Origin of the sequence: Enterococcus sp. DIV2379 (genome assembly GCF_050542965.1) — a bacterium.
Taxonomy (GTDB): domain Bacteria; phylum Bacillota; class Bacilli; order Lactobacillales; family Enterococcaceae; genus Enterococcus_D; species Enterococcus_D entomosocium.
Window position 1 is genome coordinate 346,029 of sequence record NZ_CP172938.1, and the last position, 115,343, is coordinate 461,371.

Genomic DNA, 115,343 nt, shown 5'->3' on the forward strand with positions numbered 1-115,343 from the left:
TCGAGAAATTTTAGCGCAGCATGAACTTTTCGCAACAGGAACTACGGGGAAGAGGATCGAAGAAGCAACCCAGTTGCCTGTCCACCGCTACAAATCAGGGCCGCTGGGAGGAGATCAGCAAATTGGCGCCATGATTTCGCAAGATGACTTGGACATGGTGATCTTTTTGCGCGATCCTTTAGCCGCACAACCCCATGAACCAGATGTAACGGCATTGATTCGCTTGTCAGACGTGTACGAGATTCCTTTAGCTACCAATATGGGAACGGCAGAAATCTTGTTGCGGGGGTTAGCAGCTGGCTTTGCTGATTTTCGACAAGTGATCCACGAAACGGACAATCGTCCCTTGTCGTTATAAAGATAGTAGAAGAATTGAAGAAAAAGGACGTGCAGAATTGAAAGCAATCTTAAAGGATTTTTTGACCTATGCAAAAATGAATACTCGCTCAGATGCGACGAGTCAGACCATCCCAACGACACCGGGACAAGTTGAGTTGGATCTTTTATTGAAAGATCAGTTGATCGAGATGGGGGTAGCGGATGTTGCTTACTATGAAAAGAATAGTTTTGTGATCGGACGTCTACCTGGTAATCCTGAAAAAACGGCGATTGGCTTTATTGCCCATGTAGACACGGCAGATTTCGAAGCTGAAAATATTCAGCCGCAGATCCATGAAAATTACGATGGCAAGGATGTTTGTTTAAATAAAGAAAAAGCCATTTATATGACAACTGCTGAATTTCCTAATCTCAAAGACTATGTCGGCGAAACGCTGATCACAACGGATGGAACGACCCTGCTGGGTGCAGATGATAAAGCTGGTATCGCAGAGATCATTGACGCGCTGCGGATCTTACAAACGATGGATGCGCATAAACGTGGCGATGTCTGGGTCGCTTTTGGGCCTGACGAAGAGATCGGGACTGGCGCTGATCGCTTTGATGCGGCGGATTTTCCAGTGGCATTTGCTTACACGATGGACAGTGGTCGTGTGGGGCATATGGAATATGAAACCTTTAATGCTGCTCGTATTGATATAACGATTGATGGTACGAGTGTGCATCCTGGAACTGCTTACGGTCGTTTGGTCAACGCCTTGAAAATCGCGCATCAAATCGACGATGCCTTACCAGCAGAGGAAGTTCCTGAACGCACCCGCGGGTATGAAGGTTTTTACCTACTGCACAATTTGACGGGACATATTGGTCGAGCAGAAGTTTCTTATATCATTCGTGATCACGATCATATGCTTTTTGAACAGCGAAAAGCTAACATCGTGGGGATCATTGACGAATTGAACACAGCCTATGGGCAAGAACGCATCACCTATACGCTGTATGACCAATATTACAATATGGGGGATTTGATCAAGAAAGATCCCCGCAGTATCGAAGCTGCCCGAGCAGGGATGCAAGCGATTGGTGTGACACCGATCGAAGCGCCGTTTCGTGGCGGGACCGATGGCTCGAAAATCACCTATAAAGGCATTCCAACACCGAACTTATTTGTCGGCGGTGAAAACTTCCATGGCCAGTATGAATTTATTACCGTGGAAGCGATGGAAAAAGCCCGTGATTTGATCGTGGCGATCGTGGAACATGTCGGGAAAGAAGACACTACCGTTTCCTAGAGAACGCGGCAACACGCTAGACTAAAGCGAAAAAGTCTAGCGTGTTTTTTTGTTTTGCTGCAAGGAAGAACAGCAAGTGAAAGAACCTTTTTTTTCTGGACCAAAACCCTTATAATAGAAAAGAAGCTAAAAGAGAAGAGGAAAAATGTGTGCGGGTATTATTCATTGGAGATGTAGTTGGTTCATTAGGAAGAGAAACAATCACGGAGTACCTTCCCAAATTAAAGAAGGCGTATCGACCACAGGTGACGATCGCGAACGGCGAGAATGCGGCGGCGGGTCGTGGGATCACGGGTAAAATTTATAAGAAATTTTTGCAAGATGGTGTCGATGTCGTGACATTAGGCAATCATACATGGGACAACCGTGACATTTTTGAATTTATTGGCGATGCGAAGAAAATGATTCGTCCAGCCAATTTTCCAGAGGGAACACCGGGGGTCGGCATGGTGTTTGTGAAAGTCAACACCATTGAGTTGGCGGTGATCAACATGCAAGCTCGCTCGTTCATGGTAGACCTTGATGATCCGTTTCGCAAAATGGATGAATTGGTTGCGATTGCCCGCAAACGTACACCGTTTATCTTTGTGGATTTTCATGGGGAGACTACTAGCGAAAAACAAGCGATGGGCTGGTATTTGGATGGCCGAGTTTCGGCAGTCGTCGGCACGCATACCCACGTACAGACCAACGATGCGCGGATTTTGCCCCAAGGAACGGCTTATTTGTCAGATGTCGGCATGACTGGTCCTTATGATGGGATTTTGGGAATGAAACGCGAACCAGTCATTGAAAAATTTTTGACGGCGTTGCCGCAACGGTTTGAAGTGATTGAAAAAGGCCGCAGTATTTTGTCGGCTTGCTTGCTTGAGATTGATGAAGCCACTGGTAAAGCAAAATCGATCCGTCCGATCCAAATCAGTGAAGATCGCCCGTTTACAGAATAGGAGAAGCATGGAAGAGCAATTAACCAAAGAATCAAACGTTGCCCAAGAGTTGGCTGCTTTGCAAAAGCTTTTGTCTAATCATCCGATCGTTCAAGAATTTCAAGAAATTCAAGTACGAGCCTTGCAAAACCAAGGGCTACTGGAGTTGGAAGAAGCGCTGAAGCAAGCGCAAAAAGAAATCGTTCAATTTGAGCATTATGAGAAACCCGAAGCAAAAAAAGCTGCGGAGCAGCGTTATGCGTCATTGACAAACGAATACGAGCAGCACCCCTTAGTGGTTGCTTATCGCCAAGCGTTACTGCAAGCAGATGAATTGCTGCAATATGTCACGACGGAGATCCAAAAGAAAATGAATAAAGCCATCGAGGAGGATGAAACCAATGCCTCAAAAAACTAAAAATACCCCGATGATGGAACAGTATTTAAGCATCAAGGCTCAGTACCAAGATGCTTTTTTATTCTATCGTTTAGGGGATTTCTATGAATTATTTAATGAGGATGCTGTCAAGGCAGCACAAATTTTAGAACTGACGTTAACCAGCCGCAACAAAAATGCGGAGGAACCGATCCCTATGTGTGGGGTGCCTTACCACGCCGCCAGCAATTACATCGACACCTTGATCGAGCAAGGCTACAAAGTAGCGATTTGTGAGCAAGTGGAAGACCCAAAAACCACCAAAGGAATGGTCAAACGCGAAGTCGTTCAACTGATCACGCCGGGAACGGTGATGGACAGTAAAGGCCTATCCGCCAAAGAAAACAACTTTTTAACAGCTGTTTTGCAGCAAGGGGAGCGTTTTGGCTTTGCCTATGTCGATCTAAGTACCGGTGAATTAAAAGCAGCGCAATTGGAAGATGAAGAAGCCGTCGTCAATGAGGCCGCCGCTCTGCAAACGAAAGAAGTCGTTTTGTGCAGCGAGATTCCTGAATCATTGCAAACGATGCTGACCAATCGCTTGAATGTCGTGTTTTCTAAGCAAGAAACGTTGGAAGAAAATGCCGAATTTCAATTTTTAACGGAACCTCTCTCCCAAGGGTTAGAAAAAGTAGTCACAGGGAAATTGCTAAGTTATTTGGCGATTACCCAAAAACGCAGTTTAGCCCACATTCAGCAAGCCGTGGAATATCAGCCGGATCATGCCTTGAAAATGGATCATTATTCCAAATTCAACTTAGAATTGACGCAGTCGATTCGAACCGGAAAAAAACAAGGGACTCTTTTGTGGTTGCTGGACGAGACAAAGACCGCAATGGGGGGACGTTTGTTAAAGCAATGGTTGGATCGTCCCTTGATCCAGCCAAAGAAAATCACTGCCCGCCAAGAAATGGTCCAATCGTTACTGGACAGTTTCTTTGAGCGAGCAGATCTGCAAGAAGCGTTGACGAAAGTCTATGACATGGAACGCCTAGTCGGACGGGTCGCCTTCGGAAATGTCAATGGCCGCGATTTGCTGCAGTTGAAATCTTCTTTGGAGCAAGTGCCTTTGATCGCGCAATTGCTGCAGGGAATCAACCGTGGCGAGTGGAATGACTTGCTGCTGGAATTAACGCCCTTAGATGATTTGGTTGCACTGATCGAAGCGGCGATCGATGAAGATGCCCCGTTGCAGATCACAGAAGGCAACATCATCAAAGACGGGTTCCATCAACAATTAGATGAATACCGTACGGCGATGCGTAACGGCAAGCAATGGTTGGCGGAATTAGAAGCCAACGAACGTCAAGCGACGGGGGTCAAAAACCTGAAAGTTGGGTTCAACCGCGTCTTTGGCTATTACATTGAGATCACGAAAGCCAATCTAGTGAATTTAGATACCTCTCGCTACGAGCGCAAGCAAACCTTAGCCAATGCGGAACGCTTTATTTCACCCGAGTTGAAAAAACTGGAGACTTTGATTTTAGAAGCCGAAGAAAAATCGGTGGATTTGGAATATCGCCTCTTTCTTGATGTTCGTGAAGAAGTGAAAAAGAGTATCACACGTCTACAAAAGTTAGCCAAAGCTGTCAGTGCAGTCGATGTCTTACAAAGTTTCGCCACGGTTTCGGAACGCTACCAATACGTGCGGCCGACAGTAGCGAAAAAACGAGCAGTATCGATCATCGATGGCCGTCATCCTGTAGTGGAAAAAGTCCTTGGTCACCAAGAGTACATTCCAAATAGTATCGTGATGGATGAAGAAACAGAGATCCTGTTGATCACAGGCCCAAATATGTCTGGGAAAAGTACGTACATGCGGCAGTTTGCCTTGCTAGTCATTATGGCGCAGATCGGCTGTTTCGTACCCGCACAATCTGCAGAGATGCCGATTTTTGATCGGATCTTTACTCGCATCGGTGCCAGCGATGACCTGATCGCCGGTCAAAGCACGTTTATGGTGGAGATGATGGAAGCCAACCAAGCGCTGCGTCATGCAACGCCTAACAGCTTGATTTTGTTTGATGAGTTAGGGCGTGGGACTGCGACCTATGATGGGATGGCATTGGCACAAGCCATCATTGAATATATCCACAAAGAAGTTCATGCCAAAACACTTTTCTCCACCCATTATCATGAGCTGACGGTTTTAGATGAGGAATTGGCACACTTACGCAATGTCCATGTCGGTGCCGTTGAAAAAGAAGGCGAAGTTGTCTTTTTGCATAAGATGATGGAAGGACCCGCAGATAAAAGCTATGGGATCCATGTAGCCAAAATCGCTGGACTGCCAAGTGCACTCTTACAGCGCGCAGCGACGATCCTGAAAGCGCTGGAAGAACATGAACCGACGGTACAGCCAAAACCAGTCGTCGAAGAAAGTCAGCAGTTGTCGTTGTTTAGTGAAGTATCTACGGAAGAAATCGGCGTCATCGATCAATTGAAGAAATTGAATCTGTTGGAAATGACCCCGATGGATGCTCTGAATACATTGTACGAGCTGCAAAAACGAATTTAGAAAGAAGGTCAGCAGATGGGAAAGATCCAAGAGCTATCCGAACGTCTGGCGAACCAAATCGCGGCAGGAGAAGTTGTTGAGCGACCGGCTTCTGTCGTCAAAGAATTAGTTGAAAATGCCGTGGATGCCGGCAGTACCCAAATCGATATTTTTATTGAAGAAGCAGGCTTGCGTAAAATCCAAGTCATCGATAATGGCGAAGGAATTGCAGAAGAGGATGTCTTGACTGCCTTTAAACGCCACGCCACCAGTAAAATCCACAATCGAGATGACTTGTTTCGAATACGTACCCTCGGGTTTCGCGGGGAAGCTTTGCCTAGTATCGCTTCGGTTTCGATCCTCTCGATTGAAACGGCAGTCAAAGGTGCCCAACAAGGCTCCTTTGTGCGCTTAAAAGGCGGCGCTGTTGAAGAGCATCTGCCTGCCAACTTGCGACAAGGAACCAAGATCACTGTCGAAAACCTCTTTTACAATACACCGGCACGTTTGAAATATGTCAAGACGCTGCAAACGGAACTTGCGAACATCGGCGATATCGTCAATCGGATCGCCCTGAGCCATCCAGAAGTGGCTTTTCGCCTCGTTCATGAAGGCAATAAGATGCTGAGCACCACTGGAAGTGGGCAGTTAAAACAAACCATCGCCGGGATCTACGGAGTGGAAACGGCCAAAAAAATGATTGCAATCGATACTGAGGATCTCGACTTTAAAGTCACTGGCTTTGTGTCACTGCCAGAAGTTACCCGAGCCAGCCGCAACTATTTATCCACGATCATCAATGGTCGTTATATTCGCAACTTCGCTTTGAATAAAGCGATCGTTGCTGGTTACGGATCAAAATTGATGGTCGGTCGTTTTCCATTAGCTGTCCTTGAAATCAAAATGGACCCCTTATTAGTCGATGTCAACGTTCATCCGACTAAGCAAGAAGTTCGCTTGTCAAAAGAAGAAGAACTGACCAAGCTAATCAGTAAAGCCATCAATGAGGCGCTGCGGGAAATTAATTTGATTCCTAACGCGGCTGACAATCTGCGGTTTAAGAAAAAAGTTGCCGATCAGCCAAAAGCCCAGCAGCTTGGCTTGGAACTGGAGTCAGCAGGAAATTCGACTTCTGGTTTGTCTTATAATCGGGAAACCGGGAAATTTGAGGTTCAGGGCAGTACTTATCAACAGACTGTGGATAACTCTGTGGAAAAACCTGTGGAGGAAGGTGGAAAACTTCCAGAAATGCCACAGGAATCTAGCGAAAACCTGTTGGAAGAAACCGAGGAAACCTTTCGCAGTTTGGAAGAGACGCTGCCAAATAAGCCTGTCCGAAAACCATTTGTGGAAGACCAGACGGAAACAAAAGCGCCGCTGCCAGAAGCGCCAGCCTTTCTCTCGGAAGAGACGCCAGAGCTTACGGCGCAAGATCTGCAAAATCAAGCGACTCTGCACCCTGAAATGCATGGGGATGACCGCAACTACCTGAAAACGGTCGAACGGTTACTGGAAGAAGAACCAGCGAAGGAGCGTTTTCCCCAATTGGATTATTTTGGGCAGATGCATGGGACCTATTTGTTTGCCCAAAGTGAGGCGGGGCTATATATCGTCGACCAGCATGCGGCACAGGAACGAATCAAATATGAGTATTACCGCGAAAAAATCGGCGAAGTGACCAATGACCTGCAAGAATTGTTAGTGCCGATCGTTTTGGATTATCCCAACAGCGATGCGCTGCAATTGCAGGAACAAAGTGACAAGCTGGCAGAAGTCGGGATCCATCTGGAATCTTTTGGAAACAATAGTTTCATCGTCCGGGCGCACCCGACGTGGTACCCTAGCGGTGAAGAAGAAGCCATCATCCGCGAAATGATCGACATGTTACTGACCACAGGAAGTGTCAGTGTCAAAAAGTTTCGTGAAGCAACCGCGATCATGATGAGCTGCAAACGATCCATCAAAGCCAATCACTATTTGAATGAAGCGCAAGCCCGGATCTTGTTGCAAGATTTAGCGAAATGCGAGAATCCCTTCAACTGTCCCCATGGTCGCCCGGTGCTGATCCATTTCACCAACAGCGACATGGAGCGGATGTTCAAACGGATTCAAGATCCTCATCGAGCAAGGAGTGGCATGGAATGATTATTTTGGCTTCACAGTCGCCGCGGCGCAAAGAATTATTAGCAGAATTAGTCCCAGAATTTGCGGTCATACCAGCGGATATCGACGAGTCGGTCCGACCAAACGAAGCGGCGATCCCTTATGTCCAACGGATGGCAGCAGAAAAAGCGGCGGCTATTACGCAAGCATATCCTGAAGATCTGGTGATCGCGAGCGATACCACGGTCGTGGTGGATGAAGAAATCTTAGGAAAGCCAGCCGACCGTGAAGATGCTCGGTCGATGTTGCGAAAAATGAGCGGACGTGCCCATTGGGTGCATACCGCCGTCGTTTTGCAAAAAGGCGAACAGCTGCGCCAAGCAGTGGTTTCGGCGGAAGTTGTGTTTCGTTCCTTGACCGATCAAGAGATCGACAAGTATCTTGCCTTAGATGAGCACCAAGACAAAGCGGGCGCCTATGGGATCCAAGGGGCGGCCAAAGTATTTGTCTCATCGATAAACGGCGATTTTTATACAATTGTAGGGTTTCCTGTCACTACGGTCTATCAGTTGTTGCAAGAGTTTATGGAGGAGGAATAAGGATGGATGTTTCTGGTAGTTGTCTTTGCGGCAAAGTCACGATTGACTTGACTGGAGTTGCGAAAGTAATCACGGTTTGTCATTGTAGTCTCTGCCAGAAATTTCACGGCGGACCGATGTTTGCTCTTGCGCCATGTTCTGAGAACCAGATGGCTCTTCAAGGAGCGAAGTGGCTGCGACGTTATGATTCTTCTAAGTGGGCACAGCGAGGATTTTGCAGTCAATGCGGCTCGAGTCTGTTCTTTTACCTCAAAGAAGCACACACCTATTTTTTTGCGGCCGGGTTATTTGGCAACTTGCCAGAAGCTGTCTTAACCGAAGAAATCTATACAAAAGACCAACCGCAGTTTTACCATTTTGCGGAACCAACGACTCGTTGGGAAAAGCTGCAAAACCCTTAAATAATTTGAGCAAGTCATTTTACATTCGCTAAGAAAAAAGGCATGATAGAGCATACAGGATGAGTCTAGAGGAAAAGCAGGTGAAAAAATGACAGATAAAAAAGAATTAAAAGAAAAATTGTCACCGATCGAATATGCGGTGACCCAAGAAAATGCAACCGAACGCCCCTTTACTGGCGAGTATGATGATTTTTATGAAAAAGGGATCTATGTTGATATCGTCAACGGAGAACCATTGTTTGCTTCTACTGATAAATATGACGCCGGTTGTGGCTGGCCTTCCTTTTCGAAGCCGATCAGTCGCCAAGATATTCAAGAAAAAGCCGATTTTTCTCACGGTATGCATCGGGTAGAAGTCCGCAGCAAAGAAGCTGACTCTCATTTAGGACATGTTTTTTCAGACGGTCCTCAAGACAAAGGCGGTTTGCGCTATTGTATCAACTCGGCAGCATTGAAGTTCATCCCTTTAGCAGAAATGGATGAAAAAGGCTATGGCGAATTCAAATCACTCGTTGAGTAAGTATTAGGAACTGTGTGCGAAAAAAAGATTCAGCAGCATGTCTCGTTTGAAAAAATGCGACTGAAACAACGGTTTTTCCTCCGTTTGTTTCCTGCTAAACCTTTTCCTTCGTTCACAGTCCTTTTTTTGCCCTCTCGTCTGTGCTACAATAAAGGGAACATATGTACAGAAAGGAAAGCACATGTACGAATATATCATAGGGAAAGTAACGGATATCTTTCCGGCGTATATCGTCGTTGAGACCCATGGCATCGGCTATCAGATCGCTTTTGGCAATCCGTATTCATTTAGCGGCAAGTTAAACCAAGAAGTAAAAATCTATCTGCACCAAGTGATTCGTGAAGATGCTCATAGTCTCTACGGCTTTGCCACGATCGAAGGCAAGCAGTTGTTTTTAAAATTGATCAGTGTCTCAGGTATTGGACCAAAGAGTGCGTTAGCAATCATGGCCAATGAAGACCATACAGGGTTGATCACGGCAGTCGAAAATGGGGACGTCAACTATTTGACTAAGTTCCCAGGTGTCGGTAAAAAGACGGCGCAGCAAATGATCCTAGACTTGAAAGGCAAAGTGGCTGAACTGGTTGGAGAAGAAGCGATCGTTCCTCTAAGCGTGGCAACGACTGCTTTAGATGAAGCGATGGAAGCCTTGAAAGCATTGGGTTATAGCGAAAAAGAAGTCAAGAAAGCCGAAAAACAATTAGCGGCGAATACGACAAAATCGACGGATGAGTACTTGCGGGAAGCTCTCCGATTGATGATGAAAAAGTAAGGAGCAAGTAGACGATGGATGAACGAATTGTTTCGCCAGAAAGTACTGAACAAGAAGAGATCATCGAAAAATCCTTGCGTCCGCAAACCCTTGCCCAATATATCGGACAAGACAAAGTCAAGCAGGAGCTTTCGATTTATATCCAAGCGGCGAAAAATCGAGAAGAAGCGTTGGATCATGTCCTCTTATATGGTCCGCCAGGCTTAGGGAAAACGACGATGGCAATGGTGATCGCCAACGAGATGCAGGTGCAAATCAAGACGACCAGCGGTCCTGCGATCGAAAAACCAGGGGATTTGATTGCGATCTTGAATGAGCTGCAGCCGGGGGATGTTCTGTTTATCGATGAGATCCATCGCTTGCCTCGTGTCGCCGAAGAAATGCTTTATTCGGCAATGGAAGATTTTTATGTGGATATCATGGTGGGGCAAGGGACAACGGCTCACCCAGTTCATTTTCCGCTCCCGCCATTTACCTTAGTCGGCGCAACGACGCGGGCGGGGATGCTCTCGGCGCCACTACGGGATCGTTTCGGGATCATTTCTCATATGCAATATTATGAAGACCATGATTTAAAAGAGATCGTGCAGCGGACTGCGTCCATCTTTGAAACGGATATCGTGGAAGAAGGGGCGATCGAAATCGCCCGTCGGTCACGAGGCACCCCGCGGATCGCCAACCGTTTGCTTAAACGAGTTCGCGATTATGCGCAAGTGCAAGCAGATGGGTTGATCGATCGCACCGTTGCTGACCAGGCATTGGCACTTTTGGCAGTCGATCATGCTGGCTTGGATTATATCGATCAGAAATTGATCCGCACGATGATCGAATTGTACCAAGGCGGCCCGGTGGGATTAAGTACGATCGCTGTCAATATCGGGGAAGAAACTGAAACAGTGGAAGATATGTACGAACCGTTTTTGATCCAAAAAGGATTTTTGAAACGTACCTCGCGTGGGCGGATCGCAACACCGTTAGCCTATGACCATTTTGGCTATCCCCAAAGAAGTGATTAGAACGAAGCAGCAATCAACGATGATTGCTGCTTTTTTGTGCTTTTGGTGAAACGTTTCTTTTTATTTTTTAATAATTTCTGAGAATCAATAGATGTTGAAAAAATACATTATTTGTGAAATTTGATTAAACGGAAGTGTTTGGAAAAATGATTTCTTATGAAAATGTTGATATAATAGCTTTTGTGTTTGTGAGGAACTCAACGAAATTTGTGAAAAAAGAAAACCTGAAAAAAATAATTGGAAAGGCTTGCATTTTCGAATGGCAGCGGATATAATCTTTTGTAGAAACGTTTCACCAAAATGTGGAGATATACGTAGTGTTGTGAGGATAGAAAGAAGGAGATTTTGTGTATGAGTAAACTGCAAAAGTTTTATAGTCAACGGCAGCTTCACTGGATGGTTTTTCCCGGCGTGGCATTTATGATCGTATTTAATTATATTCCGATCTACGGAATTATAATCGCTTTCAAAAACTATACGGTGATTGACACGATTTCATCAGCACCATGGGTTGGGTTAGAGAATTTCCGTATCATTATGAATGACAGTTTTTTCTGGGAAGCAGTTAGAAATACGTTAGCCATCAGCTTATTGAAATTAGGATTAGGTTTTGCGATCCCGATTGTGTTAGCCATTATGATTTTTGAAATGCAAGATGGCCGCTTGAAGAAATTTATTCAAACGGTTTCATACATTCCCCATTTTTTCTCATGGATCGTGCTAGGTGGGATGATGATCTCTTGGCTGTCAACGAACGGCTTTATCAACCAAGTGTTGATGTCCGTAGGATTGATGGACAAAGGGGTCAATCATCTATTGGATCCAAGCAAATATTGGTGGATCGCGGTCCTTTCTGATCTATGGAAAGAAGTCGGCTGGGGAACGATTCTTTACTTGGCAGGTATGTCGCGGATCGATCCAACGTTTTATGAAGCCGCACGAATCGATGGTGCCAGCAAGCTAAGACAGATTCGTTCGATCACATTGCCATTACTGACACCGATCATCTCCTTAAACTTGATTCTGAATGTGAGCGGTATCTTAGGGTCAAACCTAGATCAAACATTAGTTTTGATGAATTCACAGAACCAAAACCGTTCAGAAGTTATCAACTCCTTTGTTTATAAAATGGGGTTGACGCAAGGTGATTTCTCTTATGCAACTGCTGTCGGCTTGGGGATCGCGGTCATTTCCGTCATCTTATTGGTGATCACGGATCGAGTGACCCGCAAGTTGAACAACGGCAATTCAGTTATCTTATAGGAGGAAAAAACATGATCAAAAGAAAAGCAAAAGAAAACACGTGGTTTTACTTCTTCAATACCGTGATCTTGATTTTATTCTCGTTAATGATCATTGTACCGATTTGGAATATCTTGGTTTCCTCCGTGTCTTCTAGTTCTGGATTAGCGGGCAACGGCCTCGTGTTATGGCCCAAAGGCTTTACCTGGGAAAACTATCGGAAAGTTTTTTCCGACGCAAGTATCCCCCGTGCCTTCTTGATCTCAGTGTTAAAAACGGTTCTTGGGGCTGCAACCCATACCTTGTTTTGTGCGATCGTGGCTTACGGATTGAGTAAATCACGCTTGGTTGGCCGCAACATTTATACAACGATGGGGGTCATCACCATGTACTTCAGTGGTGGGATGATTCCAACGTACTTGCTGATTCGCTCGCTAGGATTACTGGATTCTTTCTGGGTCTACATTATTCCAGCTTTGTTCAGCTATTATGATGTCGTGATTTTAATGAACTTTTTCCGTGAGATTCCGCCTTCACTCGAAGAATCGGCGAAGATCGACGGTGCAAGTGAATTCCAAATCTTTTATAAAATCTTCTTACCATTAACGAAACCGGCATTGGCAACCATCATCTTGTTCAACGGGGTTGGCCAATGGAACGATTTTATGACAACAAAACTGTATATCACAAAAGAGTATCTTTATCCGCTGCAAATGAAGATTTATGAAATCATCGTCCAATCCAACTTGAGTACGATGACTGAAAGCGGTAGTACCGACTTTATCGTCCAAGCAACGACCCGTGGGGTTCAGTTGGCTACGATCGTCATCACGACAGTGCCAATTTTAATTATATATCCATTGCTTCAAAAACACTTTATCGGCGGTATGATGGCCGGTGCAGTAAAAGAATAGAAAGAGGGATAGACATGAAAAAAGTAGTAGGCGGTTTATTGGCAGCATCAGCATTACTTAGCTTAGCAGCATGTGGCGGCAGCTCAGACAATGCCAGCAGTTCGGATTTTTCTATCAAAGATCGGTATGAGTTAGATGAAAAGACACCAGCATGGAAACTCGATACCAAAGAAGAACCAACCAAGATCACATGGTACATCAATTCAGACTGGACAGCTTTGCCATTTGGTGAAGATGTGACGACAGCCCAAATCAAAAAAGATTTGAACATTGATATTGAATTTATTTCAGGTGATGATTCGAAATTAAATGCTTTGATTTCAAGTGGTGATATGCCTGATATCGTGACGTTGATGGATAAAACCAGTCAAGCAGCCACAAAAGCTGATAGCTGGGCATACTCATTAAACGATTTAGCGGAACAATACGATCCGTATTTGATGAATGTCGTGACCGAAGATACCTTCAAATGGTTTGCTTTAGATGATGGCAAAACTTATGGCTATCCAAACTATTCCAACACAGCAGCGGACTACGAAAGCGGCAATATTCCCGTCAACGATAACTTTGTGATCCGTGAAGATGTCTATGAAGCATTGGGCAAACCAGATGTTTCGACTCCAGAAAACTATGTGAAAGTCATGAAAGAAATCAGCGAGAAATTCCCTGATTTGACACCAATGGGCTTCACAACGATCGGCGAAACAGCAGGACCATTCTTAGATAAATTGCAAGACTTCTTAGGTGTTCCGTTAGAAGATGAAGATGGTGCTTTCTACGATCGTAACTTAGATGAAGAATATATCTCATGGTTGAAAACCTTTAATCAAGTGTATCGTGACGGCAACATCAGTGATGACAGCTTTACCGATGACGGTCCAACCTATGATGAAAAAGTAAAACAAGGGGACTATGCAACGATCTTAGTCGCAGGAACGAGCGGACAAGGTGGGAACTTCACTGAATTCATGAAAAACTCTGACACGCGGTACATCGCAATCGACGGACCTGCCAGCACTTCTGGTCGTGAAGCAACCTTGAACCAAACAGGAATCTCTGGCTGGTTGATCAACTACATCACAAAAGATGCGGCGGATCCAGCAAAAGTAACCCAACTCTTCACGTACTTGATCGATGAACCAGGACAAATTTTGACAAAATTCGGTGTTGAAGGCGTGACGTATGAATACAACGATGAAGGCAAAATCGATTACTTGCCAGAAATCAAAGAAATGGAACAAACCGACAACGAAGGCTACAACAAAAAATATGGTATCAGCCGTTTCAACTACTTTAACAACGACCGTGTCAATGCACTGAAAGTCAAAACCGAAAATGCGTTGACCCAAATGCAAGAATGGGGCGAAGGCAAATTGTATCCACACTTTGTGATCGAAAATACGGATCCAGATGCCGGAACTGCTGAAGCGCGTTCAAACACAGCAATCAAAACCAAAATCAACAGTACGATCATCTCATTGATTCGTTCAAAAGATGAAGGAACATTTGACAGCACACTAACCGACTTTGAAGGCTTCTTAGATTCAAACAACTGGGATGCAATCAAAGACATTAAAACTGAAAAAATGGCCGAAAACCGCGAACGACTAAAATAACCCCCATAGGAGAGGAAAGGAAGCCAAAAAAAAAGACCTTTCCTCTCCCTTTACTTTGAATCACTGCGATTGGCTCACGTAGTGAGACAGAGCAGATGATGAAAAGTACTAGGCGACTGTAAGGAGCGTAGTGACCGCACAAAGAATCACTGCGATTGGCTCACGTAGTGAGACAGAGCAGATGATGAAAAGTACTAGGCGACTGCAGGGAGCGTAGTGTCCATACAAAGAAGCACTGCGATTGGCTCACGCAGTGAGACCTGCAACCCAGAAACCCGTACGTTGAGAAACGACCCAAAATCACAAGAAGGCAAGAAACAGGTTTACGCAGCACCCGCAGCACAAATCAGCAAGTTTTGATTGGAGGATCATAATGAATCGACTATTTTCTTATGAAGGATGGTACTATCGGGTCTTTGCTTTTCTAGCAGATATGATCATTGTTAGTTTTCTCTTTATGATTCCAGCAATGACGCTGATTCTCGCAGGGCCAGCATTGATCGCGCTGTATCAGACGATCGATCAATTGTACAAGGAACGAGATGTCCCGATTTGGCAACGATACAAGCAAGCATTCTTAAGAAACCTCAAACGTGGTCTCTTCTTAGAAGGTCTTGTTATGGCGTATGTCGCAGTCTTTGCCGGTTTGATCTATTCCTTGATGATGCTTACACCTTACTTTGGCGTTTTAGCCGTGATTCTCGTCAGCTTGGCTGCGCTGTATCTCGTCGTGTTCGTTCTCTTGTACAGCTTGTTTGCGCAATCATTGCAAGAAACAGCGAAAGAAACGGCGTATGCGGTTCTTAGCAGTACGGCGAATGCGATCATTTTACTGGTGATCCCAATCATTGTTTTTGTATTGTGCAGCAAAGTAAACCTATTCTTATTTGTTTGTTTAGGCATTTCAGGCTCAGCCTTTGTACAGGTGTTGTTTTTCAATAAAGTATTAGCGAAGGGGGGAGAGGCAAATGACTGAATCGACCGCAACTGATCGATCCTGTTTTTGGGCTTCGGTCCAACAAGAACTTGACGCCCTTCCGCTAGCCTTTGAAAGAACCAAACAAACACCTTTGCTAAAAGGGATCGATTGTTTTACGATTTCTTTTCAAAGTCTTGGTAATGAAACGATCTATGGGCATCTGCTGCTGCCAGAACAAGCGGCAGATTGTCCAATCGTGATTGATTTTTTAGGCTATATGAATCATGTGCAAGAACCGTTCCAATTCGCTCATTGGTTACTGATCGGCTGCGGCTGTCTTGTCATCGACAATCGTGGACAAGGGGGACGCACGCAAGATCAGGTTCCCTATGAAACCACGCAGCATGAAGCACCTTTTGGACGCGGCATCTTGAAAAAAGAAGATTTTTATATGAAGCGATTGGTCGCAGATAGTTTGCGCACACTAGAAGTCCTTCAACAGATACCGGAAATCGATCCGCAGCGGATTATTTTAAGAGGCGGCTCGCAAGGAGGCGGCATCGCCTTATTGGTCAACGCATTAACGAACGTCCCGATTTTTGCGACGTTTGCCGATGTGCCAAGCCACTCCAATCTTGTCCATCGGATCGAACAAAAAACAGGAAGTTACCAGGTGATTCAAGAGTATATCGAACAATTTCCAGAAATGCGGGAAACGATCTATCAAGTCATGAGTTATTTTGATTTGAAGTATTTTGCTCATCAGATAACTGGTCCTGTTTATACATCGGTCGGCAGTGCTGATCCGATCTGTCCCATGGAAGATTTCTTCGTTTCCTATAAAAAGATTCCTGGACCGAAAGAATTGCGTATTTACTTAAATAAAGGGCATGGCGGCGGCGAAGCGAAACAAATCCGTCGTGAAATGCAGCAAATCAAAAAATTACTCAAAGGAAATGAATGAAGATGAAAGTAGCAACCTACAATCTACGAGTCGATACCGACTATGACCAAGAATGGCAATGGCACTATCGATCGGAGGCGGTTTGCTCCTTGATCGATTACTACGACTGGGATGTTCTGGCGATCCAAGAAGCTCGTCCCAGCCAATTTGCAGATTTAGCAAAGTTAGCGCAGTATGCTTCCGTCACTGCTGAACGAGATGGTGATGGCTTAGGCGAAGGCATTGGACTGTATTATCAAAAAGAGGCTTTCGAGTTATTAGCTTCAGGTTCGTTTTGGTTGTCATTGACACCGACTGAACCAAGTATTCATCCAGAAGCTGCGTATTCACGCTTATGTGTTTGGGCAGTCTTACAGGAAAAAAAGAATCCGCCGTTTCTTGTCATCACGACCCATTTAGATAATATTTCAGAAATGGCTCGTTTTGAAGGGATGAAAGTGATCTTTGAGCAGCTGGCAGATCAAATCGAACGCTATCCTGTATTGCTGATGGGCGACTTGAATGCGGAGCCAACCGAGCGGGTGCATCGGTACTTAGAGCAACATTTTCAAAATGCCAAAGAACATGGACAGAAGCCCCATCACGGGCCAAAAGGCTCCTATCAAAATTTTATTTATACGTTACCATGGCAAGAACTAGAAGAAATTGATTATATCTATACGAAAGGCTTCACGGTGGTCAAAACCGCCTGTCTAACGGATTCTTGTGATCGTCGTTTTCCCTCCGATCATTTTCCTTTAGAAGCAGAAGTCCAATTTGAAGAAAGCAAAGGATGAATAAAAATGGAACAGCAGAAATTAACCGAACTACTTTCAGAAATGACCTTAGATGAAAAAATCGATCAGTTGCTGCAACTGGCAGCGGCTTTTTATTCAGATAAAGCAGAAGAGAAAACCGGCCCAATGGGCGACTTAGGACTGACACAAGAGAACATCAACAATGCGGGAACAACGCTAGGTGTTTCTGGTGCAAAAGAAGCGATCCGCGTCCAAAAAGAGTATATCGAAAATAACCGCTTGAATATCCCAACGATATTGATGGCGGACATCATTCACGGCTTTCGGACGATTTTTCCGATTCCATTAGGATTAGGTAGTTCATGGGATTTGGCAGCAGCGGAGAAGATGGCGGAAGTATCTGCCAAAGAAGCAGCTGTTTCTGGCTTGCATGTGACCTTTTCACCGATGGTGGACTTAGTAAGAGACCCACGTTGGGGCCGTGTCATGGAATCGACGGGGGAAGATCCTTACTTGAACAGTCGCTTCGCTGAAGCCTTTGTCAAAGGCTATCAAGGGGATGATCTGCGAACAGATTTCAACCGCGTGGCTGCGTGTGTCAAACATTTTGCGGCTTACGGTGCGGCTATCGGCGGTCGCGATTACAACACGGTCAATATGTCAGAACGCCAACTGCGAGAAAGTTATTTACCGGGCTATAAAGCGGCCCTTGATGCCGGTGCCAAACTGGTGATGACCTCCTTCAATACGGTGGACGGTATTCCAGCAACAGCCAATCGCTGGCTTTTCCGCAATGTTTTGCGAGAAGAATTCGGGTTTGAAGGCGTTGTGATCTCTGACTGGGCAGCAATCAAAGAAGTGATCGCCCATGGCGCAGCGGAAGATGAAAAACACGCCGCTGAATTAGCCATCAAAGCTGGGGTCGATATCGAGATGATGACGACTTGCTACACTGATAACTTGAAAGAGCTGATCGCAGAAGGCACTGTTGAGGAAGCCTTAGTCGATGAAGCCGTGCTAAGAATCTTGACCTTGAAAAATGAACTAGGTCTATTTGAAAATCCATACCGCGGTGCTGATGAAGCCGCTGAAGCAGCCACTGTTCTGTCTCAAGAACACCGAGAGATCGCCAGCGATATCGCAAAGAAATCAATGGTGTTGTTGAAAAATGAAGGTGTCCTGCCGTTGCAGAAAACCGAAAAAGTGGCGATCGTGGGCCCGGGTGCTCACTCTCGTGATCTATTAGGTGCTTGGTCTTGGCAAGGGAAACAAGAAGAAGTGGTGACATTAGTGGCGGGTGCTCAAGCCTTGGGTGCGGATCTGTTGATCGGTCAAGAGCCCTTTGATTATTTTGCACCATCTGAAGCAGCGATCCAAGAAGCGATCGAATTAGTGAAAGAAGCGGATAAAGTTGTCTTAGCGCTAGGAGAGCAAGAATGGATGAGCGGTGAAGCTGCCAGTCGCAGCGACATTCGCTTGCCGCAAGCCCAATTGTCCTTGGTTGAAACCTTGAAAGAATACAACGAGCAATTGATCGTAACCCTTTATAACGGTCGTCCTCTTGACTTGCAAGGGGTTGATGCAGCCAAAGCGATCGTCGAGGCTTGGTTCCCTGGAACCGAAGGCGGAAACGCACTTGCTCAGATCTTGTGGGGAGAATACAATCCAAGCGGCCGCTTGAGTATGTCATTCCCGGAAACCGTTGGACAAGTCCCTGTGTATTACAACGTTGACAATACCGGTCGTCCATATGAAAGTGCACCGGATGAAAAATATGTCTCAAAATATTTGGATGTCTCCAATTATGCCAAATATCCATTTGGCTTCGGCTTGAGCTATAGCCCAGTTGCGTATTCTACGGTGACGTTGGATCAGCCGACCATGACCAAAGATCAAACAGTCACGGCATCCATCACGGTTACGAACCAAGGAACAGCAGCGGTCTGGGAAACGGTCCAATGCTACATTCGCGATTTAGTCGGTGAAGTGGTTCGCCCAGTGAAAGAACTGAAAGGCTTTAAGAAAATTTGGCTAGAAGCTGGCGAATCAGCAACCGTTCAATTTGAGATCACGGAAGAACTGCTGCGCTATGTCCACAGCAACCAACAAGCAAGCAGTGATCCTGGGAAATTCCACATCATGATTGGTGGGAACAGCCGAGACACCCAACAAACAACCCTGCAATTAGTGAGGTAAGATAGGAAGGTTTCTATGACGAAAAAAATAGTGATGAATAATGCAAATACGACCGTGACGTTTTTACCAAACGGTGATTTATATGAGATCCAAAGTCACGATGTGATGATCAATCAATTGAATGGGAATGCGCTAGATGGCAGTTTGAATCAAATCTATCTACGACTGCGTGAAGCGGGGGAATGGCACTTCATTCCCTTGATCGGCTCAAATGCTGACAGTGCCTTTGCTTACTCAGACAAACAGCTGACTTGGACTGGAACGTACCAGTCTATCAGTTACCAAGTAGATTTCCAATTGGCACAAGATTGCTGGTTCTGGCGAGTTCAATTGAGTGGTTCTGGGGAAGCGGAATTGGTTTACGGACAAGATCTTGGTAACGCAGCCAAAGGTGCTGTTCAATCTAATGAAGCCTATGTTTCGCAATATATCGACCATCATGTTAGCCATCATAAGGATCGAATCGTGCTATCTTCTCGCCAAAATCAACCACAAAATGGTCAATTTCCATTGGTGGAACAGGGCAGCTTCCAAGCCTTAAAAGGCTTTTCGACGGATGGCTATCAATTTTTCGGTCGCAGCTACAAAGAAACGAATCAACCAGCTGCACTCAGCCAAGAGACATTAGCCAATGAAGTGTATCAATACGAATTTGCCTATACGGCACTGCAAACGCAATGGTTGACAATAAGTGAGACACCTACGGAAATCGTTTTTTACGCAGCGGTCAAAGCCAATCAAGCGACGGCAGTCAATGAACCGCAGTTTGCACTTGAAACGTTGAAAGAAACGTATCAAGCCTTGTCCTTTGACTCGTTGCAGGCAACGGCGCAGGCTCGAAAAAACTTCGGTCGACCGCTCACAGGGCTTACATTTACCACAGAAGAAATCAACAAGCGATTTCCTCAGCAAGAAGCAGTGGAAATCGTTGACCAACAGCTTTATTCCTTTTTTACCCCTGATTATCACCATGTCGTGTTGAAAGAAAAGGAAGGGCAGATGGAACGCTCCCATGGGCATATTTTGATGAGCGGACAAGAGTTGATCGTCGATCAACCCATTTTGAGCACGACTGTTTACATGACGGGGATGTTTAACTCCCAAATCGTATTAGGCAATACGAACATGAACAAATTGTTGAGTAATAGCCGCAACTCATTGAATCTTTTCAAACGTTCCGGTCAGCGGATCTATCTGAAAGACGGCGATCAATGGCGGATTTTAACGATGCCATCTGCCTTTGAAATGGGCTTAAATTCGGCGACGTGGTACTACAAAACAGCGGATGATGTCATTCAAGTAACGACCTTCACGAAAGCAAATGGACGCACGATTGCAACCACCATCACTAGTGAACAAGGTCGTGCTTACACCTGGGCCATCACTAATCAATTTGTGATGGGGATCGATGAAGCGGTACCGACTGTTACCATTACGCAAGACCAGCAATTGCTCACCATCAAAGGAACAGCGGATTCACCGATTGCGGAAACTTATCCAGAATTGACGTATTATCTCCATGCAGCACAACCTTTTGAACTAACCGATGAAACGATTTTCAATGTGGCAGCCGACGATAGCACGACCGTATTGACCTTTGCAGAACAGGCGACGGTTTCCTTCGTGATCCAAGGCACACTGACTGGTGAACCCTTTGTTTCCGAAACGTTAGATCGCCAGCAAGAAGACACTGCCTATACGGCCTTTGTCGATGATTTGTTGAATCAGTTTGAATTGAAACATTCGCAGGCGGATGTCGCATCCTTCAATCACTTGGCACGTTGGTACACCCACAATATGCTTGTTCATTACTTGTCTCCTCATGGCCTTGAACAGTACGGTGGTGCTGCTTGGGGGACTCGAGACGTTTCCCAAGGACCGACTGAGTATTTCTTAGCCCTCAATCGTCCTGAGATGGTGGCGTCCATCATCGAGCATTTGTTTGAAAATCAATTTGCAGATGACGGCAACTGGCCACAATGGTTTATGTTTGATCGCTATGAGAAACAAAAAGCCGATGAGAGCCACGGAGATGTGATCGTTTGGCCAATGAAAGTCGTTAGTGACTATCTCGAAAAAACCAAAGATTTTGCGATTTTGGAAAAAGAACTGCCTTATACGGATCGCACAACCTTCTTGAAAACCAGAACCAATGCTTCTTTGTTTGATCATTTGAAAAAAGAAGTGGCGTATATCGAAGCGAACTTTTTGGAAGGAACGTACCTGTCTTGTTATGGTGATGGCGATTGGGATGACACCTTGCAGCCAAATAACAGTAAGTTGAAGAAACAAATGGCCAGCAGCTGGACCGTTGCCTTGACCTATGAAGTATTGAAAAAATTAGCCAGCCAGTTGCAGTCAGTTGACCCAGAGTATGCCAAACATTTAACGGAACTGTCTGCGGGAATCAAACATGACTTTGAAAAATACATGTTAGCTGATGGGACTTTGCCAGGATTTGTCTATATGGAAGATAGCGAGCACGTGGAACTGATGGTCCATCCGACTGACAAGAAAACCGGTATCCAATACCGCTTGCTGCCGATGCAGCAAAGCATGATCGGCGAGCTGTTATCTCCCGAACAAGCCGATCATCATGTGGCGATCATCAAGGAGCATTTGCAATTTCCAGATGGGGTGCGCTTGATGAATCGTCCAGCGACTTATGCGGGTGGTGTCAGCACCAACTTCAAGCGGGCAGAACAAGCAGCCAATTTTGGACGAGAAATCGGTTTACAGTACGTTCACGCCCACATCCGCTTTACAGAGGCCATGGCGAAATTAGGTCGAGAAGAAGAGACTTGGCAAGCACTTGGGGTCATTAATCCGATCCAAATCGCTCAACGGGTCGAAAATGCGGAAATCCGTCAAGCAAATGCGTATTTCAGTAGTTCTGATGGCGATTTCAAAACAAGGGTTGAAGCCCAAGAAAATTTTGGTAAACTTAAGGAGGCAACAGTCGGCGTCAAAGGCGGCTGGCGCATCTATTCTAGTGGACCGGGGATCTATATGAATCAGTTGATCAGCAATGTGTTAGGCATTCGGACCTTTGTTGATCACGTTGAACTTGATCCCGTCTTGCCAGCGGAATTAGCAGGATTGACACTGACGTATCGACTCTATGATCGGCCGGTCGAAATCGTCTATCATTCGTCAAGTACGCCGAAAGTATTGATCAACGGCGAAGAAATGTCCACTGAGTTTGCGGAAAATCGCTACCGCCAAGGTGCGTTTGTCCTGAAGAAAGCAGCGCTTTGCGCCAAATTAAACGAAAACCAAACCAATACGATCGATATCTATCGTTAAGAAAGGAGAAGCCATGGTAGGAATCAAAGATATTGCCCAAAAAGCGGGTGTCTCCATATCCACCGTTTCGTATGCATTGAATGGCAGTCCAAAAGTGACCGAGGAAACCCGTGCGCGGATTCAAGCGATCGCAAACGAATTGAACTATGTTCCGAACATGGCTGCTCGTACACTGAAACGCAGACAAACCAACATCATCGGTGTTTATCTCGCCGATTATGCCGGAAGTTTTTATGGGGAATTGCTAGATGGCATCAAGAAAGGGTTGGAACTTTTCGGCTATGAAATGATCGTCTGCAGCGGCAAGAAATCACACTTGTTTATTCCTGAGCGGATGGTGGACGGTGCCATCATTTTGGATTGGACGTTTCCAGCAAAGGAAATCGAGCAATACGCCCAACGAGGACATCAAATCGTCGTGTTAGACCGTGTCTTGTCTCATGAAAATATCCATCAAGTCTTGTTAGACAATAAAGGAGGGGCGGCGCTGGCGATCGATCGCTTGATCGCTGGACAAAGCCAAAAAGTCTTCCTCTTAGCAGGGCCAGAAAAAGGCTACGACAGTCGGGAGCGCTTGGAAGCCAGTACGAAAGAATTGACGCGCTTTGGTATTCCTTATGAAGTCATTCCTGGTGACTTCACGGAACCTTCTGGTTATCGAGCGGCAAAACAGCTCTTAGCAAATGATCCCCAGTTTCCCATTGATATCTTTGCCTTCAATGATGAAATGGCGATCGGTGTCTACAAATATGTCCGCGAGACCGACTATCGCATCGGAAAAGAGATCCGCATCATCGGGTTTGATAACACGGAATTAGGCGCTTTTGTGCAGCCGCGCTTAGCGACGATCTCCTATTCGAAACATCGATGGGGGATGGTTGCAGCTGAGAAAATCGTACAATCGATCCAAGGGGAACTAGTGGCGGACGAGCATATTTATACCACTTTTGTGGATGGTGGATCATTTATTTAATTGATCCATTAAAGGAAAAATAGTTGAAAAAGGAATGGTGAAATGGGGAGGATTTTATCTTACAGAACATACCAAAGCAATTGATGGAGAAAGAACTATTGAAAGAAGTAAACCAATTCAAAAGTTCCAGATGGATGTTAATGAGATCGCCGAAACTTTAAATCAGGCAACACTCAAGAACAAATCAGTAGCTATCTAAATTGAAGCGCATGATCGAGATGGAAATTACTTTCCTAATATAGTTGGCCATATTTAAGGGGCATGATGAACTAGAAATATATGTTGGTGGTAATAAGGTTGGCTATGATAAAATTAGGAATATTAAAATAGCTAACATAACCAAGTGGTCGGACAAAAGTAACCTCTTATAAAAAGTACTCACAAATTATTAAATTATATTAGCGATAATTATTTAAAGCTAGCTTTCTGATATAATAGTTTGCAAAGGAGTGCTAAGATGATTAACTTTTTAAAAGGTTTAAAAATAAGAATCCTATATATATATTCAATGATTTCGCTACTTATAGGTGTCTATTTAAGTGTAAATTGGATTCCTGTAAGCGTTGAAGGACTAAGCAAATCCCAAAAACAGGAGCTTTTAAGAGAAGGATCAATCAACTGGGAACTTGGTGTAGTTTTTAAGGTATTAGCCCTGATACTTTTCTTGGGTGCACTAGTAAAATCCATTATATATATCTTAAACAAAAAGAGATAAGCGTAGAGCTCATCTCTTTTTATACTATCTAGAAACTTCGTGGATCACTTCGATTTTATAAGGAATGATAAAGCCTGCTCTTTGCATTGCATAACAATAATTGTTTCCAAATCCCACCTCGAAGTTGCCATCATAACCATTTAGCTCCCATTTGAAATCAAATATATCCGTAACCTTTACTTGAGTCCAATAATTTCCATTGGCTTGTTTCTTATAAGTTACTGTGTAACTAACTCCACGTAATGCTGTGTGAAGTTGGCCGCTTAGAAATGTATAACTTCCTGAGAAAGAACCAGATTTTTTACCTGTAGAAAATGCTTCTTTTTTAAGTCTAGAATAATAAGCGGTCATTAACTCCTCGCCGTCTACAGTCTTTGCCCAGCTATCGTTTTTATTAACATATGTCGAAGGCTTCCATGTTGGATTCCAATAGTAATTCTCAGCAGAAATAATGGCGTGCTTCATATAAGCAGCAGTCTGATTGTGACCTTTTTTCTTAACCATTGATATACCTTTATTGTATGCAGCAATTGCAGCCGCATAAACTGGATTTGCAGGAGTTACCGATGATCTAGCACCTATCTTAGACTTTGGTTCAACATAAAAAGGATCAACTGATTCGGCAACGTCCGCTTTATACTCTTCCAACAATGCATCTTGTTCGGCATCATAGGAATTTAAAACTGTTAAACTCTCATTTAAAGATGCGTTGAACTCGTCAGCACTATCAGAATCTTCAAACATTCTAATTACACCATCAATATAATCTCTATTGGACTCTTCATTGGATATTGTCTCATTAATTAATGATTGATTAGTTTCATCTATCTCAAAACCATTCTCATCTGCATAACCATTTATTTGACCAAAACTTAAAACTGATATACCAAACACTACACTAATTAAAAACTTCTTCATTGTTTTAATCTCCTTTTTAATTATTATTTTACTAACAAATTTAATATACCATACTGTAATATATAAAAATCATTTTAAGTTATATTTATATCCTAAAAATTTTGTAATACGTAGGAAAGGATGTAAAATTGAACAAAGTTGAATACGATAATATGCAAGTAAATCTTCGTTCTTTGCGGCACAAACTTGATTTTCAATGCATAATATTCGTTATACTGTATTATTAAAAAAGGAACATAATAGGGGATTTATGAAAAAAGTATAAAAATATTAGGGTTTATCTTGTTGGTTATAATTGGATTTGTAGGGGGCTATTTTCTATCTGTAGATCCAGCTAAAGACTTCTATGGTGATTGGTATGGTGTTGCTAACGAGGGGAAGGAGAGTTTTCTTTTAGAATAGATAAAGAAAAAAATAATCGATTATGGAAATGATGATTATAATTCACCTGGTTTTCCTTACACAGTGAAAAAGTCTTGAAATGGATTTTATATTGAAGTGTCTGATGATGAGCTAAAAAATATTTTTCCCGAATTAATAAAATTTAAGTATAAAAACAATATGACATTTTTCCTGAATGATGATGAAGAATCAATTGAGTACTTTGTAGCTATAGATGGTTTTTTGAATAATGTAAAACTACATAAAACATCCTTTGAAGATTCGTATAACAAAACCGAAGAGTCAACCTCACAAAGTCTAATAGCAAGTGAAACAGAAACTTCTTACAGTTCTTTGCTTAATGAAACTCATTCATCAGAAACGACATCATCAATTGATTCTCCAAAAGTATCAGATCTAAGTGAAAAAATTGATTCATTTATTGCGAATTATACGTCAATTCCACCAGATTAGATTATGGAAAAGGAACTTGATGGAATTACAATAAGAGCAACAAACTTTACTGCAACAAATGAAGCCGAGGCATCATATATTCAGTATCATTTGCTAATGGAGAGGCAACATCTTGCAACGATGTATACGCACAAGTCATTGGAGAATAATAGCTATTTTCAATAGAGGCTAATATACAAAAAGATAAATCTGAGCAGGATGAAACTCATTCTAGCTCAGATTTTTTTGAATATTACTTTCCTTGTTTTGTATTCATATTTGATAGAATCATTCATACCACTTATCGTCCTCTTAGTTTGTTTATTTTGTCGTGATTTAATCATATTAGAGAACGATATGTTTTTTAATACCGAAAATGAAAATGAGGCTGAAGAATCAATTTTGACTCATCAGTCCCATAAATTATAGAGCCTTTCTTGCGGCGTTCTTTTATGGGCTTTTGTCACAGTCTCTTTTTTGCGTTATTTCAAAAATAACTTTACTTATTTTATCAAAAACAGTGATTTATAAAAAAAATAATAATTTTTATTTTGTTATTTTATATGCAATGGAATTTTTAAATAACGTTTTTTATTCATTTTTGATTATAACATTATTATTATCTACAGTCAGAAGATAGGAAGCGTTCTTTTAACTTATTATTTTAGGTCGTTAGAAAAGAGTTTTGTGCCGCTGAATTTTGTCAAATATTCTAACATTTTATTTATTTTTCTCATCTTAATTTAATTATAAGTGTTGATTTATCCCTCGTTTTTTGTATGATTTATGAAAGAGAAAAGCAGTTTTTTGAAAAGAATCGATGATTCATCCTGATAATTTGCGCTTTTTTTCAATCGATGAGTAACAGATAGCTATAAGATGTGGAAGTTACAAAAATCAGAATTATGAAAAATCAATTATAATCATAATTTTGAATGGAAGAAAAAAAGAATTATAATTCTCTTTCGCCAACTCGCTAAACTAAGAGTTGTAACACAGGGCGTGCACTGCGCGATACGTTTATTTTTTTAAGATAGGAGGGATAAAGTGAAACGGTTTTTAACAACTTTACTTGTTTTTCTACTAACATCAGGTCCGTGTTTTTCATATGCAATGGTAGTGGCACAAGCCGAAAGTGTTACAAAAACAAGTGAAGAACAAAGTATGTCTTCTTCTGACCCTGTCGTTTCATCGATCGACAGTCTGGAAGAGACGAACGAAACTGAAGTGCAAGCATCTAGCGAACCTGCTTCGACAGATTCGTCTACAGGAGCCACTGACACAGCTTCAGCTGAAACAGAAGCTTCATCGGAAGCTGCAGAAGAAGTACAGGTGACCTTTCTGACAGACACGGAGCATGTATTTGCTAACGGGGAAACCCGCACTCAGATCAGCAAAAACAAAGGGGAAGCACTAAAAGAAAGTGATTTACCAGTTTTTGAAGATGATACTGCTTTTGAAGGTTGGTCGTTAGATGGTACGGTCTATACAAGTCAAGCGCTGACCGAATTGATTCTCACGGAGAATCAAACCTTGACCGCTGTTTTTAAACCGACTGTTAAGGCAAGAGCGGCGGACATCTCGTTGGCAGAACAATCGATCAAAGAGATCATTGCAGAAGCCGATAAAACGAAAGTGATCGCTGTACCAAGTCCAGCTGGAGATGATTCAGCATATGCAGAATACACCAATAGTGCTGAAGGGATTCGTCAAGCGTTGTTCGATATGTATCAAAACGGCAATGGCCAAGAATTTGCTTTGTATGTTGGTTCGGGTGGATCGTTGTCACTGCCAACGAATCTGACTTCAAAGACGATTCCAGCCACAATTGATAATACCAACATGACTTTCTATGCACTACAAGGAAAAGTCAGCCGCTTGATCATCACAGGTCATGGCGATGATCCCATCACAGATGCGACAACGTTGACTTCTGGTAGTCGAACAGTTGCACTTGGCACGGACATCTACTTCGGTTCTGATGTAGTGATTCGAAACCTCAACTATACGGGGACGAGAATGTACATGAATGGGCATAGTCTTTCCTTGAACGGTGGTTCCACCGGCAATGGCCTAGCTATTTATGGAGGAAGCAACAATGGCGACCTTACTGGAAATCCGACGATCACTGTAAATGCGACAGGCTCTGGAACTTGGAACATCTATGGTGGGAATCAAAGCGGTGGTACATTGACTGGGAATACAGCGATTGTCGTAAATAATACGGTGGGCGGCATCAGTACGATTGCAGGAGGTGCCAATATTGGTACGATTGATGGGAACACGAATGTTGCAATCAATCGCTTGAATGGGACATTAGGCAGTTATTATGGCGGTGGTCTTGGAACAAATGCTTCCAATACAGCCAATGTGACAGGAAATGTTGAAACGACGATCCAGACGACCAATACAAGCTTTCGCTTAAGTGCTTTTACTGGTGGCGTTCAATATGGAAATATCGGTGGTACAATCCGCAGTACGATCTCTGGTGCAGGCGGTTGGTCAGGCACAGCCAATCGTTTCATAGGCGGTTCATTTTATGGCAACATCGGCTCTGATCGTTCTAAGGATGCCATCGTGACTAACCTAGATGCTAGCAGTTATTCCACTGGACGTAGTGAATTTGAAGGTGGCAATCGGAATACTGGTACCATCACAGGGAACATCGTCAACACCGTGAAAGCAGGACCGAGTGCCAGCGTCGGGGGGATTGGTGATTTTAACGGCGGCGGGGGAAACAACGTTAGTACCTTGACTCAAAGTTCAATGGGGGCTTCGAATACGACGACGTATGACAATTATACCCCGGAACAACGAGCAGCACTGGCAGAAGCAGCGGCAAGTTTTAAAGTTTATGGCGATATCACTTCTCATCTAGTCAGTGGTTCCTTTTCAAATGGTGCGATTTATTCGACGGCAGCTGGTCGAGGCGGCTATGTTGAAGGAAATACGACGATTGAAGTTGGCACGATCACTTCGGATGGTAGTCCTGGTGGAGATGGGATTGCTTACACAGGAACCAGACCAACGAATCTAGATTACTCAACAACCAACAAAACAAGAGGAAACGCCTCTGGTTGGGACATCGTTGGTGGCGGTGGTTATCCTGGTACGGCTTGGGATATCTATATTAAAGGAAATACCAAAACGATCTTAAATAACACGGTTGCTCGCTGGACCTACGGTGGCTCCTTCTCAGGTGTCATTGAGGGGAATTCTTCCAATACTTTGAATTCGGGGATCGTCGATACGCTAGAAGGAACAGGGTATACTGGACGCCGCGTTTACGGAGATGGACGAACGACAGTAAATAATGGGCAAGTAGACTGGTTTTTATCTGGTGGCGGCTGGGATGACTTATTAGTGACCGGCAATGTCGCAGTAACGGTTTATGATGGGGTGATCAATGCTTCACTCGGTGCCTCTTATGGTGTCGCTTCTTCCCACACTATTAACGGAAACTCAGATAATCGAGTGTTTGGCGGGAACTTCTCAGGCACCCCGCGTACAGGGTCTAATGGTTTTTCAGGCGGTGTTACGAACAATGGACGGTTATTAGGAAATGCTAGTTTGACATTGGATTTGAGAGATTACGATGGTGAGTTTGCCCTTCCTTCAGGAACGAATATCTCAGGAGGTAATCCGTTTAACAGTACGAATATCGTTGGGACCGACAGCTCCAATACGATTACATTGAACATATACACAAAGCCGGGCTCAGATGCACTGAATGGTGCAACGATCTATGGCGATGGTGGACGGACTGCTAGCAATACAAGAAGCGGCAAAATTTATATGAATATCCAGGCAGAAGGATCAAGTATCGGGAATTTATACACCACGTACTATTCCAATATTTCTTCCAGCCAAATTTTAAGAGATGTCGAAATGCGGGTTCAAGGAGCCAAAAGTATCAATGGGATTTCAGGCGGAAATGCGTCAGACAACTTTACGAACACGATCGTAGCCAGCAGCAGCAATCAAGTGAAGATGAGCTTTGGTGAAAATGTCGATGGGACAGCTTCTTATCAAACTGATCCAATCGCTGTGACGGGTCTGGGAATCGTCAACTTTACCGAATTGAATGTGACAAACGGCATCAAGCTAATGGCCAATGGGGGAGACATCAAAAATGGCCGTTCAGCCACTGCTGTCAATCACGCAACGACCTATCATCAGTTCGGTGACATCCATCTTTCCAAGGATGCCGGTATCGGTATTTCTTCTGCAACGAATTTGATTTCAGGCGCGAAGTTAACGGTGGAAGACAAAGGGACGATTGAGTCACCGCCGGGAACGGGGCGAATCAATCTTTCAGATTTCGCAACACCAGATACGGACAAAGATCATTTAACGTGGCTGAAAACGACGACCAATGATGCAGGTTCTCGAGTCAACAGTCAAGGGACGTGGTTTGGAGCGGTTAGTGCCTATCAAGTACTGACTATAAATCCAACTGCTGCTAATGCTGCAGCGATCACGCCAATCAACTTCAGCGGGATCGAAAAAGCGACTGGGAAAACCTTCATCGGGGACAACGATGTGACCAATGCAGCCAACGGGTACGGTATTGCGATACCAGGTTCGATCATTAACTACGAAGTCGAAACACCGGGAGTCGCTAACGGGATTGGCGCCATTAGTCACAATGTAACGGCAGTCAAAGAGAACAATACGCCGCTGACCTTGCAAGCATGGGGAACTGAGCAGGCGGGGACACAGGTGCAAAAAGGGCGTTTATTGATTCCCTACACGGTAACGGAATTGCCAACATTGACGTTTACACCAGAAACCCAAACGTCCGGTTCATGGGTCTATGCGGGGCAAATCAAATCCAGCAAGCTGGATAGCACGGATCAGCAGTTGACGGAACAACCAGATTCAGAGCCAGTTGACTGGACGAGTCCTGATGGGGAGTATAGTTACGATATTAGTGTCCGCTACTCAAATAAGGCGGAAGTCCAAGCCCGCAATGTGATCCTTACAGAGCAAGAGGCACAATCGCTGACCAAAGAACAAGCCGTGACTTATCTCGAAGCCAGCGGGCGTCCTTTCTTTAAGGATACGCTGACAGATGAGGTCTTAGCTGCGATTCAAGAACCGTTAGAAACAGCGGTCTACCGCAAACAAGCGATCACTTTTTCAGTAGGGGAAAACGATCAGAATCAGGAAGAAACTACCGTGAATCTGGTGGTGGTCAAAAATGAAAGTGTCATTTCTGCTGATCGGCAATTTGCCGTCTATGCAAAAGATGTCCGTTTGACCTTACCAGAAGCAACGGCGCTGACAGATGAAGCCGCTTTGGCAGACTATACCCAAGCAACCACGATTTTTGCAGATAATCGGGCAAATATACCACCGACTGTCGATCCGCAAGCTTTTGCCGCGATCCAGCAAGCAACGGAAGATGAGCTGTTGAAAAATGTATCAACGGCTTACCATTATGAAGCAGGCAGTCAACGGGCAGAAAAAGTCGTCAATGTCGCAGTTGCCGGCGAGCTTATTTTAAGCAGTGTGCCAACAGACTTTGATTTTGGGCAGCAGAAAGTTGCCACAGAAACACAAGATTATTGGCCAACGATCACAGGTGAGCTAGCGGTGAAAGATACGAGAGGGTCCGAACGGAGTCCATGGCGCTTGACGGTCAAAGAGCAACAGCCATTAACGGATGGGACAGATCAATTAACCGATGTCTTCCGCTTTGTGACAAACGGTCAAGAACAGATGATAACCAGTGGGGAAATGATCATCGAGGAAACGGAATTGACAGAAAATGGCACATACGTCGTGAATCAGCACTGGGGCGAAAGTCAGAATGAAGGAATCAAGCTTACCGTTCCAGTCGAACAGCAAAAAGTTGGGGACTATCAAGGAACCTTGAGCTGGCAACTGGTTTCGGCACCTGGCAACCCATAAAGGCAGGAAAACAAATGAAAAAAATCATGATCGGTATTATTGCTGGCTGTCTATTAATATTTCCTCAGCTCGTTTCAGCAGCCGAAGCAGGTGCTTATGACAGCAATGGCATTACTTCCTTTTTCGGCGTCTATGAAGAACCAGTTGAGGAGCCAGAAGAGCCCGTAAAAGAACAGCCAGGGAATAAACAAGTTAATCAAAAAGGCAACAATATTCTGCCGGCAACAGGATCAGATCACTTCAATAGCTATCAAAGCAGTGGTCTTGTCGTTTTGTTGGCAGCAGGAATCATTTTAATCAAAAGGAGAACAAAAAATGAAAAAACTTTTCTTGACGGCAGGCATTCTATTGATGAGCACTGCTCTGTTACCAACAACCGTTAATGCCGCTGAATACACTTCAAATGGAGCAATCACTTTTGAAGCGGACCCGAATCCAACCAATCCAGTTGATCCGACCGATCCAGAAAAACCAGTGGATCCCGTCGATCCAACCGATCCAGATGGACCAAATCCTGGAACAGCTGGACCATTATCGATTGATTTTGCTTCAAGTTTTCAATTTGGCAACCAACTGATTACTTCTGAAACAAAAGATTATTACGCACAGCTGCAAGAGTTCACAGCTGGCGCTGCTGGACCAAATTATGTGCAAGTAACAGATAAACGAGGAACGCAAGAAGGTTGGTCATTGAGTGTTGTGCAAAACGGACAATTCAAAACGGCTGATGACGAAGAGCTAGTCGGCGCTTCATTATCGATCGCCTCAGGTGCAGCAACTTCAGTCACCGATATGCAGTATGCACCAACAGTTACTGCAAGTCATACCTTTGTACCCGATAGTGAAATCACCTTGGTCAATGCACCTGTCGGAAAAGGAATGGGAACTTGGATTTACAAGTTTGGGAACGATGCAACGGAAGGGTCAACGGCAGTAAAATTAAACGTACCAGGCAGTTCCGTAAAATTAGCCAAAGAGTATCGGACGACATTGACTTGGAATTTAAAGAATGTCCCTGAAAGCAATTAAAATCACTGATTTTCAGTAAAAAAGATAAAGGAGTGTCAAATAGAAATGAAAAAAACAGCATGGGTCTTTTTAAGTCTTGCCGTATTGGCAGCAGCGAGTGCAGCAACCGAGGTTTCAGCAGCCGAAGCGGCTTCTTACACATCAAATGGGGCGGTTGATTTTATTCCAAATACCGATCCGACGAACCCAGTCAATCCAGAAAACCCAGATCCAGAAAACCCGGTCAATCCTGTTGATCCAACCGATCCCGATGGACCAAATCCTGGAACGAATGGCCCGTTATCGATCGATTATGCCTCTAGCTTAGATTTTGGTGTCAATAAAATCTCCAATAAAAACGAAATTTATTATGCACGAGCACAAGGGTACTTGAATGACGATGGCACAGCTTCTGCATTAAAAACTGCCAATTATGTCCAAGTAACTGATAATCGCGGTAGTAATGCCGGTTGGCGGTTGTCTGTGAAGCAAAATGGACAATTTAAAAATGAATCGACGTTGAATCAAGAATTGTCTGGTTCTGTCATCACTCTAACAAGCCCTGCCGTTAAATCAAATGCGATTGGCGTCACTGCTCCAGTGGCAGAAGCGACAATCACGTTGGATGCAGCAGGTGCTGAATCATTGGTGATGACCGCAGCAAATCAAACAGGTGCTGGGACATGGGTCAATGCTTGGGGAAGCGTTGAGTCGATCACTGAAATAGACAAAGATGATCAAGAAGTACAAGCCGATATTACCAAAGCAGTCGCACTTTCTGTACCAGGCAGCACCCCAAAAGATGCCGTTAGCTACACGACTACATTGACTTGGGTATTATCAGATACACCAGGAACGGAAGGATAAGGAGTATAGACATGAAAAAAACATTAGCATTTCTCTCAGTATTAGGCTTAAGCCTAGCAGCACCAGTGCTGGCACAAGCAGCGGACAGTGCAGATTACAACTCAAATGGACAAATCACCTTTGAACCAAATACGGATCCAACCAATCCAATCAGCCCAACGGATCCAGATCCAGAAAATCCGATCAAACCAGTGGATCCAACGGACCCAGATGGACCAAATCCAGGAACGAACGGACCGCTATCGATTGATTTTGCTTCAAGCCTTTACTTTGGCACACAAAAAATCACCTCAAAAACAGAGATCTACCATGCGGAAACTCAAAAATATGTGGATTCAGTTGGTGATAATCAAGAAGGACCGAATTTTGTCCAAGTGACAGACAATCGGGGAACAGAGAGCGGTTGGACATTGAATGTTCGCCAAAATGGTCAGTTCAAAACAGCGGAAGATCAAGAATTGACTGCTGCGCAAATTCGTTTGACGAAGGGAACTGTAGTAACTCCTTCATTGTCACCAAAACCATCAAATGTGAGCGCAACGATCACATTGAATCCAAACGGTGCCCAATCCTTAGTGATGAGTGCCCAAGATGGCGAAGGAGCAGGGACCTATTTAATGAGCTGGGGCGATAGTTTAGCTGCAGCCATGGATAGTATTGAGTTGGAAGTTCCAGGCTCAACGACGAAATATGCCAGCCAATACAACACCACGTTTACTTGGTTACTAACAGACACACCAACCAACCCATAAGTACCAGCTTTCTCCTTGAACCCTTTCGAGGTTCAAGGAGAATACATAGAAAGAAGGGACATCCATCATGAAAAAAATCAAACAGCTTTTGGCGCTCCTATTCGCAAGTATTTTCTTTTTTGTACCAACCATAGGAACCGCTTCTGAATTTAACTTTGCCGTCAATCCAGTGATTCCAGAGAATCAAATCGATAAAGAAAAGACTTATTTTGACTTGAAAATGGAGCCGGGAGCGGTTCAAACTGTAGAAGTCCAATTGCGCAATGACACCGATCAAGAGGTCGTCATCGCGCCAGTGATCGCTTCAGCTACCACGAATCTAAACGGGGTCGTGGAATATGGCGAAAACGACATCGAAGCGGACGAAACCTTGCCTTATGATATGGCTGATTTGATTGAAGTGGAGGAAGAGATCACGATCCCGAAACAATCCCAAATCACCTTGCCATTAAAGATCAGTATGCCCTCAGAACCGTTTGAAGGAGTTATTGCCGGTGGTTTGACCTTGAAAGAAACGACAGAGGAAACCGATACTGCTGACAGTGAAGAAGACCAAGGGTTAGCCATCAAGAATGAGTATGCCTATGTCGTTGCGATTTTACTCCGTCAAAATACAACAGAAGTCACGCCGGATCTAAAACTGCTGGATGTTGGACCGGGACAAGTCAACGCCCGCAATACCATCAATGTTACGTTGCAAAATCCTGAAGCAGCTTACTTAAATTCCTTGCGGTTGATCAATGAAGTGAGGAAGAAAGGTGATAGTGACGTCTTGTATGCTTCAGATACCTCACGAATGCAAATGGCACCTAATTCAAACTTCTCGTACCCAATTTCCTTGGAAGGACAACGTTTAGAAGCAGGGACCTATGTGTTGACTTCCGTGGCCTACGGTGGGAAAAGCGATGAAGGACAATACAAAGTGGAGAATGAAGAAGGCGAGGAAGAAAGCTATCTCTATAAATGGAGCTTCGAAAAAGAATTCACAGTGACGGGAGATGTCGCTCGTGATCTTAATAAGAAAGATGTGACGATCGAAACAGATTACACGTGGCTTTACTTCTTGATCGGCGGTCTGTTGCTGCTGCTCGCCTTACTGCTGCTTTTATGGTACCGACGAAAGAAAAAAAATGAAACGGATGAAGCGTGAGCACCTTGAGAAATACTTGATCGATGGCTTGATCATCGCAGGTATCCTCTTGTTGGCACTTCCTTTTTTAAAAGAAAGCATCGTCAGTTGGCAATTACGCACAAGCGAATTGACGATAGCGACCCAGCTGCCGACAACGATTCCAGAAGAAGAAACGATTCAAATGCCGGCTCTAGGGGATGTATTGGCTCCGCAGTCGGCAACGATCACCGGGTACGGCTTTGTTGCAATTGAAGCGATCGAGTTCCAGCAGCCACTATTGGTGGGGATAACCAATCAGCAGCTGCTGAAAGGCGGTGTCGTGATGTTTCCGGAACGTTTGTTAAAAAATAACAATTTTGTCGTTTTAGGGCATCATCTCGGTAGACAAAGTTTGTTATTTGGTCAATTGCTAGAAGCACAGGTGGGGATGGAAGTGTCCGTAACCTACCTCGAGGAACGCCAGCAGTATATTATTATCGATAAAAAAGTCGTAGATGAATCCGACTTGTCGGTTCTAACAGATGACCAGACACCAAAGTTGACATTGATTACTTGTCCCACACCTACTCGAACAGAAGAACGCTACGTGCTGACAGCGATTCCTGTTGAGCAAGCAACTGCCGGACAGTCGCAAAACACAGCGACCATGGGCAGTACGTCACAAGGCGCGAGAGTGATGGCTAAAAAACAAGAAATGTTATGGAGACAACAATCTAAAAAAAATTGGTTTCTTTTATTTGTTATTTTATTTATAATTAGTGGATGTCTGCTTGGCGTTCACAAACTGTTGAAACGTTCAGCGCCGTAGAAAGAGCATCAAAAAGAAGCTCTGTTGATAAGGAGGGTGAAGAAATGAAACGCAGATTTGGTTTTGTCATTGGTGCCTGCATGATTATTGGAATGATCGATCTTGTCACAGAACAAGTTGTTTTTGCGACTATCTATAATCCGCTAGACCCCTCAGAAGAAATCGTCCCAACGGATCCGCCAGAAGGAAGTACGGAAAAAGCAGATGAACCGCCTGCAGAAAAGGAAGAATCCAAAGAATCGCCGGCTCCTGAACCGGAACCTGTTCCGAAAAAAGAACAGGAACAATCCGCATTTCCAGAGAGCAGTTTTTTGGAAAAACAGAAGCACTTAGCACAACGAGTCATGTTAGAAGATGTTTTTGCGTCGGATCGTTTGGCTGTCGATTTAGCACTGCCGGGAAATAATACGGATGGTGACGGGGATGACAAACCTTCGTATCTTGCCAGCTTATGCTATCTATTTTCAGGAAACGTTCTTTATGGCCAAAAAAATAACGGAGGCTTGAAAACGCATGTTTGTGACATTTTTGAATAAGGCGGACAAACGAAAATTGATGATGCTGCAATATTTGGAAAACGCAGTCGCTCTTTCTGAAACGAAGGAAACATTGATGGACCAATTGACCATGTCGGAATTTCTGATCAATAAGACCGTTCAAGAATTGAATCTTGATTTTTATGAACTAGGATTGAATGAGGAATTTGAGATCGTGACCGATGGGACGGTCATTAAACTGAATGCCTCCGGGCTGGCAACTTCAGACACACTACTGACCTATTATCTAGATCAAGCGTTAAAATTTTCTATGTTGAAAGAATGCTTTTTTGAGCAATTGTCTTCTTTATACGAATTTGCTACCAATCACTATCTAAGTCATAATCCCGTCTATAAAGAATTTAAACAGTTTAAACTGATCTTGAAAGAATACGACATTGAAGTGACGAAAGAGTTTCAGCTGGTGGGTGAAGAAAGTGAGATTCGGGAGTTTATTTTTCTCTTTTTTATGAAGGAATATTATTTGAACCATTCCCCTTTCCCAAAAGGTATCTTGGACAAAGAAAAAACCTTTGATCGATTCAATGAAAGTACTTGGCTGAATCCAGAACAGTCTGCCCGCATGCGGATTCGCAAGAAACATTATCTAGGTATTGTTTTGGCGCGGATGTCTAAAGGACATTTCATGCAAAACAGTGTGGAAAACGATTTAGTCTTGCCAAAACATTTAGTGATCATTGAAGATTTGAAGCGTTGGTTGCAGGAGATCTTGACGATCAACGATCAAGAAGTCCTAGAACGTGAGGCACGAGATATTTTGCGCTTCTTGATCGTTGAAGGCTGGTTGATCGACAACAATAGCTACATCGACCAAGAACAAACCTATATCCAACAATTAAACGAGCAGTTTATTCAGGCAGTCCAACAGCAGTTTTCGCTAACCACTGACACGTTGGCGCTGCTTCATGTCGAAACGACTACGATTCATTACCAGCTCTTGTCGTTTTCTTTTAGTTCTCGTTATGAATACCAATACATGGATGTCACATATTTTCTTGAGACGTATCCTGAATATGCTGCGTTTTGCCGCAACTATCTGGAAGAAAGTCGTAATCGACCGATCTTATGGAACAATAAAGAGTTTTTGTTTTTTAGATACCTAATTTTATTAGTTTCTACGATTCCACTAAAAGAGATTTTGGTTCCTTTATATGTCTGTGTTGATTTTTCGTTTGGTGATTCCTACAACCAGATGATCAAAAAGAATATTGAAAAAATTCTCGATTTGAATGTGCAATTCCAGAGTTACCCAGATGATCATACGCACCTGATTCTTTCAAACCTGCCATTTTATGGTGCGTTGGGGATCGACCATATTTTATGGCTAGCACCACCTAGACCCATCGATTGGGCCAATTTTACTGAAAAAATCAGCGTGATTCGCAGAGAACAATTTCAAACCAAAACGGCACAGTGAGCATCTTGCCGTTTAACTATCGAAAGCAGCGTCTGCCTCAAATGAAGGCAGGCGTTTTTTGCAGAAATCTACCATATGCAAAAAGCACACAGGGATCTATTGCCCTGATGAAGTGTTCGGATAAGGTCTGTGAAAAAGGACCATTTGATAGGATTTTTTTTTAGTAGAAAATTTGGTATGATAGAAAGAGAAGAAAAAGAGGTGCCCTATGATGGATGGGAAACAAACGAAGGCTGTGATTGGCCAGACATTGATCACCCTTTGTGAGACCAAAGAAGTGAATAAAATCAGCGTACAGGAGATCGCCGAAAAGGCGCAAGTCAATCGGCAGACGTTTTACTACCATTTTCCTGATAAAAAAGCTTTGATCCAATGGATCTATCGGCAAGATGCCCTGATTTTTTTGACGACAGAAGATGTCTCCCTTGATAACTGGGAAGAAGCCGCCTTGCGCATGCTGAAAGCAATGAAACAAGCGCCGGCCTTTTACCGCAAATCACTGGCTTATGACCGCGAGATCTTAATGAACGGTTTTTTACAGATCACAGAACCGCTTTTTCAGCGCTTGTTCTTGGAGGTCGATCAAGAGCAGCAATTGACGAAACAAGACATTCTATTTTATAGCCGATTCTTTTCCTACGGCTGCGGAGGCATTTTGGAAAATTGGATTCACAACGACTTTCCAGAGACCCCATTAGAGATTGCGACGCAATTGTTTCGTTTGGCGAAGGATGTGGAATTTTTTGGCCACCAAATCTATGAAAAAGAGGAGCAGTAAGCGATGACGAAAGTTTTATTTGTTTGTTTAGGTAATATTTGCCGTTCCCCCATGGCAGAAGCTATTTATAAAGCAGAAATAGCAAAACACAAGTTGGATTGGCAGATCGATTCGGCAGCGACCAGCTCATGGGAAGTCGGACATTCTGCTCATCCCGGAACCAAAAAAAGACTGCGTCAAGCAGGGATCTCTAGTGACGGTCTTATTTCACGGCAGATCACTGAAGCGGATTTTGCCACATTTGATTGGATCATCGGCATGGATGCGAACAATGTTGAAACACTTCAAGCGCTAGCACCTGCCGATACGACCGCAAAGATCCGTTCGTATTTGAGTGTTGTTCCTGGCAAAGAGGCTGAGGAAGTACCAGATCCTTATTATACAGGAGATTTCGAAGAGACCTATCAACTGCTGCAAGAGGGGATTCCTTATTGGCTAGAGGTTATTTCTTCTGAAAAATAAGGCGTGTTCGCTTGTATTTTATCAAAAATTTGCTAAAATAGAACCATGGAAATGCGAACGTATGTGTGGTTTTAGAAACTGCTGCAACGCGCAGAAAGGAATGTCCAATGGAAAAGAAACCATCGCCCATCAAACAATTGGGCAAACTCATTGTGATGACATCCACAACGTTGCTGGATACCTTTTTCAGTGATGATGCTGACAAGAAGAATCAGTCTGAGAAAGTCAAAGAAATCCGGCGAACGCTGCAAGAGGCAGCCGCTGCCAAGCATCTGGTCGTGCTGCAAGTAAAAACAGAGAAATTGGGTGGTTTTGAAACCGTTACCGGCTGGATCGTCGGCAAAACGGTAGCAAAAGAACAAGTTGTCTTGAAATTACAAAGCGACCGTCAGCAGCTGCGGATTATTCCCCTGCATCATGTGCTGAAAGTTAGCACCTTGAATACAAAACCCGGCTTGTAAACAAGCCTGTGCATAGCAAAAAAACCGCTGCGTCATTAGACATAGCGGTTTTTTAATTGCTAGTTACGCGTGCTTGTTTTTGACTTCTGCGAGTCGCCAAGCGGTCATCACAGCGATCAGTTCGTAAGGGATCGGCTGTGCAAAAGAAAACTGGACCGCCCCTTTACTGGTCTTGTATGGTTGTAAGTCCTCTTGGAAGGCCGTGATCGCAGAAGGCGTGGGATAAAAGCCTAGATGCTGTTTGGCGCAGGCAAAATGTACGATATTTTCTCCCTGATGATAAGTAGGCATTTGATAACTGATCTTTTCAACCGCTTCAGGTAAAACGGCTTTGATGGTTTGACGGACCTTTCTTAAAATCGCTTGTCGTTCTGCTGGAGCTGCTGCAATGTATTGGTCAACTGTCGTAATGGCTGTTGTCATAGGCCACCTCCTGCCTTTAGTATACGGCAAAACCCGTAAGAAAAAAAGGAGCCTGTCAGTGGGTAGCTGACAGGCAAGGAGTAAAAATGAAAAGTGTTAGTTAGGGTTGTTTGTTGGGTTATGTATACTATACTGTCCAAATATGAATTTTTTGTGGAGAAAAGATTGGAAAGTGTTTAAGTTTGCTGGCTGCGAAAATAAGTAAAAAAAGACCCGTCGGTGGGTGGCCGACGGGAAGGAGTTAAAAATGAAAAAGTGTTAGTTAGGGTTGTTTGTTGGTATACATAGAGTATACGAGATAAATATGAATATTCTGTGACAAATCTTTTCGGAAGTTCTTAAGAAACCGTAACGGTTTGGTTACAGAGAAAGGTTCTTTTCATCAAAACGGTTTTTCAACGTACGATACAAATCAATGTATTGCCGATCGTCTGCCGCATAATCCCAAATATAACTCATTTTTTCTGGTTTGAGTTTTTTCATCAACTGATTGGAACTAACGATGACATCATAATTTTCTTGCTGGTTTAGATCATAAGGTTCTGCTGCTACGAAGGTCAAGTCATGTAGGAATTGATTCAATCCTTGAACGACTAAGAAATTATCTTCTAACGCAACCCCTACCCGTAAACGATTCGAATAACGGATTTGATCATAAAACGGCAGCAGGGCGTGGGTATACATCGTTGCCATCTGCTCTTGGTTTTCATCATTGATATAGTCCACCGCTGATTCTTCGCGATAGTTCGTTAAGAATTCATCGATTTTTTGCTGCAGCTGCTCTTCAGCAGACCCGCGATTGATCGAGGGTGTCAGCAAGCGATAGATATTTGGAAACGGCTGACGGAAAACGTAGTTGCCGAAAGTCACATTGATTAAATTACCCACGACCAATGGCTCGTCTAACAGGCCAGGTTGTGAAGCAAAGAAGGTTGCTTTCATCTCTGCTAACAAGTCTGCGACTAACGGATAAACTGGGTTTTGTTTGCTTGAAAAGAATTGCAAGGTTTGTTGCAAAGCTTCTTCTTCAGGACTCAAGTAGAATGGGAAGATTTGCGCCATCAAATAAATAAACCCTGATTCGCCTTTTAATTGTTTGTCTGTCATTGAAACTTCAGGATCAACGACTTGTGTCAAACGCTCAAAATCGAAATATGGATTATTTTTCATCAGGAAATTGTACCGCTTGTCGTATTTGGCAAAATTCCCTTTTTTGATTCGTAAAAGAATCAAGGCGGCGAAATACTTCAACTCTAATCGGCCAAGATAAGAATGAGTCATTGGGAAATACTCCGTGAATCGATCCACCATTTTTTCTGTCTCACTCTCAGCGATCGCAAATGGCCATTCTATTCCACGAGTACCTAACCAAATGATATTGAATAGGGAGAGCCGCACAAGACGCTCATCGCCCACTAAGTTTGATTCAGTGTACGTAAAGCGAAGCTGAAATTGCTTCAAATGTTTTTTTAGATGTTCAAATTTGCGAGACACCGTTGAACGACTGACATCGTATTTTGCACAAAAATCCGTGATCGTAGGATTGTCTTCATTCAGCATGTAAAGAACATATAAGAACGGAACGCTTTTATTCAATAAATAGAAGCGGTATTCATCGATCGTTACCGCGATATTCTGAGGCTGTAATTTACCGCCACGACCGAGTATCGACATATGATCCGGAGTTAACTCAGTTAGATCTTGGTCGATCTCAGTCAACTCTATAAAAGCTTGTTGGTAGCTTAACTCCATTTCCTTTGCCAATTGTGCGATTGGGTGGCTAGGGTTTTGCAGAGTCAGCATACGCCGGAATATTTTAAATTTAATTAATGTTTGCGGGTCCATCATAAGTTCTTCATAAAACATAGGTATCCTCCTTTGTGGCTCTATTGTATCTTTTTTTTACGAAACTGTCAGTCTTTTTAATCAAAAAAATAGCCTACCCTTTAAAAAAAGGTAGGTTATTTTCATCTTTTTAACTAATTTAGGCTGAAACAGGGTCTTTTTTGAACCACGACCATAGCAAACCGATCAAAAATCCGATCGCAGCTGGTACGACCCACCCCATCCCGATTTGGAAAAAGGGCAGATAATCTGACGCAAAAGACAAGATTCCTTGCACGAAAGCGTTGTTGGTAATCACTGCAGGACTCGCATTTAAGCCGTCGATGATTGCAGCGATCAACGTGAAGTATGTCGTCATTCGATAGACACTGGCACGATGGTTAAATAATGGACTGATGATCGCCAACAAAATCAAAGTGATCGCCAGTGGATAGATAAACATCAAGACTGGAATAGAAAACTCGATGATATTGGTCAAGCCGACATTAGCGAAGATCGCTGGTAAGATACTTGTCAAAGCGATAAAGAATCCGTAGCTTTGCTTTGGAAACAATCCAGCAAAGGTTTCGGAAAAGGCCGTGATCAAACCAATGGCGGTTTTTAAACAGGCAGAGATGACGATCAACGCCAATAGCAGACTGCCGACAGTGCCAAGGTAATGGTTGGCGATTTGTGCCAAAGCGATCCCACCGTTTTCGCTGATGGGAAACTGGCCTAAACTTTTGGTTCCCATATAAGAAAGTAAGGTATAGATGATCCCCATCAACACGATGCTGACAGAGCCGGAAAGGATCGTGTCTTTTGCGACCGTCGCAGGTTTCTCAACCCCCATATTGCGAATCGTTGAGACGATGATGATCCCGAAGGCTAAAGATGCCAGCGCATCGAGAGTATTGTAGCCGTTGGTGAAACCAGTAAAGAAAGCATCGCTTTGATAGCTAGGATAGATCGGCGCATCGCTGATGGTTCCTAGTGGTTGCCAAAAGGCAAAAAAGAGCAAAACTCCTAGTAAGACCAGAAACAAGGGATTTAGAAACTTCCCTACATAATCTAAGATTTTGCTAGGTTTGCGTGAAAACCACCAGGCAGCTCCAAAAAATAGGGCAGAGAACAACGCCAATAACCAAGTTTGCATGTCTGATGAAACATGGGGAGCGATCCCGATCTCATAAGAAGTAGTAGCCAAACGAGGCAGAGCAAAGAATGGCCCAATCACTAAATAAAGCAAAATCGTAAATATCATTGCATAGCGGCGATTGATCCGAGAAGCTAATTCAAAAACACCGCTGCTTTGGGAAACGCCAATAGCAATGACCCCTAAAAATGGCAAGCCGATCCCTGTAACTAAAAAGCCAAGGTTGGCTAAGCCGACATTCGCGCCAGCTTCTTGTCCCATGTGAACGGGGAAAATCAGATTTCCGGCACCAAAGAAAAGACCGAAAAGCATTGATCCAACATACATGTAATCCTTAAACTGTAACTTTTTTTCCATAAATGAAAGCTCCTATAATTCCTTAGTTTTAAAAAAAATAACAAAGTTTCTAACAAATAGCAATGGTTTTTTGTGATTTTTTGATAAATTCTGACAATTACTCCTCCTGCAATAAAAAAACACTTAGCATTGAATTCTTCCAAGCTTACTGAAAAAGGACGAAAAAGCTCGGAAGAAGACCGCTAAGTGTTTCAAGACAGAAAATTAATTCAACACACGGGAAAGGAATTCTTTGGTGCGTTGCTCTTTTGGATGAATAAAGATATCTTCAGGCGTCCCTTGTTCGGCAATGACACCTTGATCCATAAAGATGACCCGATCAGACACTTCTTTGGCAAAGCCCATTTCGTGGGTAACGATTACCATCGTCAAGCCAGTATGAGCTAACGTATTCATGGTCTTCAACACTTCACCGACCATTTCTGGATCTAGCGCAGAAGTCGGCTCATCAAACAACATGACATCTGGATTCATCGATAAGGCACGAGCAATGGCTACCCGTTGTTTTTGTCCACCTGAAAGCTGGGAAGGCTTGGCATTGGCATATTGAGCCATACCGACTTGCTCCAGATTTTCTTTGGCAGTCGCTTCTGCTTCTTTGCGATCACGTTTCAAAACAGTGACTTGGCCCGTCACGCAGTTTTCTAATACATTCATATTGTTGAATAGGTTAAAGGATTGGAAAACCATTCCTAGATGCGTACGGTATTTCGGCAAGTCATAGCCTTTTTCCAGCACATTTTCACCTAAGTAGATGATTTGCCCACTGGTTGGTTTTTCTAATAAGTTGATGCAGCGAAGAAGTGTAGATTTTCCTGAACCAGAAGAACCGATGATCGTGACAACTTCTCCTTTATTAACAGACAAACTGATGTCTTTTAAGACTTCGTTGTCGCCAAAACTCTTTTTTAAATGGTCAATTTCAATGATTGCTGACATGTTCTTCCTCCTTATTCGTTCGGGTTGATGTCTTCTAATTTGACATACGCACTGGGACCATCCATTTTGCGTTCAACAAAGCGCAAGATCTGGGTGGCACTGATGGTCAAGACTAAGTAGATCACACCGATGATCGCAAATGTTTGGAAGTATTGGAAGTTCGTTCCAGCGGCTGATGTACCTTGGAAGAAGAGGTCTGCAACACTGATGACACTTAAGACGGCAGTATCTTTGATATTGATAATGATCTCATTTCCGGTAGCTGGTAAAATATTGCGCATTACTTGCGGCAACACGACTTTGATCATGGTTTGCCAATGAGTCATTCCGATCGCTTGAGCTGCTTCAAATTGGCCGTCATCTACAGCAAAAATCCCCCCACGAACGATTTCAGACATGTAGGCACCGGTATTGATGGAAACGATCAGCACGGCTGCCAGCGTGCGATTCATGGAGACACCAAAGGCCAAAGCGGTTCCGTAGAAAATAACCATTGCTTGAACCATCATTGGGGTGCCGCGGAAAACTTCGATATAAATGGTCAGTAAACCATTGACGATGCGTTGGAAGAAACGTCCTACTGGATTTTCTGAAAGCGGCAATGTCCGGAAGATACCGACCAAAAGACCGATGATCAATCCGATGATCGTTGAAAGGATCGCGATGAATAAGGTCAAGCCAGCGCCTCGTAAAAAGAGCATGCCGTAATCATCAATGATTTTTTTAAAATCAGCGACCAGACCTTGATCCGCCGTTTCTCCGCTAGCATCTGCAGGTTGATCTAAGACTGCTTGATCCATCAGGGAAACCCGTTCTTCTTCAGAAATTCCTGCAAGAATCTCATTGACTTTTTCAACATCGGGATCGCCTTTGCGCATTCCGACTGCTACTTGGACGTCTTCTGGGTTGGTTTCAAAACCGGCTCCTTCATCGAACTCGACCATCTTCAAATCAGGATTTGCACCGACGGCAGTGACGCCTTCTGGACGTTCGCTGACGTAGCCGTCAATGATGCCCGAAGCTAAAGCAACGCGCATGGAGGAGAAGTCCCGCATGGCTTGTTCTTTTTGGACCTCAGGGATTTGATCTATGACGGTATAATGGAAAGTATTCAGCTGGGCAGTGATTTTTGCCCCCGAAAGATCAGCGAGGCTTTTGGCATCGGCGAACTCGCCATCTTTACGAACCACTACCACCAAATCTGATTCATAGTAAGGATCGGTAAAATCAATTTGCTCGCGACGTTCGGCAGTTGGTGACATACCAGCGATCACAGCATCGATAGTCCCCGCTTGCAAAGCTGGCGGCAAACCGTCCCATTGAGTTTTGACGATCACTAATTCTTTGCCTAAGCCTTCAGCGATTCGTTTGGCGATCTGGACATCGTAACCGCCGGCAAACGCCGAGCCTTCTTCCCCAGAAATCGGCACGGCACCATTGGCGTCCGTCGTTTGCGTCCAGTTAAATGGGGCATAGCCTGCCTCCATACCGACACGGAATTGTTCCGCAGGTGTTTGGTCATCCGCTTGCACGGTTAGGGGCAGCTGAATGAGGGTTAGACAGAGGGCGAAGACTGCCCAGATCCAATTATTTTTTTTCATTTTTTCTCTTTCCTTTCACGAGTTGGACAAGCAGGCAAGGATGAAAAAGCAAAAAAACAGCCGTACTCCATGATTGGAAAACGGCTGTTGACAGGTCATCGTCGACAAACCTTTCACAAAACATAGCGCAACTTAGACAAGCTAAGACAGTCCGCAAATTGTTCATTTGCGGCCCAACAAAATCGATGCAAGCAAAACCGACCTTGTTTCGGCGATGTTCCCTAGCTCTGCTGTAAACGTGTTGCTTCACTCAGCAGGATTAATGAACCTCGCGACCTCTACCTAAATGTTAAAGGGTACTCGTATTTAATTTGATTCTTCTCAGAGTTTAGAAGAAAAGCACCCAAATGTCAATTCTTTTTAACAAAAAAACGACCATTTCCCTATTTTTATCAAAGAGAAAGCGGATCGTTTTTACGAGTGTCTATTGGAACCCTTAAGCGACTTTCGCTTTTGGTTCACGGCCTAAAACAGCTTGGATGACTGTCAAAGCAAGCAATAAGCCAAGTGCTAGATAGATGAGGCTTGAGTATTGTGTAACGCCCCAATCTTGTCCGAAGGTACGGTAAACCACAAGGACGATGGCTTGAATGATTGCTGTGATGACATTTAAAAAGCCGAATGCCCATAAATTGCCATTTTCTTTACGTGCTAAATAGAAGATAGAGAAATATAAGCTGACTGCCAACCAACCGAAACTGATAATGATCATTGCCCAATAAATAATAGCTGCTACCAATGTATTTCACCTCACTTTGATTCGTGACTAGTTTACCACGTTTTTTGTTCCTTGTCATGAAGGAATCTCTTTCTTTGTGAGGCAAAAAACAAAGAGCAAGAGCAGTAATGAAAAGATCATCTACTACATTTGCTATTGGTGGGTTTACTGAAAAGAGACGGTTTTTCTAGATCGGTTCATTTTCAGCTGTGTATAATAGAAATAAACTGTTTTTTGCAGAAAACTACGAGTTAAGAATCAATTAATAATTAGTTAATAGCTGATTTAGATCTGCTTGCTAGAATGAGCACAGAAGCAAGCAAGGAGGAAGTAAAAATGGAAAATGTTCTTAAAATCAAAGGATTAAACAAACGTTACGGCAAACAGCAGGCGTTACATGATGTCGATCTAACGATCGCTAAGGGAGATATTTATGGATTGGTGGGGAGAAATGGTGCTGGGAAGACGACCCTATTAAAAGCGATCGTTCAGTTGATCCAACCAACTAGTGGCAGTCTGCAGTTGTTTGATGTTGAAGGCGGCAAAGCGTACACTCAGATGCTGAAACGGGTCGGTAATGTGATTGAGACCCCAGTCGCTTACGACCAATTGACCGCTGAACAAAATTTGAACTATTATTGCAAAATCAGCGGGGTGGTGGAACCTGAGGCGGTCAGTAAAGCATTGGCGTTTGTCGGATTGACCAATGTTGGCCACAAGAAATACCGTGATTTTTCTTTAGGGATGAAACAAAAACTGGGCTTAGCGATTGCTTTATTGAATCAGCCGGATTTTCTAATTTTAGATGAGCCGATCAATGGCTTGGATCCTGTAGCGATCGTTGAATTTCGGGAGCTGCTTTTACGATTGAATCAAGAACGTGGCATGACGATTTTGATCTCCAGCCATATTTTAGAAGAGTTGTACTTAGTCGCTACACGTTTTGGGGTCATTAGTGAGGGACGTCTGATCAAAGAGATGACCAAACACGAATTCGATCTGATGGCGAAACGGTTTATTCAATTAGAAGTGGATGATGTAGCCACAGCTAGCCGCTTGCTAGAGAGTCAGCTGATTTCCGAATATAAAGTCGTCAGTGACCACAAAATTCATATTTATCAAGAGAATGTGTTGATTCGTGACCTGGTCCGTCAGCTGGTTTATGAAGGGATCGCTATCGACCGGATTTCTTTTGAAGGGGAAAATCTAGAGTCGTATTTCAAAGAGTTAGTAACAAGTGAAGGGGGAAATTAAGATGTTGAATTTTATTCGAGCCGATTTGTATCGTTTATCAAGAAGTAAAAGTTTTTGGATCACAGAAGGAATTATTTTATTGTTGGTGATTTTATCCGTTGTTTCCAATGGTAGTGTAGGGGTCACTCTTGGGGATAGTACGCAAACAGCAGGCAGCCTTACGGAAATGACTGGCTTTCTGGCGATCCAGACCAGTTTGTCTTCCATGTTGCTGTATTACTCCTTGCCATTGGTGATGCAGGTCTTAGGCAGTGAGTACACGAAAGGGACCATGAAGAATATCATTACCGTTGGTGTCTCCAAACCCGCTTATCTTTTTGGGAAATTCTTGGTTTATACTTTGGTGCTGGTCTTACAGATCGTCGCGATTTGTTTGGTGAGCTTTGTAGCGGGAACGGTTATTGGGGGGATTGGTTATAATGACCTTTCACAGATAGAAAACTTGTTGTATTATTTCGTTAGTTTTGTACTGATTTTATTAGCGACTTCCTCTTTTGCAGTGCTAGTTTTGTATTTGACCAAAAATACAGCGGTCAGCGTGTTGGCGACGATTTTTATTCCGATGGCCTTTGCGATTGCCCGAATCTCTTTACCCAACTGGAAGTTTTTACAATACTTGGACTTTCAAGGCGGGTTAGAGATGGTGACCATGACTACTTTCCAAACATGGGAAACAGTCCAACCCATTTTTCTTGGGAGCCTGATCAGTTTATTGCTTTGCCTCTTGGCTGCGCATCTGGTGTTTAAGAGACAAGAATTGTAAGAGCAGAAAAACGCCCAACCGTATCGACTAGTGAAGGTCGAGCGATTGGGTGTTTTTTGTGTATAGCCATGAGTTAGTGGGGTTCAACGGACTGCTGCCAAAAAAGGGTCAAACGAAACGTCTCTTCGGTTGTATCCAATTGGATCTTGCCGTCTAATGCATTAGTCAATGCCGCGATGATATACAGACCAAGTCCGGCTTGCTGTTTATGCCGTGAAAGGTCTTCGGTATAAAAGCGGTGGGTCAATTTTTCTGGGTGCTGGATCGGTGATCTCAGCTGATTTTCCTGTTGGAAAACGATGCGACCTCCTTGCTGATTCAAGCGGATCGTCCCCGTTTCACTGCCATGTTCCAGCAGGTTACCAAGGACATTTTGGAAAATTCGTTGCCAGCTTTTTTTATCTGAAATGATCATGATGTTGGGTTGGATCGCAACCGTCAGTGATAAATGGTTTTCCTCAAAAGAAGGATAAAGCTGGAGCAGTTCTTCTTCCAATAAACGAGAAAGATTGAATTCTTCCAAAGTCAAAGCGAGCTGATTGTCTTTGAGACGCTGATAGGTCAACAACTGTTCCAGATGATTTTCGACTTTTTCTAGGTTGCTGCTGACTTTATCCAACAGCTGTAGCTGTTGCGGGGTGAGGGTCGCATCGGCTTGCAGCAGTTGTGTGTAGCCGCTGGCGACCGTCAAAGGTGTGCGTAAGTCGTGAGAGATATTTTGAATGGCTTGTTCCAACTGCTGGTTTTCTTGCAGCATTTGATAGTGTTGCTGCTTATTTTTTCTAAGTATCTGATTGTTTAACAAGGCGATCGCTTTTAAAGCGGGGACGCGGGTCTGTAAATGGATCTCTTGATTTGTTTCGATTTCGCTGATTCTTGTTAATTGCTGGTGGTACTTTTTTAGATCATATAGTAAGAAAAACCAATAGCCCAACAATAACACAACGATCAGAGCGGCGAAAAACTGAAGTATATGCATGAGGTTCCTCCTTTTTAAGCTAGCTTGACGCCGATGCCCCAGACAGTATCGATATACGCTTCATCTGGATCGAGTGTTTTGATTTTGCTGCGTAAATGGCTGATATGGACATTGATCGTGTTTTCTTCACCGTAGTAAGGTTCTTGCCAAACAGCTTCATAGAGCATTTCTTTGGTATAAACTTTTTTGGGGTTCGCTAAGAGCAGGGAAAAAATCTCAAACTCCTTTTTCTTTAACTGAACCGTTGCCTCTCCTCGTTGCAGCTGAAACGAGTCAGGCAACAGTTGAATGTTTTTATACGAGTGGCTGCTGGCAACTGGAGGGGGTTGTTTATTTGTTCGCAATTGAACAATGATACGTACCTTTAATTCTTCGACATTGAAGGGTTTGGTCAAGTAATCATTGGCCCCCGCCAGCAAAAGGGTGGAAACATCAGCTGGTTCATCTAAGGCAGTCAAGATAATGACGGGGACCGTGGAGGTTTGGCGAATCTCTTGCAAGACTTGTGTCCCATCTTTACCGGGGAGCATTCGATCTAGCAAAATCAAGTCGAAAGCATCTTGCTGAAAAAGCAGCAGACCTTCCGTGCCTGAATAGGCTTGCTGGACGGTATAGTCAGCTGCTAAAATAGTAGCCAACATTTCGCTGATCTCATTGTTGTCTTCGATAATCAAAATTTTCATTTGGTTTTCCCATTCTTCTTGTATTTATTGCATTTATTATAAGCAATTCCGCAAGAAAAAGCATTAGTTGCTTTTAAAAAAGAAAATGGCTGATTTTTCGCAAAAACGGTTCTTTTTCGGTTAGAATAAGAGAAAAGCCATAAAGGAAGTTAGAACGATGAAGGTATCTATTGAGCAAGCAATCGCAACGGTCACCGCCGCATCATCCGTGACCTTTTTGACGGGTGCCGGTGTTTCAACCCCATCGGGCATTCCTGATTACCGTTCCTTAAAAGGGGTCTATCAAGGACTGGCCCAGCCAGAGTATTTGTTAAGCCATGACTGTTTAGAAAACGAACCGGAAACATTTTATCAGTTCGTCAAGCACCTCTACCATCCTCAGGCCCAGCCGAACATCATTCATCAAAAAATGGCTGCGCTGCAAACGAAAAAAACAGTTTCGGTCGTTTCACAAAACATCGATGGACTGCATGAAAAAGCGGGGAGTCACCAAAGAATCGATTTTCACGGCTCCTTGTACAACTGTTATTGCCGAAAATGCGGTAATCCGGTACCTTGGCAAGCGTATTTGCAGGATTGGCACCATGCAGGATGTGACGGTCAGATTCGGCCGGCGATCGTGCTTTATGGGGAAGGATTTACGGATGAAACCATTGAAGGAGCCATTCAGGCCGTTGCTCAAGCCGACCTGACGGTGGTCGTGGGGACTTCGCTGCAAGTCTATCCTTTTGCAGGGCTAGTCGATTACAGCCAGCAGGTGTTGGTCATCAATAAGGAACCATTGGCGATCCCGAATGAATATGGCATGTTGACCGCAGCAGCCGAAACGTTTTTCCAGAAAATTGAATGAAGGAGTTTATGATATGACACAACGTACCGAAAAAGAGAAAATGATTGCTGGCGAATTGTACTTTTCCCCAGATCCAGAATTGGTGGCAGACCGGAAATATGCCCGTGAACAAATGAACCTGATCAACCAAGAAACTGATACAAAAATCAAAGAGCAGTTACTAAAAGAAACTTTCGGCTCTGTGACTGGTCGAATCTATATCGAACCGAATGTCCGCTTTGATTATGGCTACAATATTTCTGTCGGCAAAAACTTCTATGCTAACTACGACTGTGTGCTATTAGATGTTTGTCCAATTACCTTTGGTGACAACTGTATGCTGGCACCCAATGTTCGGTTGTTTACGGCGACTCATCCATTGCATCCGGTCAAACGAAATAGCGGCTTAGAATTAGGGGCACCGATCGTGATTGGCGATAACGCGTGGATCGGTGGCGCGGCCACGATTTTGCCGGGGGTGCGCTTAGGTAACAATGTCGTGGTGGGGGCTGGCAGTGTGGTCACAAAATCATTCCCAGACAATGTTGTGCTGGCGGGAAATCCGGCACGGGTCATCAAGACGATCGACTTGGAAGAAGAAAACAACCAGCAAGATCCTTTGGCTGTTCAGCGAGCGGCGATCGATGACATTGATTGGCAGCTCACGCATCTTTTAGAAAAACGCATGAGTACAGTTAATGAAATCGTGCAATTGAAGAAAAGTAGTCAGTTGCCGGTTTTAGATGAAAATCGTGAAGAGAAAGTGCTGGAAAATATTCGGCAGGCGATTTCAAATCAAGCCTATGAGGAAACGATTTTAGCCATGTTTCAATCAATTATGAAACACTCAAAAACCTATCAAGAGAATCAATTGGAGGAATGAGTATGGATGGAGCAACACGTCGAGAAACGATTTTAGCGGCATTGAAGCAAGCGGACAAAGCGATCAGTGCCAGCAAACTGGCAGAATCACTAGGAGTCAGTCGCCAAATCATCGTTGGGGACATTGCCTTGCTGCGAGCAGCCGGTGAAGCGATCGCGGCCACTGCTCGCGGCTATCGACTGCAAGCACTGTTGAATGAGGCGGGGCATGTCAGCAAGCTAGCGGTGCAGCATCGGCCTGAACAAACCGAAGAAGAATTGCGGATTTTTGTCGCTTGTGGCGTGGAAGTGGTCGATGTCATCGTTGAACATGAAATCTATGGAGAGATCACTGGCAATTTGCAGATTCAAACAGACCAAGACGTGACTGATTTCATCAACAAAACCAAACATGCAGAAGCCCGCTTGCTCTCAGATTTAACCAATGGGGTACACTTGCATACGTTGCGTTACACCGATCCTGCGGCTCTGGAAAAAGCCAAACAACAGTTAGCAGAAAAAGGCATGCTCTATCAAAATTGAGGCGTAAACCATTCTGGCAAGGACGCTATCGGCAGTCTTGGGGAACACTTAGATGAAAAAATTGTGATTTTTTGTTGACAAGGCGTTCATTTTCCAGTAAAGTACAACTCAACAAGAATAATGAATCTGTTGAGAAGGAAAGTAACCGCGGATACTTTAAAGAGAGACTCTGGTTGGTGGAAAGAGTCAAGTCAGAAGCGATGAAAAATGGCCTTGGAGGATTGATTGTCGATAAGTAGGCAATCACGGATGCGCACTACCGTTACAAAGTGCACCAATCTCTAGCACGGCTAGACGTTGGGTTGAGGGAAGGGAAACCTTCTAAACAAAAGGTGGTAACACGAGTATTCGTCCTTTTACTAGCAAACGCTGGTAAAAGGACTTTTTTTATACACAAAAATCAAATAGCACCACACACGAAGAATTGGTAAGTACAAAAGCACGTTTTTTCAACAGAGAGCTTCGGTAGCTGAAAAGAAGCATCAAACGACTTTTAGAAAATGGCCAAGGAGTGATTCGTTCCGAGCAGTAGTTTGCAAGGCGACGACGGTAGCGACCGTTATCTGGCTAGAGTATGATCGTACTCGAAAAGGAGCTGTATGCGAGTACAGCTTAAACTGAGGTGGTAACACGCAAAAAGGCGTCCTCAAACAAGTCACAGGTGACTTGTTTGAGGATGCCTTTTTTTATTGAAAAAGACAAGAACTAGGGGGAAGACGATGATTTCATTAAAAGATATATCAGTAACATTCAATCAATCAAAGAAACCCGCGATCCAAGCGGTCAAAAACGTATCGATCGAGATCGACAAAGGGGACGTGTACGGCATCGTGGGTTACTCAGGCGCCGGGAAAAGTACACTCGTCCGTGTGATCAACTTATTGCAGCGCCCAAGCAGCGGCAGCGTCGTCGTCAACGGCACGGAGCTGACCACACTTTCTGCGAAAGACCTGCGAGAAAAACGGAAAACGATCGGAATGATCTTTCAGCACTTCAACTTGATGGACAGCCGCAATGTTTTTGATAACGTGGATTTTTCCTTGAAATATGGGGGACGGTCCAAACAGGAACGTCATCAAAAAGTAACCGAGCTGCTGGCGCTTGTTGGATTGGAAGAAAAAGCCCAAGCGTTTCCTAGCCAACTATCTGGAGGACAAAAACAGCGGGTCGCCATTGCCAGAGCTTTGGCAAATGATCCAGAGATCTTGCTGTGCGATGAGGCAACTAGCGCCCTTGATCCGAAAACGACCTTACAGATATTGGCTTTGTTGAAAAAATTAAATCGGACTCTCGGTTTGACCATCGTGATCATTACCCATGAAATGCAAGTTGTCAAAGAAATCTGCAACAAAGTGGCAGTGATGGAAGACGGTGAAGTTATTGAGCAAGGTTCGAGCGTTCAGATTTTTAGCCAACCAGAAAAACCATTGACCAAAGATTTCATCCGAACGGCGACGCACATCGACCAAGCCTTAGAAACGATCCTCGGCAGTTCGAAGTTTTCTTCCTTGGCACCGAATGAATGGCTGGTGGAGCTGTCCTACGTGGGGGATCAAACCAATGAACCACTGATCGCCCAATTGTACAGTCGCTACAAAGTGACCACCAATATTCTTTACGGTAACGTGGAGATCTTGCAAGAAGTGCCGATCGGCAGCTTGGTCGTTAGCTTATCCGGAGAGTACCAACAGCGCAAACATGCCTTAGAATATTTGAAGTCTCAAGGAGTGTACACCAATATTTTAAAAGAAAATCATGTAGAACCATTAAACAATGTGATTAAAGGAGGATTTTAGATGGCTGCCTTATTAGAAAGATATTTTCCCAATGTTGTTGCGATCCAAGATGAATTTGTCGCAGCAACGATCCAAACCTTATATATGGTTTTTTGGACCTCTTTGATTGCGGGCATCTTAGGTATCTTGTTAGGGATCGTCCTAGTAGTGACGCGACCGAACGGGATTTTAGAAAATCGACCGCTCTTTGAATTTCTCGATAAAGTCATCAATGTGGTCCGCTCGATCCCTTTCATTATCTTATTGACGTTACTAGGAACCTTTACCCGATTTCTTGTGGGAACGACGATCGGCGAAACAGCAGCATTGGTTCCTCTGATTGCTGGGATCATTCCTTTCTTTGCTCGGCAGATCGAGATTGCCTTGCTAGAAGTTGACCCCGGTGTCGTGGAAGCAGCCGAAGCGATGGGCACCAGTCCTTTCGGCATCATTTTTCGGGTCTATTTGCCAGAAGGCGTGGCGGGAATCATTCGGGTCTCTGCATTGACCGTGATCAATGTGATCGGATTGACCGCCATGGCAGGAGCAGTTGGCGCTGGCGGTTTAGGTAACTTAGCCATCACCCGCGGGTACAACCGATTCCAGACCGATGTCACGATCATGGCGACCTTGATCATCTTAGTATTCGTTTTTATCAGTCAATTTGTCAGCAACCTACTCATTAAACGAGTATCTCACTGACCACCACTTACGTACAAATAAAAAAACAAGCAAGTCTATGGAGGAAGAAAAAATGAAAAAAATCGTACAATCAATCGTCTTAGGGGCAGCATTATTATTTATTACCGGATGCGGAAACAATGGCAGTGCCGCAGCCACTGATCAAGAAGAAGTCACTGTGAAATTAGGAGTGATTGGCGCGGACACCGATGTCTGGGATGATGTCAAAGATCGTTTAAAAGATGAAGGCATCAATTTAGAATATGTCCAATTCTCTGATTACAATCAACCCAACGCAGCATTAGCTGATGGTTCCATTGACCTCAATTCATTCCAACACCAATTTTTCTTGGACAATTATAATAAAGAATTTGGTACCGATCTCGTATCGATCGGCAATACAGTCAACGCGCCATTAGGCATTTATTCCGACAAAGTGACGGATGTCAACGACTTGGCTGAAGGAGCTAAAGTTGCGATCCCGAATGATGTGACCAATGGTGGTCGGGCATTGCTCTTGTTACAATCAGCTGGATTGATCAAAGTGGATGAAGCAGCCGGACAAACACCAACGGTCGCGGATATTACTGAAAACCGTTTGAATTTAGAAATTTCGGAACTTGATGCAGCGCAAACAGCCCGGGCACTTTCCGATGTCGATGTTTCTGTTATCAATAGCGGCATGGCGGTAGATGCAGGATTTGTGCCTATCGAAGATGCAATCTTTTTAGAGCCTGTTGATGAAACGGCCCGTCCTTACGTCAACATCATTGCCGCCCGTAAAGAAGATGAAGACAATGAAGTTTACCAAAAAGTGGTTGCTGCTTACCAAACAGAGGATACGAAAAAAGTCATCGAGGAAACGTCAAAAGGATCAAGTGTTCCTGCTTGGGAAACCTTTGGGGCAAAATAAGTACCACGTAATTTGATATAAAATTGAAAAAAACATGTATAAAAAAGGAGAGATTTGATTATGACAACAGCAACTATTACAAAAGCAACGATTAAACCATTTATCCAAGAGCGTTTAGCCGCTTATCAAGCCTTGGCATTAGATATCCATAATCACCCAGAAGTCAGCAACTATGAGTTTTACTCAGCCGATGCCCTGATCGCCCAATTAGAAAAAGAAGGCTTTGCTGTTAAAAAGGATGTCGCAGGACATCGCACCGGCTTTGATGCCCGCTATGTCAGTGGAAAACCGGGCCCGACGATTGCCTTTTTAGCTGAGTACGATGCGTTACCAGGGATCGGTCATGCTTGTGGGCACAATCTCTTCGGGACTTATTCCGTCTTAGCAGCCAGTGCCCTGCAACCTTTCATCGATGAGCTAGGCGGGGAGATTCGAGTCTATGGGACGCCAGGAGAAGAAGGTGGGGAAAATGGTTCCGCTAAAGGCAGTTTTGTCCGTGAAGGGTTCTTCAATGATGTCGATGCCGCTCTTTGTGTCCATCCAGCCCATCGCTATGGCAAAACGACAGCGTCATTAGCCAATGATCCAGTGGATATCAAGTTCTATGGTCGAGCTTCCCATGCGGCAGCTGCACCAGAAAAAGGCATCAACGCGTTAGAAGCATTGCTGCAAGTCTTTAACGGGATCAATGGATTGCGTCTGCACTTACCAAAAGACGTCAATATTCATGGTGTGATCACCGATGGTGGCGTGGCAGCCAATGTCGTGCCAGAATATGCAGCCGGTCGTTTTTATTTACGAGCAGCCAATCGAGCGACCTTGAACGATGTCTACGAGAAAGTCGAAAACATCGTCAAAGGAGCCGCTTTAGCCACGGGAGCGACCTATGAATTCGGTTTGTTCCAAAACTCCGTCGACGATGTGATCGTGACACCAAGTTTTGATGAGATCTTCTTTGCCCATGCCCAAGAAGCGGGCGTACCTGCCGATGAGATCGATACGGAAGCCAAAACAAGTCTTGGTTCTTCTGATGTCGGCAATGTCAGTCAAGTGATCCCGACGATCCAACCCACCGTTTCGATTTCAGATGACTACATTGCGGGGCATTCGGAAGAATTCAAAGCCGCTGCCAAGAGTGAAAAAGGCTTGCAGTCGATCGCTATCGCGGCTGAACTTTTAGCGCTGACCGCGTTAGATCTTTTTGAACAACCGGCGTTATTAGAAAAAATCAAAGCCGATCATCAAGAAAGCCTAGCAAAAGGCAATTAACGCCAAAACCGTGAAGGAAGATATCCAGAGGATACTCAATAATATAGAAGAAAAAAAAGTCTCTGCCGCAAAATGTCGGTAGAGACTTTTTAGTTAGTCGATGACTAAAATGCCTTCTTTCAATGAAAAAGGATTTTGTTGATTGATATGATCGTAGAACATGACCCCGTTCAAATGATCGATCTCATGCTGAAAGACGATCGCAGGATAGTTCTTTAAACGAACTTTTTTCTTTTTGCCGTTGATGTCGTAATAGCTGATCGTGATCCGGGCATGGCGTACCACGTAGCCAGGGACTTCACGGTCCACGGACAGGCAGCCCTCGCCTTCACCCAAACAAGCTTCTTGCACGGAATGACTTAGAATTTTAGGATTGTAAAGAACATCTTTAAAATCAGGTTCTGCTTTTTCTGGGTCGCTGCTAGGGACGAGGACCGCTGTGATTCGTTTTGAAATATCTAATTGAGGAGCTGCTAGACCAACACCACCTCTTAATTCGAGTTCTTCTGCCTTGACTGGGTCTTGGCTGTTTTCTAAAAAGGTCATCATTTCTTTTCCTAGTGCGATATCTTCTTCGCTCAAAGGAAATGGTACTTCTTTTGCTACTTCACGCAAGGTTGGATTGCCTTCGCGAATAATATCATCCATTGTAATCATTGATGATGTGATTCCTCCTACTATGTAAAAATGACGAAAGCAAGTTTCGTTCCTAATAAAGTGTACCACAAGTGCAGAAAGAAGGGCATAAGAAAGTTTAAACGGTAAAGCTTTCTTATTAAATGAAACGATATTTCTATATTGATGGTTTAATTATGAAATATAGTTGCGAACAGGAAGAGAATCAGTTATAATGCTTTTATAGAAAACGGTATCACGATAGTGACTCACCAAGGAGGCAAAGAGATGTTCGGCTTTTCTGTATTTATGAACGAAGACTTGACGGCAGCAGAACTTGAGCAGATGACTGCGATGGCATCAGGCTTTAAAGGGATTTTCACCTCCATGCACATACCAGAAGACGATCGCAGTACCTATCGGCAGCGTCTGACGGACTTGGGAGGTTTCGCAAAAGACCATCAGCTGTCTTTAATGGTAGATATTTCTGGAAACGCCTTAGCAGAAGCGGGCTTTTCCATCGACAATCTGGGGGAACTAAGGGAGATCGGTGTCACTGGTTTACGAATGGACTATGCCATCGACAATCAACAAATCGCTGCTTTTTCAAAAGAAATGACCATCAGTTTGAATGCCAGTACATTAACGGAAAAAGACATTCGAGAGCTGCAGACGTATGGAGCTGATTTTACTCGTTTGGAAGCTTGGCACAATTATTACCCCCGACAAGAAACAGGACTGGATGCTGACTGGTTTCAGGAGAAGAACCGCTGGTTGAAAGCACAAGGCTTTTTCGTCCAAGCCTTTGTTCCAGGAGATGCCAAGAAACGCGGACCGTTATTTCAAGGATTACCCACACTGGAAAGACACCGCAACTGGTCGCCTTTTGCCGCAGCGATCGACTTGTTGGCTACTGGCTCAGTTGATGCTGTTTACATTGGTGATGGGATGGTTTCTGCAAAAAGTGCGCAGCAGTTTGCGACGTATCTGCAAGAAGCGCGGATCGTTTTGCGGGTCAAAGATCTTGGTTCTACTTACTTTGAACACGTACTAGGGGATCACCAGAATCGTTACGATGAAGCTCGGGATGTCTTGCGCAGTGCTGATGCCCGTTTCAATGCCATTCCAGAAGTCAAACCTGAACTTAGTCAAGAGCGGACAATTGGTGCTGTGACGATCGATAACCAAGAGTATTTGCGCTATATGGGAGAGATTCAAGTGTGCAAACGTCCTTTGCCAGCAGACCCAAAAGTCAACCTCGCCGCTCAGGTGATACCAGCTGATCTGCCGTTGATCCAACAAATCAAAGCAGGGATGCGATTTAAATTAGAAAGAGATGATTCCAATGAATAAAATCAATTTAGACAAATTAACGACTGAACGACGCAATAGCGAAACGAGTAATTTAGATGAAATGACAATTTTAGAAGCGTGTCAAAAAATGAACCAAGAAGATCAAAAAGTTGCCTATGCGGTGGAAAATGAAATTCCTAGTATTGAAAAAGTGATTGAACAAACTATCGCTGCTTTTAAAAAAGGCGGACGCTTGATTTATCTTGGCGCTGGGACAAGTGGTCGATTAGGCGTCTTGGATGCGGCCGAATGTGTCCCAACCTTTGGGGTATCACCTGAGATGGTGGTCGGTCTGATCGCCGGTGGTGAAGAAGCGATGACGGTTGCTGTCGAAGGAGCAGAAGACTCCTTAACGCTAGGGAAACAAGACCTTGTCGATCTGAAGTTGAACCCAAATGACATGGTGATCGGGATCGCTGCCAGTGGTAGAACGCCTTACGTGATTGGGGCTCTTGATTACGCCAATGAGCTTGGTGCCACAACAGCTACGATCGCTTGTAACAAAGATGCGGAGATCTCTCAACATGCCAGCTTTCCAATTGAAGTCGATTGTGGCCCAGAGTTTCTGACGGGTTCGACTCGTTTGAAATCAGGAACTGCCCAAAAATTGATTTTGAATATGATCTCGACGTTATCGATGGTAGGGATCGGTAAAGTCTACAATAATTTGATGGTCGACGTGAAAGCGACCAACGAAAAATTGGTGGAACGCTCAAAACGGATCATCATGCAGGCAACTGAAGCTGATTATGAAACAGCCGCTGCAGCATTTGAAGAAGCAGATCAGAATGTCAAATTGGCGATCGTGATGCTGTTGACGGATAGCACGAAAGACGAAGCACAAGCAAAACTTGCCACGGCACAAGGGTTTGTCAAAACGGCGTTAGGAGGAGAAAAGTAATGGCAAAAGAAACACTGACGGTAGAAGAGTTAGCGGAGAAGATTTTTCAAGAAGCCGGCGGAATGGACAACGTAGAAACAGTCAATCACTGTATGACTCGCGTACGAATGACCGTCCGCGACCACGACAAGGTCGATCAACAAGGGTTAAAAGAGATTCCCGGCGTGATGGGTGTCGTCAATGACGAGCAGCTGCAAGTCATTATCGGACCAGGGAAAGTCAACAAAGTAGCCAACGCAATGGTGGCAAAAGCCGGTGTTGATTTAGGGCAAGAGATCCCGCAGCAAAAATCAGGCAAAGAGGCGTTATCAGAAAAAACGGCAGAGATGAAAGCAGCCCAAAAAGCCAAACAAAAATCATCACCATTGAAGTCGCTGCTGAAAGACATTTCAAATATCTTTGTTCCAATGATTCCAGCCTTCGTTGGTGCAGGACTCGTTGCAGGGATCGCCTCCGTTCTGACCAACATGATCACTGCTGGAAATTTAGATGGAGACACTTGGAATTATTATGTCATGATTTTAAACGTCCTAAGAAATGGGATGTTCACCTATTTAGCAATCTTTACTGGGGTCAATGCTGCGCAGGTCTTTAAAGCCAATCCAACCCTTGGTGGAGTGATCGGTTCGATCATCTTGCTGACCGGTATGAACCCAGAAGCCCCGATCCAAAACTTGTTCACCGGCGAAGCTTTAGCTGCCAACCAAGGAGGGATCATCGGTGTGATCTTCGCTGTATGGCTTTTGGCGAAATTAGAGGCAGTGCTGCATCGAGTGATTCCTGAAGCGATCGATATTATCGTGACTCCGACGTTGTGTTTGTTGATCATCGGTTTGACGGAGATTTTCTTGATCATGCCATTGGCAGGTCTGATCTCTGACAGCTTAGTCGGTTCAATCACTTGGGTCTTGAATGTGGGCGGTGCGTTTTCTGGGTTTGTCTTAGGGGCGGCCTTCCTACCAATGGTCATGTTTGGTTTGCATCAAATTTTGACCCCGATCCACATCCAAATGATCGAAGCAACAGGCAGCACGCAATTATTACCGATTTTAGCCATGGCTGGTGCAGGTCAAGTCGGAGCAGCTTTCGCCTTATGGGTACGACTACGTAAAGACAAAGAGCTTTCTGAAATGATCAAAGGTGCATTGCCAGTTGGGATCTTAGGTATCGGCGAACCATTGATCTACGGAGTGACATTGCCATTAGGTCGACCATTTATCACTGCTTGTATTGGTGGTGGGATCGGTGGTGCGGTCATTGGCGCTTTGACAAATATCGGCGCAACGGCGATTGGACCATCAGGGCTAGCTTTGATTCCATTGATTGCCAACGGCCGTTGGATGGGCTATATTTTCGGCTTGTTAGCAGGCTATGCTGGCGGCTTCGTTGCCACCTACTTCTTTGGGATTCCTAAAGATCGCTTAGAAGCAGTCAAAGGGATTGAGGCAGAGGAGGCAAAACCAGCTGCAACCGTCACTGTGCAACCGCAACCAAAAGAAACGAGTGAAACGGCTGCAAAGGAAACGGCAGCAAATTCATCAGCAACAACGATCGATACACCCTTATACGCAGTAGCAACAGGTACGACAAAATCGATCAGCGCGTCAAGTGATCCGGTATTTTCGCAAAAAATGATGGGCGACGGGTATTTCGTCTTGCCAGACAATGGGGCGATCTTTGCACCAGCAGCAGGAACCGTCACGACGATTTTCCCAACGAAACATGCATTGGGGATCAAGACTGCTAGCGGGCTAGAGATTCTGCTGCACATGGGTGTCGACACCGTCGAATTGCAAGGAGCACCTTTTGAGATCCTGGTGGAGGAAGGCCAAGCGGTGACACCAGCCACCCAAGTTGCCCAAGTCGATTTGGCGCAGCTGACAGCCAAAGGCAAAGCCTCTGAGATGCTCGTTATTATCACCAATATGGACCAAGCAGCCAACGTTGAACTGTTACCGATCGCGGAAACAAAAGCGGGTCAAGCAGTGATGCACGTGGCAACGATAAAATAATGATAAAACCTCTATCTGATAAAGATGGAGGTTTTTTTTAAGAAGTTACTAAATTGATTGCGGAAACGAGGCCTTTATGTTACAGTTTCGTTACAAAGGGAGAAATCCCATACGAGGAGGCAATGACGATGAAAAAAATAATTTGGCTCGGACTAATGACGTTGGCATTTTCACCATTGATGGTTCATGCAGATGAAACGGCTACGAGTGGAAGTGACAATCCGGCTGCCGTTAGCGAGACACTTTCATCAGAAGGGCAAACAGACAGTGAGCAGATCCAAAATTCTGCCCAAGAAAGTACAGCGGAAAACCAAGAAACGGATCAATCCGCTACTTCAGAAACTACAGCTGACGAGAATCAAGAGCCGGTCGATTCCGAAGCCGTTATTGCCTCGATCCAAGCAGAGACAGGAACGCAAAACGTCAATGAAATCAATACATTAGCCGATGAACCTAGTTCGTTGCGTAGTGCGTTAACCCAAGGGATCACTGAAGGCAGTGTGACCGCATTTACCCAAGAACAGTTGGACCAGTTGACAGATGAAGAATTGACCAATGGCAATCGCCTAGCGCTACGTTATTCTAGTGATGCGATGGGCTTTGATATTGCTTACTTGGCAAAAATCATCGGTGCCTTGTTTGTCGATCAGACGTTATCCTGGGAAGCCATTGAGCCGCAACTGGCTTTTGATGCGAATAGCTACGCCAGTTTTGCTGACTTGATTCCTGTCGTGGATCAGTTGCAGGAATATTTACGGGTCGTCTATCCAGCAGACGGAGTCTTTTTACATTTGAATCAAGCCGTTTCCAACGAATGGATGATCTCAATTTTGACCAATTTGAATCAGATGGAACAAGAGATGCAAGTCGATCCAGGTGCCTTTGTCCCAGGACGGATCTCTTATATCATTCAAGCGGCAAATGATTCCATGTATCTGCCTACAGGCACGCAAACGAGTACGACTGAAGAAGCGACGGCAACATCGACGACTGCTCAAGAAACAGCGACAACGACTTCTTCGAAAGAGGCCAACGCTACTGCCGATGGTGAAAAAACATTACCTAAAACCAATGAAGCGCCAAGCTATACCTTACTGATCGCCGGTGTTATCCTGCTGCTGATCGTTTTCTTGATTTTATGGCGCCGAAAGAAAAAATGATCGTTATTTATAATCGGCAGAATGAAAAAATAGCAACCTTCGTTTTCCATCAGGGAAACGAAGGTTTTTTATTTTCAGAAATTTCACTCGTGATTTCTTTTCAAATAACGCCTTTTATAAAAAGACCAGAATTGATTCCTTCATAAAAAAGTCAAATTTAAATTCTTGCATTCTCTGGTGAGGGGTGTATAATGACACAGTGTCATATGACATCGTGTCATATCGAGAGCTGTGATTTATTTTAAATTAGAAAGGAGTTGCTTGTGATGCCGACCGATACATTTTTTCACTTGCCGCCGGAAAAACAAAAGCGCATCTTAAATGCGGCGAAAAAAGAATTCTCAAGGCTGCCGTTGAAAGACGCCTCGATCGCCAATATCATCAAAGATGCCGAGATTCCTCGGGGGAGTTTTTATCAATACTTCGAAAACAAAGAAGATCTTTATTACTATTATTTCCATACGTTGAAAAAAAATAGTCAGCGAGATCTGCTGAAATCGATCCAACATGAAAACGGGGATCTGTTTGCGGGGTTCGAATGGTACTTTTCACGGATGATCGCCGAGGTTTTTAAAGGCAAAAACGCAAACTTTTACCGCAATTTATTTATGAGTATGGATTATCGTTCCTTCCATAAAGTCGTGCCAGAGATGCAGCACAAGATGCATCAAGAACACAAAGCCGATCGGCAGAAGCAACAAGCCATCTTTTTGTCAGAGGTCGACAAAGATTTATTGAAAGTCAAAGACGACCATGAGTTGAAAATGCTGATCCAGCTGCTGATGCATACCGTCTTTTCGACGATTGCCGAAGCCTATCGCCAATCAGCATTTGATCCAGACTATGATCCTGCCGAAGCGATCGCTGATTTCAACAGTAAAGTCCGCTGGTTAAGAGAGGGCGCAAAAAAAGAAAGAGGGGAAACCTATGATTAAGCTGATAAAACGCGTATCCGTCATTTCCATAATCATGGCAGTGGTGTTTATGGTGATCCAAGTCGTTTCTGATTTGTATCTACCGACATTGACTTCCAATATTATCAACAATGGGGTGGCGACAGGGGACATTGATTACATTTGGAAAACCGGCTTTTACATGATCGGCTTTTCATTGATCAGTATCATCGCTGCTTTAGGAAATACGTATTTCGCAACAAGAGAATCACAAAAATTAGGACAAAAACTACGTTCGGACATTTACCAAAAAGTTGAGAATTTTTCTTCTCGTTCTTTCGATAAATTTGGGACCGCATCATTGATCACACGAACCACTAACGACGTCAACCAAATTCAAATGGTGACGCAAATGTTTTTACGTATGATGATCAATGCACCGATCACACTGATTGGGGCGAGCTTCTTGGCCTATCAAAAAGATGCCCAATTAACACGAATCTTTTTAGTCGTTATTCCTATCATGCTAGTATTAGTTGGCGGTATTATGTATTTTGCCGTTCCTTTATTCAAAAGTATGCAAAAGAAAACTGACCGTTTGAACTTAGTCTTTCGTGAAGGCTTGACGGGGGTCCGCGTTATTCGGGCATTTGACAAGACGGATTATGAAGCGAATCGCTTTGATCAAGCCAACAAAGATTACACCCACACCGCGATCAAAGTAAATACCATCGTGGCCTTGATGATGCCTTTGATGACGTTGATCATGAGTGGAACGAACATTGCCATCACATGGTTTGGTGGTCATTATATTGCCGAAATGACCTTAGAAGTCGGGAACCTGATTGCGTTTATGACTTATGCGATGCAAATTTTGATCAGCTTTATGATGCTGTCCATGATCTTCGTGATGGTGCCAAGAGCCCAAGCATCAGCTGACCGGATCAACGAAGTCTTAAATGAAGAAGATGAAATTCTCGATCCAAAAACACCAGCGACATTGAGCTTACAAGGGGATCAAGCAACCTTGACTTTTGACCATGTGGCGTATCGCTACCAAGGCGCTGAGAAATTGGCGTTGGAAGATATCGACTTCCAAGCAAAATCTGGTGATTTTGTTGCCATCATCGGTGGGACGGGCTCAGGGAAAACGACACTAGTCAATCTCTTGCCTCGTTTGTACGATGTGGAGTCTGGTGCAATCAAAATCAATGGGGTCAATATTGCAGAAATCACCCAGCACAATCTACGAGAAGTCGTGGGCTTTGTTCCGCAAAAAGCGGTACTGTTTTCCGGTACCATTCGTGAAAATATGAAATACGGAAAACCTGATGCGACAGACGAAGAAATCTGGCAAGCATTAGAGATCGCCCAAGCCAAAGATTTTGTCTCCGAACTGGCAGATGGCTTAGATAGCCGTGTAGAACAAGGCGGCGGTAACTTCTCTGGTGGACAACGTCAACGTTTAGCGATTGCTCGTGCGTTAGTGAAACAAGCAGATGTCTATGTCTTTGATGATTCCTTCTCCGCATTGGACTTCAAAACCGATGCAAACTTACGAGCAGCGCTGAAACGCGACATGCAAGACAGCATCATGGTCGTGGTTGCCCAACGGGTCAGCACAGTCATGGATGCCGATACGATCTTAGTATTAGATGAAGGACAACTCGTAGGGAAAGGGACCCATGGATCATTAATGTCAGACAATGAAACCTATCAAGAAATCGTTTCTTCACAATTGAGAGAGGAGGATCTTGCATGAGTGAAAAGAAAACAACAACACAACACCGTGGCGGACCAATGGGTGGCGGCCCGGGCCGTAACATCGGTGCCAAAGGACCAAAACCAAAAAACTTTTGGGGGACGGTCAAACGGCTTTTCGGGTACATGTCGAAACGCTCCATCGCTATCATTGCCGTCTTCGTTTTAGCGATCGCAGCCGTGATCTTCCAAATCCAAACACCGAAAATTTTAGGGGAAGCGACCACTGAAATTTTTAAAGGGGTCATGATCGGTACGCAGCAGATGCAAGCCGGCCAACAGGTGACAGAATTTCCTATCGATTTTGAGAAAGTTGGTCAAATCATTTTGATCGCGATCGGCATGTATGTGATTTCAGCCGTCTTCAACTTTCTACAACAGTTTATTATGACCCGTGTCTCTCAACGAACGGTTTATGAGCTGCGTCGAGACTTAGATGAAAAAATGAACCGCTTGCCGATCTCTTACTATGATACTCACTCAAATGGGGATATCATGTCACGGGCAATCAATGATATGGATAATATCGCAAGTACCCTGCAACAAAACTTGACCCAATTTATTACGAGTGTCGTGACCTTTATCGGGGTTTTGTGGATGATGCTGACGATCAGTTGGCAACTGACTTTGATTGCTTTAGCAACGGTTCCTTTAAGCTTGATCGTCGTGATGATCGTCGCACCAAAATCGCAAAAATTCTTTGCGGCCCAACAAAAAAGTTTAGGATTGCTCAATGACCAAGTCGAAGAAACTTACGGCGGTCATACAGTAGTCAAAACCTTCAACCATGAAGCTGCCGATCAAGTCGTTTTTGAAGAAGAAAATGACCGTCTGTATTCTGCTGGTTGGAAAGCCCAATTTATTTCAGCGATCATTATGCCCTTGATGAACTTCATTAAAAACTTAGGCTATGTCTTCGTGGCTGTCCTTGGTGGAATCAAGGTAGCGAATGGGAACATGACGTTAGGGGATGTGCAAGCATTCTTGCAATACACCAATCAATTCTCTCAACCGATCACTCAAATCGCTAGTTTGCTAAACACCATCCAATCAACCGTTGCATCTGCCGAACGGGTCTTTGAAGTCTTGGATGAAGAAGAAATGAATGATGAGCCTTCTGGTTTACCAGTGGAAGACAGTGAATACAAAGTTCGTTTCGATCATGTTCAATTTGGTTATGCCCCAGACAAATTATTGATGACCGATTTTAATTTGGATGTCAAAGCTGGTGAGATGGTGGCTATCGTAGGACCAACCGGCGCTGGGAAAACCACGCTGATCAATCTCTTGGAACGTTTTTATGATGTTTCTGGCGGTAGCATTCGTTATGATGGCAGAGATACCCGAGACTTGACTCGTGATGAATTGCGTAGTAATATCTCGATGGTGCTGCAAGATACGTGGTTGTTTACCGGCTCCATCTATGACAACATTCATTATGGAAATGAAAAAGCGACCAAAGAACAAGTGATTGCTGCGGCGAAGGCTGCCCATGTGGATGATTTTGTTCGCAAATTGCCAGAAGGCTATGATACGGTCTTGAATGAAGAAGCCAGTAACATCTCCCAAGGTCAACGTCAGCTGATCACGATCGCCCGCGCCTTCTTAGCGGATCCAGACGTCTTGATTTTGGATGAAGCAACTTCTAGTGTCGATACGCGGACTGAGATCTTGATCCAGAAAGCAATGGGGCGTTTGTTAGAAAATCGGACCAGCTTTGTGGTTGCTCACCGTCTCTCTACGATTCGTGATGCTGACAATATCATCGTGATGAATCATGGATCTATTGTTGAGACTGGAAACCATGAGGAATTGATGGCGCAAAACGCTTTCTATGCAGACCTTTATAACAGTCAATTTTCAGAAGAGGTGGCGTGATCCACTGTTTGTAATGAAAGAAATTCTTCCCCAAATGATAATAAACAGACCGCCAAAGGTTGACTGAAAGAAAGCAGTGATTGTCACTGCTTTCTTTTTTTTTATGAATTTTTATCGCTTTAATTTAAATATTTATTGCAATTATCTAGATAAAAATGTATATTAATACATAATTTCGAATGATTCAAGACAAGGAGTGAAACCAATGAGTCATCTTTTTCCTAATTACAGCCGTTTGCCCATCGATATCCAGCAAGGCAGCGGGAGCTATGTCGTAGATTCGCAAGGGAACCAATATTTAGATTTAACGAGCGGTATCGGGGTTGTCAATCTCGGTTATGGACATCCCAAAGTGCAAGCCGCTTTGATGACCCAAGCAGAGCAGATTTGGCATGTGCCGAATTTATATGACAGCCAACTACAAGAAGAAGTTGCCCAAAAGCTGACCCAAAACCAAAAGAACGTATCAGACGAGCCGTATCTGGCCTATTTTTGTAATAGCGGCGCTGAGGCGAACGAAGCAGCTTTAAAGCTAGCTCGCAAAGCAACTGGCCGTAGCAAAGTCATCAGTTTTGAACAATCTTTTCATGGTCGAACCTTTGGGGGGATGTCTTTGACTGGGCAAAGTAGTATCCATGATGGGTTTGGACCGTTAGTACCAGAGATGGTGTATGTACCCTTTAATGACCTTGAGGCATTGCAAGCCGTTTTAGATGAGCAGACGGCAGCCGTGTTTTTAGAATTGATCCAAGGCGAAGGCGGCGTGATCCCTGCTGAGGTGGCATGGGTCCAAGCCGTGGCAGCCCTTTGTCAGGAGCAGGGAGCACTGCTAGTGGTGGATGAGATCCAAACCGGGATGGGACGGACAGGAACGCTGTTTGCGTTTGAAGGATACGGCATTGAACCTGATCTTTTTACCGTAGCCAAAGGGCTTGGTAACGGGATCCCTGTCGGAGCGATGCTAGGCAAAAGTCATTTGAAAACGGCTTTTGGACCAGGTAGTCACGGTTCGACCTTTGGTGGCAATAAATTAGCGATGGCCGCTGCTAGTGCCGTTTGCAGTGTGTTGCAAGAAGAGGACATTCAAGTCAATGTTCACTTGCGCCAGCAGCAGTTTCTCGACGGATTGCAAGGATTATCTAAAGTGCAGGCGATTCGTGGGAAAGGATTGATGATCGGTATCGAATTAGCAGATTCGGAAAGTTTGCAATCCGTGTTGACCCAACTGCGGAACCAAGGCCTCCTCGCATTAAAGGCGGGAACCAAGGTTTTGCGCTTGCTGCCACCCTTAACGATCTCGCAAGAGGAAACGAAAGCAGCCTTGGCGATTTTACAAGCGATCTTAGCATAATTGTATAAAAATAGATTTTTCGGGCATTTTTTCTTATAAAAACCGAATAACAGCGAATTTATTTTGAATAGTTTTATAAATAATCATTGACAGAGCAATGGGAGTTTCTTATAATCTTAAGTAAATTCTTTTGAGGAGTGACGTGTTTGAAGGCAGCAATCGTTGGTGTAACAGGGTATACCGGAATTGAATTGATTCGTTTGATCCAGCAGCATCCCCAATTGGAGGTGGGCACCTTGCATAGTCATTCTATGCATGAAAATTCATCAGTTTTGTATCCTCATTTAATTAGACTGACAGAGCGGTTGATCGAACCTTTTGATGCAGAAAAAATCCAAAAGGAAAATCAACTCGTGTTTTTTGCGACTCCTGCTGGAATCAGCAAAGAACTCGCAGCGACTTTTGTCGCAAATGACTTTCCAGTGATTGACCTTTCTGGTGATCTGCGATTGAAGGATCGGGATAGCTATCAAAAATGGTATCACCAAGAAGCTGCACCTGCCGAGTTGTTGGCACACGCGACCTATTCGCTGCCTGAGTTTGCAACGACTTCTGGCAATTTGATCGCCAATCCAGGCTGTTATGCGACTGCTGCCATTTTAGCGGCTGCGCCGTTGGTTCAGCAAAAACTATTCAGCGGCACGTTGATTTTTGATGGCAAGTCGGGCTTATCGGGTGCTGGAAAGAAATTGACGGACAGCAGTCACTTTGCAACCGCTGCGGATAACATGACGATGTATAAGCCAAATCAGCATCAGCATATTCCCGAGATCATGCAACAGTTTCAACAATGGGATCAGGCAATGCCGCCGATCCAATTTTCTACCAGCTTACTGCCTGTCAAAAGAGGGATTTTTATGACGCTTTATGCGCCTCTCAAAGACGCGATTTCCCAAGAAGCCGTTTATGAGCAATATGTAAAAACGTATCAAGACCATCTGTTTGTCCGAGTGCAACCGTTAGGAAAGCTGCCAGAGCTGCGGCAAGTGACGGGAACGAATTTTTGTGACATTGGCCTATGCTTCAATCCACTGACCCAAGTGTTGACCGTTGTCGCAGTGATCGATAATTTAGGCAAAGGGGCTGCTGGCCAAGCAATCCAAAACTTCAACCGATGGGCAGGCATACCAGAAACGACCGGTCTTATGCAAGCACCGTTATATCCATAAAATAGCCAACAGACGCGTGAGGATACTCGTGCCAGCCAGTGGATAACCCGCCAAAAGGTGGCAGTAGGAGGAAAGAAAATGAAAGAAATCAAAGGAACGATCGCAACCCCCAAAGGTTTTTTTGCTGACGGTCTGCATTGCGGCCTGAAGAAAGAGAAAGTCGATCTTGGTTGGATCGTCTCTGAAGTGCCAGCCAGTGCTGCGGCAGTCTTTACCACCAATCAAGTACAAGCGGCGCCCATTCTCGTTACAAAGGAAAAAATGCAAGCAGGCACCTTGCAAGGCGTAATCGTCAATGCGGGCAATGCCAATGCTTGTACCGGGGAGCAAGGTTTAAAAGATGCACAAGAGATGGCAGAATTGGCAGCAGCCCAGCTGCATATGAGTCCCGAAGCCTTTGCGGTAGCCTCCACCGGAATCATTGGCAAGAGCTTACCGATGGAAAAAATCACTGCAGGGATTCAGCAACTAAACAGGCAAGGGGATGCCCACCAATTCCAAAGAGCGATTTTGACGACGGATCTGACTGAAAAAAGCAGTGTCATCCAATCAACGATCGCTGACAAAACGGTGACTGTTGCGGGCTGTGCCAAAGGGTCTGGTATGATCCATCCCAATATGGCCACGATGCTGGCCTTTGTTACGACCGATGCAGCGATCGCTCCAGCACTCTTGCAAGCACTGCTGAAAGAATTAACCGACGTTACTTTCAATCAAATCACGGTCGATGGCGATACATCCACCAATGATATGGTGTTAGTTTTAGCCAACGGGTTAGCCAAAAATCCAACGATCGAAGCCGATACGCCAGCTTATCATGAGTTTAAAGGGATGCTTAAAGCAGTTCTGACCACGTTAGCCAAAGCAATTGCGAAGGACGGAGAAGGCGCCAGCAAATTGATCGAAGCTCACACGAGTGGAGCTGTGACCGATGAAGCAGCCCGCATGATCAGCAAAACCATCGTTGGTTCGCCGCTGGTCAAAACAGCTCTCTTTGGCAAAGACCCAAACTGGGGGCGTATCTTATGTGCAGTGGGTTATAGTGGGCAACCCATCGATCCAGCAACGGTATCGATCGCACTAGCCGACATTCCCGTCTTTGTCCAAGGGATACCGGTAGCTTTTGACGAAACCATCATGCAAGAACAGTTGGCGGAAAGTGAAGTCAAAGTCGCTGTTGAGCTGAAAGAAGGAGCAGGTGTTGGCACCGCTTGGGGCTGTGATCTGACGTATGACTATGTGAAAATCAACGCACTATATCATACCTGAAACAAATCAGGTACTAGACAAAAAGGAGAAAGTAGATGGAAACGATCGTAGTAAAAATCGGCGGTGTCGCCTCAGAAAATTTAACCCCGTCATTCTTTGAGACGATAGCAGATTGGCAAGCTGTGGGCAAAAAAGTGGTCATCGTCCATGGCGGTGGTCACTACATCTCAGAAATGATGGAGAAAATGGCGTTGACAGTCACGATCAAAGACGGCCTGCGGGTGACCGATCCCCAGACGCTTGAAGTAACTAGAATGGTCCTTCTGGGACAAGTTCAACCGCTGATCACGACTGCTTTCCAGCAAGCTGGCTTCCATGCCGTGGGACTGAATGCTGGCTGTGATCAGCTGATCCAAGGAGAAGTTATCGATGAGGAGAAATTAGGGCAAGTAGGGAAGGTTCAACAAATCAACGCTGCTTTCCTGCAGCTCTTGACAGAGAAAAAACATGTTCCGATTTTGGCCCCACTAGGAATTACGCCAGAGGGGCAATGGTTGAACATCAACGCGGATGAAGTGGCTTGTCAGGTCGCAGCCAGCTTACAAGCCGAAAAACTGTATTTGTTGACGGATGTCCCTGGGATCAAGCAAGAAAGCAAGTGGTTATCAGCTGTTTCTTTTGAAGAGATCCCCCGTTTGATCACCGAAGAAGTAGTCACAGGCGGCATGCTGCCAAAACTAAAAAGTGCGCAGAAAGCCTTAAAAGCAGGGGTAGCTGCCGTTTGTATCACCGATCGGATCGATCGTTTAGGAACCCAGATCCTCGCGGCAAGTCCAGCAGCAGCTGTCTATAGTTGAAGCCATTAGCAACACCTAAACGCCTCCTCTCTACTTATAAAAATGCAAAATTCTGACTTTTCTGTGCTTTTCTTCTTATTTTCTCTAAAAAAAGAATAAAATAGGTAGGGATTTCATTTGCTAGAATTTCGTTTTATCAGTACAATGAGTACATATGTAAGTAGGGGGAGAAACAATGACAGATTTCTTATTGGGGAGCAGTACGAAGTTGCTGACTATTGCAATTCGGGTAAAAGACCGCGATCAAGCGATTGCCTTTTACCGCGATGTACTTGGCTTTGAGCTGAAAAGAGAAGAAAATGAGTTGGCCATCTTTGGTCTAAAAGGATTAGATAGAGAAGTTTTATGGTTGGAAGAAAGCCCGCGTGCCAACGACCATTTCGGTGAGATCAAAAAGATGCAGCGCATCGTCTTAGCCGTATCCTCGCTAGAAGAAGCGGCAACTATCGCGAGCAATGCCCAACAAAAAGCGATTGCTTTCGAAGAAGCTCGTTATGAAGCGAATCAATTAGGCTTTATTATAGCGGATCCAGAAGGAAACAAAATCGAAGTCTTATTTACAGCACCCGCAGGAACTGCGGTACCAAAAGACGAAGCAGAATTGATCAAAGCGGCACCTGCAAAAGCGGCTGGCTTATCAAAAGAAGCTCATTTTGGCAAGCTGTATTTAAACGTCAGTAATCTAGCCAAAGAGCAGCTTTTCTTAGAAGAAAGCTTAGGCTTGAAAACAAAAGAAGCCGAAACGAAGGAATTTATCCTCAATGATGGTGACTTCCAAGTTGGCTTGACGGAAGCACAAGGTGGTACGATCGATTTACCGACCCATGAGGTGCTTGGCTTAGACTTCTTGAAAATCTCCATCAGTCAAGAAGATATCGATACATTGGAAAAACACTTGTCTGAGAAGAATCAAGAGTTTTTCATCGACAAAAAACGGAAGTTGTTGACGACCTACGATGCGATCGGTATCGAATGGTGGTTTATCGTAAAAAAATAAATCCAAATAGATAAGAAAAACATCGGAAACTCTTTTGAGTGGTCGATGTTTTTTGATGGCTAAGAAACCAAGCAAGCGAATCGATTAGCTGATCGAGGCGAATAGCTGGAGAAAAAAAGGGCATAACGAGTTTTGTTTGCTGCTAAAAAGTGCTAAAGTTAGAAGCAAGACAAGCCTGAAAGGAGCGAGTATGGAACGATGACAATGTACCCAAAAACAGTACAGCTCATTCAAGAAAAAATGCCGACCGTTTTCCCAGGAGCGGTGCTGCGTTTTATCGCTGGTGAAACCCAAGAGACCCAGGTATTCGGACAGGCAGCGCTTCTTCCGAAAACCGAACCTATGACGAAAGATCATTTGTTTGATTTAGCCTCATTGACGAAAGTCGTTTGTACAACGAGTGTTCTGTTAAAATTGTGGGATCAAGGAAAAATCGAGATGGAGGCGCCGCTTACTCGTTGGTTGCCAGCGTTTAAAGACGATCGGGTAACGATCAAGCACTTGCTGACGCATACGGCAGCCATCAACACGTGGATTCCTCATCGAGACCAGTTGGATGCTGCTGCCTTGCGCAAGGCGTATTTGCAGCTTGAAAGCAGTGATACGATCGGTCAAACGGTCAGCTATACGGATACTGGGACGATTTTGCTGGGCTTTTTATTGGAGGAGCTGTATCAAAAACCAGTGACCGAGATTTTTCAAGAAGAAGTCTTGACGCCTTTAGGCATGAAGAACAGCGGCTTTCCGCCTTTTCCTCCTTCACAGCTGCCATTGATCGTGCCTACCCAGCAGCAGCCAGACGGCAGTATCCTTAGAGGAATCACCCATGACCCAAAAGCACGAGTGCTGGGAAACCATGCCGGCAATGCCGGGTTGTTTTCTACCGTGGATGATTTGACGCTGTTCGTTCAACTGTTACTGGCAGACGGTCAGCAGCAAGGGGCGCCGTTTTTCTCAGAAAAAGTGATGCAGGCGCTGGCTCAGAGGCAGACGCCTGAAAGCACAAAGCCCCGCACCTATGGCTGGGACTTATTGGGTGCACCATACCAATTATTTCATACAGGCTATACAGGCACGTTTCTCGCAGTAGATATCCCTAACCAAAAAGCGTTTATTTTCTTATCGAATCGGGTCCATCCAGTGGATCATCGAGAAAGCTACTTGGGTCATCGTGACGAAATCCTGCAATGTTACTTAAAAGAATCTGCCGAATAAGCGGATTCATGCTATAATATGCACGAACAACTAGAGAGGGGAACAATTATGGAACCATTGTTTATGAAACCTGTTTTTCAAGAAAAAATTTGGGGCGGCAGTCGCCTGCATTCTGTTTTTGGTTTTGATTTACCGAGTGACAAAATCGGTGAAGATTGGGCGATCAGTGCGCATCCTCATGGGGTGAGCGTCATTGAAAATGGTCCGTTTAAAGGCAAAACATTGGCGGATCTTTGGCAAGACCATCAAGAACTGTTTGGACATTCAGACGAACCAGTCTTTCCATTATTAATTAAAATTCTAGACGCGGAAGATGATCTATCCGTTCAGGTCCATCCTGATGACACGTATGGGCTAGCCCATGAAGGGGAATTAGGGAAAACGGAATGCTGGTACATTATTGATGCCGAACCAGGTGCGGAAATCATTTATGGCCACCACGCACAAACCAAAGAAGAACTTGCGGAAATGATCGAAGCGGGTCGTTGGGATGATTTGTTAACAAAAGTCCCTGTGAAAAAAGGCGATTTCTTCTACGTGCCAAGTGGAACGATCCATGCCATTGGGAAAGGGATCATGATCTTAGAAACCCAACAAAGCTCGGATACGACTTATCGGGTGTACGACTATGATCGTACTGATGATCAAGGACAAACACGGGAGCTGCATATCCAACAATCGATCGATGTGACGACGATTCCTGCACGGACGCCAGAATTATCGATCCGTGAAGTCAAACAAGGACAATCAGCAGTCGTTACCTATCTTGAAACGCCATTTTTCAATGTGTATGAATGGGAAGTACGTGGGAAATTATCTTTGGCACAAAAGGCCGATTATACCTTGATGACCGTGATTGATGGGTATGGGCAGTTGATGATCGACGGTCATTCCTATGAACTAAAAATGGGCACGAGCTGCATTTTGCCAAACCCAATCAAGAAATGGGAATTGGTTGGTGAATTGACTGTTATTGCCTCTGAACCTGGAAAAAAATAAAACGATCAGTAAGTGACGTGATTCGCACAAGCAAAACAGCACACGTTCCTGATTTTTCGTAAGGCTGAACGCGTTCAGCTGCCTGTCATCATTGGCGATTTTTCCGCTTTTGACTGACAGGTTTTTTCGTATGGACACTCACGATAGACGTCTGAGGAAGATTTGTTATAATGGCAGTAATGAAGGATAGGTGAAAAGAATGGTTTACTTAGATCATGCAGCAACGACACCGCTGCACCCAGAAGTGATCAAAGTGATGAGTGAGACGATGCAGACATTTTTTGGCAATCCATCAAGCATTCATCATTATGGTCGAGATGCCCACACCCAATTAGAATTGGCTCGTCAAGCGATCGCTCAGCAGCTAGGGGTCAAGGAACATGAGATCATTTTTAACAGTGGAGGTACCGAAAGTGATAATACAGCGATCATCGGTACAGCCCTTAGCAAACAAGCACAAGGCAAACATATCATTACGACCCAGATCGAACATCCGGCGGTCATTGAGAGTATGCGCTATTTAGAAGGCTTAGGCTTTGAGGTGACCTATTTGCCCGTAGATCAAAAGGGGCAATTGGCCGTCAGTGAAGTTGAGGCTGCCTTACGTCCCGATACGATTTTAGTATCCATAATGACGGCAAACAATGAAACGGGCAATTTGTTGCCGATTGCAGAAATTGGCGCCCTTTTACGGGAGCATCCCGTCGTTTTTCATACCGATGCCGTGCAAGCTTATGGCAAAATCCCGCTTGAAATCAATGAAAATAGCATTGATCTCCTAAGCATTTCGGCTCACAAAATCAACGGACCAAAAGGGATCGGCTTTTTGTATAAACGAGATGGCTTGTCGCTACCTTCGCTACTCCACGGTGGCGAACAAGAAGAAAAACGGCGAGCAGGGACGGAAAACTTGGCAGCCATCATGGGAATGGCCAAAGCAGCTTCTTTGCATACCCCCGAAGCGCAGCAAGCAGCGGCAGAACAATATCAAACGTTTGCCGATGTGCTGATGGAGACCTTAGCAGCACAAGGCGTTGATGTTCAGTTGAATGGTGATCCAGCACACAAATTGCCCCATATTTTGAATCTGCGTTTCCCAGGGGTCAGCAGTGACTTGTTACTGATGAAATTGGACTTAAAAGGAGCCGCCATCTCGACAGGCAGCGCTTGTACGGCGGGCAATGTTGAACCCTCCCATGTGCTAGAAGCGATGGTAGGCAAAGAGCATCCAGCTATCCGGGAATCGGTCAGAGTCAGCTTTGGCTATGGCAACACATTGGCGGAAATCGAAGCATTTGCTCAGCTATTAGCAGAAACTGTCTTAGCAACGAAAAAGTAGGAGAACAGCTAGCAATCTCGCTGAAAACTATTTATAATGAAAGAAATGATGTTAAAGAGGTGAAGAACATGGCATTTGAAACAACAGCAACCGTTTTAGGCGCAGCAACCCAATACCGCATTGCTCCTGAAGCAAAAAAATATACGTTGCGGGACAATGGCTTTACAGAAACGAACGGCGGCAACTTCCAATTGATTCGTGGCCTTGAAGCAACACCCCAAAGTAAAGAAGGCTTTAAATTAAAAATCACTGTTGCAAAAGATCTGCAAACCTTCAAGATGTCGATCACGACAGCCAATGGATTAAAAGCAGTCAATATTTTCAAAGATGAACAGCACAAAATGCTGCAAGAAAAATTTTACTTTTTAATGGATGGTTTTATCAGCCGCGGGTTGTTTGTCAAAGCGTAAGCTTTTGTCAGAAGCAGCTATACCGTTCAAAGGGCAAGAAGTGTGTCACTCCGCCAAGCAGGCAAGGGATTGATACACTTCTTTTGTATCTTTGCCGGTTTCTTTTTATACTATAGAAAACAAACCTAAGCCATTCTCAGAAAGTGGATACGTTGAGACGAGAAAGAAGGAATCCAGATGAAACGAACCTTAAACAAGCAATCCGTGTTAGCCGTTGGAATGGGAACTTGGCATATGGGGGATGACTCAGCTAAGGTAAAAGCCGAGATCGATGCGCTGCAAGCGGGCATCAAAGCCGGAGCGGCTGTCATCGATACCGCAGAAATGTACGGCGAGGGAAACGCAGAAACGCTAGTTGGCAAAGCGATCCAGCCCTTTACACGAGGGGATCTTTATTTGATTTCAAAAGTCTATCCATGGAATGCCTCCACCGATGAATTGCCAAAAGCTTTAGACCGCAGCTTAGCGCGTTTAGGCACCGACTATCTTGATCTGTATCTGTTACACTGGCGAGGGGATGTACCGTTAGCAGAAACAGTTCACGCACTAGAAGCTGCCAAAGACTCTGGAAAAATTCGCGCATGGGGCGTCTCTAATTTTGACGTGGCAGATATGGAGGAGCTGTTGCGGTTAGAAAACGGCGATCAATGTGCCGCTAACCAAGTACTCTATAATTTAGGCGCCCGCGGAATCGAATACGATCTTTTGCCTTGGCAGGCAGAGACGGAGATTCCGGTGATTGCCTACTCACCAATTGCTCAAGGCAATCGGTTAGGGCACCACTTTAAAAATGATGAAGTCTTGAAAGAGCTGGCAGAAGCCAAAGGCTGCACGATTTTTCAGCTGCTTTTGGCATGGACCCTCCGACAACCCCACGTCTTAGCGATCCCCCAAACCAGTGACTCGCTGCATATGCTGCAGAACATTGAAGCTGCCAAAATCGTTTTTTCCAAAAGCGAATTGGCGACAATCGATGCACGCTTTCCGGAGCCAACGAAAAAGCAGCCGCTAGCGATGATTTGAAGACCCTAATCACAGAAAAAAGCAGTAAAGTAAGGAGCGACTATGAAATTTTTTACGTCTGATACCCATTATTTTCATGCAGCCTTGCTCGGGGACAATGACTTTGCCCCACGCCCCTTTGAGACAGTGACGCAAATGCATGAAACGATGATCGCTAGCTGGAATGAGGTCGTTGCGGATAAAGATGTCGTTTATCATTTAGGGGATGTCGCGATGCACCCTGCTTATGAAGCAGGTTTTCCAGAAATTGCGGCGCTGTTAGCACAGCTGCAGGGCAAAATCGTTTTTACCAAAGGCAATCATGATACCCGGGCTTTCTTTGCGTACTTGCGCAAGCATGATCCTGGTTGTTTGGGAGCCCAAAAGTATGCGTTTGAAGATGTCGGTGTCTTGCTGAAGTTTGCTCATCAGCAATTTATACTGACCCATTATCCTATGCTGCTGGGGATCACCAAAAACAGCCGCAATCTGCATGGGCATATCCATCATCACAGTGTGCCAATCGCTGAGAATCTCAACGTAGGAGTCGATGCGCCGGAATTGGCGTTTCTGCCGCAGCCGCGTCCCTTCGGTCGACCAGTTTCCGAAAATGAACTGGCGGTGCTGTATCATGCAAAACAACAAGAACTTGCCAAGCTAGCTCGTTAACAGATAACAAGAAAAGCAAGCATCCAAACAGATTCGGACGGCTTGCTTTTTTTGTGATGACTTTGACAGCAAGCTTTGATTAAGGAAATTTTTTTGATAAAAATAAACTTTATATGTAAAAAATAATCGATTCCAAGAGTTATTATTTGATGGATATTTAAGAAATGTGTATGCTTTAAGTAGAAAGCAGTAAAGGAGGTTGCCAATGCGTAAGATTTCTAAAGTGATTTTTATCATCGGATTACTTTTACTCTTACTTGTCTTTTATTTTGGGATCATCGCCAATCAGCAAGCGGCTTCATTGCCTGTTTACTTGATTCCTTTGGATGAATATCCTTGGGTCGGATCTTCCATGAGTATGCTGCTCTTTTGGTTATCTGTTGGCTTTGCTATTTTTACAGTGATCGCACTTTTTGTCGTTTTGTTTTATCCAAAACGCTCAGACCGCTTGATCATTCCCCATAAGACAGGCGATTTAGTGATTCAGAAGAAGGCGTTAGAGCATTTTGTGCTCGAGCGGGTGAAACAAGCAGATTTCATCCATCAGCCATCGGTAAAAATCAAAATCGTCAAGAATAAAGTAGCGGTAAAAATCGATGGAGAAATGAAACAAACAGCAGCCATCCCGCAAAAACAAGAAGCTTTGGTTGGTGAGATCAGCAGCAGTCTGCAGCAGCTTTTCGGTATCGAAAGCAATATCCAAACGGAAGTTGTTTTAAAAGATACGCAAGAAACGCCAGCAGCCCATGACCAACCGCGTGTAGTTTAGGAGGAACAGGTATGAGTGAATGGTTCTACCACTATAAGATCCCGCTTATCTTTGCAGGTTTCGGTTTGATCCTAGCGATCCTGTTTCTAACGATCGGCTTTTTGAAAACCATACTGCTGGTGCTATTTACGGCACTAGGTACGTATCTGGGATTTTATCTCAAAGAAGTCGGATTCTTTGAACAATTTCAAAGACCGCGCCGTTAACTTTGGTAACATTATTAGTTTAATTTATATCAAGATTATAGTAGGAGGAATGTACGATGGAAAACCAAACAAAACCAACAACAGGTGTTAAAGGAGAATTAACTTACGAAGATAAAGTGATTCAAAAAATCGTAGGCATTGCATTAGAATCTGTAGACGGACTCTTAACAGTCGATGGCGGTTTCTTCTCAAATATTGCAGGTAAATTAGTCAACACCGATGATGTGACTTCAGGGATCAACGTTGAAGTTGGGAAAAAACAAGTGGCAGTCGATCTTGATATCGTTGCAGAATATGGCAGCGACATGACCACGATCTACGACCAAATCAAAGAGGTTGTTTCAACACAAGTCAACAAAATGACGAATTTAGAAGTCATCGAAGTAAACGTGAATGTAGCAGATGTCAAAACACGTGAACAATTCGAAAAAGACTCTGAAACAGTTCAAGACAAAGTAAGCAGTGCGGCAGAAACAACTGGCGACTTTGCGTCAAAACAAACACGTAAAGCCAAAGGTGCCTTCAACCGGACAACGACGCGTATTCAAGAAAACAACGAACCACGCGTTCAATAATAGCAAGATAAGCAAAAGACTAGCTGCGGCTAGTCTTTTTTTGTCCCACAAAAGGTGTATTTTTGCAGCTTCAGCCGATCAGAACATCAAAGCCAAAAGCTCCAATAATGGATTCCTTCTGCTTGAAAGACATCGTTAGGATAGCTTTTCTCATAATGGGCTTTTTCGAGGGAATCATTAGGATCGAATACTTGAATCGTTCCTTCTTTGTTCAAAGCCAATACCATAATATGTCCGGATGTCGTAAAGGTTCCTGCTTGAACCGAGACCACAACGGGGATGCCTTGTGTCATTTTCTCATAGGCAGCCTCAAATGAATCCCCTAAATCGGCAAATTGGTAACCAAAAGTTTCGGCAAACTGAGGAAAGATTTGCCAACTCGTTCCTTGTTTGGGAAGATAAAATTGATCGCCAGCCCACTCCAATAGTTTGTCAGGATTCGGCGGACGATCTGTCCAAAAAGAATCGATCATAGCTAAAGAAGCAATAGCGCATCCGTTTGCCGCAAACGTATTTTGCTCTTCTCCATATCCATACGTGTTATTGCCCCAGCGTTGATCGGTTTGTACAATCAACGGCACTTGCTGCGTGTCTGCCATCGCTTGTTGAATCGCTTGATTGGCTTGGCGAGTGAACTGTTTTGAGACAAGCGCTGTCTGATCAAACGCAGCATCCCTGACCTGATCAATCACGTAATGAATGACAAAAACACCACCGATGAGAAAAAGCAGCAGTGCAAGGCTTTTTTCTTTCTTCCCATCATTTCTCCTCGTTTTCGATATCCTTGTGTGCAATCGCATGAAATGCCCCTCCTCGTAAAGTAATATCTAAGAGAAGTATAGTCTTTTTCTAATAAGAGCATTTCTGCATTTCCTGAAGAATTTCATACGATTTTATGACAACCACCATTTGAAAAGTAAGTTGTTACTGTTTGGACAGCTGTCGATGACAGACACAAAAGCAGCGCTTCCTCTATTTGGCTGAGTGGGTGGAATAACGAACAGCAACTTCTCTCCAGATGTCTTTTCTAAAAAAGGAATTTTTAAGAAAAGACAGCAAACAGTGAACTTTTTTGTGTTTTGTTGTATAATGCAAATTACTGAAAAGTTGCGACCTTCAAATCGTAGATGATTTCAGAATCTATAATTGAAATGATGGTGAAACGATCATGTCTAACGAAAACACCCGGGTGGTGGTTGGAATGAGTGGCGGGGTAGACTCGTCAGTAACAGCACTTTTGCTGAAAGAACAAGGGTATGATGTTGTCGGGATCTTTATGAAAAATTGGGATGATACCGATGAAAACGGTGTTTGTACCGCAACAGAAGACTACAAAGACGTAGCCAAAGTGGCTGCGCAAATCGGGATTCCTTATTATTCAGTGAATTTCGAAAAAGAATACTGGGACCGTGTATTTGAATATTTTCTTGCAGAATACCGTGCCGGACGGACGCCAAATCCAGATGTCATGTGTAACAAGGAAATCAAGTTCAAAGCCTTTTTGGATTATGCGATGGATCTTGGTGCCGATTATGTAGCAACTGGCCATTATGCGCAAGTGACTGTTGATGAAAACGGCGTGACTCATATGTTGCGAGGCGTGGATAACAACAAAGATCAAACGTATTTCTTAAGCCAATTGTCACAAGAACAATTGAGCAAAACCATGTTCCCACTAGGCGGCATGGAAAAATCAGAAGTACGAGCGATCGCTGAACGGGCAGGTCTAGCAACAGCCAAGAAAAAAGATTCCACGGGAGTCTGCTTTATCGGAGAAAAGAATTTTAAACAATTTTTGAGTAATTACTTGCCAGCGAAAAAAGGCAATATGGTTACATTAGATGGCGAAGTCAAAGGACAACACGATGGCTTGATGTACTACACCATCGGACAACGTCAAGGCTTAGGCATTGGCGGCGGCGGTGCCACTCAAGAACCATGGTTTGTCGTAGGCAAAGACTTGGCGACCAACACTTTGTATGTGGGGCAAGGATTCCATCACCCCGCATTGTATGCAGATCGCTTGGAAGCAAGCCAAATCCACTTTACTACAGAACAAGACCGCGGCACGGAATTTTCATGCACAGCAAAATTCCGCTACCGTCAACAAGATGTACCGGTAACGGTGCGTCTATTAGATGGAGATCGAGCAGAAGTGATTTTTGACGAACCAGTACGCGCCATCACTCCTGGACAAGCAGTCGTTTTTTATGACGGGATGGAATGCTTGGGCGGCGGTTTGATCGATGCAGCCTACAAAGAAGCCAAAGAATTACAATATGTTTAACCACTAACACAATCTGCCCTAGCTAAGAACACTGAACCAATCAGTTGCACTTAGCTAGGGCTTTCTTTCTTTGTACCAACGAATGTTTTGCGTAATCAAGAGAACCAAAAAAATAGGTAGCCGTTTATTCTTTGATCTTGAAAAGGTGGATCTTTTCGCTAAATGCAGCGACTTGTGCAGGATCGATCGTACCGTTTGTTTTCGAGAGCGCATTAGACATGCCGCAAGCCATCGAATAGATCAATGCTTGTTCCATTGGATACTGTTTATTTAATGCAACAGCCATACCACCAATGGTTGAATCACCACAACCAGTCGTATTAACGACGGCGATTTTAGGGATCTCAATCTTAAAAAAAGTCGACTGATGTTTAACGATTGCCCCATCGCCGCCCTGAGAAACCATGACGGTGTCGATCCCTTCGAAAAGAGTGCTCTCTAAGACAGAGAAAATGTCTTGCGATGAATGCAATTTTTGACCCATTAGTTCTTCTAATTCCTGTTGATTTGGTTTAATAAAATTCGGACGAGCATTCGTTTGAGTCAAACAATTTTTTAGTTGTTCCCCAGCTATATCCATGAGGATCGGGACTTGTTCACCTAATGATTGACGGATGAATTGAAGCAACTGATCGTGAAAGTGTCCATTATCAGAATTTACTGATCCAGAAATACAGACGACCGTGATGGGGTGTTGTTTAATTATTGCTGCAAGGTGTTGGTAAAAAAGTTGTTCGTTTTCCTCCGACAGATAAAGTCCTTTTTCTACTAGCTCAGTATGAGTGTTACCGTCATGCATGATCGTGATCGCATTGCGAGAATTGCCGTCGATGGTGAGGAAATCCAATACATAACGTTCTTCAGCTAGTAAAGAATCAAGGATCGTTTTGCCTACAGGTCCACCTAAAATACCTGTCAATAAAACGGCTTCCCCAGATTGTGCGATGACTCTGCCAGCATTGATGCCTTTTCCTCCAATTGATGTATGTGGGTTATCTACCCGATTTACTTGATCCAATTTTAGCGAAGGAACAAGATAGTTGTAGTCCATGGAAGGGTTCATTGTGATGGTTAAAATCATTTTTGTTCCTCCTTGAGGATCTCTGTAAAGGAACGATAATAGTCAAAAGTAGTCTCAGAAAGTTTATCATCAGTGATCAAATAGTCGATATCTGAAAGCGAGTAGAAGGTATAAACGTCAGAGCGATTAAACTTGGAACTATCTGCAACGATGCATTTTTTGCGGGAATGTTTGAATGCGACTCGTTGAATCGAACCTTCAACAAGATTTGCAGTGGTGATATTATTTTCAAAGATCCCATTTGTAGCAGCAAAAGCGATATCGATATTTAGATTTTCAAAACTCTTCTCTGCTGTTTCCCCATAAAATTCTTCCGTCGTGCGGGAAAATTCTCCACCGGTCAATAAGACACGATAGTCTGTGTTGTAAATCAAATAATTAAAAGCAAGTAAACTATTTGTGATCACGAATAAGTTTGCTTTTTTTAGTTCAGGTAAAGCGTGGAGCATCGTAGTTCCCGCACCGATATAGATAGTATCGTTGTCTGATATGATACTGTTCATTACTTTTCCGATGAATTTCTTTTCGGCAACGTTCGTATCGATTTTTTCTTGAGTAGAAAGCTCGTGTTCGATTTTTTCGAGTTTTTGGGCACCACCATAGATTTTTACCAATAAAGATTGATTCGCTAACTCTGTAATATCTCTACGAATGGTCATATCGGAAACGTCTAATGTTTTGGCTATTTCTGCAATGGATAAGTAATCGTGTTGATTCACTAGCGCTAGAATTTTTTCTTGCCGTTCTTTCTTTAACATAGTTTCACCTCTGGTTGATTAACGATTTTTTTTAAGTTTCTTTTTTATCGGTGTTCTTTATACATTAATTAATAGCATTTACTTTTGGAAAAAGCAAGGAAAAATGTTCATCTTTGTTAAAGTTTGGTAGTTTCGTGTATTGGTGAAAGGAATCAGTTTGAAAAAAATACCAAAAGAAAGCGTTGACAAGAAAAATTAACTATTGTATATTTACATTGTAAAACACATTTTAACAAACTTTAACAATATTTATCATTTAAGTTGAACAAGGAGGAAGAATAGTGGGCTATACGAGCATGTTTGATGAAAGGTTAATTTTTCTCGATGTGGAAGGAGAGGAGTTGAAAGAACTATTTGAAGAAATAGCCAAACGATTACAGCAACAAGGTTTTGTGAATGAACAGTATCTAGAAGGATTACTAGCAAGAGAACAAGCCTTTCCAACTGGACTGATTACACAGTATTTGAATATTGGCTTGCCTCATTCAGAACCAGCGTATGTCGAAAAGCCTTTTATTGCGATCGTGCGTCTGAAAAACGAGGTGAAGATGAAGCAAATGGGCGACAGTCAAGAAATGCAGGTCAAGGATCTCTTTTTTCTAGGAATCAAAGAACCAAAAGAGCAAGTCGGCTTACTGCAATCGTTAATGGCATTATTTATGGATGAAGGATTTGTAAAGGCATTCATTGAAACACAAGAAGTGCAGGCAATTTATCAGCTAGTTACACAGTATACAAAATAAAATTTTTGGAGGAATTTAAGATGAAAAGAAGATTGATCGTAGCATGTGGAAGTGGGGTTGCAACAAGTCAAACGATCGCAAGTAAAATTGCTGGAATGCTTGAAGATGACGGAATCGATTTCCCCGTTGAAGCAGTTGATTACAAGTCGATCCAAAATGAATTGCCGTCGACAGGAATTTATGTGTATGTTGCTCAGCCAGATGATGAAGTATTGGAAAAAGCCGCTGAGCTAGGTGTACACGTTTTTGCTGGGATTCCGTTTCTTACCGGTATGGGTATGGATACGATTTATGAAGAAATCAAAGAATTGATTGGCTAGTACAAAACATCCTATCAAAAGAAAGAAGTGAAAAAAATGCAAGTATTTCAAGACATTATCAATTATATCTTAGGTTTAGGTTCCGCTATTTTTGTGCCGCTAATCATTTTAATCCTAGGCTTGGTTGCAGGGATGAAATTCAAAAAAGCCTTTATGTCTGCAATCACGTTAGGTATTGCTTTTACTGGGATGTCTATGGTCATTGGCTTTATGTCAAATGCAGTTAGTCCAGCTTCCGAAGCATTGGCAAAAAATACTGGCTTGAACTTGCCTGCGCTAGATTTAGGGTGGACAGGAGCGGCAAGTATCACCTGGTCATGGTCCTATGCATTTGTTTTCTTTGCCGTCGTTCTTAGCGTGAATTTTGTCATGTTGATTTTGAACTGGACCAAGACGTTGAATGTCGATATGTGGAATGTATGGGGCAAAGCGCTGACTGCCTATCTGGTCTACTTTATCAGTGGAAGTTTACTTGCTGGGTTTATCACCGCCATCGTACAGGTTATCTTGGAACTTAAAATGGGGGATATGTTCCAACGCCACATTGAGGATTTGACTGGTATTCCTTTAGTAACAGTGACCCACTTGATGAATATTTCAGCAGTGCTTTTATTACCGATCAATGTGATTATGGATAAAATTCCTTTCTTTAATCGACGGGCCGATACCAAAGCCTTAAAAAAGAAAATCGGTATCTTCTCTGAAAATTCGGTGATGGGCTTTCTCATTGGTTTGGGCTTGGGATTAGCTGCAGCTTATGGCGTGTCAGGCTCATTGAACTTAGCTATTCAAATCGCGACTGCAATGGCTTTGTTCCCAATGATCTCAAAAATGTTTATGCAGTCTCTTTCACCACTGGCTGATGCAATGTCGGAAATGATGAAAAAACGCTTTAAAGATCGGGAAGTTTACATTGGGTTAGATTGGCCCGTATTAGCTGGTCGCTCTGAGATTTGGGTCACTGCTATCTTGTTGGTACCTGTCTTTATTGGCTATGCTATCATCTTGCCGGGAAATGCTGTGTTGCCTTTAGCAGGAATCATTAACTATTCGATCGCAGTAGGTGGATTATTGCTCACCGGCGGAAACTTGGTTCGTATGCTGATCATGGGGGTTATTTCGATGCCAATCTATCTATATGCAGCTACGTATTTGACGCCGATCCTAACGGGCTTAGCAGATCGAACCGGCGCAGTAGAAGGAATACAAAAAGGGCAGCAAATCACTTGGTCTTCGATCGAAGGACCGGAATTTCGAATTTTATTTGCAGAAGCGTTTAAAGGAAATATCTTGGGTATCGTCGGTTCCGTTGTGTTTATCGCAATGTTTGTCTGGTTGTATAAATATATGAATAAGGTAAAGGTACCAAGTCAAAGATATGAAGAACAAGGGACCTCATCGACGCAAGTACGTGCGACGAATGGCTAATATTTTCAAAAAGGAAAGGACGACAGGAATGGGAAAGAGCGAAAAAATAAAATGGCAATTGCTTCTTTTTCTAGCAATTGGCTGCTATCTCTTAGCTTTGGTGACACAACAGTACCTATTTAATGTCGTAGCGATTGGTCTAGCAGTCTGTGTATACAAATATGGCAGTCCAGTACTTTTTAAAGAATACGATGAACGGAAAAAGAAAAAAGAGGAAGAAGCAGCTAAAGTAAGGGGAGCTGTACAAACAATCTTACGCAACAAAACGTTTGAAAAATAAAAAAGGTGGTCTTGAATATGTCAGATGGACGGATGATTTTTGAAAGAGAACGGGAAGATTTAGCACGAATCGTAAAATTGATTTTTACCCGGAAGAATACAAATGTTGCAGGCGGTAATTTTTCTTTTAAAACAACCGATGAAACTGGAAAAGAATACATTATTATGACACCAACTATGATGTCAGAAGCCTATTTAGGAGAGGTCTCACCAGCCCAGATTTTAGTCGTTGAGCCTCATACGAGAACAGTGATTGATGGGGTTGGTCAGCTGACACGAGAAATCAACTTACACGAAGCGGTTTATGATACGAATCCAGCGATAAAAGCAGTCTTACATGCCCATTCTCCTCACTCGATGTTTTGGGCAACCGCTGGATTGGATATGCCTAACTTAACAGAAGCGACCCAAAAAATTGGCTATATTCCTGTACTAGACTTTGAACCTAATTGCTCACCAGAATTAGCAGAATTAGTTTCTGATTACATGAAAAAAGAACAACTCACCTTACCGAATATGTTGCTCCTCAACAGTCATGGGGTACTGATCAGTGCGCCAGGAGCATCTGGCATCGAAGCAATCCATAAAGCTTTGCAAATACTAGATACCACGGAATGGAATGCGGAAATTGCCTATAAGCAAACGATTTTTCAATCTTTAGGCTTGTTAGATGGTTTTTACTCCAAAGGGAGACAAGTAGGAACACTTGAAGACTTGAAAAAACATGCACCGATTTATAATAAAGAAGAAATTTTTGCTGGTGGTGATTAGCCAGCAAGTAATCATCTTTTTCGATTGATAAAAATCCAAGAACATTCGTTTACGAGTTCTTGGATTTTATTTTTTTAGTCAAATTATGCTATAATTTAGTCAGAAAATGAATGTTTTTGATGCATTGGCATTTTTAAAAGAAAGGGGGAGGTGCATGAATCGTACAAGAGCCAACCTCATGAAATGAGGGGAGGTTAGTGCCGTAGGGTTGGTAATGCTTCATCAGAATCAGGTCATTTCAAGCCAAATCAACCAACTTGCCTTAGCCGTACTATTTGGTTTAGCAGGGTATTTGCTTGTTTTTAAAAAGTTCTACTTTTTGTCCGCTCAGATTGCGGAGCATTCCGATCAGTATAACCAAGCAGAAGTCAAGTGAGGCAAAATTGCGGGAGTTGTCGCCTTCTATATTGCTCTGATCAATTTGATTTTGGTCTTTGTGTGAGTGTAGCGGAAAAAAATGCCAAAAGAAATCTTTGACGGAAAATGGTTTGCTTTGGTCATGATCGATCATCAAATTCGGCTTGATGTGCTTGAAAAAAGCGGTAATACTGCTGGACATTAGCTAACTGCGTCCACTTCCGAACATCGACAGGTGTTTGATCCAAATCATAGATTTTGGCTTCCTTTAAAGATAAAACGAAAGGACTATGGGTAGCAATAATGAATTGGCACTGTTCATAGCGGACAAAATCTTCCAGTAACTGCACTAGTTCCAGCTGGCGATCAGCAGAAAGGGAATTTTCTGGTTCATCTAATAAGTAAAGACTGTTGGGACGAATTTTTTCTTGAAAGAAGCGAAAGGCACTTTCACCATTGGAATATTCTCGGACGTTGTCGATCAAGTGCTTGCGGGTGAATTTGGACTGTGTGTTGGATCGTGCGAGATTGATTTTCTTCAATTCATGGTAATCGTCAAAACCTGTGAAACGAAAGTCCGCATACTTTGCTTGGTAGTATTCTTGAAACACTTCTTCTCGGCGATGATCGATCCCTTGATTTAAGTTTCGAATATCAAGCATGAAGTCAAAGACGTCATCGCTGGTCAATAGCACTTTTTCTTGCGGTTCGTCGTTGCTACGAGCAGAACAGTAGGATAGATAGTCCTCGAAAAAATTCGACCGATTATACGCAGCAAAGCGCTGAGCGTGGATCTTTTCTGCAATCACGTTCAATGCAGTGGTTTTGCCAGAACCATTACCGCCATATAAAATCGTGATTGGTTCAAAATCGATCTGCTGAAAACGGCGGGCACTGAGAATCTGAAAAGGGTAGTAAGAATCATAGACAGTCCGTTGGATAGAAAGGAAAAAATCAAACTCGGTTTCTTGATCGGGAAAAGTGATTTGTTCGAGATACATGGGGCACCTCCTAGCAGTTTCGTGGTTGCCATTATTGTAGCATATCCATCACAGATAAAATTTTTTTTGCGAGGTTAAAATAAATCTTGTTTGATATTTTTTTAATCTTTTCCTGTTATATTCACAACAGGAAACTTCTGTGCTAGACTATAAGGGCATAGAAATGATGTAATCTTAAGCAACCGATAAAACGTACAAAAAAACGAAGGTTTAATGAATTCTTTAAGCGATGATTAAATGCTGAAACTTATTCCTTGCAAGTTTAAGTAAAAGTGACTAATATGGGGAAGGAATCGTGAAAGGAGCAATGGAATGTATCAAGTAGTAGTCATGTATGGGGACAATGAACCGTGGTGGTTTTTTGAGGGATGGCAGTCAGATATTCAAGAGGCGTTCACATTTGCAACTTTCAGCGAGGCGCAGTCATTTTATGAACAAAAATGGCAAGAAATCAGAGAAGAGTATTCGTACATAAATGCAAAATCAAACTTTATGACGGCTTTTTGGAATGAAGAAGACGAACGCTGGTGCGAAGAATGCGACGATTACCTCCAACAATATATTGGACTGGCATTGCTCAAAGAATATCAGCAAGTCGTCGACGAAAGCAGGAAAGATTTTTATGAAACAACTAATTCTAGCGGAAAAGCCAAGCGTTGCCAAAGACCTCAGCAAAGTTTTGGGCTGTGAGCAAAAACATAAAAATTATTACGAAGGACCCAAGGCGATCGTTACTTGGGCCCTTGGTCATTTATTGGGCTTGAAAATGCCTGAAGATCTAAATAAAGACTGGGCATCATGGCAGATGGAAACATTACCGATGATCCCTAAGTCCATCGGGATCAAGCCGTTGCCAAAAACCGGTCATCAACTAAAAGCCATCAAACAATTGGCTCAAAGAAAAGATGTCGGGGAAGTCGTGATCGCCACCGATGCGGGAAGAGAAGGGGAGCTAGTCGCTCGCTGGATTTTGGAGTGGGTTCGTTTTGACAAACCAGTCAAACGTTTGTGGATTTCTTCGCAAACCCCTAAAGCCATCAAAGAAGGCTTTGCAAAATTGCAGTCAGCCAAGCACTACGACAATCTTTACTACTCCGCCCTTGCGCGGGCAAAAGCCGACTGGCTGGTAGGATTGAATGTCACGCGGGCATTGACGGTCAAATATCAAGACAATCTTAGTGCGGGTCGGGTCCAAACCCCTACCTTAGCTTTGGTGCGCAGTCAGGAAATGCAGATCGAGAGTTTCCGTCCGCAAACCTATCATGTGATTACCCTAAACGTAGGCGATGCCAAGGCCCGCCTGCAACAAAAAAATCCTTATCAACTAAAAGAACGCAGTGACGCCGAAGCATTGGTCAAACAAATGAGTCAACAAAATGGTCGCGTGACAGCGATCGAAGAAAAGGTCAAAACAGAAAGTGCACCACTGCCCTACGATTTGACCGAGATCCAACGAGAAGCCAATCAGCGTTATGGGTTTTCAGCCAAGAAGACCTTGTCGCTTGTTCAAAGCTTGTATGAAACCCACAAGATCGTCACTTATCCAAGGACGGATTCCAAGTATTTGACCAATGATATGAAGGCAACCATGAAGGAACGCCTGCAGGCAGTTGCGGATTTTGCCCCAGAAGTCAAAGGATACTTGAAAAACGGCGGACAAGTGGTGCAGCAAGCTGTCTTCAATGATAAAAAAGTCACGGATCACCATGCCCTGCTGCCAACGGAACAGCGGGCACGTTATGAAAAATTAACTACCGATGAACAACGGATCTATCAAATGATCGTTAGTCGTTTCTTAATGCTCTTTGCGAAACCTCATAAAAAACAGCAACAGAAAGTGACAGTGACCTTTGGTTCTGAGACCTTTGTGTTCAACCGCAATACCGTGTTAGAAGCGGGATGGAAAACGACTTCTGAAGAAGAAACCATTGACATAGCTTGGCAAAAAGGCAGTACCATCAAGCCTGAGTTCACCATCCAAAAAGAGTTGACCACACCACCGAAACCGTTGAATGAAGGAACTCTTTTAGGCAAAATGGAAAAACACAGTCTTGGTACGCCGGCAACCCGTGCGGAGATCATTGAAAAGCTGATCAAATCTGAGCTGATGGAGCGGACCCCAAGCGGCTTGCAAGTATCGCCAAAAGGCAAGCAGTTGTTAGTCTTAGTCAATCCTTCCTTGGTGACACCAGAGTTGACGGAAAAATGGGAGAAGGAACTGGAAGCCATCGCGAAAGGCACCTACTCTGCCCAAACCTTCCTCGCGCAAATCGAAGCAGACACTAAACAATTGGTTAAAGAAATCAAGCAAAGTGAGAGCAAGTACCAAGATTTCTCATTGACCCAAAAACGGTGTCCAGAATGCGGCGAACCATTGCGGGAGAAAAATACCCGTGATGGCAAGATCTATGTTTGTTCCAGTGGCACCTGCAAGTACCGTCGTCGGAAAGACCCGAAAGTTTCAAACCGACGTTGCCCGCAATGTCACCGAAAGATGGAGATCATTGAGGGCAAAAATGGCGCCTATTTCCGCTGTAAATTCGATGGGACCACCGAAAAAATGGCGGATAAAAAAGAGCGCAGCAAAAAGCTGTCGAAACACGAAGAACGCCGCTTGATGAATAAAATCAATCAAGAAGAACCGCAAGAAAGCCCATTAGCAGCTGCTTTAAAAGCTGCGATGGAGAAGAAATAACTGAATGAGGTAGAAAATAAAAAAGAGTGAGGACGATTTTGCTGTCTCTCACTCTTTTTTTGTATCCATTCATTCAACTAGGCATTTTTTTGACGGTATTCTTTCGGTGAGATACTTTCTTTCTTCTTGAACAAAAAGGAAAAATAATTTGGGTCATTATAGCCAACATCAAAGGCGATCTCAGATAGCCGTAGATTTGTCGTTAACAGCAGTTCCTTAGCTAAGGTCAATCGTTGCTCGGTCAAGTATTCGATAAACGTAGAATCAGTGGCTTGCGAGAAGATGGTGCTGAAGTGCGCCGGACTCAAATGAACTTTTTCAGCAACTACATTTAAGGAAATATTGGGATCAGAAAAGTGCTCACTGATAAAGGCTTTAGCTTGATTGATGACGCTTTGATACTTCGCCATTGCAGGATTGATGGGTTGTTTGGTCAATAGCGGCAACAGTTCTGCCAGAGTCGTTTGATAGTTCTCTGGCTCATGGGTCAATGCCGCTAGATAGTCTAAGTCATGGGCGTGCTGAACGATCTGGGGCAGCGAATGACTGTCTTTTTTCTTCAATAATGCCAGCAATTCGACCAAGACGAACAAACGGTACATTTGCGTTCGCTCAACGGTCCCTTGAGGCGCCATCAATTCATCGGTCAGCTCAGGGATCGTCTGTTTCCCAGCATTTGCCAGTCTTGAAGCAAGATCGGTTTTGAAAGGATTGGTGGGGGACAGTTCCCCTTCTCGAATGTCATCTTCATAGCTGATGATTTTTTCCTTGCGGATGCTGCCATAGGTTTTTAGCATGTCACGAGCTTTCTGATAAGAAAGAGGGATGCCCGAGAAACGATCTGCTATAGGTCCGATCGCCACTGCCACTTCTTCCCCAGAACCATGAACGAGGCTTTGAGCGATCTGATAGGCTTTTTCTAAAACTTGTTCGCGGTCATGGTCAAAAAGTAAAAACTTGATGAAGCGGCTAGACACACTGGAGAACAAGACGGCATCATCTTGCTCATAGGCTTTGGTCAGCTGCTGGCTAAAGCGAGTGTAGTCAGAAAAACTTTGATTGAAGGGGGTTTTTGCTAACAGCACACAAAACTGTTTGCCTGAAAAGCGCCGTCCCAGTTCTTCTGCTTGCAAAAAAGCTTCTGAGATCGTGATCTTTTGTTTAAAAAGATGATTCAGAAAGTGATTTTTTTTGATTTCCATTTCGAATAAATCGTCTTCTTTGGATAATTGCTGATGGGTGGTTTGTTGTTCATCTAAGTGTTGAATGACGGTTTTGATGGCTTGTTCTAATTCTTCGTTTTTGATGGGCTTGAGTAAGTAATCGTCTGCTTGCAGCTGCAGTGCCGTTTTTGCATAGTCAAAATCATCAAAGCCGCTAACAAAAATAATGCGAACTTGCGGCAATAATTTTTTGGCTTCTTTCGCAAAGACCAAGCCATCCATAAACGGCATTTTGATATCGCTGATAATAATATCCGGACGCAGATCAAGGATCGAAGCTAGCGCCAATTCGCCATCGGCGGCTTCATCGCTATAAACGATCGGGTATTGTTTGGCGAGAGTCATGATTTGGTGACGCAAACTATCGCGAATCAGATGTTCATCTTCAACTATGAACACTTTGTACATGGTTGGGTTCCTCCCTTTTTGGTACTGTGACGTTAATCGTGGTGCCTTCTTGGTATTGACTGTGGATCGTCAGTTGCGCTTCGCTGCCGTAGTTCAGCCGGAGACGGCGATAGACGTTATATAGGCCATAGCCGCTCTCAGAGGCGGGATCAGTGGTTTCTTTAAGGTTACGACGAATCTCCTCCAAACGCTCAGGGTCGATCCCAATGCCGTTGTCACTGATGGTCATTTGAATCTGGTGAGGCAATTCTGACACTGTGATTCGAATCATGCCGACGCGACGGACAAACTTGGTGCCATGATAAACGGCGTTTTCAACTAGGGGCTGCAGGACCATTTTCAAAACCTGCAGTTCTGGACTGACGGTTTGATCTTCGATGGTGTAAGACAGCATCCTACCATAGCGAATCTGCAAAATCTTCAAGTAATCGCCCACATGCCGCAATTCTTTTTCCAAAGGAATCCAGTCTTGCCCTTTGCTTAAGGAGATACGGAAAAAATCCGACAACGCATAGGTCATTTCCGTTGCTTGCTCGTAACGGGCAGCTTCAATCAAAGAAACGATCGCATCTAAACTATTATAGATGAAATGTGGGGTAATCTGGGCTTGTAAGACCCGCACCTCACTTTGGGCTAAGTGATACTGTTTCAAGGCATTTTCTTCCAAGAGTCGGGTCAAGTCATCTGCCATTCGATTCAAGCTACTCGTCAAGGTCCGCAGCTCTGGGGTTTCTGGCAGTTCTGCTCGGTAGCTCAAATGTCCTTGGGATAGTTCGTTGGAAAGATCTAATAACCGATCCAGCGGGTCTTGCAGGTTGTCACGAACAAAGCGGCGGTTTTTATTGATGATAGCAAAGATGATCAAAAGCAACACGACTTGAAAAAGGATCAGTAACAATACCGATTGGACTAGTTCGTGATTGGTTTGGCTGGCTAAGCTGATCTCTACCCCGACGAATTGCTGCAAAATATCGGATAGCAAATCGATCACCGAATCCACTTGGATCATGACGTATTGGTTTTTTTCCACCGGCTCATCGTTGAGAATATTGTCGATCAACTGTTGCTGATAGGTTTCTAAAGAATCGAGCGTCCGAAAGGCGACCGCTAAAATATTGAGCTCTTTCGCAGTGCTGGTATTTTCTTGGATGTGTTGCAGGTCGCTCCTCAATTCCTCAATTACATTGGTTTCTTGGACTTGTGCGACGGTTTTTTGGCCAAAGACTAAGTCCCACATCTCCTCCAAGACAATGGCATCGACTTTTTCCGATAGTTGATTGGCTTCTTCAATATTGTTGATGGTATTTTGGTAAATGAAAATCTGCCGCGAGTAAAACACACTGCTTAGTACGAGGGGAATAAAGGCGACGAGGATCATCAGTTTATTCGTCTGTTGAAAGATGCCCTTGATACTTTTTGTTTTCATCTTCATCTCCTCAATAATTTCTCGGTGGAATCTGATCGAAATCCATGTCACTGGAAAAAACTGTTTCATGGACATAGATTTCACGAGGAATGGCATCGGCGCCGCGAGCCAAGTAGCGCGAGATGGCATTTTTGACGAACACCCCGGCATCTGGGTTGCACTCAACGACACAATTGACCACTCCTTGCTTCAATTTATCGATCATTTCTTTTTGAGCATCGATCGATACGATCACTAAATCCTTCCCCGGCTCAATATCGGTTTTTTCTAAGGCTTCTAGGGCACCCAACGTCATCTCATCATTGTGGCTGAACAAGACATCAATCTGTTCCATTTTGCCTGCTTCGATGTATTGTTCGATGACTTCTTTGCCTTTACGGCGGATGAAATCGCCGTTTAATTCGTCTACGACTTGGATCGTCACATTGTTATGGGCATAATCACGCTTGATGGTTTCTCGGAACCCTTCTGAGCGCAAATACGTCGGGGACGTAGCATCCAGTCCCGTCAATTCTAAAACATTGACTGTTTCGTTCTCATGCTCTTTATAATAATTACTAACGTAGAGACCTGCACGATTGCCCTCGGCTTTGAAGCTTGGCCCGATATGGGTCAAAAATAAAGAGGGATCGCTGACATTGACATGTCGATCTACCACGAAAACGGGAATCCCAGCTTGGGCCGCCTCTTCCAAAATCGGTTCCCAATTGTTTTCCTGAATGGGGGTAAAGACGATGGCATCGACTTGATACACGATAAAATTGCGGATATCTTGGATCTGTCGCTCTTGATTCATATAACCGTTACGATAAAGGACTTCATAGCCTTCCTTCTCTAATTCAGTGCGGATCGATTCCGTATGGCGTTTACGCCAGCTGCTTTCCGTTCCCGACTGGGAAAAACCGATCACGATACTTTCTTCCGCTGTTTCAGCGGTCGTTTCTTTGATTGCTTCGCAACCAGCCAAGAAAGACAGACACAAACAAAGGAGTAACCCAATTTTTATATTCCTCATTTTTTTCACCTCTATGGTCTATTCTACTAAAAAATACGGAAGCGCTTTACACAAAATATCAAATCAAATAAAAACCAAGGGAATCTTAAAAAATCCAAGATTCCGAAGAGAAAAGGGGGTAACTGGGCCGTTTTTTCTCAAGAAATCCAAGAAACCTCGAAAAAATCTAAATGTAAGCGATTCTTTAACTAGCTATACTGAATATGTAAGAAAAAGACATGGAGGGATCACAATGAAAGGTACTTTTGGTAAATTGGTCGTCCTAGCATCCACCTTATTGGTTGGTGGATTGTTAGCAGCTTGTGGGAATGGATCAGATAGCGGGGCAAACGGTGACGGAGACAAAGGATTTGTTGGGATCGCGATGCCGACCAAATCGGCAGAACGATGGATCGCAGATGGCAACAATATGGTAGAGGAATTAGAGAAGCTTGGCTATAAAACTGACCTGCAATATGGAGAAGACAAAGTAGAAAACCAAGTGGCACAAATTGAGAACATGATCACCAAAGGCGTTGATACTTTAGTGATCGCCTCGATCGATGGTTCGGCACTGACGGACGTGTTGGAAAAAGCCCATAACGAAGACATCACAGTCATCGCCTATGACCGTTTACTGATGAACTCGGAATACGTCGATTATTATGCCACCTTTGATAATTTTGGAGTCGGCGTGCTGCAAGCGTCTTATATTGAAGACAAATTAGGTCTCAAAGACGGTGAAGGACCATTTAATATTGAATTATTCGGCGGCTCTCCAGATGATAACAATGCATTGATCAATTATAATGGGGTCCTTTCGGTCTTCCAACAATACTTTGACAGCGGACAGCTAGTCGTTCCTTCTGGTCAAACCAACTTCAACCAAATCGCTACCTTGCGTTGGGATGGTTCAACCGCGCAAGCTCGGATGGACAACTTGTTGAGTGCCAACTATACGGATCAAACATTGGATGCTGTTCTTTCACCGTATGATCCAATCAGCCTAGGAATCATTTCATCGCTTAAAGGTGTGGGCTATGGTTCCTCTGATAAACCACTGCCTGTGATCACCGGTCAAGATGCGACGGTGGCAGGAGTGAAATCAATCATCGCGGGAGAACAAACCCAAACGATTTTTAAAGATACACGAGTGTTAGCGAAAAACACGATCGAAATGATCGAAGCCATCACCAATGGCGAGGAAGTGCCAGTCAACGATACTGAAACCTATGACAATGGCGTCAAAGTCGTACCAACCTACTTGTCAAATCCCGTTTCTGTGGATAGCGACAACTACAAAGAAGAACTGATCGATACCGATTACTATACAGAAGAAGAGCTGGGCATTTAAGCAAGGAGTGCAGATCCAGCGAGAAAAGATGCTAGTTTCCCCTAAAGCAGCAGGGAAGAACGAATCATCCCCAGTATTCGTTCTTTCCGCTTTTCTTGCAAAGGGAGCGCATCACTTTTACATAAAAAGGAAAAGGGTGAAAGAACATGGCAGATAATATTTTGATGATGAAAGGCATCGTCAAAGAGTTTTCAGGGGTTCGCGCCCTTGATAACGTCAACCTCTCGATCGAGCGAGGAGAGATCCACGCACTGTGTGGAGAAAATGGCGCCGGAAAGTCCACGCTGATGAATGTCTTAAGCGGACTCTATCCTTACGGCAGCTATGATGGAGAGATCTATTATGAAGGGGAGTTATGCAAGTTCAAAGATTTGCGGGACAGTGAGAACAAAGGAATTGTTATTATTCATCAAGAGTTAGCCTTAAGTCCTTACCTGTCGATCAAAGAAAATATCTTTCTAGGAAATGAACAAGCCAAGCACGGCATTATTGATTGGGATCTGACCGAAAAGAAAACAGATAACCTCTTAAAGATCGTTGGCTTGAAATTAGACCCGAATACGCTGGTTTCACAAATCGGTGTCGGGCATCAACAGCTGGTGGAAATTGCCAAAGCATTTTCAAAATCCGTCCGATTGTTGATTTTAGATGAACCAACCGCGGCGTTGAATGAAGAAGAAAGTGCCAATCTGTTAGAGCTGATCAAAGAGTTTCGCAACCAAGGGATCACCTCGATCATTATCTCCCACAAGCTGAATGAAATCGTCAATGTGGCGGATCGCATCACGATTTTACGAGACGGGCAAACGATCGAGACGCTGAGCGGGGCCGAAATCTCTGAAGAGCGTATCATTCGCGGCATGGTTGGGCGAGATTTGACCAATCGTTACCCAGAGCGGAAACCCGCTATTGGTGAACCGTTTTTTGAAGTCAAAAATTGGACGGTCCATCATCCAATCGACCATACCCGTGTGGTGAATGAAAATTTGAACTTGATGATCCGCAAAGGAGAGATCATCGGCATCGCCGGTTTGATGGGTGCGGGACGGACAGAGTTTGCCATGAGTGTCTTCGGTCATTCCTATGGCAGTTCGATTTCGGGGGAAGTCTATAAAGACGGCCAACCGATTTCTGTCAAAGACGTGCCAACCGCCATCAAAAATGGGTTAGCCTATGTGTCGGAAGACAGAAAAGCGTTGGGCTTGAATCTGCTGATGGATATTCGCGAGAACACCACCATCGCTAGTCTTGCCAAAATCAGCCGCCAAGGGGTCATCGATAAAGAAAAAGAAGTCACGATGGCAGAAGAATTTCGCAAAAAAATGCGGACGAAAACCAATTCAATCTATCAAAACGTCGGCAGCTTGAGTGGTGGGAATCAGCAAAAAGTCGTTTTGGCAAAGTGGCTGATGACCACACCAGATATCTTATTTTTAGATGAACCGACCCGCGGGATCGATGTCGGGGCGAAGTACGAAATCTATACGATCATCGAAGAGATGGCAGCAGCTGGCAAAGCCATCTGTATCATCTCCTCGGAGTTACCAGAACTATTAGGCATGTGCGACCGGATCTACACGATGAACGAAGGCCGCTTCACGGGCGAAGTGTTACGGGAAGAGGCCGACCAAGAACGATTGATGAATCTAATGACACTAGAAGAGAGTGGGGTTTGAGATGGAAACAACCAATAAATTAAAAAAAGAACGCAGCCATTCGCTGAAAGAAAAGGCACTGGAAATCTTTAGCAAATACAGTATGATCATTATCTTAGCAGTGCTGCTGGTGGCCTTTCAGCTCATGACCGACGGGATTTTCTGGCGGCCGCTGAATATCACCAACCTCGTGTTGCAAAACAGTCATATTCTCGTTTTGGCAGCTGGTATGCTTTTGGTCGTCTTGTTAGGACACGTTGATTTATCCGTAGGGTCCGTGATGGCGTTTGTCGGTGCGATTGCAGGTGTCTTAATGGTCAATAACGGCATCAGTCCTTGGCTGGCAGTGCCTCTTTGCTTACTGATGGGCGCAGTGATCGGTGCTTGGCAAGGCTTCTGGGTCGCGTATGTCGGTATCCCAGCATTTATCGTGACCTTGTCTGGTTTACTGATGTTTCGAGGACTGACCCAAGTCGTCTTAGGCGGTCAATCATTGGCACCGTTTCCCAAGGCATTCCAACAAATTTCCACCGGCTATTTGCCAGATATTGCAGGCGGTCAGATCCATTTACTTTCCATGATTTTAGGTGTAGTGATCACGGGCATCTTGATTTTAGGCCAATGGCGAACCCGTGAGCGTCGCAAAAAAAATCTTTTTGAAGTGGAATCAATGGCAGCCTTTACCTTTAAAGCCGTCTTTACTGCGGTCGTATTTCTCGGCGCTACCTACATCTTTGCCTCTTACCAAGGGTATCCGATCATTTTGATCGTCTTAGGGGTGATCGTGGCTGCCTATGGCTTTTTGACTAACAAAACCGTCGCTGGTCGTCAAATCTATGCAACCGGCGGCAATAAGAAAGCAGCTGAACTTTCGGGAATCAAGACGAAGAAAATCACCTTCTGGGTCTTCGTGAACATGGGGATGATGGCAGCTTTGGCGGGCTTGGTTTTAGCGGCTCGGTTGAATGCAGCTACACCACAAGCGGGAACGTCAATGGAATTAGATGCAATGGCCGCAGTGTATTTCGGCGGTGCTTCTACCTCAGGCGGTATTGGTACTGTGATGGGGGCGATCGTTGGTGGTCTCGTGATGGGTGTCTTAAACAATGGGATGTCGATCTTAGGGGTCGGTGTCGATTGGCAGCAAGCCATCAAAGGGTTGATTTTGCTGCTGGCTGTCGTGTTGGATATCTACAATAAGAAAAAGAAAATTTCGTAGGAGGGCCTGTTTATGGAGGACCAAGCACAAAAGACGATTTTATTGATTTGTACCGCCGGCATCACTACGGGTCTCTTAGTGAAAAACATGCAGCGGTCCGCAGATGAAAAAGGGCTAGCTGTGCATATCTATTCGGCACCAGCCATCATTGCTGAACAGATCCTGCAGCAGCAAACAGTCGATGCTTTGTTGATCGGTCCGCAGTCGAAGTACGAAGTCAATCGATTAAAAGACTTTCTCATGGTCAAAGCGGTGCCATATAAATTAATCAAAGAAACAGATTACGAGCTGTTAGATGGCGAAGCTGTCCTTACAGACAGCCTGACCCTCTTACAAAACGATCACTAGGCTCGCGTAAAAAGATGTGTCTTTTAGCGTTTGAATATGTTGTTTAGAGTAGTGCCTTGCGAATCCCCCAAGCAAGCACTACTCTTTTTATCGTAAAGTAGTTTGATCACCTGATAGGGAAGAACCGTCGATTGAATGCTGCTTCGGTCAGTTCTTGTGCTTCGTTTGCCAGTGAGTGGACAGGTGGCAAAAGTACAGTAAAGGCGGCGGATCTTTTCCAATGAGGAAATAGTCAAGAATCAATCTTGTATCTGTTTCCTTAAAGCAGCAAACAACTCATAGAATGGAGGAACAGATTATCAAACCAGCAGACCTTACCCAGATTCGCCCCAGTAAACGACAACTACAGTGGCAGCAGTTGGAATTTTATGGTTTTATCCACTTTGGTCTCAATACGATGACCAATCGTGAATGGGGGCTCGGCAATGAGTCGCCAACGGTATTTGACCCGCAAAGTTTAGACTGTCATCAATGGGTTTCCACAATGAAGCAAAGCGGTATGCAGGGAATCATTTTGACCTGCAAACACCATGACGGCTTTTGCTTATGGCCAAGCCAGCACACTGCTTTCACAGTCGCTTCAACGCCCTGGCGCAATGGTCAAGGTGATTTAGTGAAAGAACTTTCTGATGCTTGCCGTCAAGCAGACCTGAAATTCGGCATTTATTTATCGCCTTGGGATCAGCATGAAGCTTGTTATGGAATGGGGCAAGCCTATGATGATTTTTATGCGGCGCAGTTGACAGAACTTTTAACCAATTATGGTGATATATTCGAAATATGGTTAGATGGCGCCAATGGTGAAGGGCCCAATGGAAAACGCCAAAACTATGATTGGGAACGGTATTATCAAGTGATTCGAGAGCTGCAACCCAATGCGGTGATTGCGATTTGCGGACCGGATGTCCGCTGGGTAGGAAACGAAGCGGGGCAAACCAGACTTCAAGAATGGAGTGTGGTGCCAGCAGCATTAAAGGATGCTGAAAAAACAGCGAGTCATTCGCAAAAAGCCGATAGCGCAGCGTTTCGGCAATCGATCTCCAGTATGGAAATGGATTTAGGAAGCCGACAAGCGCTGAAAAAGTACGGCATTAAAGAATCTGCTGAATTGGCTTGGTACCCTGCTGAGGTCAACTTATCAATTCGCCCCGGCTGGTTTTATCATCCATCAGAAGACCAACAAGTAAAAAGCGGCGCTGAGCTCTGGTCCTTTTACAAGCAGAGCGTTGGGGGCAATAGTTCTTTTCTACTTAATGTGCCGCCGATGCCGGATGGTATGATTCATCCAACGGATCAAAAGGCATTGCAGCAATTAGGTCACTCAATTAAACAATTGAAAGAGGTGACGACTGAAAGGACCGGCACGTTTGCGAGCTCTTCAACCAGTGTGTCCAGCAGAATGGATAAGCTCCAACTATCTCAAGCGTTTGGCCAGTATTGGAAACCGGACCTGGAAGACAAACGGCCATGGCTGACCCTACATTTTTCAGAACCGGTCGTCATCAATACACTTGTACTGAAAGAAGCGATTCAATATGGGCAACGGGTAGAAAAAGCAAAAATTTTTCTGCAAACTGTAGCAGGACAACAGTTACTGACCGAAATAGTGACGATCGGCTATCAAAAAATCATCAGCTTTGAAGCGGTCGGCGTGTCTGCTGTCAAAATCGTTTTTACTCAAGTTCGGCAAACACCGATCATTCAAACCATGGCCGCGCGCTATGTGCCTCAGGAAGAATAAAGTAACCCAAAAACAGACAGTCGGCTGACTGTCTGTTTTTGAGGGATACAAATAAGGAATAAAAGTGGATATTAGTTAAATGCGACTGCCTAGGGGGCAAATCCGAGAACAGTGCATGGTAACTACAAATTAAGGAAGTGTGATGACATTTTCTGAATCTTTGTCGAAGAAATGCGCTTTGTTGATGTTGAAAGCTAAATCAACTGTTTCACCTGGACGGTGGAAGTCGCGGGCATCAACTTTCGAGATAAATTCAGTCGCACCTACACGTGTATAAAGCATTGTTTCTGCACCTAATAGTTCAGATACGACCACTTCAGCACGTACAGTTGCTTCAGGAGAAGCTTCCAATGCGATTTGTTCACTGTGGATATCTTCTGGACGAATACCAAAGACTAATTGTTTGCCTTCGTAGCCTTTTTCAACAAGAATCTTATTCTTGCCTTCAGGAATACGTAAATTCAAACTTTGACCATCAGAGATCATACCGTTATTCAACGTAACATTGAAGAAGTTCATTGCTGGTGAACCGATAAAGCCGGCAACGAAAATATTTTTCGGCGTGTTGTAGACTTCTTTTGGTGAACCGATTTGTTGAATGAAGCCATCTTTCATGATAACGATCCGGTCAGCCATGGTCATCGCTTCTGTTTGGTCATGGGTTACGTAGATCGTCGTTGTTTCTAAACGTTGGTGTAATTTTGCGATTTCCGCACGCATGGCAACCCGCAATTTCGCATCTAAGTTTGACAACGGCTCATCCATTAAGAAGACTTTGGCATCACGAACGATGGCACGGCCTAAGGCAACCCGTTGACGCTGACCACCAGAAAGGGCAGCAGGTTTACGATCTAAGTATTCTGTCAAACCTAAGATCTCAGCGGCATTTTCTACGCGTTTTTTGATTTCTTCTTTGTCGTATTTACGCAATTTCAAACCAAATGCCATGTTGTTGAAAACAGTCATATGGGGATACAATGCGTAGTTCTGGAAAACCATCGCGATGTCGCGGTCTTTTGGTGCTACATCGTTCATTACTTTTCCACCGATGCTCAATTCGCCTTCAGAAATATCTTCTAAACCAGCGATCATTCGAAGGGTTGTTGATTTTCCGCAACCAGAAGGTCCAACGAAAACGATAAATTCGCGATCCGCGATATCTAAATTAAAATCAGTTACCGAATACGCATCATTATTGTCATATTTTTTGTGGATATTTTTTAAGGCCATTTCTACCATTGGGATTACCTCTTTCCATTTAGTTTACATGAATAGCATAAATGAAAACGCTTCGAATGCGCAACGGAAACCTGCACAAGAAAAAAACGTTTTCTTGTGCAGGTTGTTTAATTGCTCTGATGGGTGAATTGGTCGATCAGTAAATAGCAAAGCAGCAGATCATCCATATTTTTTAAATTTAAACGTGTCAGTGTTTGAAACTTATCGATCTTATATAGGAGAGAATTCCGATGCATAAACAGTTCTTTGGCAGTGGAACTCGCATTGCCTTGATTGCGCCACAGTGATTGAATGATCGTTTCGGTCTCTTCTTCAAACCAGTCTAGATACAAGGTACGAAACAAGGAAATATACTCGGAAAAGCCATTGCGAAAAAGAGCGAAGACCACTTTGGGCAGATCCATACTTTTACTGGTAGTTTTCGTTTTTAACTCATTTTTAAACAGGGTAGATTCACTCGTCCATAAGGTAGTGAAGTCGTGGCGTGGGTGATGGAAGGGGCCAACGAACAGCTGGGAATAGCAGTCGAAATCCATATCCAAAGCCACGAATAAGCCGTCGAGATCTTCGATGGGTAAATTAGTGTCGTCTTGTTTTTCTACGATCACCGCATGGTCTTCGGTGAGGAAAAAAAGATCCACCACGCTAGGGAGCATTTGCTGGATCTCTGCGAGCCATTCGGATTGCAAGGAGTCAATGGTTCGGGTGAAATGAACTTGCAGCATTCGGACCCACGTTTGGTCTTGAACGGGCTGATGTTCAAATAAAATCGGATACCATGGATGGTTTCGGTTATCGATTTCTGGTTGCAAAGAGCCGTTTCCCAGTTGGATCAGCAGTTTTTCACTGTCACTTAATTGGTCAGTTGGCAGCCAAATATATTTTTTGCCGAAAGCGATGGATTCGATGTCCTTCGTTGTGGATACTTTGTCATGCAGCGTTGCCTGGGGGAAACGCGCTTTGATGTCATTAAAAGAAAAAATGAGAAAGACCTCCTTTGAGATACTCTACGTATTCTTCATTTAGTATAGCATGTTCTAAAAAAACCGTTCAAAATTTTCCCAGAAAAAAAGCACAGCCCTTCACCGAAATCTCTGCCTTCGCATGGCAGGAGGGCTGGTTTTTCCCCGAAGCGATTGCTTCTATAATCCTAATAGTTGTTTTTTCTTCAACGCAAATTCTTCTTCAGTCAGAATTCCTTCGTCGACCAACATTTTCAGTTCGCGAAGTTCAGCAATGACCTGTTCCGTCGTGTTTACAGTTGGTCGCGGGGGCAGCATCGCATGTTCACGGGGGAAGTTAGTGAGATAGCGCTGTATGATCCGAGCAATCACCAGGTCTTTTTCGGCAAAGCAAAGGGAGTGATTCGGTTCCATTCGTCTGAAGGAATGGGTTTCTCTGATCGCTCCGCCGCCAATATACAATTCTAAAAAGCCATTGCCTTTCCAAAGACCTGATTCAGCAACTTCTTTCAAATTGACACTGGTAATTTGGGGAATCTGCAGAACCTGTTTCGCTTTCTTCTTGTAATCGATGATTGTAAGGGTATCTTCTGAAATGACCCAAGCATCACGATAATGATAGGAAAGTAATTTGATTTTTCCAGCCTCTTCATCCACGTAACTTTTGGCTGATTGCCCACCAAGTGCTGCCAAATGATCCGTTAAAAATTCATAGGCTTTTTGGGCATCGATTCGATTGGTGAAATAGAGCAATTGAGAATTACCTGGTACCTGCAGTCGGAGGTAGTCCACTAAGAGACCTTTGCCTATATGTAATTCCACATCGGCAATTTTTGCCATGGGAATCTTTTCATCTGGGATTTTTGGATGGGTGTTGTTTATCCAGACGCCTTTTTTCGTAATAAGCCAACGACAGCTGGCATCATGTCTGCGATTTTCTCGATATTTTTTTGAATACAAAATAATGGGTTCCTCGTAGGTTTCATTAGGTGTTCTCGTCAAAATACTTACCTCCTTAAACGTAATAAGCAACATTTTATTCAATTATACAACAAATAGTGTTTTGATTCGTTTTATTCTGATGAAAATAAGGGGAATTTATCATTTACCTTCTTTTCGTTAGGTTTTTTTAGAAAAAAAGCCATAGCAGCAATTGACAAGGAAGCGGTTTCTTGGTATCTTAGATGTACGGACAACTTTTGAAAGGTGGGATGAAAATGGCGAATAAGTACGAACAACTAGCGGATATCTTAAGAGAAAAGATCCGCTTAGGCACCTATCAAGAAGGCGATGCGATCCCTTCAGAAGCAACCTTACAGGAAGAATTTCATTATAGCCGCCACACGGTGCGCCAAGCGATCGCTGTTTTGGTCAATGAAGGTTATTTAAGAAAAGAACGGGGCTCAGGTACCTACGTTTCAAAACCTGAGACTGTCAATCATAAAAACCGCAAAACGATTGGGATCATCATGACCTATTTGTCTGATTATATTTTCCCATCGATCATGCGTGGCGTGGAGCAGACATTGCGGGAGCAAGGCTACTCACTGCTTTTAGGCTCAACCAACAATGACCATGAGCAAGAAAGAGCGTGCTTGCAGCAAATGATGGATCAAGGGGTAGACGGGTTGATCGTTGAACCAACTAAGAGCAGCCAGTACAACCCGAATCTTGCCTATTATGTCGCACTCCAAGAAGCTGGGATTCCTCTCGTCATGATCAATGCCTATTACGAAGAACTAGACTTGCCGCATATTTGTGTCAACGATACACGTTCTGGTTTTTTAGCAACCAATTATCTATTAGAACAACAGCATCAGCAGTTGATGATGATCACGAAAATCGATGACTTACAAGGGAAATATCGGATGAAAGGGTTTGTCAAAGCGTTGACCAAAGCCAAGCGGACGTTTGCAGCAGAAGACGTCTTGACGTATACGACGGAGACGAAAGAAGCCGTTATTGAACAAGCGATCCAGCGCTTGACGGCTGCCGATAATCAAGTCACAGGCATCGTTTGTTACAACGATGAGATCGCGCATCGCTTGATTCAAGCATTGACGGCTGCTGGGAAGAACGTTCCTACTGATTTTTCGATCGTGGGTAACGATGACTCGCCCCTTAGCACCTTGTCCACACCGACGATCACCACACTGACTCACCCGAAAGAAGCGATGGGGGAATTGGCGGCACAATGGATCACTACAGGTAAGGCAACAGAAGCGCAACGCTTTTATTTTGAACCGGAGCTGATCGTTCGCGGTTCAGTCAATAACCAAAAAGGAGAATAAGAAGATGACGCAACAAGTAAGGCAAGCAATTATTGACGGGCGCACGTCTCTTGGGATCGAGCTAGGCTCGACACGGATCAAAGCTGTCTTGATCGATGAGCAGTTTCAGACGATCGCTTCAGGTAGCTTTGAATGGGAAAATCAATTGGAACAAGGGATTTGGACCTACTCACTAGAGGCGATTTGGCAAGGACTGCAAGCCAGCTATCAAGAGTTAGCGCACAACATCCAGCAGCAATTCGAGGTGCCTTTGACGACGATCGGCAGTATCGGTTTTTCTGCAATGATGCACGGCTATATGGCTTTTGATCAGCAAGGCACGCTGTTGGTCCCTTTTCGGACATGGCGCAATGCGATCACGGAAGAAGCAGAAAAAGCCTTGACGGCATTGTTCCAATACAACATCCCGCAGCGGTGGAGTATCGCGCACTTGTATCAAGCGATTTTGAATCAAGAAGCCCACGTCCCAGAGGTCGCTTTTTTCACTACCTTAGCCGGCTATGTCCATTGGCAGCTGACAGGGGAAAAAGTTATCGGAATTGGCGATGCATCTGGGATGTTCCCAATCGACAGTACGACAAAAAACTATGATGCGAATATGCTGCAGCAATTTGATGCACAAATCAGCAGTCAGGGGTATCCTTGGCAGATCAAAGACCTTTTGCCACAAGTGTTGACAGCAGGCGAACCAGCCGGCACATTAACGGCAGCAGGGGCAAAAAAACTCGACCCAACTGGTACTTTGCAAGCTGGCATCCCGTTATGTCCGCCAGAAGGCGATGCGGGCACTGGCATGGTTGCCACGAATAGTGTGGCACAGCGAAGCGGGAATGTTTCAGCCGGGACGTCTGCTTTTGCCATGATCGTCTTAGAAGAACCCTTAACTAAAGTGTATCCAGAGATCGATTTGGTCACGACGCCTTCTGGTGATTTGGTGGGGATGGTCCATACGAATAACTGTACCTCGGAGATCAATGCCTGGGTCAAACTTTTCCGCGAATTTGCCGACGCAGCTGGAATGAAACTTTCCACGGAAGAATTGTTTGCGACCTTATTCAACGAAGCATTGAAAGGGGATTCAGACTGTGGCGGGATGCTTTCTTATGGCTATTATTCTGGTGAAAACATCACCAAGATCCCTGAAGGACGGCCGCTTTTCGTCCGATCGCCAGAGAGTTCTTTTACTTTAGCAAATTTCATGCGCTTACATCTGTTTAGTGCCTTTGGTGCGATGAAGATCGGGATGAAGATTCTGGAAGCCGAAGACGTCGCCATTGATCGAATCGTTGGTCACGGTGGGATCTTCAAGACGCCAGAAGTTGCCCAACGTGTCTTGGCAGCTGTCATGGAAGCCCCAGTCACGGTCATGGAAACGGCTGGTGAAGGCGGCGCCTGGGGGATCGCCCTTTTAGCAGCATACCTTCGCCGTCACACGCCAGAACAATCCTTGGCAGCATTCTTAGCAGATCAAGTGTTTAAAAATGACCAAGGCGTGACGTTAGCCCCGACAGAAGCCGACATTCAGGGATTTACCGTCTTTACCCAACGTTACCAAGCAGGGTTGCCGATCGAGCAAGCGGCAATCGATGCGTTGATTTAAAAAGAAAGAAGGGAATTTTGTGTTAGAAGGATTAAAAGAAGAAGTCTTTCAGGCCAATTTGGCATTGCCGAAGCAAGGATTGATCAAATACACCTGGGGCAATGTGTCAGCAGTGGATCGCCAACAGCAGTTGTTTGTCATCAAACCTAGCGGTGTTGACTATGAAACCATGCAAGCCAGTGATATGGTGGTTTGTGATTTTGAGGGCAACGTAGTGGAAGGAGCAAAAAATCCTTCCTCCGATACGCCAACGCATGCCGTTTTATACAAAGCATTTCCAGAAATTGGTGGGATCGTCCATACCCATTCTACTTGGGCGACGAGCTGGGCTCAGGCAGGACTCGATCTGCCAGCGATGGGCACGACCCATGCCGATACGTTTTATGGGGCAGTCCCCTGTGCCCGCTTTTTGACGCAAGCCGAGATCGATGAAGGCTATGAAGCACAAACAGGACAGGTGATCGTCGAAACCTTTAAGGAACGCGGCATCACGCCAGAAGAAATTCCTGGTGTCTTGCTTCACGGTCATGGACCGTTTACCTGGGGCAAAACGGCGGATGCGGCGGTGATGAACGCAGTGGTCTTAGAAGAAGTCGCTAAGATGAATTTTATCACGCGCCAGCTGAACAGTTACGCACCCGAATTGCCGCAGCGGGTCTTAGACAAACATTATTTACGCAAACATGGAGAAAATGCCTATTACGGGCAAAAATAACGAAAAAGGAGCAAGCAGAATGTTAGAAATCGGGAAAAAAGAATTTTGGTTCGTCGTAGGATCACAGCACTTATATGGAGAAGAAGCATTACAAGAAGTACGGGACCATGCAGAAGAAATGGTCAAAAGCTTAAATGACAGCTCAAAGCTGCCTTATCCAGTCGTTTTACAAGAACTCGCTGTTACTGCCGATACGATTACGAAAATCATGAAAGAAGTCAACTATCGGGATGAAGTCGCTGGGGTGATCACCTGGATGCATACCTTCTCACCAGCAAAAATGTGGATTCGCGGCACGAAATTATTACAAAAACCATTGCTGCACCTTGCCACTCAATACAATGAACAAATTCCATGGGAAACCATCGATATGGACTTTATGAACTTGAACCAAGCGGCTCATGGTGACCGAGAATATGGATTTATCAATGCCCGTTTGAAAAAACAAAACAAAATCGTTGTCGGTTATTGGAAAAATGAAGCCATCCAAAAAGAAATTGCTGCTTGGATGGACGTGGCAGTTGGTTACAATGAAAGCTTCCAAATCAAAGTCGCTCGTTTTGGCGACAACATGCGTAACGTTGGGGTGACGGAAGGCGACAAAGTCGAAGCACAGATCCAATTTGGTTGGACCGTTGATTATTTTGGGATCGGCGATTTGGTACAAGTTGTCGATGCGGTGACTGACGAAGAAATCGATGCACTCTTTGAAGAATACAGCCAGCTGTATGATTTCGATTATGGCGATTACGACAAAGAAGAGTGGGCACGTCATGTCAAAGCACAAGCCAAACAAGAAATCGGTCTGCGCCGCTTCCTTGAGGCAGGCGGCTATACGGCATTCACCACGAACTTTGAAGACTTGTATGGTATGCAGCAGTTGCCTGGTTTAGCTGTACAACGCTTGATGGCAGAAGGCTATGGGTTTGCCGGTGAAGGGGACTGGAAAACAGCCGCTATTGACCGCTTGATGAAAATCATGGCTCACAATAAAGCGACTGGCTTTATGGAAGACTACACCTATGAGCTGACACCAGGAAAAGAAGCCATCTTGCAATCCCACATGATGGAAGTCGATCCGGTATTAGCAGCCAGCAAACCAAAAATCGTGGTTTCGCCATTGTCGATGGGGGATCGTGAAGACCCAGCCCGGCTCGTCTTTGACGGCCAAGGCGGCGAAGGTGTCGTGGTTTCGATGGCCGACTTTGGCACTCACTACAAATTATTGATCAATGAAGTCGATGCCTTTGAGCCAACTGAAGAAGCACCAAAACTACCGGTTGCACGAGTAATGTGGACGCCAAAACCAAACTTCCACGATGGCGTCAAACAGTGGATCGAAACAGGCGGTGGCCATCACACCGTTGTCTCACTTGTCTTAAATTCTGATCAGATCGGAACATGGGCGAAACTTGTAGGATTAGAATACGTAACGATCAAATAAGTACCCAATCACAAAAGGAACCGTTGGCTATGCCGGCGGTTTCTTTGCGTTTTTCTTAAGCTTTCTTGCCTTCTGGCTGTAAAGTGCGGGCAAGCAAACCCTTGAAAGCACCAGCAATCAGCAAAATTGACTTTTAAATATAGGGGGCATAGACTTTTATGTAAGAGTGGAACAATGGACTAAAAGGAGGAGCACAATGAAGACAACCTACGATACACCAGAGTATTATCAGAAAATGAACGCTTGGTGGCGAGCAGCCAACTACCTTTCCGTTGGTCAGATCTATTTGAAAGACAATCCCTTATTGAGCCGCCCCATCGAAGAAAAAGACTTGAAAGTGAATCCAATTGGTCACTGGGGAACGATCGCCGGACAAAATTTTATTTACACCCATCTCAATCGCGTCATCAATAAGTACGACTTAAACATGTTTTATATCGAAGGACCGGGCCATGGCGGACAAGTCATGGTTGCGAATGCTTATTTAGACGGCAGCTACAGCGAGATCTATCCAAAAGCCACCCAAGACGAAGCAGGGATGAAACATTTATTCAAAACTTTCTCTTTCCCAGGTGGGATCGCTTCTCATGCGGCACCTGAAACGCCAGGTTCGATCCATGAAGGCGGCGAGCTAGGCTATTCCATCGCCCACGCTACCGGAGCTATTTTAGACAATCCCGATGTCATTGCAGCAGTAGTGGTCGGTGATGGTGAAGCCGAAACCGGACCGTTAGCGGGCAGCTGGTTTTCAAATACCTTTATCAACCCAGTCAATGATGGCGCAATTTTGCCTATCTTGCATTTGAATGGCGCCAAAATTGCCAATCCAACGATTTTGGCTCGTAAAAGCGACCAAGATCTCACGAAATATTTTGAAGGCATGGGTTGGACCCCTTATTTCGTAGAAGGGGACGATCCAGAAGCGGTTCATCCGCAATTGGCACAGAAGATGGATCAAGCCATCGAACAGATCCACGCGATCCAAGCAGAAGCCCGCAAAGGTTCTGCGGAAGAAGCCGCTATGCCTCATTGGCCTGTTTTAATCGTTCGCACACCAAAAGGGTGGACTGGACCGAAAGTCTGGGATGGCGAGCCGATTGAAGGGGGCTTCCGTGCCCACCAAGTGCCGATCCCTGTCAATGCGAAACATATGGAACACGTGGATGCTTTGACGGATTGGCTGCAGTCTTATCGTCCAGAAGAGCTTTTTGACGAAAACGGCCGCATCAAAGCTGAGATTCAAGAATTGGCACCAAAAGGAGAGCAGCGGATGGCGGTCAACCCAATCACCAATGGGGGGATCGATCCGCAACCGCTACGCTTGCCAGATTGGCAAGCACATGCCATTGCGATCGAGACACCAGGGGAAACGACGGCCCAAGATATGATGGTCTTTGGGAAATTTGCCCGTGACATCATCAAAGAAAATCCCGACAACTTCCGCATCTTTGGCCCAGATGAAGCCAAATCCAATCGGTTGAACCATGTGTTCGAAGTCACGGACCGCCAATGGTTGGAGCCAAAACATCCTGATTATGATGAATGGCTGTCTTCAGTGGGACGTGTGATTGATTCACAATTATCAGAACATCAAGCAGAAGGCTTCTTGGAAGGCTATGTGCTGACGGGGCGTCATGGCTTCTTTGCCAGCTACGAGTCATTCCTAAGAGTCGTTGATTCTATGATCACGCAGCACTTCAAATGGTTACGAAAAGCCCATGATCTTGACTGGCGCAACCCGTACCCCTCATTGAATTTGATCGCTTCATCAACGGTCTTCCAACAAGACCATAATGGGTACACCCACCAAGATCCAGGGATCATGACCCATATTGCAGAGAAAAAAGCCGACTTTGTGCGGGTCTACTTGCCAGCCGATGCCAATAGCTTGATGGCTGTCATGGCAGAAACGCTCGCTTCTGAAGAAATGATCAATCTAGTGGTCTCTTCGAAACACCCACGTCCGCAGTTTTATTCGGCGGATGAAGCGAAAGTGCTTGTCAAAGATGGCTTGAAAGTCATCGACTGGGCATCGACAGATGAAGGACAAGAACCGGACATCGTGATCGCAGCTGCCGGGACGGAACCGAATTTGGAAGCATTAGCTGCTGTTTCCTTGCTGATTGAAGCCTTCCCAGAGTTGAAAGTCCGCTTCATCAATGTGGTCGATCTATTGAAATTGCGTCGTCCAGAAGTCGATCCTCGTGGGTTGAGCGATGAAGCATTCGAAGCCTACTTTACGAAAGACAAACCGATCGTGTTTGCTTTCCACGGGTATGAAGGACTGATTCGCGACATCTTCTTTGGCCGTCGCAACCAACAGCTTCATATTCATGGGTACCGAGAAAATGGCGACATCACGACACCGTTTGATATGCGGATCCTTTCTGAATTGGATCGCTTCCACTTAGCCAAAGACGCCGCCGAATGGGTCTATGGAGAAAAAGCAACGGACTTTGCCAAAAAAATGGCAGACACCGTTGCGTATCACCATGACTTTATTCGAGAAAACGGCTATGATATCGCCGAAGTCGAAGAGTGGGAATGGAAACCATTGCGTTGATTTTTTCTCCATAACACCAACGTAAGACAATTTAAGAACAAAATAAGTACAAAACGATCCGCAACAGGGTCGGGACGCCTTACCAAGGAAGCCCGACCGACTGTCTGCGGATCGTTTTTTTAAAAGACGTCGAAACCGTAATTTTTGATATGCTGTTTCAACAAGGCGAGATAGTCCAAAGCCATCTCACTCAGTTCCATTTTCTTGTGTTTGAGGTAACCTAGTGTCATCGCATCATCGACTTCCAAAGGAATCGCAACGATTTTTTCATCATTCAGCTCACTGCTGATGATCCCAGAGCTGATGGTATAGCCGTTGAGACCCACCATCAAATTGAAAATCGTGGCACGATCGCTGATGCGAATGTGTTTTTTGCGTTGTAAAGTGCTTAAGATCTCTTCAGAAAAGTAGAAGGAATTGGTTTCCCCTTGTTCGTACGACAAATAGGTATAAGGTTCCAAATCAGCTAATGTGATGCTTTTTTTCTGAGTCAGGGGATTTTCTCGGCCGATGAAGACGTGGGGTTTGGCTTCAAATAAAGGAATGAATTGCAGGTCTTTTTCGTGGATCAAACGGGTGAGGACCGTCGTGTTAAAATCATTCAGATAAATGACCCCTAATTCGCTCTTAAACGTCTGGATATCATCCAATACATTTTGTGTTTGGGTCTCCCGCAAGGTGAATTGAAATTCATCTTCCCCTAACTGTTTGACCAGCTCCACGAAGGCGTGGACGACGAAGGCATAGTGCTGCGCAGAAACACTGAAAACATGCTTGCGATGGCTGTCTTTGCGAAAGCGTTCGTCCAAGAGATTGACTTGGTCTAAAACATTTCGAGCATAGTTGAGAAAGGAACGGCCATCATCGGTCAAGGTCACCCCTAATTTACTGCGGTAAAACAGCTGCAGATCATACTCTTTTTCCAACTCTTTCATGGCTTGGGAGAGGGAGGGCTGACTGATGAAAAGCTGTTTGGCGGCTTCATTGAAAGAGCCGGTCTCTACGATTTTTTCCAAATATTCAAGCTGCTGGATACGCATGGGAAGCAACCTCCTTTTTGTGTTATAGGTATTGCCTATGGAATATATAAGTTTATAAGTATTATCTATAGTATAAGATGTTTGCTAGAATAAATCTAAC

106 protein-coding genes, 1 riboswitch and 1 other annotated feature (1 of these 108 only partly in view) are annotated in these 115,343 nt (G+C 44.2%); of the genes, 85 read left to right on the forward strand and 21 right to left on the reverse strand.

The features are described from left to right. The 23 genes from IGI92_RS01655 to IGI92_RS01765 all read left to right on the forward strand — a co-directional run. Window positions 1-358, forward strand: partial view of a methylglyoxal synthase gene (locus IGI92_RS01655; RefSeq protein ID WP_008376307.1) — the 3' portion only. It extends 65 nt beyond the left edge of the window; 358 of the gene's 423 nt are visible here — the last part of the coding sequence; its start codon lies beyond the left edge, outside the window; the stop codon is at window positions 356-358. 37 nt (window positions 359-395) lie between these two features. Continuing rightward, window positions 396-1,631, forward strand: a complete 1,236-nt coding sequence (pepT, locus tag IGI92_RS01660) for a peptidase T (protein WP_086332919.1) — start codon at window positions 396-398, stop codon at window positions 1,629-1,631. Window positions 1,632-1,780: 149 nt separating this feature from the next. After that, window positions 1,781-2,578, forward strand: coding sequence for a TIGR00282 family metallophosphoesterase (locus IGI92_RS01665; protein WP_010748642.1), 798 nt, complete (start codon window positions 1,781-1,783; stop codon window positions 2,576-2,578). A 7-nt stretch (window positions 2,579-2,585) separates the two neighbouring features. After that, window positions 2,586-2,975, forward strand: a complete 390-nt coding sequence (locus IGI92_RS01670; protein WP_008376299.1) for a YlbF family regulator — start codon at window positions 2,586-2,588, stop codon at window positions 2,973-2,975. Next, window positions 2,959-5,511 carry a DNA mismatch repair protein MutS gene (gene mutS, locus IGI92_RS01675; RefSeq protein WP_008376296.1) on the forward strand — a complete coding sequence of 851 codons (2,553 nt, stop codon included), beginning with the start codon at window positions 2,959-2,961 and terminating at the stop codon, window positions 5,509-5,511. The genes IGI92_RS01670 and mutS overlap by 17 nt, the downstream gene beginning before the upstream one ends. A gap of 15 nt (window positions 5,512-5,526) precedes the next feature. Next, window positions 5,527-7,635 carry a DNA mismatch repair endonuclease MutL gene (gene mutL, locus IGI92_RS01680; protein WP_430607750.1) on the forward strand — a complete coding sequence of 703 codons (2,109 nt, stop codon included), beginning with the start codon at window positions 5,527-5,529 and terminating at the stop codon, window positions 7,633-7,635. Continuing rightward, complete coding sequence (locus tag IGI92_RS01685; RefSeq protein ID WP_430607751.1) at window positions 7,632-8,192, forward strand: Maf family protein; 561 nt, start codon at window positions 7,632-7,634, stop codon at window positions 8,190-8,192. Before mutL ends, IGI92_RS01685 begins: the two co-directional genes overlap by 4 nt. A 2-nt stretch (window positions 8,193-8,194) precedes the next feature. Then, on the forward strand, window positions 8,195-8,593 hold the full coding sequence (locus IGI92_RS01690) for a GFA family protein (RefSeq protein ID WP_430607753.1): 399 nt from the start codon (window positions 8,195-8,197) through the stop codon (window positions 8,591-8,593). An 88-nt stretch (window positions 8,594-8,681) separates the two neighbouring features. Then, a complete protein-coding gene (msrB, locus tag IGI92_RS01695; RefSeq protein ID WP_008376288.1) occupies window positions 8,682-9,113 on the forward strand; it encodes a peptide-methionine (R)-S-oxide reductase MsrB in 432 nt (143 codons plus the stop codon). Window positions 9,114-9,294: 181 nt separating this feature from the next. Beyond that, on the forward strand, window positions 9,295-9,885 hold the full coding sequence (gene ruvA / locus IGI92_RS01700) for a Holliday junction branch migration protein RuvA (protein ID WP_005232405.1): 591 nt from the start codon (window positions 9,295-9,297) through the stop codon (window positions 9,883-9,885). A 14-nt stretch (window positions 9,886-9,899) separates the two neighbouring features. Continuing rightward, window positions 9,900-10,901: a Holliday junction branch migration DNA helicase RuvB gene (gene ruvB / locus IGI92_RS01705; protein WP_301389418.1), complete on the forward strand. Its 1,002-nt coding sequence runs from the start codon at window positions 9,900-9,902 to the stop codon at window positions 10,899-10,901. Window positions 10,902-11,252: 351 nt separating this feature from the next. Further along, on the forward strand, window positions 11,253-12,164 hold the full coding sequence (locus tag IGI92_RS01710; RefSeq protein WP_005232388.1) for an ABC transporter permease: 912 nt from the start codon (window positions 11,253-11,255) through the stop codon (window positions 12,162-12,164). Window positions 12,165-12,175: 11 nt separating this feature from the next. Continuing rightward, window positions 12,176-13,057, forward strand: coding sequence for a carbohydrate ABC transporter permease (locus IGI92_RS01715; protein WP_005227173.1), 882 nt, complete (start codon window positions 12,176-12,178; stop codon window positions 13,055-13,057). A gap of 14 nt (window positions 13,058-13,071) precedes the next feature. Further along, window positions 13,072-14,673 (forward strand): hypothetical protein, encoded by a 1,602-nt coding sequence (locus tag IGI92_RS01720; RefSeq protein ID WP_061053659.1) that lies wholly within the window; start codon window positions 13,072-13,074, stop codon window positions 14,671-14,673. A gap of 216 nt (window positions 14,674-14,889) precedes the next feature. Continuing rightward, window positions 14,890-15,033 (forward strand): hypothetical protein, encoded by a 144-nt coding sequence (locus IGI92_RS01725; protein WP_172634707.1) that lies wholly within the window; start codon window positions 14,890-14,892, stop codon window positions 15,031-15,033. Between the two features lie 13 nt (window positions 15,034-15,046). Continuing rightward, a complete protein-coding gene (locus tag IGI92_RS01730; protein ID WP_086316812.1) occupies window positions 15,047-15,649 on the forward strand; it encodes a DUF624 domain-containing protein in 603 nt (200 codons plus the stop codon). Next, complete coding sequence (locus IGI92_RS01735; RefSeq protein ID WP_086316813.1) at window positions 15,642-16,556, forward strand: acetylxylan esterase; 915 nt, start codon at window positions 15,642-15,644, stop codon at window positions 16,554-16,556. Before IGI92_RS01730 ends, IGI92_RS01735 begins: the two co-directional genes overlap by 8 nt. Next, complete coding sequence (locus tag IGI92_RS01740) at window positions 16,553-17,332, forward strand: endonuclease/exonuclease/phosphatase family protein (RefSeq protein WP_005232373.1); 780 nt, start codon at window positions 16,553-16,555, stop codon at window positions 17,330-17,332. The genes IGI92_RS01735 and IGI92_RS01740 overlap by 4 nt, the downstream gene beginning before the upstream one ends. 6 nt (window positions 17,333-17,338) lie before the next feature. After that, on the forward strand, window positions 17,339-19,489 hold the full coding sequence (locus IGI92_RS01745; protein ID WP_430607756.1) for a glycoside hydrolase family 3 N-terminal domain-containing protein: 2,151 nt from the start codon (window positions 17,339-17,341) through the stop codon (window positions 19,487-19,489). Between the two features lie 15 nt (window positions 19,490-19,504). Continuing rightward, entirely contained in the window at window positions 19,505-22,795 is a 3,291-nt protein-coding gene (locus IGI92_RS01750) for a GH36-type glycosyl hydrolase domain-containing protein (RefSeq protein WP_430607757.1), read from the forward strand. A gap of 13 nt (window positions 22,796-22,808) precedes the next feature. Beyond that, window positions 22,809-23,768: a LacI family DNA-binding transcriptional regulator gene (locus IGI92_RS01755; protein WP_430607759.1), complete on the forward strand. Its 960-nt coding sequence runs from the start codon at window positions 22,809-22,811 to the stop codon at window positions 23,766-23,768. A gap of 34 nt (window positions 23,769-23,802) precedes the next feature. Then, window positions 23,803-23,967, forward strand: a complete 165-nt coding sequence (locus IGI92_RS01760) for a hypothetical protein (RefSeq protein ID WP_016609543.1) — start codon at window positions 23,803-23,805, stop codon at window positions 23,965-23,967. Window positions 23,968-24,225: 258 nt separating this feature from the next. Continuing rightward, entirely contained in the window at window positions 24,226-24,483 is a 258-nt protein-coding gene (locus IGI92_RS01765; protein ID WP_008376271.1) for a hypothetical protein, read from the forward strand. Window positions 24,484-24,507: 24 nt separating this feature from the next. Here IGI92_RS01765 and IGI92_RS01770 read toward each other — a convergent pair whose 3' ends face one another. Then, window positions 24,508-25,401 (reverse strand): hypothetical protein, encoded by an 894-nt coding sequence (locus IGI92_RS01770; protein ID WP_430607762.1) that lies wholly within the window; start codon window positions 25,399-25,401, stop codon window positions 24,508-24,510. A 498-nt stretch (window positions 25,402-25,899) separates the two neighbouring features. Between IGI92_RS01770 and IGI92_RS01775 the strand changes: the two genes are divergently transcribed. The 13 genes from IGI92_RS01775 (at window position 25,900) to IGI92_RS01835 (ending at window position 40,393) form a co-directional block, all read left to right on the forward strand. Next, on the forward strand, window positions 25,900-26,256 hold the full coding sequence (locus IGI92_RS01775; protein WP_139959852.1) for a hypothetical protein: 357 nt from the start codon (window positions 25,900-25,902) through the stop codon (window positions 26,254-26,256). Window positions 26,257-27,282: 1,026 nt separating this feature from the next. Beyond that, complete coding sequence (locus tag IGI92_RS01780; protein ID WP_430607764.1) at window positions 27,283-32,151, forward strand: hypothetical protein; 4,869 nt, start codon at window positions 27,283-27,285, stop codon at window positions 32,149-32,151. A gap of 14 nt (window positions 32,152-32,165) precedes the next feature. Continuing rightward, a complete protein-coding gene (locus IGI92_RS01785; protein WP_008376260.1) occupies window positions 32,166-32,534 on the forward strand; it encodes an LPXTG cell wall anchor domain-containing protein in 369 nt (122 codons plus the stop codon). After that, on the forward strand, window positions 32,467-33,180 hold the full coding sequence (locus IGI92_RS01790; RefSeq protein ID WP_016609549.1) for a WxL domain-containing protein: 714 nt from the start codon (window positions 32,467-32,469) through the stop codon (window positions 33,178-33,180). The genes IGI92_RS01785 and IGI92_RS01790 overlap by 68 nt, the downstream gene beginning before the upstream one ends. A 45-nt stretch (window positions 33,181-33,225) precedes the next feature. After that, window positions 33,226-34,026, forward strand: coding sequence for a WxL domain-containing protein (locus tag IGI92_RS01795; protein WP_430607766.1), 801 nt, complete (start codon window positions 33,226-33,228; stop codon window positions 34,024-34,026). An 11-nt stretch (window positions 34,027-34,037) separates the two neighbouring features. Next, entirely contained in the window at window positions 34,038-34,778 is a 741-nt protein-coding gene (locus IGI92_RS01800) for a WxL domain-containing protein (RefSeq protein WP_016619635.1), read from the forward strand. 67 nt (window positions 34,779-34,845) lie between these two features. Beyond that, the gene (locus IGI92_RS01805; RefSeq protein ID WP_016619636.1) at window positions 34,846-35,928 is read left to right on the forward strand and encodes a DUF916 and DUF3324 domain-containing protein; all 1,083 of its coding nucleotides are present in this window, start codon (window positions 34,846-34,848) and stop codon (window positions 35,926-35,928) included. Then, complete coding sequence (locus IGI92_RS01810; protein ID WP_016619637.1) at window positions 35,918-36,718, forward strand: class A sortase; 801 nt, start codon at window positions 35,918-35,920, stop codon at window positions 36,716-36,718. Before IGI92_RS01805 ends, IGI92_RS01810 begins: the two co-directional genes overlap by 11 nt. 44 nt (window positions 36,719-36,762) lie before the next feature. Beyond that, window positions 36,763-37,254: a hypothetical protein gene (locus IGI92_RS01815; protein WP_016611451.1), complete on the forward strand. Its 492-nt coding sequence runs from the start codon at window positions 36,763-36,765 to the stop codon at window positions 37,252-37,254. Then, complete coding sequence (locus IGI92_RS01820; RefSeq protein WP_016611450.1) at window positions 37,232-38,692, forward strand: helix-turn-helix domain-containing protein; 1,461 nt, start codon at window positions 37,232-37,234, stop codon at window positions 38,690-38,692. The genes IGI92_RS01815 and IGI92_RS01820 overlap by 23 nt, the downstream gene beginning before the upstream one ends. A 208-nt stretch (window positions 38,693-38,900) precedes the next feature. Next, window positions 38,901-39,470, forward strand: a complete 570-nt coding sequence (locus IGI92_RS01825) for a TetR/AcrR family transcriptional regulator (protein ID WP_005227190.1) — start codon at window positions 38,901-38,903, stop codon at window positions 39,468-39,470. A gap of 3 nt (window positions 39,471-39,473) precedes the next feature. Continuing rightward, window positions 39,474-39,932 carry a low molecular weight protein-tyrosine-phosphatase gene (locus tag IGI92_RS01830; RefSeq protein ID WP_005232347.1) on the forward strand — a complete coding sequence of 153 codons (459 nt, stop codon included), beginning with the start codon at window positions 39,474-39,476 and terminating at the stop codon, window positions 39,930-39,932. A 107-nt stretch (window positions 39,933-40,039) separates the two neighbouring features. Further along, window positions 40,040-40,393, forward strand: coding sequence for a hypothetical protein (locus IGI92_RS01835; protein ID WP_005232346.1), 354 nt, complete (start codon window positions 40,040-40,042; stop codon window positions 40,391-40,393). A 63-nt stretch (window positions 40,394-40,456) separates the two neighbouring features. On the opposite strand, the gene IGI92_RS01840 is transcribed toward IGI92_RS01835, so the two are convergent. The 6 genes from IGI92_RS01840 to IGI92_RS01865 all read right to left on the reverse strand — a co-directional run bounded on the left by IGI92_RS01840 (window position 40,457) and on the right by IGI92_RS01865 (window position 47,432). Continuing rightward, window positions 40,457-40,816, reverse strand: coding sequence for an iron chaperone (locus tag IGI92_RS01840; protein ID WP_005232344.1), 360 nt, complete (start codon window positions 40,814-40,816; stop codon window positions 40,457-40,459). Between the two features lie 360 nt (window positions 40,817-41,176). Further along, complete coding sequence (locus IGI92_RS01845; RefSeq protein ID WP_005232342.1) at window positions 41,177-42,682, reverse strand: helix-turn-helix domain-containing protein; 1,506 nt, start codon at window positions 42,680-42,682, stop codon at window positions 41,177-41,179. Window positions 42,683-42,800: 118 nt separating this feature from the next. Further along, window positions 42,801-44,153, reverse strand: coding sequence for a branched-chain amino acid transport system II carrier protein (brnQ, locus tag IGI92_RS01850; RefSeq protein WP_008376239.1), 1,353 nt, complete (start codon window positions 44,151-44,153; stop codon window positions 42,801-42,803). Between the two features lie 204 nt (window positions 44,154-44,357). Continuing rightward, a complete protein-coding gene (locus IGI92_RS01855) occupies window positions 44,358-45,092 on the reverse strand; it encodes an amino acid ABC transporter ATP-binding protein (protein ID WP_005227196.1) in 735 nt (244 codons plus the stop codon). An 11-nt stretch (window positions 45,093-45,103) separates the two neighbouring features. Beyond that, a complete protein-coding gene (locus tag IGI92_RS01860) occupies window positions 45,104-46,693 on the reverse strand; it encodes an ABC transporter permease subunit (protein ID WP_008376235.1) in 1,590 nt (529 codons plus the stop codon). A 115-nt stretch (window positions 46,694-46,808) separates the two neighbouring features. Continuing rightward, window positions 46,809-46,982, reverse strand: a riboswitch (Lysine riboswitch). 147 nt (window positions 46,983-47,129) lie between these two features. After that, the gene (locus IGI92_RS01865; RefSeq protein WP_005232333.1) at window positions 47,130-47,432 is read right to left on the reverse strand and encodes a hypothetical protein; all 303 of its coding nucleotides are present in this window, start codon (window positions 47,430-47,432) and stop codon (window positions 47,130-47,132) included. 315 nt (window positions 47,433-47,747) lie between these two features. On the opposite strand from IGI92_RS01865, the gene IGI92_RS01870 reads away from it, so the two are divergent. Continuing rightward, entirely contained in the window at window positions 47,748-48,665 is a 918-nt protein-coding gene (locus IGI92_RS01870; RefSeq protein ID WP_034878119.1) for an ABC transporter ATP-binding protein, read from the forward strand. A 1-nt stretch (window position 48,666) separates the two neighbouring features. Beyond that, a complete protein-coding gene (locus IGI92_RS01875) occupies window positions 48,667-49,428 on the forward strand; it encodes an ABC transporter permease (RefSeq protein ID WP_008376229.1) in 762 nt (253 codons plus the stop codon). A gap of 73 nt (window positions 49,429-49,501) precedes the next feature. Here IGI92_RS01875 and IGI92_RS01880 read toward each other — a convergent pair whose 3' ends face one another. Together IGI92_RS01880 and IGI92_RS01885 are read right to left on the reverse strand one after the other, a co-directional pair. After that, entirely contained in the window at window positions 49,502-50,407 is a 906-nt protein-coding gene (locus tag IGI92_RS01880) for a sensor histidine kinase (protein WP_139959840.1), read from the reverse strand. 14 nt (window positions 50,408-50,421) lie between these two features. Beyond that, a complete protein-coding gene (locus tag IGI92_RS01885) occupies window positions 50,422-51,090 on the reverse strand; it encodes a response regulator transcription factor (RefSeq protein ID WP_430607768.1) in 669 nt (222 codons plus the stop codon). Between the two features lie 157 nt (window positions 51,091-51,247). Between IGI92_RS01885 and IGI92_RS01890 the strand changes: the two genes are divergently transcribed. From IGI92_RS01890 to IGI92_RS01920, 7 genes are all read left to right on the forward strand, one after another. Beyond that, complete coding sequence (locus IGI92_RS01890) at window positions 51,248-51,940, forward strand: NAD-dependent protein deacylase (RefSeq protein ID WP_008376224.1); 693 nt, start codon at window positions 51,248-51,250, stop codon at window positions 51,938-51,940. Between the two features lie 13 nt (window positions 51,941-51,953). Then, window positions 51,954-52,802 carry a chorismate mutase gene (locus tag IGI92_RS01895; protein WP_008376222.1) on the forward strand — a complete coding sequence of 283 codons (849 nt, stop codon included), beginning with the start codon at window positions 51,954-51,956 and terminating at the stop codon, window positions 52,800-52,802. Next, complete coding sequence (locus IGI92_RS01900; RefSeq protein WP_016611442.1) at window positions 52,799-53,323, forward strand: transcription repressor NadR; 525 nt, start codon at window positions 52,799-52,801, stop codon at window positions 53,321-53,323. The genes IGI92_RS01895 and IGI92_RS01900 overlap by 4 nt, the downstream gene beginning before the upstream one ends. A gap of 120 nt (window positions 53,324-53,443) precedes the next feature. Then, window positions 53,444-53,682 (forward strand) — a binding site (T-box leader). Window positions 53,683-54,042: 360 nt separating this feature from the next. Continuing rightward, window positions 54,043-55,119, forward strand: coding sequence for a methionine ABC transporter ATP-binding protein (locus IGI92_RS01905; RefSeq protein ID WP_430607771.1), 1,077 nt, complete (start codon window positions 54,043-54,045; stop codon window positions 55,117-55,119). Continuing rightward, complete coding sequence (locus IGI92_RS01910; RefSeq protein ID WP_008376215.1) at window positions 55,120-55,800, forward strand: methionine ABC transporter permease; 681 nt, start codon at window positions 55,120-55,122, stop codon at window positions 55,798-55,800. It begins immediately after the preceding gene. 52 nt (window positions 55,801-55,852) lie between these two features. Then, window positions 55,853-56,692, forward strand: a complete 840-nt coding sequence (locus tag IGI92_RS01915; protein ID WP_430607774.1) for a MetQ/NlpA family ABC transporter substrate-binding protein — start codon at window positions 55,853-55,855, stop codon at window positions 56,690-56,692. A gap of 60 nt (window positions 56,693-56,752) precedes the next feature. Continuing rightward, window positions 56,753-57,961, forward strand: coding sequence for a M20 family metallopeptidase (locus tag IGI92_RS01920; RefSeq protein WP_005232314.1), 1,209 nt, complete (start codon window positions 56,753-56,755; stop codon window positions 57,959-57,961). 93 nt (window positions 57,962-58,054) lie between these two features. On the opposite strand, the gene def is transcribed toward IGI92_RS01920, so the two are convergent. Then, window positions 58,055-58,618 carry a peptide deformylase gene (gene def / locus IGI92_RS01925; protein WP_430607776.1) on the reverse strand — a complete coding sequence of 188 codons (564 nt, stop codon included), beginning with the start codon at window positions 58,616-58,618 and terminating at the stop codon, window positions 58,055-58,057. A gap of 246 nt (window positions 58,619-58,864) precedes the next feature. On the opposite strand from def, the gene IGI92_RS01930 reads away from it, so the two are divergent. The 21 genes from IGI92_RS01930 (at window position 58,865) to IGI92_RS02030 (ending at window position 81,301) form a co-directional block, all read left to right on the forward strand. Next, window positions 58,865-59,929 carry a DUF871 domain-containing protein gene (locus tag IGI92_RS01930; protein WP_430607778.1) on the forward strand — a complete coding sequence of 355 codons (1,065 nt, stop codon included), beginning with the start codon at window positions 58,865-58,867 and terminating at the stop codon, window positions 59,927-59,929. Continuing rightward, a complete protein-coding gene (gene murQ, locus IGI92_RS01935; protein ID WP_042890168.1) occupies window positions 59,922-60,830 on the forward strand; it encodes an N-acetylmuramic acid 6-phosphate etherase in 909 nt (302 codons plus the stop codon). The genes IGI92_RS01930 and murQ overlap by 8 nt, the downstream gene beginning before the upstream one ends. Beyond that, window positions 60,830-62,842, forward strand: coding sequence for a glucose PTS transporter subunit IIA (locus tag IGI92_RS01940; protein WP_008376202.1), 2,013 nt, complete (start codon window positions 60,830-60,832; stop codon window positions 62,840-62,842). The genes murQ and IGI92_RS01940 overlap by 1 nt, the downstream gene beginning before the upstream one ends. A 128-nt stretch (window positions 62,843-62,970) precedes the next feature. Further along, window positions 62,971-64,002, forward strand: a complete 1,032-nt coding sequence (locus IGI92_RS01945) for an LPXTG cell wall anchor domain-containing protein (RefSeq protein WP_061053671.1) — start codon at window positions 62,971-62,973, stop codon at window positions 64,000-64,002. A gap of 266 nt (window positions 64,003-64,268) precedes the next feature. Then, window positions 64,269-64,937: a TetR/AcrR family transcriptional regulator gene (locus tag IGI92_RS01950; protein WP_005232294.1), complete on the forward strand. Its 669-nt coding sequence runs from the start codon at window positions 64,269-64,271 to the stop codon at window positions 64,935-64,937. Then, window positions 64,930-66,657, forward strand: a complete 1,728-nt coding sequence (locus IGI92_RS01955; RefSeq protein ID WP_430607782.1) for an ABC transporter ATP-binding protein — start codon at window positions 64,930-64,932, stop codon at window positions 66,655-66,657. Before IGI92_RS01950 ends, IGI92_RS01955 begins: the two co-directional genes overlap by 8 nt. Beyond that, the gene (locus IGI92_RS01960; protein ID WP_430607784.1) at window positions 66,654-68,534 is read left to right on the forward strand and encodes an ABC transporter ATP-binding protein; all 1,881 of its coding nucleotides are present in this window, start codon (window positions 66,654-66,656) and stop codon (window positions 68,532-68,534) included. The genes IGI92_RS01955 and IGI92_RS01960 overlap by 4 nt, the downstream gene beginning before the upstream one ends. 205 nt (window positions 68,535-68,739) lie before the next feature. After that, window positions 68,740-69,885: an acetylornithine transaminase gene (locus tag IGI92_RS01965; RefSeq protein WP_430607786.1), complete on the forward strand. Its 1,146-nt coding sequence runs from the start codon at window positions 68,740-68,742 to the stop codon at window positions 69,883-69,885. Window positions 69,886-70,031: 146 nt separating this feature from the next. Further along, window positions 70,032-71,054, forward strand: coding sequence for an N-acetyl-gamma-glutamyl-phosphate reductase (gene argC / locus IGI92_RS01970; RefSeq protein WP_422705433.1), 1,023 nt, complete (start codon window positions 70,032-70,034; stop codon window positions 71,052-71,054). A gap of 78 nt (window positions 71,055-71,132) precedes the next feature. Then, window positions 71,133-72,323: a bifunctional glutamate N-acetyltransferase/amino-acid acetyltransferase ArgJ gene (gene argJ / locus IGI92_RS01975; protein WP_430607788.1), complete on the forward strand. Its 1,191-nt coding sequence runs from the start codon at window positions 71,133-71,135 to the stop codon at window positions 72,321-72,323. Window positions 72,324-72,358: 35 nt separating this feature from the next. Next, window positions 72,359-73,120, forward strand: a complete 762-nt coding sequence (argB, locus tag IGI92_RS01980) for an acetylglutamate kinase (RefSeq protein ID WP_430607790.1) — start codon at window positions 72,359-72,361, stop codon at window positions 73,118-73,120. 175 nt (window positions 73,121-73,295) lie between these two features. Beyond that, complete coding sequence (locus tag IGI92_RS01985) at window positions 73,296-74,117, forward strand: VOC family protein (protein WP_430607791.1); 822 nt, start codon at window positions 73,296-73,298, stop codon at window positions 74,115-74,117. A 198-nt stretch (window positions 74,118-74,315) separates the two neighbouring features. Continuing rightward, window positions 74,316-75,332 (forward strand): serine hydrolase domain-containing protein, encoded by a 1,017-nt coding sequence (locus IGI92_RS01990; protein ID WP_430607793.1) that lies wholly within the window; start codon window positions 74,316-74,318, stop codon window positions 75,330-75,332. Between the two features lie 45 nt (window positions 75,333-75,377). Next, window positions 75,378-76,331: a mannose-6-phosphate isomerase, class I gene (manA, locus tag IGI92_RS01995; protein WP_176257035.1), complete on the forward strand. Its 954-nt coding sequence runs from the start codon at window positions 75,378-75,380 to the stop codon at window positions 76,329-76,331. A 199-nt stretch (window positions 76,332-76,530) separates the two neighbouring features. After that, window positions 76,531-77,670, forward strand: a complete 1,140-nt coding sequence (locus IGI92_RS02000) for a cysteine desulfurase family protein (protein ID WP_430607795.1) — start codon at window positions 76,531-76,533, stop codon at window positions 77,668-77,670. A gap of 68 nt (window positions 77,671-77,738) precedes the next feature. Next, window positions 77,739-78,080, forward strand: a complete 342-nt coding sequence (locus tag IGI92_RS02005; RefSeq protein ID WP_005232263.1) for a DUF1831 domain-containing protein — start codon at window positions 77,739-77,741, stop codon at window positions 78,078-78,080. A gap of 177 nt (window positions 78,081-78,257) precedes the next feature. Further along, entirely contained in the window at window positions 78,258-79,103 is an 846-nt protein-coding gene (locus tag IGI92_RS02010) for an aldo/keto reductase (RefSeq protein ID WP_430607797.1), read from the forward strand. Window positions 79,104-79,145: 42 nt separating this feature from the next. After that, entirely contained in the window at window positions 79,146-79,751 is a 606-nt protein-coding gene (locus IGI92_RS02015; RefSeq protein ID WP_430607799.1) for a metallophosphoesterase, read from the forward strand. Between the two features lie 205 nt (window positions 79,752-79,956). Continuing rightward, a complete protein-coding gene (gene amaP / locus IGI92_RS02020) occupies window positions 79,957-80,520 on the forward strand; it encodes an alkaline shock response membrane anchor protein AmaP (protein WP_005232260.1) in 564 nt (187 codons plus the stop codon). An 11-nt stretch (window positions 80,521-80,531) separates the two neighbouring features. Further along, the gene (locus tag IGI92_RS02025; RefSeq protein WP_005232259.1) at window positions 80,532-80,726 is read left to right on the forward strand and encodes a DUF2273 domain-containing protein; all 195 of its coding nucleotides are present in this window, start codon (window positions 80,532-80,534) and stop codon (window positions 80,724-80,726) included. 56 nt (window positions 80,727-80,782) lie between these two features. Further along, window positions 80,783-81,301: an Asp23/Gls24 family envelope stress response protein gene (locus IGI92_RS02030; protein ID WP_005232258.1), complete on the forward strand. Its 519-nt coding sequence runs from the start codon at window positions 80,783-80,785 to the stop codon at window positions 81,299-81,301. A gap of 86 nt (window positions 81,302-81,387) precedes the next feature. Here IGI92_RS02030 and IGI92_RS02035 read toward each other — a convergent pair whose 3' ends face one another. After that, window positions 81,388-82,101, reverse strand: coding sequence for a C39 family peptidase (locus IGI92_RS02035; protein ID WP_430607800.1), 714 nt, complete (start codon window positions 82,099-82,101; stop codon window positions 81,388-81,390). Between the two features lie 368 nt (window positions 82,102-82,469). On the opposite strand from IGI92_RS02035, the gene mnmA reads away from it, so the two are divergent. Beyond that, window positions 82,470-83,588, forward strand: a complete 1,119-nt coding sequence (mnmA, locus tag IGI92_RS02040; RefSeq protein WP_026008140.1) for a tRNA 2-thiouridine(34) synthase MnmA — start codon at window positions 82,470-82,472, stop codon at window positions 83,586-83,588. A gap of 124 nt (window positions 83,589-83,712) precedes the next feature. On the opposite strand, the gene IGI92_RS02045 is transcribed toward mnmA, so the two are convergent. Then, on the reverse strand, window positions 83,713-84,669 hold the full coding sequence (locus tag IGI92_RS02045; protein ID WP_430607801.1) for a 1-phosphofructokinase family hexose kinase: 957 nt from the start codon (window positions 84,667-84,669) through the stop codon (window positions 83,713-83,715). Then, the gene (locus IGI92_RS02050) at window positions 84,666-85,427 is read right to left on the reverse strand and encodes a DeoR/GlpR family DNA-binding transcription regulator (RefSeq protein ID WP_008376158.1); all 762 of its coding nucleotides are present in this window, start codon (window positions 85,425-85,427) and stop codon (window positions 84,666-84,668) included. The genes IGI92_RS02045 and IGI92_RS02050 overlap by 4 nt, the downstream gene beginning before the upstream one ends. Window positions 85,428-85,708: 281 nt before the next feature. Between IGI92_RS02050 and IGI92_RS02055 the strand changes: the two genes are divergently transcribed. The 6 genes from IGI92_RS02055 to IGI92_RS02080 all read left to right on the forward strand — a co-directional run bounded on the left by IGI92_RS02055 (window position 85,709) and on the right by IGI92_RS02080 (window position 89,344). Continuing rightward, window positions 85,709-86,170 carry a PTS sugar transporter subunit IIA gene (locus IGI92_RS02055; protein WP_429961691.1) on the forward strand — a complete coding sequence of 154 codons (462 nt, stop codon included), beginning with the start codon at window positions 85,709-85,711 and terminating at the stop codon, window positions 86,168-86,170. Window positions 86,171-86,190: 20 nt separating this feature from the next. After that, a complete protein-coding gene (locus IGI92_RS02060) occupies window positions 86,191-86,490 on the forward strand; it encodes a PTS sugar transporter subunit IIB (RefSeq protein ID WP_005227245.1) in 300 nt (99 codons plus the stop codon). Between the two features lie 36 nt (window positions 86,491-86,526). Continuing rightward, on the forward strand, window positions 86,527-87,918 hold the full coding sequence (locus IGI92_RS02065; protein WP_430607802.1) for a PTS galactitol transporter subunit IIC: 1,392 nt from the start codon (window positions 86,527-86,529) through the stop codon (window positions 87,916-87,918). Window positions 87,919-87,946: 28 nt separating this feature from the next. After that, window positions 87,947-88,198: a hypothetical protein gene (locus tag IGI92_RS02070; protein WP_061053678.1), complete on the forward strand. Its 252-nt coding sequence runs from the start codon at window positions 87,947-87,949 to the stop codon at window positions 88,196-88,198. Between the two features lie 17 nt (window positions 88,199-88,215). Further along, on the forward strand, window positions 88,216-88,968 hold the full coding sequence (locus IGI92_RS02075) for a class II aldolase/adducin family protein (protein WP_194187883.1): 753 nt from the start codon (window positions 88,216-88,218) through the stop codon (window positions 88,966-88,968). 214 nt (window positions 88,969-89,182) lie between these two features. Beyond that, complete coding sequence (locus IGI92_RS02080) at window positions 89,183-89,344, forward strand: hypothetical protein (RefSeq protein ID WP_008376152.1); 162 nt, start codon at window positions 89,183-89,185, stop codon at window positions 89,342-89,344. Between the two features lie 121 nt (window positions 89,345-89,465). On the opposite strand, the gene IGI92_RS02085 is transcribed toward IGI92_RS02080, so the two are convergent. Beyond that, on the reverse strand, window positions 89,466-90,326 hold the full coding sequence (locus IGI92_RS02085) for an AAA family ATPase (RefSeq protein ID WP_430607806.1): 861 nt from the start codon (window positions 90,324-90,326) through the stop codon (window positions 89,466-89,468). A 312-nt stretch (window positions 90,327-90,638) separates the two neighbouring features. On the opposite strand from IGI92_RS02085, the gene IGI92_RS02090 reads away from it, so the two are divergent. Together IGI92_RS02090 and IGI92_RS02095 are read left to right on the forward strand one after the other, a co-directional pair. Then, window positions 90,639-91,016, forward strand: a complete 378-nt coding sequence (locus IGI92_RS02090) for a DUF1033 family protein (protein ID WP_005227251.1) — start codon at window positions 90,639-90,641, stop codon at window positions 91,014-91,016. Beyond that, window positions 90,949-93,021 carry a DNA topoisomerase III gene (locus IGI92_RS02095; RefSeq protein ID WP_008376150.1) on the forward strand — a complete coding sequence of 691 codons (2,073 nt, stop codon included), beginning with the start codon at window positions 90,949-90,951 and terminating at the stop codon, window positions 93,019-93,021. The genes IGI92_RS02090 and IGI92_RS02095 overlap by 68 nt, the downstream gene beginning before the upstream one ends. 77 nt (window positions 93,022-93,098) lie before the next feature. Here the strand turns inward: IGI92_RS02095 and IGI92_RS02100 are convergent, their stop codons facing one another. From IGI92_RS02100 to IGI92_RS02110, 3 genes are read right to left on the reverse strand one after another with little or no spacing between them, the layout of a single operon-like run. Further along, complete coding sequence (locus IGI92_RS02100; RefSeq protein ID WP_430607808.1) at window positions 93,099-94,652, reverse strand: response regulator; 1,554 nt, start codon at window positions 94,650-94,652, stop codon at window positions 93,099-93,101. Then, window positions 94,630-96,078, reverse strand: coding sequence for a sensor histidine kinase (locus tag IGI92_RS02105; RefSeq protein ID WP_430607810.1), 1,449 nt, complete (start codon window positions 96,076-96,078; stop codon window positions 94,630-94,632). Before IGI92_RS02105 ends, IGI92_RS02100 begins: the two co-directional genes overlap by 23 nt. Before the next feature lie 10 nt (window positions 96,079-96,088). Next, complete coding sequence (locus IGI92_RS02110; RefSeq protein WP_429976557.1) at window positions 96,089-97,093, reverse strand: ABC transporter substrate-binding protein; 1,005 nt, start codon at window positions 97,091-97,093, stop codon at window positions 96,089-96,091. Window positions 97,094-97,325: 232 nt separating this feature from the next. Between IGI92_RS02110 and chvE the strand changes: the two genes are divergently transcribed. From chvE to IGI92_RS02135, 5 genes are all read left to right on the forward strand, one after another. After that, window positions 97,326-98,426: a multiple monosaccharide ABC transporter substrate-binding protein gene (chvE, locus tag IGI92_RS02115; protein WP_086372573.1), complete on the forward strand. Its 1,101-nt coding sequence runs from the start codon at window positions 97,326-97,328 to the stop codon at window positions 98,424-98,426. A 146-nt stretch (window positions 98,427-98,572) separates the two neighbouring features. Then, window positions 98,573-100,102, forward strand: coding sequence for a multiple monosaccharide ABC transporter ATP-binding protein (mmsA, locus tag IGI92_RS02120; RefSeq protein ID WP_430607812.1), 1,530 nt, complete (start codon window positions 98,573-98,575; stop codon window positions 100,100-100,102). 1 nt (window position 100,103) lies between these two features. Next, a complete protein-coding gene (gene mmsB / locus IGI92_RS02125) occupies window positions 100,104-101,300 on the forward strand; it encodes a multiple monosaccharide ABC transporter permease (RefSeq protein ID WP_034872066.1) in 1,197 nt (398 codons plus the stop codon). A 12-nt stretch (window positions 101,301-101,312) separates the two neighbouring features. Then, entirely contained in the window at window positions 101,313-101,648 is a 336-nt protein-coding gene (locus tag IGI92_RS02130) for a PTS sugar transporter subunit IIB (RefSeq protein WP_430607814.1), read from the forward strand. A 283-nt stretch (window positions 101,649-101,931) separates the two neighbouring features. Further along, window positions 101,932-103,389 carry an alpha-L-fucosidase gene (locus IGI92_RS02135; protein WP_430607815.1) on the forward strand — a complete coding sequence of 486 codons (1,458 nt, stop codon included), beginning with the start codon at window positions 101,932-101,934 and terminating at the stop codon, window positions 103,387-103,389. A 129-nt stretch (window positions 103,390-103,518) separates the two neighbouring features. On the opposite strand, the gene IGI92_RS02140 is transcribed toward IGI92_RS02135, so the two are convergent. The 3 genes from IGI92_RS02140 to IGI92_RS02150 all read right to left on the reverse strand — a co-directional run bounded on the left by IGI92_RS02140 (window position 103,519) and on the right by IGI92_RS02150 (window position 106,625). Then, the gene (locus IGI92_RS02140; protein WP_008376142.1) at window positions 103,519-104,628 is read right to left on the reverse strand and encodes an ABC transporter ATP-binding protein; all 1,110 of its coding nucleotides are present in this window, start codon (window positions 104,626-104,628) and stop codon (window positions 103,519-103,521) included. Window positions 104,629-104,735: 107 nt separating this feature from the next. Then, on the reverse strand, window positions 104,736-105,440 hold the full coding sequence (locus IGI92_RS02145) for a helix-turn-helix domain-containing protein (RefSeq protein ID WP_223272959.1): 705 nt from the start codon (window positions 105,438-105,440) through the stop codon (window positions 104,736-104,738). Between the two features lie 330 nt (window positions 105,441-105,770). Next, on the reverse strand, window positions 105,771-106,625 hold the full coding sequence (locus IGI92_RS02150) for an SHOCT domain-containing protein (RefSeq protein ID WP_430607818.1): 855 nt from the start codon (window positions 106,623-106,625) through the stop codon (window positions 105,771-105,773). A gap of 149 nt (window positions 106,626-106,774) precedes the next feature. Between IGI92_RS02150 and IGI92_RS02155 the strand changes: the two genes are divergently transcribed. The 5 genes from IGI92_RS02155 to IGI92_RS02175 all read left to right on the forward strand — a co-directional run bounded on the left by IGI92_RS02155 (window position 106,775) and on the right by IGI92_RS02175 (window position 114,203). After that, on the forward strand, window positions 106,775-107,881 hold the full coding sequence (locus IGI92_RS02155; protein ID WP_430607819.1) for a GntR family transcriptional regulator: 1,107 nt from the start codon (window positions 106,775-106,777) through the stop codon (window positions 107,879-107,881). 4 nt (window positions 107,882-107,885) lie between these two features. Next, on the forward strand, window positions 107,886-109,481 hold the full coding sequence (locus IGI92_RS02160) for a xylulokinase (protein WP_430607821.1): 1,596 nt from the start codon (window positions 107,886-107,888) through the stop codon (window positions 109,479-109,481). A 19-nt stretch (window positions 109,482-109,500) separates the two neighbouring features. Next, window positions 109,501-110,196: an L-ribulose-5-phosphate 4-epimerase gene (locus IGI92_RS02165; protein ID WP_008376133.1), complete on the forward strand. Its 696-nt coding sequence runs from the start codon at window positions 109,501-109,503 to the stop codon at window positions 110,194-110,196. A gap of 19 nt (window positions 110,197-110,215) precedes the next feature. Continuing rightward, the gene (gene araA / locus IGI92_RS02170) at window positions 110,216-111,640 is read left to right on the forward strand and encodes an L-arabinose isomerase (RefSeq protein WP_430607824.1); all 1,425 of its coding nucleotides are present in this window, start codon (window positions 110,216-110,218) and stop codon (window positions 111,638-111,640) included. Between the two features lie 196 nt (window positions 111,641-111,836). Continuing rightward, window positions 111,837-114,203: a phosphoketolase family protein gene (locus IGI92_RS02175; RefSeq protein ID WP_430607825.1), complete on the forward strand. Its 2,367-nt coding sequence runs from the start codon at window positions 111,837-111,839 to the stop codon at window positions 114,201-114,203. A gap of 119 nt (window positions 114,204-114,322) precedes the next feature. Here IGI92_RS02175 and IGI92_RS02180 read toward each other — a convergent pair whose 3' ends face one another. Beyond that, on the reverse strand, window positions 114,323-115,243 hold the full coding sequence (locus IGI92_RS02180) for a LysR family transcriptional regulator (protein WP_005227268.1): 921 nt from the start codon (window positions 115,241-115,243) through the stop codon (window positions 114,323-114,325). Window positions 115,244-115,343: the final 100 nt, after the last annotated feature.

What these genes read in the sequence shown, in the direction of transcription:
- IGI92_RS02015 (WP_430607799.1), top strand. Translation starts at nt 79,146, where the DNA reads ATGAAATTTTTTACGTCTGATACCCATTATTTTCATGCAGCCTTGCTC.
- IGI92_RS02100 (WP_430607808.1), bottom strand. Translation starts at nt 94,652, where the DNA reads ATGTACAAAGTGTTCATAGTTGAAGATGAACATCTGATTCGCGATAGT.
- IGI92_RS01950 (WP_005232294.1), top strand. Translation starts at nt 64,269, where the DNA reads ATGCCGACCGATACATTTTTTCACTTGCCGCCGGAAAAACAAAAGCGC.
- IGI92_RS01685 (WP_430607751.1), top strand. Translation starts at nt 7,632, where the DNA reads ATGATTATTTTGGCTTCACAGTCGCCGCGGCGCAAAGAATTATTAGCA.
- msrB (WP_008376288.1), top strand. Translation starts at nt 8,682, where the DNA reads ATGACAGATAAAAAAGAATTAAAAGAAAAATTGTCACCGATCGAATAT.
- araA (WP_430607824.1), top strand. Translation starts at nt 110,216, where the DNA reads ATGTTAGAAATCGGGAAAAAAGAATTTTGGTTCGTCGTAGGATCACAG.
- IGI92_RS01795 (WP_430607766.1), top strand. Translation starts at nt 33,226, where the DNA reads ATGAAAAAAACAGCATGGGTCTTTTTAAGTCTTGCCGTATTGGCAGCA.
- IGI92_RS01770 (WP_430607762.1), bottom strand. Translation starts at nt 25,401, where the DNA reads ATGAAGAAGTTTTTAATTAGTGTAGTGTTTGGTATATCAGTTTTAAGT.
- IGI92_RS02110 (WP_429976557.1), bottom strand. Translation starts at nt 97,093, where the DNA reads ATGAGGAATATAAAAATTGGGTTACTCCTTTGTTTGTGTCTGTCTTTC.
- IGI92_RS01855 (WP_005227196.1), bottom strand. Translation starts at nt 45,092, where the DNA reads ATGTCAGCAATCATTGAAATTGACCATTTAAAAAAGAGTTTTGGCGAC.
- IGI92_RS01735 (WP_086316813.1), top strand. Translation starts at nt 15,642, where the DNA reads ATGACTGAATCGACCGCAACTGATCGATCCTGTTTTTGGGCTTCGGTC.
- IGI92_RS02160 (WP_430607821.1), top strand. Translation starts at nt 107,886, where the DNA reads ATGACGCAACAAGTAAGGCAAGCAATTATTGACGGGCGCACGTCTCTT.
- argB (WP_430607790.1), top strand. Translation starts at nt 72,359, where the DNA reads ATGGAAACGATCGTAGTAAAAATCGGCGGTGTCGCCTCAGAAAATTTA.
- IGI92_RS01990 (WP_430607793.1), top strand. Translation starts at nt 74,316, where the DNA reads ATGACAATGTACCCAAAAACAGTACAGCTCATTCAAGAAAAAATGCCG.
- IGI92_RS01720 (WP_061053659.1), top strand. Translation starts at nt 13,072, where the DNA reads ATGAAAAAAGTAGTAGGCGGTTTATTGGCAGCATCAGCATTACTTAGC.
- IGI92_RS01690 (WP_430607753.1), top strand. Translation starts at nt 8,195, where the DNA reads ATGGATGTTTCTGGTAGTTGTCTTTGCGGCAAAGTCACGATTGACTTG.
- IGI92_RS02140 (WP_008376142.1), bottom strand. Translation starts at nt 104,628, where the DNA reads ATGGTAGAAATGGCCTTAAAAAATATCCACAAAAAATATGACAATAAT.
- IGI92_RS01900 (WP_016611442.1), top strand. Translation starts at nt 52,799, where the DNA reads ATGAGTATGGATGGAGCAACACGTCGAGAAACGATTTTAGCGGCATTG.
- IGI92_RS01760 (WP_016609543.1), top strand. Translation starts at nt 23,803, where the DNA reads ATGGTGAAATGGGGAGGATTTTATCTTACAGAACATACCAAAGCAATT.
- IGI92_RS01945 (WP_061053671.1), top strand. Translation starts at nt 62,971, where the DNA reads ATGAAAAAAATAATTTGGCTCGGACTAATGACGTTGGCATTTTCACCA.
- murQ (WP_042890168.1), top strand. Translation starts at nt 59,922, where the DNA reads ATGAATAAAATCAATTTAGACAAATTAACGACTGAACGACGCAATAGC.
- IGI92_RS02135 (WP_430607815.1), top strand. Translation starts at nt 101,932, where the DNA reads ATGGAGGAACAGATTATCAAACCAGCAGACCTTACCCAGATTCGCCCC.
- mnmA (WP_026008140.1), top strand. Translation starts at nt 82,470, where the DNA reads ATGTCTAACGAAAACACCCGGGTGGTGGTTGGAATGAGTGGCGGGGTA.
- IGI92_RS02070 (WP_061053678.1), top strand. Translation starts at nt 87,947, where the DNA reads ATGGGAAAGAGCGAAAAAATAAAATGGCAATTGCTTCTTTTTCTAGCA.
- IGI92_RS01960 (WP_430607784.1), top strand. Translation starts at nt 66,654, where the DNA reads ATGAGTGAAAAGAAAACAACAACACAACACCGTGGCGGACCAATGGGT.
- IGI92_RS01670 (WP_008376299.1), top strand. Translation starts at nt 2,586, where the DNA reads ATGGAAGAGCAATTAACCAAAGAATCAAACGTTGCCCAAGAGTTGGCT.
- ruvB (WP_301389418.1), top strand. Translation starts at nt 9,900, where the DNA reads ATGGATGAACGAATTGTTTCGCCAGAAAGTACTGAACAAGAAGAGATC.
- IGI92_RS01750 (WP_430607757.1), top strand. Translation starts at nt 19,505, where the DNA reads ATGACGAAAAAAATAGTGATGAATAATGCAAATACGACCGTGACGTTT.
- IGI92_RS01870 (WP_034878119.1), top strand. Translation starts at nt 47,748, where the DNA reads ATGGAAAATGTTCTTAAAATCAAAGGATTAAACAAACGTTACGGCAAA.
- IGI92_RS01915 (WP_430607774.1), top strand. Translation starts at nt 55,853, where the DNA reads ATGAAAAAAATCGTACAATCAATCGTCTTAGGGGCAGCATTATTATTT.
- IGI92_RS01800 (WP_016619635.1), top strand. Translation starts at nt 34,038, where the DNA reads ATGAAAAAAACATTAGCATTTCTCTCAGTATTAGGCTTAAGCCTAGCA.
- IGI92_RS01740 (WP_005232373.1), top strand. Translation starts at nt 16,553, where the DNA reads ATGAAGATGAAAGTAGCAACCTACAATCTACGAGTCGATACCGACTAT.
- IGI92_RS01890 (WP_008376224.1), top strand. Translation starts at nt 51,248, where the DNA reads ATGAAGGTATCTATTGAGCAAGCAATCGCAACGGTCACCGCCGCATCA.
- IGI92_RS01965 (WP_430607786.1), top strand. Translation starts at nt 68,740, where the DNA reads ATGAGTCATCTTTTTCCTAATTACAGCCGTTTGCCCATCGATATCCAG.
- IGI92_RS02095 (WP_008376150.1), top strand. Translation starts at nt 90,949, where the DNA reads ATGAAACAACTAATTCTAGCGGAAAAGCCAAGCGTTGCCAAAGACCTC.
- def (WP_430607776.1), bottom strand. Translation starts at nt 58,618, where the DNA reads ATGATTACAATGGATGATATTATTCGCGAAGGCAATCCAACCTTGCGT.
- IGI92_RS02130 (WP_430607814.1), top strand. Translation starts at nt 101,313, where the DNA reads ATGGAGGACCAAGCACAAAAGACGATTTTATTGATTTGTACCGCCGGC.
- IGI92_RS02075 (WP_194187883.1), top strand. Translation starts at nt 88,216, where the DNA reads ATGTCAGATGGACGGATGATTTTTGAAAGAGAACGGGAAGATTTAGCA.
- IGI92_RS01820 (WP_016611450.1), top strand. Translation starts at nt 37,232, where the DNA reads ATGTTTGTGACATTTTTGAATAAGGCGGACAAACGAAAATTGATGATG.
- IGI92_RS01940 (WP_008376202.1), top strand. Translation starts at nt 60,830, where the DNA reads ATGGCAAAAGAAACACTGACGGTAGAAGAGTTAGCGGAGAAGATTTTT.
- IGI92_RS01910 (WP_008376215.1), top strand. Translation starts at nt 55,120, where the DNA reads ATGGCTGCCTTATTAGAAAGATATTTTCCCAATGTTGTTGCGATCCAA.
- IGI92_RS01815 (WP_016611451.1), top strand. Translation starts at nt 36,763, where the DNA reads ATGAAACGCAGATTTGGTTTTGTCATTGGTGCCTGCATGATTATTGGA.
- IGI92_RS01905 (WP_430607771.1), top strand. Translation starts at nt 54,043, where the DNA reads ATGATTTCATTAAAAGATATATCAGTAACATTCAATCAATCAAAGAAA.
- IGI92_RS01805 (WP_016619636.1), top strand. Translation starts at nt 34,846, where the DNA reads ATGAAAAAAATCAAACAGCTTTTGGCGCTCCTATTCGCAAGTATTTTC.
- IGI92_RS02150 (WP_430607818.1), bottom strand. Translation starts at nt 106,625, where the DNA reads ATGTTGCTTATTACGTTTAAGGAGGTAAGTATTTTGACGAGAACACCT.
- IGI92_RS01715 (WP_005227173.1), top strand. Translation starts at nt 12,176, where the DNA reads ATGATCAAAAGAAAAGCAAAAGAAAACACGTGGTTTTACTTCTTCAAT.
- IGI92_RS02010 (WP_430607797.1), top strand. Translation starts at nt 78,258, where the DNA reads ATGAAACGAACCTTAAACAAGCAATCCGTGTTAGCCGTTGGAATGGGA.
- IGI92_RS02000 (WP_430607795.1), top strand. Translation starts at nt 76,531, where the DNA reads ATGGTTTACTTAGATCATGCAGCAACGACACCGCTGCACCCAGAAGTG.
- IGI92_RS02080 (WP_008376152.1), top strand. Translation starts at nt 89,183, where the DNA reads ATGCTTCATCAGAATCAGGTCATTTCAAGCCAAATCAACCAACTTGCC.
- IGI92_RS01765 (WP_008376271.1), top strand. Translation starts at nt 24,226, where the DNA reads ATGATTAACTTTTTAAAAGGTTTAAAAATAAGAATCCTATATATATAT.
- IGI92_RS01895 (WP_008376222.1), top strand. Translation starts at nt 51,954, where the DNA reads ATGACACAACGTACCGAAAAAGAGAAAATGATTGCTGGCGAATTGTAC.
- IGI92_RS01840 (WP_005232344.1), bottom strand. Translation starts at nt 40,816, where the DNA reads ATGACAACAGCCATTACGACAGTTGACCAATACATTGCAGCAGCTCCA.
- IGI92_RS01885 (WP_430607768.1), bottom strand. Translation starts at nt 51,090, where the DNA reads ATGAAAATTTTGATTATCGAAGACAACAATGAGATCAGCGAAATGTTG.
- IGI92_RS02065 (WP_430607802.1), top strand. Translation starts at nt 86,527, where the DNA reads ATGCAAGTATTTCAAGACATTATCAATTATATCTTAGGTTTAGGTTCC.
- argJ (WP_430607788.1), top strand. Translation starts at nt 71,133, where the DNA reads ATGAAAGAAATCAAAGGAACGATCGCAACCCCCAAAGGTTTTTTTGCT.
- IGI92_RS01955 (WP_430607782.1), top strand. Translation starts at nt 64,930, where the DNA reads ATGATTAAGCTGATAAAACGCGTATCCGTCATTTCCATAATCATGGCA.
- IGI92_RS01845 (WP_005232342.1), bottom strand. Translation starts at nt 42,682, where the DNA reads ATGTTTTATGAAGAACTTATGATGGACCCGCAAACATTAATTAAATTT.
- mutS (WP_008376296.1), top strand. Translation starts at nt 2,959, where the DNA reads ATGCCTCAAAAAACTAAAAATACCCCGATGATGGAACAGTATTTAAGC.
- IGI92_RS02180 (WP_005227268.1), bottom strand. Translation starts at nt 115,243, where the DNA reads ATGCGTATCCAGCAGCTTGAATATTTGGAAAAAATCGTAGAGACCGGC.
- chvE (WP_086372573.1), top strand. Translation starts at nt 97,326, where the DNA reads ATGAAAGGTACTTTTGGTAAATTGGTCGTCCTAGCATCCACCTTATTG.
- IGI92_RS01880 (WP_139959840.1), bottom strand. Translation starts at nt 50,407, where the DNA reads ATGCATATACTTCAGTTTTTCGCCGCTCTGATCGTTGTGTTATTGTTG.
- IGI92_RS01825 (WP_005227190.1), top strand. Translation starts at nt 38,901, where the DNA reads ATGATGGATGGGAAACAAACGAAGGCTGTGATTGGCCAGACATTGATC.
- IGI92_RS01745 (WP_430607756.1), top strand. Translation starts at nt 17,339, where the DNA reads ATGGAACAGCAGAAATTAACCGAACTACTTTCAGAAATGACCTTAGAT.
- IGI92_RS02060 (WP_005227245.1), top strand. Translation starts at nt 86,191, where the DNA reads ATGAAAAGAAGATTGATCGTAGCATGTGGAAGTGGGGTTGCAACAAGT.
- mmsB (WP_034872066.1), top strand. Translation starts at nt 100,104, where the DNA reads ATGGAAACAACCAATAAATTAAAAAAAGAACGCAGCCATTCGCTGAAA.
- IGI92_RS01785 (WP_008376260.1), top strand. Translation starts at nt 32,166, where the DNA reads ATGAAAAAAATCATGATCGGTATTATTGCTGGCTGTCTATTAATATTT.
- IGI92_RS01730 (WP_086316812.1), top strand. Translation starts at nt 15,047, where the DNA reads ATGAATCGACTATTTTCTTATGAAGGATGGTACTATCGGGTCTTTGCT.
- IGI92_RS01790 (WP_016609549.1), top strand. Translation starts at nt 32,467, where the DNA reads ATGAAAAAACTTTTCTTGACGGCAGGCATTCTATTGATGAGCACTGCT.
- mutL (WP_430607750.1), top strand. Translation starts at nt 5,527, where the DNA reads ATGGGAAAGATCCAAGAGCTATCCGAACGTCTGGCGAACCAAATCGCG.
- IGI92_RS01860 (WP_008376235.1), bottom strand. Translation starts at nt 46,693, where the DNA reads ATGAAAAAAAATAATTGGATCTGGGCAGTCTTCGCCCTCTGTCTAACC.
- IGI92_RS02175 (WP_430607825.1), top strand. Translation starts at nt 111,837, where the DNA reads ATGAAGACAACCTACGATACACCAGAGTATTATCAGAAAATGAACGCT.
- IGI92_RS01875 (WP_008376229.1), top strand. Translation starts at nt 48,667, where the DNA reads ATGTTGAATTTTATTCGAGCCGATTTGTATCGTTTATCAAGAAGTAAA.
- IGI92_RS02025 (WP_005232259.1), top strand. Translation starts at nt 80,532, where the DNA reads ATGAGTGAATGGTTCTACCACTATAAGATCCCGCTTATCTTTGCAGGT.
- amaP (WP_005232260.1), top strand. Translation starts at nt 79,957, where the DNA reads ATGCGTAAGATTTCTAAAGTGATTTTTATCATCGGATTACTTTTACTC.
- IGI92_RS01835 (WP_005232346.1), top strand. Translation starts at nt 40,040, where the DNA reads ATGGAAAAGAAACCATCGCCCATCAAACAATTGGGCAAACTCATTGTG.
- IGI92_RS01810 (WP_016619637.1), top strand. Translation starts at nt 35,918, where the DNA reads ATGAAGCGTGAGCACCTTGAGAAATACTTGATCGATGGCTTGATCATC.
- IGI92_RS01755 (WP_430607759.1), top strand. Translation starts at nt 22,809, where the DNA reads ATGGTAGGAATCAAAGATATTGCCCAAAAAGCGGGTGTCTCCATATCC.
- IGI92_RS01930 (WP_430607778.1), top strand. Translation starts at nt 58,865, where the DNA reads ATGTTCGGCTTTTCTGTATTTATGAACGAAGACTTGACGGCAGCAGAA.
- IGI92_RS02035 (WP_430607800.1), bottom strand. Translation starts at nt 82,101, where the DNA reads ATGCGATTGCACACAAGGATATCGAAAACGAGGAGAAATGATGGGAAG.
- IGI92_RS02050 (WP_008376158.1), bottom strand. Translation starts at nt 85,427, where the DNA reads ATGTTAAAGAAAGAACGGCAAGAAAAAATTCTAGCGCTAGTGAATCAA.
- IGI92_RS01830 (WP_005232347.1), top strand. Translation starts at nt 39,474, where the DNA reads ATGACGAAAGTTTTATTTGTTTGTTTAGGTAATATTTGCCGTTCCCCC.
- brnQ (WP_008376239.1), bottom strand. Translation starts at nt 44,153, where the DNA reads ATGGAAAAAAAGTTACAGTTTAAGGATTACATGTATGTTGGATCAATG.
- IGI92_RS02045 (WP_430607801.1), bottom strand. Translation starts at nt 84,669, where the DNA reads ATGATTTTAACCATCACAATGAACCCTTCCATGGACTACAACTATCTT.
- IGI92_RS01985 (WP_430607791.1), top strand. Translation starts at nt 73,296, where the DNA reads ATGACAGATTTCTTATTGGGGAGCAGTACGAAGTTGCTGACTATTGCA.
- IGI92_RS02155 (WP_430607819.1), top strand. Translation starts at nt 106,775, where the DNA reads ATGTACGGACAACTTTTGAAAGGTGGGATGAAAATGGCGAATAAGTAC.
- mmsA (WP_430607812.1), top strand. Translation starts at nt 98,573, where the DNA reads ATGGCAGATAATATTTTGATGATGAAAGGCATCGTCAAAGAGTTTTCA.
- IGI92_RS02105 (WP_430607810.1), bottom strand. Translation starts at nt 96,078, where the DNA reads ATGAAAACAAAAAGTATCAAGGGCATCTTTCAACAGACGAATAAACTG.
- IGI92_RS01920 (WP_005232314.1), top strand. Translation starts at nt 56,753, where the DNA reads ATGACAACAGCAACTATTACAAAAGCAACGATTAAACCATTTATCCAA.
- IGI92_RS01710 (WP_005232388.1), top strand. Translation starts at nt 11,253, where the DNA reads ATGAGTAAACTGCAAAAGTTTTATAGTCAACGGCAGCTTCACTGGATG.
- ruvA (WP_005232405.1), top strand. Translation starts at nt 9,295, where the DNA reads ATGTACGAATATATCATAGGGAAAGTAACGGATATCTTTCCGGCGTAT.
- IGI92_RS02085 (WP_430607806.1), bottom strand. Translation starts at nt 90,326, where the DNA reads ATGTATCTCGAACAAATCACTTTTCCCGATCAAGAAACCGAGTTTGAT.
- IGI92_RS02090 (WP_005227251.1), top strand. Translation starts at nt 90,639, where the DNA reads ATGTATCAAGTAGTAGTCATGTATGGGGACAATGAACCGTGGTGGTTT.
- IGI92_RS02030 (WP_005232258.1), top strand. Translation starts at nt 80,783, where the DNA reads ATGGAAAACCAAACAAAACCAACAACAGGTGTTAAAGGAGAATTAACT.
- IGI92_RS02005 (WP_005232263.1), top strand. Translation starts at nt 77,739, where the DNA reads ATGGCATTTGAAACAACAGCAACCGTTTTAGGCGCAGCAACCCAATAC.